Source organism: Buttiauxella brennerae ATCC 51605, from assembly GCF_001654925.1.
Taxonomy (GTDB): Bacteria; Pseudomonadota; Gammaproteobacteria; order Enterobacterales; family Enterobacteriaceae; genus Buttiauxella; species Buttiauxella brennerae.
In genome coordinates this window covers 632964-716167 of the sequence record NZ_LXER01000006.1, presented here as the reverse complement: position 1 = coordinate 716167, position 83204 = coordinate 632964, and the positions used below count along the sequence as shown (strand labels likewise).

Annotated in this window: 74 protein-coding genes and 2 tRNA genes (1 of these 76 only partly in view); 37 read left to right on the top strand and 39 right to left on the bottom strand. The window is 51.1% G+C overall.

The window, feature by feature from the left end; all coding sequences use genetic code 11:
- Nucleotides 1–123: 123 nt before the first annotated feature.
- The 4 genes from efeB to putP all read right to left on the bottom strand — a co-directional run bounded on the left by efeB (nucleotide 124) and on the right by putP (nucleotide 5144).
- Nucleotides 124–1407: an iron uptake transporter deferrochelatase/peroxidase subunit gene (efeB, locus tag M975_RS04465; RefSeq protein ID WP_064557634.1), complete on the bottom strand. Its 1284-nt coding sequence runs from the start codon at nucleotides 1405–1407 to the stop codon at nucleotides 124–126.
- Nucleotides 1408–1426: 19 nt separating this feature from the next.
- A complete protein-coding gene (efeO, locus tag M975_RS04460; RefSeq protein WP_064557633.1) occupies nucleotides 1427–2551 on the bottom strand; it encodes an iron uptake system protein EfeO in 1125 nt (374 codons plus the stop codon).
- A 62-nt stretch (nucleotides 2552–2613) separates the two neighbouring features.
- Nucleotides 2614–3447, bottom strand: coding sequence for an iron uptake transporter permease EfeU (gene efeU / locus M975_RS04455; protein ID WP_064557632.1), 834 nt, complete (start codon nucleotides 3445–3447; stop codon nucleotides 2614–2616).
- A gap of 188 nt (nucleotides 3448–3635) precedes the next feature.
- Nucleotides 3636–5144 (bottom strand): sodium/proline symporter PutP, encoded by a 1509-nt coding sequence (putP, locus tag M975_RS04450; RefSeq protein ID WP_064557631.1) that lies wholly within the window; start codon nucleotides 5142–5144, stop codon nucleotides 3636–3638.
- Between the two features lie 356 nt (nucleotides 5145–5500).
- On the opposite strand from putP, the gene putA reads away from it, so the two are divergent.
- Together putA and M975_RS04440 are read left to right on the top strand one after the other, a co-directional pair.
- Nucleotides 5501–9463, top strand: a complete 3963-nt coding sequence (gene putA / locus M975_RS04445) for a trifunctional transcriptional regulator/proline dehydrogenase/L-glutamate gamma-semialdehyde dehydrogenase (protein WP_064557630.1) — start codon at nucleotides 5501–5503, stop codon at nucleotides 9461–9463.
- Between the two features lie 126 nt (nucleotides 9464–9589).
- Nucleotides 9590–9976, top strand: coding sequence for a lysozyme inhibitor LprI family protein (locus tag M975_RS04440; protein WP_064557629.1), 387 nt, complete (start codon nucleotides 9590–9592; stop codon nucleotides 9974–9976).
- Between the two features lie 2 nt (nucleotides 9977–9978).
- On the opposite strand, the gene rutR is transcribed toward M975_RS04440, so the two are convergent.
- Nucleotides 9979–10623 carry an HTH-type transcriptional regulator RutR gene (gene rutR / locus M975_RS04435; RefSeq protein WP_064557628.1) on the bottom strand — a complete coding sequence of 215 codons (645 nt, stop codon included), beginning with the start codon at nucleotides 10621–10623 and terminating at the stop codon, nucleotides 9979–9981.
- A gap of 251 nt (nucleotides 10624–10874) precedes the next feature.
- Here rutR and rutA point away from each other — a divergent pair, with 251 nt between their 5' ends.
- From rutA to rutG, 7 genes are read left to right on the top strand one after another with little or no spacing between them, the layout of a single operon-like run.
- Nucleotides 10875–11966 carry a pyrimidine utilization protein A gene (gene rutA, locus M975_RS04430; RefSeq protein WP_064557677.1) on the top strand — a complete coding sequence of 364 codons (1092 nt, stop codon included), beginning with the start codon at nucleotides 10875–10877 and terminating at the stop codon, nucleotides 11964–11966.
- Nucleotides 11966–12664: a pyrimidine utilization protein B gene (gene rutB, locus M975_RS04425; RefSeq protein WP_064557627.1), complete on the top strand. Its 699-nt coding sequence runs from the start codon at nucleotides 11966–11968 to the stop codon at nucleotides 12662–12664. The genes rutA and rutB overlap by 1 nt, the downstream gene beginning before the upstream one ends.
- 13 nt (nucleotides 12665–12677) lie before the next feature.
- Entirely contained in the window at nucleotides 12678–13064 is a 387-nt protein-coding gene (gene rutC / locus M975_RS04420) for a pyrimidine utilization protein C (RefSeq protein WP_064557626.1), read from the top strand.
- Nucleotides 13065–13067: 3 nt separating this feature from the next.
- On the top strand, nucleotides 13068–13868 hold the full coding sequence (rutD, locus tag M975_RS04415) for a pyrimidine utilization protein D (RefSeq protein ID WP_064557625.1): 801 nt from the start codon (nucleotides 13068–13070) through the stop codon (nucleotides 13866–13868).
- Nucleotides 13865–14455 (top strand): malonic semialdehyde reductase, encoded by a 591-nt coding sequence (locus tag M975_RS04410; protein ID WP_064557624.1) that lies wholly within the window; start codon nucleotides 13865–13867, stop codon nucleotides 14453–14455. Before rutD ends, M975_RS04410 begins: the two co-directional genes overlap by 4 nt.
- 9 nt (nucleotides 14456–14464) lie before the next feature.
- On the top strand, nucleotides 14465–14953 hold the full coding sequence (gene rutF / locus M975_RS04405; protein ID WP_425338988.1) for an NADH-dependent FMN reductase RutF: 489 nt from the start codon (nucleotides 14465–14467) through the stop codon (nucleotides 14951–14953).
- A 28-nt stretch (nucleotides 14954–14981) separates the two neighbouring features.
- The gene (gene rutG, locus M975_RS04400; protein ID WP_064557622.1) at nucleotides 14982–16310 is read left to right on the top strand and encodes a pyrimidine utilization transport protein G; all 1329 of its coding nucleotides are present in this window, start codon (nucleotides 14982–14984) and stop codon (nucleotides 16308–16310) included.
- Between the two features lie 5 nt (nucleotides 16311–16315).
- Here rutG and M975_RS04395 read toward each other — a convergent pair whose 3' ends face one another.
- A complete protein-coding gene (locus M975_RS04395) occupies nucleotides 16316–17236 on the bottom strand; it encodes a DMT family transporter (protein WP_064557620.1) in 921 nt (306 codons plus the stop codon).
- 122 nt (nucleotides 17237–17358) lie between these two features.
- Nucleotides 17359–17535, bottom strand: coding sequence for a con-10 family general stress protein (locus M975_RS04390; RefSeq protein WP_034456279.1), 177 nt, complete (start codon nucleotides 17533–17535; stop codon nucleotides 17359–17361).
- Nucleotides 17536–17903: 368 nt separating this feature from the next.
- Between M975_RS04390 and wrbA the strand changes: the two genes are divergently transcribed.
- A complete protein-coding gene (gene wrbA, locus M975_RS04385; protein WP_064557618.1) occupies nucleotides 17904–18500 on the top strand; it encodes an NAD(P)H:quinone oxidoreductase in 597 nt (198 codons plus the stop codon).
- A gap of 11 nt (nucleotides 18501–18511) precedes the next feature.
- A complete protein-coding gene (locus M975_RS04380) occupies nucleotides 18512–18739 on the top strand; it encodes a YccJ family protein (RefSeq protein ID WP_064557616.1) in 228 nt (75 codons plus the stop codon).
- A gap of 40 nt (nucleotides 18740–18779) precedes the next feature.
- Here M975_RS04380 and agp read toward each other — a convergent pair whose 3' ends face one another.
- The gene (agp, locus tag M975_RS04375; RefSeq protein WP_064557614.1) at nucleotides 18780–20030 is read right to left on the bottom strand and encodes a bifunctional glucose-1-phosphatase/inositol phosphatase; all 1251 of its coding nucleotides are present in this window, start codon (nucleotides 20028–20030) and stop codon (nucleotides 18780–18782) included.
- A gap of 170 nt (nucleotides 20031–20200) precedes the next feature.
- Between agp and M975_RS04370 the strand changes: the two genes are divergently transcribed.
- Together M975_RS04370 and M975_RS04365 are read left to right on the top strand one after the other, a co-directional pair.
- On the top strand, nucleotides 20201–20656 hold the full coding sequence (locus tag M975_RS04370) for a winged helix-turn-helix transcriptional regulator (protein WP_064557612.1): 456 nt from the start codon (nucleotides 20201–20203) through the stop codon (nucleotides 20654–20656).
- A 193-nt stretch (nucleotides 20657–20849) separates the two neighbouring features.
- Entirely contained in the window at nucleotides 20850–21641 is a 792-nt protein-coding gene (locus tag M975_RS04365) for an SDR family NAD(P)-dependent oxidoreductase (RefSeq protein WP_064557609.1), read from the top strand.
- 15 nt (nucleotides 21642–21656) lie between these two features.
- Here the strand turns inward: M975_RS04365 and M975_RS04360 are convergent, their stop codons facing one another.
- Nucleotides 21657–22592, bottom strand: coding sequence for a LysR family transcriptional regulator (locus tag M975_RS04360; protein ID WP_064557676.1), 936 nt, complete (start codon nucleotides 22590–22592; stop codon nucleotides 21657–21659).
- Between the two features lie 94 nt (nucleotides 22593–22686).
- Here M975_RS04360 and M975_RS04355 point away from each other — a divergent pair, with 94 nt between their 5' ends.
- Nucleotides 22687–23892 carry an MFS transporter gene (locus M975_RS04355; RefSeq protein WP_064557607.1) on the top strand — a complete coding sequence of 402 codons (1206 nt, stop codon included), beginning with the start codon at nucleotides 22687–22689 and terminating at the stop codon, nucleotides 23890–23892.
- 113 nt (nucleotides 23893–24005) lie between these two features.
- Here M975_RS04355 and M975_RS04350 read toward each other — a convergent pair.
- From M975_RS04350 to M975_RS04340, 3 genes are all read right to left on the bottom strand, one after another.
- Nucleotides 24006–24093, bottom strand: a tRNA-Ser gene (locus M975_RS04350).
- Between the two features lie 216 nt (nucleotides 24094–24309).
- Nucleotides 24310–24397 (bottom strand) — tRNA-Ser (locus M975_RS04345).
- A gap of 162 nt (nucleotides 24398–24559) precedes the next feature.
- A complete protein-coding gene (locus tag M975_RS04340; RefSeq protein ID WP_064557605.1) occupies nucleotides 24560–26188 on the bottom strand; it encodes an ABC transporter substrate-binding protein in 1629 nt (542 codons plus the stop codon).
- 227 nt (nucleotides 26189–26415) lie between these two features.
- On the opposite strand from M975_RS04340, the gene yccA reads away from it, so the two are divergent.
- Nucleotides 26416–27075 carry an FtsH protease modulator YccA gene (gene yccA / locus M975_RS04335; RefSeq protein ID WP_064557603.1) on the top strand — a complete coding sequence of 220 codons (660 nt, stop codon included), beginning with the start codon at nucleotides 26416–26418 and terminating at the stop codon, nucleotides 27073–27075.
- 107 nt (nucleotides 27076–27182) lie between these two features.
- Nucleotides 27183–27512, top strand: a complete 330-nt coding sequence (tusE, locus tag M975_RS04330; RefSeq protein WP_064557601.1) for a sulfurtransferase TusE — start codon at nucleotides 27183–27185, stop codon at nucleotides 27510–27512.
- On the opposite strand, the gene yccX is transcribed toward tusE, so the two are convergent.
- A complete protein-coding gene (gene yccX, locus M975_RS04325) occupies nucleotides 27509–27790 on the bottom strand; it encodes an acylphosphatase (RefSeq protein ID WP_064557599.1) in 282 nt (93 codons plus the stop codon). The two genes, tusE and yccX, sit on opposite strands and share 4 nt — an antisense overlap.
- Before the next feature lie 90 nt (nucleotides 27791–27880).
- Between yccX and rlmI the strand changes: the two genes are divergently transcribed.
- On the top strand, nucleotides 27881–29071 hold the full coding sequence (gene rlmI, locus M975_RS04320; protein ID WP_064557597.1) for a 23S rRNA (cytosine(1962)-C(5))-methyltransferase RlmI: 1191 nt from the start codon (nucleotides 27881–27883) through the stop codon (nucleotides 29069–29071).
- Nucleotides 29072–29131: 60 nt separating this feature from the next.
- Complete coding sequence (gene hspQ, locus M975_RS04315; RefSeq protein ID WP_034494367.1) at nucleotides 29132–29449, top strand: heat shock protein HspQ; 318 nt, start codon at nucleotides 29132–29134, stop codon at nucleotides 29447–29449.
- A 28-nt stretch (nucleotides 29450–29477) separates the two neighbouring features.
- On the opposite strand, the gene M975_RS04310 is transcribed toward hspQ, so the two are convergent.
- Nucleotides 29478–29891, bottom strand: coding sequence for a CoA-binding protein (locus M975_RS04310; protein ID WP_064557595.1), 414 nt, complete (start codon nucleotides 29889–29891; stop codon nucleotides 29478–29480).
- A 187-nt stretch (nucleotides 29892–30078) separates the two neighbouring features.
- Between M975_RS04310 and csgI the strand changes: the two genes are divergently transcribed.
- Nucleotides 30079–30744: a curli synthesis inhibitor gene (gene csgI, locus M975_RS04305; RefSeq protein WP_064557594.1), complete on the top strand. Its 666-nt coding sequence runs from the start codon at nucleotides 30079–30081 to the stop codon at nucleotides 30742–30744.
- Nucleotides 30745–30839: 95 nt separating this feature from the next.
- Nucleotides 30840–31298 carry a methylglyoxal synthase gene (gene mgsA, locus M975_RS04300; protein WP_064557592.1) on the top strand — a complete coding sequence of 153 codons (459 nt, stop codon included), beginning with the start codon at nucleotides 30840–30842 and terminating at the stop codon, nucleotides 31296–31298.
- On the opposite strand, the gene helD is transcribed toward mgsA, so the two are convergent.
- On the bottom strand, nucleotides 31299–33353 hold the full coding sequence (helD, locus tag M975_RS04295; RefSeq protein ID WP_064557590.1) for a DNA helicase IV: 2055 nt from the start codon (nucleotides 33351–33353) through the stop codon (nucleotides 31299–31301). It lies immediately after the preceding gene.
- A gap of 122 nt (nucleotides 33354–33475) precedes the next feature.
- Here helD and M975_RS04290 point away from each other — a divergent pair, with 122 nt between their 5' ends.
- Nucleotides 33476–33922 carry a YccF domain-containing protein gene (locus M975_RS04290; protein ID WP_064557588.1) on the top strand — a complete coding sequence of 149 codons (447 nt, stop codon included), beginning with the start codon at nucleotides 33476–33478 and terminating at the stop codon, nucleotides 33920–33922.
- 24 nt (nucleotides 33923–33946) lie between these two features.
- Nucleotides 33947–36082, top strand: coding sequence for a YccS family putative transporter (gene yccS / locus M975_RS04285; protein ID WP_064557587.1), 2136 nt, complete (start codon nucleotides 33947–33949; stop codon nucleotides 36080–36082).
- Here the strand turns inward: yccS and M975_RS04280 are convergent.
- Complete coding sequence (locus M975_RS04280) at nucleotides 36079–36693, bottom strand: TfoX/Sxy family DNA transformation protein (protein WP_064557586.1); 615 nt, start codon at nucleotides 36691–36693, stop codon at nucleotides 36079–36081. The genes yccS and M975_RS04280 overlap by 4 nt on opposite strands.
- Nucleotides 36694–36913: 220 nt before the next feature.
- On the opposite strand from M975_RS04280, the gene sulA reads away from it, so the two are divergent.
- Together sulA and ompA are read left to right on the top strand one after the other, a co-directional pair.
- Nucleotides 36914–37423: an SOS-induced cell division inhibitor SulA gene (sulA, locus tag M975_RS04275; RefSeq protein ID WP_064557585.1), complete on the top strand. Its 510-nt coding sequence runs from the start codon at nucleotides 36914–36916 to the stop codon at nucleotides 37421–37423.
- Between the two features lie 360 nt (nucleotides 37424–37783).
- The gene (ompA, locus tag M975_RS04270; RefSeq protein WP_157093324.1) at nucleotides 37784–38857 is read left to right on the top strand and encodes a porin OmpA; all 1074 of its coding nucleotides are present in this window, start codon (nucleotides 37784–37786) and stop codon (nucleotides 38855–38857) included.
- A 99-nt stretch (nucleotides 38858–38956) separates the two neighbouring features.
- Here the strand turns inward: ompA and matP are convergent, their stop codons facing one another.
- Entirely contained in the window at nucleotides 38957–39409 is a 453-nt protein-coding gene (gene matP, locus M975_RS04265; RefSeq protein ID WP_064557583.1) for a macrodomain Ter protein MatP, read from the bottom strand.
- Between the two features lie 175 nt (nucleotides 39410–39584).
- On the opposite strand from matP, the gene M975_RS04260 reads away from it, so the two are divergent.
- Complete coding sequence (locus tag M975_RS04260) at nucleotides 39585–41339, top strand: AAA family ATPase (protein ID WP_064557581.1); 1755 nt, start codon at nucleotides 39585–39587, stop codon at nucleotides 41337–41339.
- Nucleotides 41340–41407: 68 nt separating this feature from the next.
- Nucleotides 41408–41926 carry a bifunctional 3-hydroxydecanoyl-ACP dehydratase/trans-2-decenoyl-ACP isomerase gene (gene fabA, locus M975_RS04255; RefSeq protein ID WP_034494356.1) on the top strand — a complete coding sequence of 173 codons (519 nt, stop codon included), beginning with the start codon at nucleotides 41408–41410 and terminating at the stop codon, nucleotides 41924–41926.
- A gap of 198 nt (nucleotides 41927–42124) precedes the next feature.
- Here fabA and rmf read toward each other — a convergent pair whose 3' ends face one another.
- The 6 genes from rmf to rlmKL all read right to left on the bottom strand — a co-directional run bounded on the left by rmf (nucleotide 42125) and on the right by rlmKL (nucleotide 50069).
- On the bottom strand, nucleotides 42125–42292 hold the full coding sequence (rmf, locus tag M975_RS22195; protein WP_034456319.1) for a ribosome modulation factor: 168 nt from the start codon (nucleotides 42290–42292) through the stop codon (nucleotides 42125–42127).
- A gap of 268 nt (nucleotides 42293–42560) precedes the next feature.
- Entirely contained in the window at nucleotides 42561–43127 is a 567-nt protein-coding gene (pqiC, locus tag M975_RS04250) for a membrane integrity-associated transporter subunit PqiC (RefSeq protein WP_064557579.1), read from the bottom strand.
- Nucleotides 43124–44764 (bottom strand): intermembrane transport protein PqiB, encoded by a 1641-nt coding sequence (pqiB, locus tag M975_RS04245; protein ID WP_064557578.1) that lies wholly within the window; start codon nucleotides 44762–44764, stop codon nucleotides 43124–43126. Before pqiB ends, pqiC begins: the two co-directional genes overlap by 4 nt.
- Nucleotides 44754–46022: a membrane integrity-associated transporter subunit PqiA gene (pqiA, locus tag M975_RS04240; RefSeq protein WP_064557576.1), complete on the bottom strand. Its 1269-nt coding sequence runs from the start codon at nucleotides 46020–46022 to the stop codon at nucleotides 44754–44756. The genes pqiB and pqiA overlap by 11 nt, the downstream gene beginning before the upstream one ends.
- Nucleotides 46023–46038: 16 nt before the next feature.
- Nucleotides 46039–47946: an ABC transporter ATP-binding protein gene (locus M975_RS04235; RefSeq protein ID WP_064557574.1), complete on the bottom strand. Its 1908-nt coding sequence runs from the start codon at nucleotides 47944–47946 to the stop codon at nucleotides 46039–46041.
- Nucleotides 47947–47951: 5 nt separating this feature from the next.
- A complete protein-coding gene (rlmKL, locus tag M975_RS04230) occupies nucleotides 47952–50069 on the bottom strand; it encodes a bifunctional 23S rRNA (guanine(2069)-N(7))-methyltransferase RlmK/23S rRNA (guanine(2445)-N(2))-methyltransferase RlmL (protein ID WP_064557573.1) in 2118 nt (705 codons plus the stop codon).
- A gap of 123 nt (nucleotides 50070–50192) precedes the next feature.
- On the opposite strand from rlmKL, the gene M975_RS04225 reads away from it, so the two are divergent.
- A complete protein-coding gene (locus M975_RS04225) occupies nucleotides 50193–51305 on the top strand; it encodes a YcbX family protein (protein WP_064557571.1) in 1113 nt (370 codons plus the stop codon).
- Here M975_RS04225 and zapC read toward each other — a convergent pair.
- Nucleotides 51302–51844: a cell division protein ZapC gene (gene zapC, locus M975_RS04220; protein WP_064557569.1), complete on the bottom strand. Its 543-nt coding sequence runs from the start codon at nucleotides 51842–51844 to the stop codon at nucleotides 51302–51304. The two genes, M975_RS04225 and zapC, sit on opposite strands and share 4 nt — an antisense overlap.
- Before the next feature lie 163 nt (nucleotides 51845–52007).
- Nucleotides 52008–53018: a quinone-dependent dihydroorotate dehydrogenase gene (pyrD, locus tag M975_RS04215; protein WP_064557567.1), complete on the bottom strand. Its 1011-nt coding sequence runs from the start codon at nucleotides 53016–53018 to the stop codon at nucleotides 52008–52010.
- A 248-nt stretch (nucleotides 53019–53266) separates the two neighbouring features.
- Between pyrD and ssuE the strand changes: the two genes are divergently transcribed.
- The 5 genes from ssuE to ssuB are packed head-to-tail and all read left to right on the top strand — an operon-like array spanning nucleotide 53267 to nucleotide 57520.
- Nucleotides 53267–53842, top strand: coding sequence for an NADPH-dependent FMN reductase (gene ssuE / locus M975_RS04210; RefSeq protein WP_064557565.1), 576 nt, complete (start codon nucleotides 53267–53269; stop codon nucleotides 53840–53842).
- Complete coding sequence (locus M975_RS04205) at nucleotides 53835–54806, top strand: sulfonate ABC transporter substrate-binding protein (protein ID WP_064557563.1); 972 nt, start codon at nucleotides 53835–53837, stop codon at nucleotides 54804–54806. The genes ssuE and M975_RS04205 overlap by 8 nt, the downstream gene beginning before the upstream one ends.
- Nucleotides 54803–55948 (top strand): FMNH2-dependent alkanesulfonate monooxygenase, encoded by a 1146-nt coding sequence (gene ssuD, locus M975_RS04200; RefSeq protein ID WP_064557561.1) that lies wholly within the window; start codon nucleotides 54803–54805, stop codon nucleotides 55946–55948. Before M975_RS04205 ends, ssuD begins: the two co-directional genes overlap by 4 nt.
- A 10-nt stretch (nucleotides 55949–55958) precedes the next feature.
- Nucleotides 55959–56750, top strand: coding sequence for an aliphatic sulfonate ABC transporter permease SsuC (gene ssuC, locus M975_RS04195; protein ID WP_064557558.1), 792 nt, complete (start codon nucleotides 55959–55961; stop codon nucleotides 56748–56750).
- The gene (gene ssuB, locus M975_RS04190) at nucleotides 56747–57520 is read left to right on the top strand and encodes an aliphatic sulfonates ABC transporter ATP-binding protein (RefSeq protein ID WP_064557556.1); all 774 of its coding nucleotides are present in this window, start codon (nucleotides 56747–56749) and stop codon (nucleotides 57518–57520) included. The genes ssuC and ssuB overlap by 4 nt, the downstream gene beginning before the upstream one ends.
- 92 nt (nucleotides 57521–57612) lie before the next feature.
- Here the strand turns inward: ssuB and pepN are convergent, their stop codons facing one another.
- Complete coding sequence (gene pepN, locus M975_RS04185) at nucleotides 57613–60225, bottom strand: aminopeptidase N (protein ID WP_064557554.1); 2613 nt, start codon at nucleotides 60223–60225, stop codon at nucleotides 57613–57615.
- Between the two features lie 268 nt (nucleotides 60226–60493).
- Between pepN and pncB the strand changes: the two genes are divergently transcribed.
- The 4 genes from pncB (at nucleotide 60494) to M975_RS04165 (ending at nucleotide 66407) form a co-directional block, all read left to right on the top strand.
- Nucleotides 60494–61696, top strand: coding sequence for a nicotinate phosphoribosyltransferase (gene pncB, locus M975_RS04180; protein ID WP_064557674.1), 1203 nt, complete (start codon nucleotides 60494–60496; stop codon nucleotides 61694–61696).
- 176 nt (nucleotides 61697–61872) lie between these two features.
- Nucleotides 61873–63273, top strand: a complete 1401-nt coding sequence (gene asnS / locus M975_RS04175; protein WP_064557552.1) for an asparagine--tRNA ligase — start codon at nucleotides 61873–61875, stop codon at nucleotides 63271–63273.
- Nucleotides 63274–63868: 595 nt separating this feature from the next.
- Nucleotides 63869–65026, top strand: a complete 1158-nt coding sequence (locus M975_RS04170) for a porin (RefSeq protein ID WP_064557550.1) — start codon at nucleotides 63869–63871, stop codon at nucleotides 65024–65026.
- Nucleotides 65027–65216: 190 nt separating this feature from the next.
- Nucleotides 65217–66407 carry an amino acid aminotransferase gene (locus M975_RS04165; RefSeq protein ID WP_064557548.1) on the top strand — a complete coding sequence of 397 codons (1191 nt, stop codon included), beginning with the start codon at nucleotides 65217–65219 and terminating at the stop codon, nucleotides 66405–66407.
- Between the two features lie 58 nt (nucleotides 66408–66465).
- On the opposite strand, the gene M975_RS04160 is transcribed toward M975_RS04165, so the two are convergent.
- The 7 genes from M975_RS04160 to cmoM form a co-directional block, all read right to left on the bottom strand.
- Entirely contained in the window at nucleotides 66466–67113 is a 648-nt protein-coding gene (locus M975_RS04160; RefSeq protein ID WP_064557547.1) for an MBL fold metallo-hydrolase, read from the bottom strand.
- 40 nt (nucleotides 67114–67153) lie between these two features.
- Nucleotides 67154–67702, bottom strand: coding sequence for a peptidoglycan L,D-endopeptidase MepK (mepK, locus tag M975_RS04155; protein ID WP_064557545.1), 549 nt, complete (start codon nucleotides 67700–67702; stop codon nucleotides 67154–67156).
- A 183-nt stretch (nucleotides 67703–67885) separates the two neighbouring features.
- Nucleotides 67886–69766, bottom strand: a complete 1881-nt coding sequence (ldtD, locus tag M975_RS04150) for a L,D-transpeptidase (protein ID WP_064557543.1) — start codon at nucleotides 69764–69766, stop codon at nucleotides 67886–67888.
- A gap of 161 nt (nucleotides 69767–69927) precedes the next feature.
- Nucleotides 69928–74376 (bottom strand): chromosome partition protein MukB, encoded by a 4449-nt coding sequence (gene mukB, locus M975_RS04145; RefSeq protein WP_064557540.1) that lies wholly within the window; start codon nucleotides 74374–74376, stop codon nucleotides 69928–69930.
- Nucleotides 74373–75089, bottom strand: coding sequence for a chromosome partition protein MukE (gene mukE, locus M975_RS04140; RefSeq protein WP_064557538.1), 717 nt, complete (start codon nucleotides 75087–75089; stop codon nucleotides 74373–74375). Before mukE ends, mukB begins: the two co-directional genes overlap by 4 nt.
- Nucleotides 75070–76392 (bottom strand): chromosome partition protein MukF, encoded by a 1323-nt coding sequence (mukF, locus tag M975_RS04135; protein WP_064557536.1) that lies wholly within the window; start codon nucleotides 76390–76392, stop codon nucleotides 75070–75072. Before mukF ends, mukE begins: the two co-directional genes overlap by 20 nt.
- A complete protein-coding gene (gene cmoM, locus M975_RS04130; protein WP_064557533.1) occupies nucleotides 76385–77173 on the bottom strand; it encodes a tRNA uridine 5-oxyacetic acid(34) methyltransferase CmoM in 789 nt (262 codons plus the stop codon). Before cmoM ends, mukF begins: the two co-directional genes overlap by 8 nt.
- A 135-nt stretch (nucleotides 77174–77308) precedes the next feature.
- Here cmoM and elyC point away from each other — a divergent pair, with 135 nt between their 5' ends.
- The gene (gene elyC / locus M975_RS04125; RefSeq protein WP_064557531.1) at nucleotides 77309–78085 is read left to right on the top strand and encodes an envelope biogenesis factor ElyC; all 777 of its coding nucleotides are present in this window, start codon (nucleotides 77309–77311) and stop codon (nucleotides 78083–78085) included.
- On the opposite strand, the gene M975_RS04120 is transcribed toward elyC, so the two are convergent.
- The 6 genes from M975_RS04120 to msbA form a co-directional block, all read right to left on the bottom strand.
- Nucleotides 78065–78958: a YcbJ family phosphotransferase gene (locus M975_RS04120; protein WP_064557529.1), complete on the bottom strand. Its 894-nt coding sequence runs from the start codon at nucleotides 78956–78958 to the stop codon at nucleotides 78065–78067. The genes elyC and M975_RS04120 overlap by 21 nt on opposite strands.
- Nucleotides 78959–79109: 151 nt before the next feature.
- The gene (gene kdsB / locus M975_RS04115; RefSeq protein ID WP_064557527.1) at nucleotides 79110–79856 is read right to left on the bottom strand and encodes a 3-deoxy-manno-octulosonate cytidylyltransferase; all 747 of its coding nucleotides are present in this window, start codon (nucleotides 79854–79856) and stop codon (nucleotides 79110–79112) included.
- Nucleotides 79853–80035 (bottom strand): protein YcaR, encoded by a 183-nt coding sequence (gene ycaR, locus M975_RS04110; protein ID WP_034456356.1) that lies wholly within the window; start codon nucleotides 80033–80035, stop codon nucleotides 79853–79855. Before ycaR ends, kdsB begins: the two co-directional genes overlap by 4 nt.
- A gap of 46 nt (nucleotides 80036–80081) precedes the next feature.
- Nucleotides 80082–81317 carry a winged helix-turn-helix domain-containing protein gene (locus M975_RS04105; protein ID WP_064557525.1) on the bottom strand — a complete coding sequence of 412 codons (1236 nt, stop codon included), beginning with the start codon at nucleotides 81315–81317 and terminating at the stop codon, nucleotides 80082–80084.
- Nucleotides 81318–81367: 50 nt separating this feature from the next.
- Nucleotides 81368–82351: a tetraacyldisaccharide 4'-kinase gene (gene lpxK / locus M975_RS04100; RefSeq protein WP_064557523.1), complete on the bottom strand. Its 984-nt coding sequence runs from the start codon at nucleotides 82349–82351 to the stop codon at nucleotides 81368–81370.
- Nucleotides 82348–83204: the final stretch of a lipid A ABC transporter ATP-binding protein/permease MsbA gene (gene msbA / locus M975_RS04095; RefSeq protein ID WP_064557521.1), read on the bottom strand. Its footprint extends 892 nt past the window's final position; 857 of the gene's 1749 nt are visible here — the last part of the coding sequence; its start codon lies beyond the right edge, outside the window — the gene reads right to left on this strand; it ends in the stop codon at nucleotides 82348–82350. The genes lpxK and msbA overlap by 4 nt, the downstream gene beginning before the upstream one ends.

The window sequence follows — 83204 nt, the reverse complement described above, 5'->3', positions numbered from 1 at the left end:
AAAAATTAGCAGGGGAAGGATTGCCCTCACCCCAACCCTCTCCCCCAGGAGAGGGAGAAAACCGGACAGTCCCTTCTCCCTCAGGGAGAAGGTTAGGATGAGGGTTGTTTCGACATCAATAAACTACGCCTCAATCAGCCCCTGCCCTAAATAATGCTGCTTATCCCGAGCACCCGGCAGCGTGAAGAAATACCCACCGCCAATCGGCTTCACGTACTCTTCCAGCGCTTCGCCGTTAAGACGTTGCTGCACCGCCAGAAAACCTTTCTCAAGATCATGCTGGAAGCAAACAAACAGTAACCCCATGTCCAACTGGCCCGATTTGGACACACCAAGCGAATAACTGTAGCCGCGGCGCATCATCAGATTGGATTGCGTCTCTTTAGTCCGTGGGTTTGCGAGGCGAATATGAGCATCGAGCGCAATCACATTACCGTCCGGATCGGCGGCGTAATCGGGTTCATCATGCTCGTTCTTCATACCCAGTGGCGCACCACTGTGCTTATCACGGCCAAATATTGTTTGCTGCTCTTTAAGCGGCGTTCGGTCCCAGGACTCAACATGGAACTGAATGATACGCACCGCCTGATAACTGCCGCCGACGGCCCATGCGGGTTCCTGTTGATTTCCGGTCACCCAAACCACTTCATCCATCAGCGGTTGGTTGCTGCTGTCCGGGTTTGCGGTGCCATCTTTAAAACCAAGCAGGTTGATTGGCGTCTCTTTACCGCGACTGCGCGCTGCGTGGTTAGAGATAAACCCTTCGCGCTTCCAGCGCACGCTCAATAAATCTGGCGTGTGCTTGATGATATCGCGCAGCGCATGGATAACCGTATCCGCAGTATTCGCGCAAATCTGAATGAGCAAATCCCCATGGCACAAGCTGGCATCCAGCGAGTCATTCGCAAAGCGTTCCATTTTTTGCAGCTTTTTGGGCATTTGCCCTTTCAGGCCAAAACGATCGTCGAACAGCGATGTTCCCGCTGACAGCGTAATCGTCAGGTTGTCCGGGTAGATAACTGCCCCCAGAATGCCCGAGTCCATCGGTGGCATTCGCGGGTTTGGTGTATCGGGAGCCGGGCCGCCAGTGGTCAGGAAATCAAACCGCGCGGTCAGCAACTTGAACAAGCGCTCAAGGTCAGCTTTGTCACTTGCCAGCACATCAAAAGCCACCAGCATCATTGCCGCTTGTTGTGGCGTCAATACGCCCGCCTGGTGCACGCCGTAAAACGGCTGTTTTTCCATGCGCGCATCAGGCGGTAATGTCCCAGGCGAAGTCTCCTGTTTTGCCGCATGCGCCACCGGGCAACCACCCACAACGGCAAAAGCACCACCGAGCGCACCCAAACCTTTCAGTAAGCGACGGCGCGCCGGAAGGTGGCCGCCGTCTTTGGTTTTCTCATCCATCAAACGTTATCCCGAAAACCTAATCCAGACCCAGTACGCCACGCAATTGCGACAAGTCTTCAGCCAACGCAGTTACCGGACCTTTCAGCGCATTACGGTCAGCATCAGTCAGTTTGTCGTAAGTCTCAAAGCCATCTTTAGTGCGATATTTTGCCAGAATAGTGTCGACTTTCTTGAAGTTCGCATCCACTTTCGCCAGCAATGGCGCATTGTCTTTGGTCAGCAGTGGGCGCAACAAGTTAACGATTTTCTGTGCACCATCTACGTTTGCCTGGAAGTCCCACAGGTCAGTGTGGCTGTAACGGTCTTCTTCACCACTGATTTTGCTGGCTGCTACTTCTTCAATCAGACCCGCAGCGCCGCCAACTACTTTACTTGGTGGGAATGCCAGTTCAGAAATGCGCGTTTGCAGATCCAGCACATCGCTGTTCAGCTGAACGGCATATTTTTCCATGCCTTTAGTGGAGTTATCACCAAACAGTGCTTTTTCCAGACGGTGGAAGCCGGTGAATTTCGGATCGTTCGCTTTCTGTTCGTAGTCATCTTCACGAGCATCAATGCTGCCGTCGAGGTCAGAGAACAGTTCCGCAATCGGTTCAATACGCTCGTAATACTGGCGAGTCGGCGCGTACAGGGATTTCGCTTTTTCGATATCGCCTGCTTTTACCGCGTCAGTAAAGGCTTTAGTGCCTTTCACCAGCTCGACAACTTGTGCCGTAACATACGCTTTGTATTCTGTGATTGGCCCGGTCAACGCCATCAGGTCATTCTTCGGTGCAGCCTGGTCGCCCACGGCTTTAACGATAAGTTTGCCCTTAGGGTTGCTGAGCAGGCCGCAAGTCATGTCATATTCGCCTGCTTGCAAATTGGCGGTCATTTTCTGCGAAAAACCGGGTGCGATGTTTTCGCGTTCTTCAACCACCATTACACCTTTGAGGATTTCCCACTCCAGTGCTTTCTGGCTGTTGTTCTGAACAATAAACTGCGTTTTACCGGCGTTAACCGTAATGTTCATCGGTTCGCACTGTTTATCTGTGACAGTGACTTTTACCTGCGGAACATCCGCCGCCTGAACGGCAAAGGCAGAAGAAGCAAACGCAAACAGCGCAGCATGCAAGGCTTTACGGCGAAAATGTGTAGTCATGACCAATCCCTATAAAACAAGAGTATGTTGTAACTAAGTGGCGATAATCTGCCGCAAGATATTTAACGAACGTTATTTGTCGCCTGAGCACTCAAACGCGGTGGCATAAAGAACAGCACCAACGCCGGGATCAGGTAAATAAAGTACATCGCCACTTCGCTGACGCTCGGCGCTTCCTGGTATCCAAAAATACCTTCGAGCAGCGTACCGGTCAGGGAGTGCGTAGAAAGCACATTACTGAGATCAAACGCGATATCCTGGAAATGGTTCCACAGTCCCGCTTCGTGGAATGCGCGCACAGCCCCCGCCGCAAGCCCTGCTGCCACCAGCAAAATAAACAGGCTGGTCCATTTGAAGAAGATGGCGAGGTTCAGGCGGATACCGCCCCAATAAATAAGGAAGCCAAGCACAATGGCGGTCCCCAGGCCGAGCATGGCGCCAAGCGGTGGCATAATGCCGACATCCTGCTGAAACGCGGCCAACAAGAAGAATACGGATTCGAGGCCTTCACGGGCGACCGCAAAGAACACCATCAAAATCAGCGCCCAGCCATGGTTGCCTTTACTGTGTAGCGCTTCATCTACCTTCTGCTCTAGCTGGCCTTTCACGTTGCGCGACACTTTGCGCATCCAGAACACCATCCAGGTCAGGATGAATACGGCGATAACCGCCACGATGCCTTCAAACAGTTCCTGCTCTTTTTGCGGAAATTCGCCAGTGGTTTCATTAATGAAGATCCCCAGGCCCAGGCAAAGTGCCGCCGCCGCCACCACACCAATCCACATCACGCCAATCCACTGGCCACGTTGAGTGCGCTTTAGATAGCTGGCAATCAGACTAACAATCAGCGCGGCTTCCAGGCCTTCGCGTAACATAATGAGAAACGGGACAAACATTACTGACACCCCAACTGTGAACTCAGGTCAAATGGCGTAAAGAAAAGTAAACCAAAACGATTGTGATTATCATTACCAGAAAAATAAACACAAGCGGATAATTTGTATATTTGTGAACAGCTGTAAAAAAGGCCGCTTACGCGGCCTTCAAGAGGTGTGGTTCAGATTATCAATGACTGAAGCTGCAATTATTCAGGCTGCAATTTTGATGGCGGTGCGGTGTGGTAAATTTCATCGGCCTGAGCAAAACGTTTTTGCATCGTCGCACTTGGCGCTTTGCCAAGCAGGCTGACAACCACAATACCGATGCTGCCGAAGATGAAACCAGGAATGATTTCATACAGGCCCAACCAGCCGAACTGTTTCCAGACGATAACCGTCAGCGCACCGATGATCATCCCCGCCAGTGCACCGTTGCGTGTCATGCGTGACCACATCACCGAGAACAATACCACCGGGCCAAACGCGGCACCAAAGCCTGCCCACGCATAACTGACCAGGCCCAGAACACGGTTTTCAGGGTTAGCCGCCAGCGCGATGGCGATGAGAGCCACCAGCAGCACCATAAAGCGCCCTACCCACACCAGCTCTTTCTGACCGGCATCTTTACGGAAGAACGCTTTGTAGAGATCTTCGGTAATCGCACTGGAGCAAACCAGCAACTGGCAGCTCAGCGTAGACATCACCGCCGCTAAAATGGCTGACAGCAAGATGCCCGCAATCCATGGGTTAAACAGCAATTGCGCAAGTTCGATAAACACACGCTCGCCGTTCTGGTTAACCGCGCCCGCAAGCGATGGGTTATTAGTAAAGTAAGCAATACCGAAGAAGCCCACAGCACAGGCACCCGCCAGGCACAAAATCATCCACGTCATACTGATGCGACGCGCTTTAACGATTGTGTGGTGAGAATCTGCCGCCATGAAGCGCGCAAGAATATGCGGCTGGCCAAAATAGCCCAGGCCCCAACCCATCAAAGAGATAATCGCGACGAAGTTCAGCCCTTTGAGCATATCGATATTTTCAATGCTCTTTTGCTTGATAACCGCCATCGAATCGTCAAATCCGCCAACCGCGATAACCACCATTATTGGCGTTAAGATCAGCGCGAAAATCATCAGGCTCGCCTGTACGGTGTCGGTCCAGCTTACCGCCAGGAACCCACCGACAAAGGTATAAATGATGGTTGCCGCGGCACCTGCCCAAAGTGCGGTTTCGTAGCTCATGCCAAAGGTGCTTTCGAACAGACGCGCACCTGCCACGATGCCAGATGCACAATAGATGGTGAAGAACAGCAGAATCACTAACGCGGAGATAATGCGCAGTACACGGCTTTTATCTTCAAAACGCCCGGTGAAATAATCTGGCAGCGTCAACGCATTGTTGTTCACTTCGGTGTGAACACGCAGGCGTCCGGCGACCAGTTTCCAGTTGATGTATGCGCCAACCGTCAGGCCGATAGCAATCCAGCTTTCCGAAATACCAGAAAGGAAAATGGCGCCAGGCAGGCCCATCAGTAGCCAGCCGCTCATGTCGGATGCGCCCGCTGACAGTGCAGTGACCACGCAACCCAGGCTGCGACCGCCCAGAATATAGTCATCAAAGTTTTTAGTAGAACGCCAGGCGATAAATCCTATCAATATCATGCCAAAGATATAGATAAAGAAGGTCACCAGCATTGGTGTACTCATGTTCATGCAAGTTCTCCAAAATTTTTTGCCATACCGGAACGCAGCATGGAGCTTTAATAGTTTCTTACCGCAAGCGTTTTAACACACTATTCACAATAAATTCACCGTACAAAAAATAGCTTTTTTCACCAGGTTGCACTCGCTCACGCTTTTCACGGTTGCACCCTCTTAAACTGTTAACTGTGTCAGTAAATTCACCCTGTCTGCGAATAATTAGCCCGCTCGCTTTCTCAAGCCAAATTTAACAATTAAATCTATTTCACAGCTTGCTATCCAGCTCACATTTAACAAGGTTGCACAAAGTTGCAACATGATAGATATTGCCGGGTAACGAATTGCTACCACCTGAATAATGGAGTTATATGGCCACCACCACCATGGGCGTAAAACTGGACGACGCGACCCGCGAGCGTATTAAAGACGCCGCTTCACGCATTGACCGCACACCACACTGGCTAATTAAACAGGCGATTTTTAACTATCTGGAACGCCTGGAAAACAACGATGAATTGCCAGAACTCCCAGCCTTGCTGGCAGGTGCGGCAAACGAAAGCGACGAAACTGCCCCGCACGTTGAAGAAACACACCAGCCATTCCTTGATTTTGCAGAACAAATTCTTCCGCAGTCCGTTACTCGCGCAGCGATTACCGCCGCCTGGCGCCGCCCTGAAACCGATGCGGTGCCGATGATCCTCGAGCAGGCTCGCCTTTCACCGGTGATTGCCGAGCAAACCCACAAACTGGCTTACCAACTCGCCGACAAATTGCGTAATCAAAAGAGCGCAACAGGCCGGGCGGGCATGGTACAGGGTTTATTGCAGGAATTTTCACTTTCTTCACAAGAAGGTGTGGCATTGATGTGCCTCGCCGAGGCGTTATTGCGTATTCCTGATAAAGCAACGCGTGATGCATTGATTCGCGACAAAATCAGTAACGGCAACTGGCACTCACATATTGGCCGTAGCCCATCGCTATTTGTGAATGCCGCCACCTGGGGCCTGTTGTTTACTGGCCGCCTGGTTTCGACGCATAACGAAGCCAGCCTGTCGCACTCGCTGAACCGTATTATCAGTAAAAGTGGTGAGCCGTTAATCCGCAAAGGCGTGGATATGGCGATGCGCCTGATGGGCGAGCAGTTTGTGACGGGCGAAACCATTGCCGAAGCGTTAGCCAACGCGCGCAAGCTGGAAGAGAAAGGTTTCCGCTACTCCTACGATATGTTGGGTGAAGCCGCACTGACCGAAACCGATGCGCAGGCTTACATGGTTTCTTATCAGCAGGCGATTCACGCCATTGGTAAAGCCTCTAACGGGCGCGGCATTTATGAAGGCCCGGGGATCTCCATCAAACTTTCTGCATTGCACCCGCGCTATAGCCGCGCGCAGTACGATCGCGTCATGGAAGAGTTGTACCCGCGTTTGAAATTCCTGACGCTGCTGGCACGCCAGTATGATGTCGGGATCAATATCGACGCCGAAGAAGCCGATCGCCTGGAGATCTCACTCGATCTATTAGAAAAGCTCTGTTTCGAGCCAGAACTGGCGGGCTGGAACGGTATTGGCTTCGTGATTCAGGCGTACCAAAAACGCTGCCCGTTCGTGATTGATTACCTGGTTGACCTCGCCTCCCGCAGTCGTCGCCGCCTGATGATTCGCCTGGTGAAAGGCGCGTACTGGGACAGCGAAATCAAACGCGCTCAGATGGATGGGCTGGAAGGTTACCCGGTCTATACGCGCAAGGTTTACACCGACATCTCTTATCTGGCCTGTGCGAAGAAACTGCTGGCGGTACCGAATCTGATTTACCCACAGTTTGCGACGCACAACGCCCACACACTGGCGGCTATCTACAACCTGGCCGGGCAAAATTACTACCCTGGTCAATATGAATTCCAGTGCCTGCACGGCATGGGTGAGCCGCTTTATGATCAAGTGGTCGGTAAAATTGCCGATGGCAAACTGAACCGCCCTTGCCGTATTTATGCCCCTGTTGGCACACACGAAACGCTGCTGGCTTACCTGGTGCGCCGCCTGTTGGAAAACGGTGCCAATACCTCGTTTGTTAACCGTATTGCCGACAACACCTTGCCGCTCGACGAGCTGGTTGCCGACCCGGTTACCGCCATTGAAGGTATCGCCAGTAAAGAAGGCCGACTCGGTCTGCCGCATCCAAAAATCCCTTTGCCGAAAGAGCTATATGGCACGGGGCGCACCAACTCCAGTGGGCTGGATCTGGCGAACGAGCACCGCCTCGCATCGCTCTCCTCTGCCCTGCTCAATAGTGCAGCTCAGAAATGGCAGGCGTTGCCGATTCTGGAAAATGCCGTTGCCGCAGGCGACATGGTGGCGGTGAAAAACCCGGCCGAACCGCATGACGTGGTGGGTTTCACCCGCGAAGCCACGCCAGAAGAAGTTTCACAGGCCCTGGAAAGTGCAGTAAACAACGCGCCAATCTGGTTTGCCACACCACCGCAAGAACGTGCTGCCATCCTTGAGCGCGCAGCGGTGATTATGGAAGGCCAGATGCAAAAGCTGATTGGCGTTCTGGTGCGTGAAGCCGGTAAAACCTTCAGCAACGCAATTGCCGAAGTGCGTGAAGCGGTGGATTTCCTGCATTACTACGCAGGCCAGGTGCGCGATGATTTCGACAATGAAACCCACCGCCCGCTCGGCCCGGTCGTGTGTATCAGCCCGTGGAACTTCCCGCTGGCTATCTTTAGCGGCCAGATTGCCGCAGCACTGGCTGCCGGTAACAGCGTGCTGGCAAAACCTGCGGAACAAACTCCGCTGATTGCCGCCCTTGGCGTGTCTATATTACTGGAAGCTGGCGTGCCTGCAGGCGTGCTGCAATTGCTGCCAGGGCGTGGTGAAACGGTGGGCGCTCAGTTAACCGGCGATAAACGCGTGCGTGGCGTGATGTTTACTGGCTCCACGGAAGTGGCGACGCTTCTGCAACGCAATATTGCTGACCGCCTTGATCCACAAGGTCGCCCGACGCCGCTGATTGCAGAAACCGGTGGTCTGAACGCAATGATCGTCGATTCTTCAGCGCTTACCGAACAGGTGGTGGTTGATGTACTGGCCTCGGCCTTTGATAGCGCGGGCCAACGTTGTTCCGCACTGCGCGTGTTGTGTATCCAGGAAGATGTCGCGGAACACACGCTGCAAATGCTGCGCGGTGCGATGGCGGAGTGCCGTATGGGCAACCCAGGCCGTTTGACGACAGACATCGGCCCGGTTATCGACGCCGAAGCAAAAGCGAATATCGAACAGCACATCCAAGCGTTACGCAGCAAAGGCCGCAAAGTATTCCAGGCGGCTCGCGAAAACAGCGTGGATGCGAAAGAGTGGCAAAGCGGCACTTTCGTCGCCCCGACGTTGATTGAGCTGGAAAGCTTCGATGAGATGCAAAAAGAGGTGTTTGGCCCGGTATTGCACGTGGTGCGCTACAACCGCAATAACCTGGAAGCATTGATTAACCAAATCAACGCCGCAGGTTACGGCCTGACGCTTGGGGTGCACACGCGTATCGACGAGACCATTGCTCAGGTGACCGGCTCTGCGCATGTCGGCAATATGTATGTGAACCGTAATATGGTCGGCGCGGTGGTCGGTGTGCAGCCATTTGGTGGTGAAGGTTTATCTGGCACCGGGCCAAAAGCCGGTGGCCCATTGTATCTGTATCGCCTGCTGGCAAACCGCCCGGACAACGCGCTGCAAACTACCTTTAACCGCCAGGATGCTGAGCTACCGGTGGATTCCACGCTTAAAGCCAGCCTTCAGGAAGCGCATCAGGAATTAGCGCAGTGGTCGGCTAACAAAGGGGAATTGCCTGCAATCTGCGAACGCTTCGCACTACTGGCACAAAGCGGCACGCTGCGCCAGTTGCCGGGGCCAACCGGTGAGCGCAACACTTACGCATTAATGCCGCGTGAGCGCGTGCTGTGTATCGCAGATAACGAGCAAGACGCGCTGGTGCAACTGGCGGCGGTAACCAGCGTGGGCAGTCGTGCACTGTGGGCTGATGACAAACTGCATCGTGAACTGGCAAAAGCGCTTCCGGCGCGGGTACAGAAGCATATCGACTTTGCAAAAGAAGATACGCTGCTCAACGCCTCGTTTGATGCGGTGATTTATCACGGTGATTCCGACCAGCTACGTTCACTGTGCGAAAAAGTGGCGGCACGCGCAGGCGCGATTGTTTCGGTGCAGGGCTTTGCTCGCGGTGAAACAAATCTGTTGCTGGAGCGTTTGTATGTCGAACGTTCATTGAGCGTGAACACGGCAGCAGCAGGCGGTAACGCCAGTTTGATGACAATCGGCTAAGGTTTCACTAAGCTTTCAGGAACAATTTATATGGCCTCGTTGGGCGGATAGTGCACATCCACCACTTTTGTCGGATGGCGCTGCGCTTATCCGACCTACGGAGGCCTTTTTCCTCGAGGAATGATGATGAAACGCGTTTGTCTACTTATAGCTGGCCTGTTGTTGAGTGCAAACGTTCTGGCCGACAATTGCGGTGATGCATCATCGCAGGCCGGTCTTAACGAGTGCTATGGCAATGAATACAAAAAGCAGGATGACTTACTTAACCAGACGTATAAACAGGCAATGAAACTCGCCACCGACACGCAGAAAACCCAGTTAAAAGCGGCGCAAAATGCGTGGATCGCGTTTCGTGACGCCGACTGTGCATTCTTAACCTCTGGCGCAGACGGTGCGTCCGTCGCACCGATGGTGCACGCACAATGCATGACGGATAAAACCCGCGAACGCACTGAACTGCTGAAAAGCACACTACATTGTGAAGAAGGTGATGTTAGCTGCGTATTCCGCTAAAACTAACGCACACGAATGCCTTCAATAATCATCCGCTGCACGTTTTCGACCGTGCGGCGGAAAAATTCCTCGTCCTGTAAATTACTGCCCGACACCGCTTCGACCTGGCTCGCGAAATCCGCATAGTGTTGAGTGGTGGCCCACAGCATGAATATCAAATGATGCGGATCAACCGCCGCCAGTTTTCCGCTTTCAACCCAACCGGCTATGATCGCTGATTTATCATCAACCAGCGCTTTCAAATCGCCCGTCAATTCCGCTTTCAACAGCGGTGCGCCTTGCAGCATCTCGAGGCAGAACAAGCGCGAGGCCTGCGGGTAATCACGGGAAACCTCAAGTTTCAGCCGGATGTACTCGCTTATCGCCACCAGCGGCTGTAAATCCTCGCGGAACGCACGTAGCGGTGCGAGCCAGATATCGAGTATCTGTTTTAGCACTGCAATATAGAGTGCTTCTTTTGACGGGTAATAGTAGAGGAGATTGGTTTTTGACACTTCCGCACGCTCAGCCACCTGTTCGATGCTGGTCCCGTGAATGCCAAATTGGGAGAAAAACTCCAGCCCAGCCGCCAGAATAGCCTGCTTTTTCGCCGCTACCGCTTTGGAACGCCGTCCGGTTTCTTTCGTTGCTGCCGCACCTTGTGCCATGCGCCCTCTCATCGTTCTGTTTTGCCCGACAGCATAGCAAAGACCACGTGATAAGTGCGCATTGTATGCACCCTGAACGCGCACGAATGCCTGTTTTTTGTGCACCGGTTTTGACCAAACAGTCTGGTTTTAACACGCCAAAAATAGAAACCAATAATCAACATAATGATAACAAAAGCATTTTCCAACCTGGCATCAGGTTTGCAATATCTATTTCGAAAATGGCTCCCCACTCGAATAAGAGGCTTGCGATGAAAATTGGCGTATTCATTCCTATCGGCAACAACGGCTGGTTAATCTCCACCACTGCGCCGCAATACATGCCCACGTTTGAGCTGAACAAAGCGATCGTGCAAAAAGCGGAATACTACGATTTCGACTTTGCCCTTTCGATGATCAAACTACGCGGCTTTGGCGGCAAAACAGAATTCTGGGATCATAACCTCGAGTCGTTCAGCCTGATGGCAGGCCTTGCGGCGGTGACCTCCAAAATTCAAATCTACGCCACGGCAGCAACGCTAACATTGCCGCCTGCCATTGTGGCGCGAATGGCCTCGACCATTGACTCCATCGCCCCGGGCCGTTTTGGGGTGAATCTGGTGACCGGCTGGCAAAAACCGGAATACGAGCAAATGGGGATCTGGCCAGGTGACGAATATTTCGCACGCCGCTACGACTACCTCGCCGAATACGCCACGGTGCTGCGCGATTTGTGGGGAACCGGGCAAAGTGATTTAAAAGGTGAATTTTTCACCATGAACGACTGCCGCTTAAGTCCGCGCCCTGCTCAACCGGTAAAAATGATTTGCGCCGGGCAAAGCGATGCTGGCATGGCGTTCTCCGCCGAATATGCCGACTACAACTTCTGCTTTGGCAAAGGTGTGAATACGCCAACTGCTTTTGCCCCTACCGCCGCCCGCATGATTGAAGCGGCGGAGAAAACCGGGCGCGATGTCGGTTCCTATGTGCTGTTTATGATTATCGCCGATGAAACCGACGAAGCCGCCCGCACTAAATGGGAACACTACAAAGCGGGTGCCGACGAAGAAGCACTGGCGTGGCTCACCGAACAGAGCCAGAAAGACACCCGTTCAGGCACTAATACCAACGTGCGGCAAATGGCTGACCCGACGTCAGCGGTCAATATCAACATGGGCACTTTAGTCGGCTCTTACGCCACCGTCGCCCGCCTGCTGGATGAAGTAGCAACGGTGCAGGGCGCTGAAGGTGTGTTGCTGACGTTCGATGATTTCCTGGTCGGAATCGAAGCCTTTGGCGAAAAAATCCAGCCGCTGATGCAGTCGCGCGCCCATCTTTCCCCTTCCGCTCGCGAGGTGGCGTAATGAAAAACATCACTCTTATTGCTCGCCCGGAAGCCATTACATTCGCACCTGAACAGACGGCGCTGATTGTCGTGGATATGCAAAACGCTTATGCCAGCAAAGGCGGTTATCTCGACCTGGCCGGGTTCGATGTTTCGGCAACGAAACCGGTTATCGAGAACATCAAAACCGCGGTTGCCGCCGCACGTGAAGCGGGAATAGTGATTGTCTGGTTCCAGAATGGCTGGGATAGCGATTACGTCGAAGCGGGCGGCCCAGGCTCGCCTAACTTCCATAAATCCAATGCATTGAAAACCATGCGTAAGCAACCGGAATTACAGGGAACTCTGCTGGCAAAAGGCAGCTGGGATTATCAACTGGTGGATGAACTGGTGCCACAGGCAGGCGATATCGTGTTACCGAAACCTCGTTACAGCGGCTTTTTTAATACGCCTCTGGACAGCATTCTGCGCTCTCGCGGCATTCGCCACCTGGTCTTTACCGGCATCGCCACCAATGTGTGCGTGGAATCGACGCTGCGCGACGGGTTTTTCCTTGAATACTTTGGTGTGGTGCTGGCTGATGCCACGCATCAGGCCGGGCCAGCTTTTGCGCAGCAAGCCGCATTATTCAATATCGAAACCTTCTTTGGTTGGGTGAGCGACGTCGGCACATTTTGCCAGGCGTTGCAGCCACAATCTTTCGCCCGTATTGCCTGATAAGGAATAAACCATGCCGAAATCCGTGATAATTCCTCCGGGAACTACAACGCCCATCGCTCCGTTTGTACCCGGCACGTTCGCTGATGGCGTGGTGTATGTCTCCGGAACGTTGCCGTTCGATAAGCAAAACAATGTGGTGTATGTCGGCGACGCTAAAGCCCAGACGCGCCATGTGCTGGAAACCATTAAGTCGGTGATTGAAACCGCAGGCGGCACCATGGACGACGTGACGTTTAACTCCATTTTTATTACCGACTGGACAAACTACGCCGCAATCAACGAAGTGTACGCCGAGTTTTTCCCCGGCGACAAACCGGCACGATTTTGTATTCAGTGCGGCCTGGTCAAACCGGACGCGTTGGTTGAGATAGCCACCGTCGCGCATATCGGGAAATAGCGTATGCACATTGAGCTGACGCCCGCCCCCGTCCCCAACGCCCCGGTTTTATTGCTGATTGCCGGACTCGGTGGAATGGGCAGTTACTGGCTACCACAGCGTGCGACGCTGTCTGAACACTACCAACTGGTGATTTATGACCAGCGCGGTACGGGTGAGAATAAAGAGCCTCTGCCCAATGATTATTGCCTCGCGGATATGGCACAGGAAATCCACACCGCCATGTTGCACCAGGGCATCACTCATTACAGCGTGCTGGGTCATGCGCTGGGCGGCCTGGTGGCACTGCAACTGGCGCTGGATTACCCCGCTGCTATCGACAAACTGGCGATAATCAACGGCTGGTTGCAGCTTAACGCCCATACCCGGCGCTGCTTTGCGGTGCGTGAAACGCTGCTGCGCGATAGCGGTCCTGCGGCTTATTTGCAGGCTCAACCGTTGTTTCTCTACCCGGCAGACTGGATGGCCGCCAACCAGCCACGGCTGGAAGCCGAAGAAGCGATGCACAACGCACACTTTCAGGGCACTGAAAATCTCACTCGCCGCCTGAATGCGCTCAAGGCCGCAGATTTTCATGCCACGGCGGCACATATCCACCAGCCCGTGTTGGTTATCTGTTCGCGCGACGACCTGCTGGTGCCGTGGAATTGTTCTGAAGAATTGCACAACGCGCTACCAGACAGCCTGCTGGAAATCATGCCGTGGGGTGGACACGCTTGTAACGTCACCGCGGCCAGCGATTTTAACCAGCGACTGCTGCGTTTACTGGCAACCGAACCTGCTTATCACAAGGAAATTGTATGAGTCATGCTATGACGTCCGAATCACTGGAAACCTTGTTCACTGGCGCACATACCCACAGCGCGTGGCTGGATACGCCTGTGAGCGATGAACAAATTAGTGAAATTTATCACCTGCTGCGACTGGGTCCGACATCGGCCAACTGCTCCCCTGCCCGCTTTTTGTTTGTGCGCAGTGATGAAGCAAAAGCGCGCCTGAAACCCACGCTTTCTGCGGGCAACGTAGAGAAAACCATGAGCGCCCCGGTGACCGCGATTGTGGCGTGGGACCCGGCATTCTTTGAGCAACTGCCAAAACTGTTCCCTTACGCCGACGCCCGTTCGTGGTTTACCTCAAGTCCGGAACTGGCGCAGGAAACGGCGTTTCGCAACAGCTCGATGCAGGCGGCATACCTGATCTCTGCCTGCCGGGCACTTGGCTTGCACACCGGGCCAATGTCTGGTTTTGACCGTGAAAAAGTGGATGCCGAGTTTTTTGCCGCAAGCGGCTGGAAAAGCAATTTGCTGATTAACATCGGCTACGGTGACCCGGCCAAAACCCATTCGCGTTTGCCACGTTTAGCATTTGAAGAGGCATGCGTTCTCGCCTGAGGAGTGAATATGATTGAAAAACAAGCCTTTCGCGACGCGATGTCGTGCCTGGGTGCGGCGGTAAATATTGTCACCACCGATGGTCCAGCCGGACGCGCCGGGTTTACCGCATCGGCAGTATGTAGTGTGACGGATGAACCGCCAACATTGCTGGTTTGCCTCAACCGCAGCGCGTCCGTGTGGCCGATTTTCAGCCGCAACCAGGCGTTGTGCGTCAACACGCTGGCGGCCGGTCATGAAGATCTTTCGAATTTATTTGGTGGAAAGACGGCGATGACCGAACGTTTTTCTGCCGCCCGCTGGCGACACGGCGTAACCGGCTGCCCGCAGATGGAAGGAGCCATGGTCTCGTTTGATTGCCGTATCAGCCAGGTGGTCAGCGTAGGCACTCATGACATTTTATTCTGTGAATTAGTGGCTCTTGAACGTAACGACGATTCCCACGGTCTGGTGTGGTTTGACCGTGGCTACCACCAACTGATGCGGCCTGCCTGCTAGCCGAAACGTGTTCTCTCTGGAGATGATTATGGCGAATTCCTGGTTTCCCCAATGGCGTAAGAAAACTGCGGTAACAGAAGGTGATGTGGTGGCTCCGGATGAAACGCTGCCACTCGGCCAGACACTGGTGATGGGTGTGCAGCATGCGGTGGCAATGTTTGGTGCCACGGTGCTAATGCCTTTGTTGATGGGGCTTGACCCGAATTTGTCGATACTGATGTCAGGTGTCGGGACGTTGTTGTTCTTTGTGGTGACAGGCGGGCGAGTGCCGAGTTACTTAGGCTCAAGTGCGGCATTTGTTGGAGTGGTCATTGCGGTAACCGGCTTTAACGGGCAAGGACTGAACCCACACTTGAGCGTGGCACTCGGCGGCATTATCGCCTGCGGTCTGGTGTACACGCTGATTGGCTTTATTGTTATGAAGGCAGGAACACGCTGGATTGAGCGTTTAATGCCGCCCGTGGTTACCGGTGCGGTGGTGATGGCAATCGGCCTGAACCTCGCGCCAATTGCCGTGCGCGGCGTTTCGGCCAGCAGCTTTGATAGCTGGATGGCGGTCATGACGGTGTTGTGTATCGGGCTGGTTGCTGTGTTTACCCGCGGCATGATCCAGCGCCTGCTGATTTTAATAGGCCTGATCCTCGCCTGCGCCATTTACGCGGTGCTGGCGAATGGTTTTGGCTTCGGCAAACCGGTTGATTTTACGCTGATCGGTGCGGCGGCCTGGTTTGGTATTCCGCAAATCACCTCCCCGACATTTAACGCTCAGGCCATGATGCTGATTGCACCTGTCGCGGTCATTCTGGTGGCCGAAAACCTTGGGCACCTGAAAGCCGTCGCCGGGATGACCGGCAAAAATATGGACCCGTACATCGGCAAAGCCTTTGTGGGTGACGGCCTTGCGACCATGCTTTCGGGTTCGGTGGGTGGCAGCGGCGTAACAACCTATGCCGAAAATATCGGCGTGATGGCGGTAACCAAAGTCTACTCAACACTGGTGTTTGTCGCCGCATCCGGCATCGCCATGTTATTGGGCTTTTCACCGAAATTTGGCGCACTGATTCACACCATTCCAGGCCCGGTGATTGGCGGTGCGTCTATCGTGGTGTTTGGCTTGATTGCCGTTGCAGGTGCGCGCATCTGGGTGCAGCACAATGTTGATTTAAGCCAGAATGGCAACCTGATTATGGTTGCCGTGACACTGGTATTAGGTGCGGGGGATTTCGCGTTATCAGTCGGCGGCTTCACGCTCGACGGGATTGGCACGGCAACGTTCGGCGCAATTATATTGAACGCTATTCTGAGCCGCCGCCCACAGATTGTGAGCGACAGTGCAGTGGTTCATCAGGATTCCTGATGGTGTCATTCAGTCTCAGGCACCGGCAGCGGTGCCTCTTGTTTCTTCTTCCGTTTAAGCTTCAGCTCACTCACCAGCACGCCCAACACAATCAATGCGCCGCCAAGCAATGCCAGCACCGGTAATCGCTCTCCGGCGATGCGCCCGAAGATCCCCGCCCATACCGGTTCGCCGGTGTAAATTACCGTCGCACGAGTGGGTGAAACGCTGCGTTGCGCCCAGTTCATGGTCACCTGAATAATGGCGCTAAAAATCCCGAGGCCGAGCGCAACCACCAGCAAACCGGGTGTAAAGGATGGCACACTTTCGCCGACTGGGATCATGGTCGCAAATGCCACAATCGAGGCGGTAGCAAGCTGCACAATAGTGACGCGCTTAATATCCACTTTGCCCGCCCAGGCGCTGATGAGGATAATTTCTGCGGCAATCGCAAGAGCGCTTATCAGCGTGATAATTTCGCCCGCGCCGAGTGTGAGGGATGTGTTTTCCGGCCCGGCAAGGAATATCAGGCCGATAAACGCCAGCGCCACGCCAATCCACGACATCACTCCCGGCATTTTACCGAGGCAAATCCATTGCAGGACAGGCACCAGCGGAACATACATCGCGGTGATAAATGCCGATTTACTGCTGGGAATGGTCTGTAAGCCCCAGGTTTGTAGACTGTAACCAATCGCAATCGAAACACCGATAAACACACCCGCTTTCACTTCAAGCCAGGTCAGGCCACGTAACGATTTTATCGACAGCAACCCAACGGCTAATGCGGCAGTTGCGAAGCGTAATCCGACAAAGAAAAACGGCCCACTCATGGTCATCGCATACTGCACGGCGAGGAACGTTCCTCCCCAGAACATGGTGATGAGGATCAGAATCGCTTCCTGAGGTTTAACGGCAAGTTGATAGCGACGCAATAAGGCAGACATGACATGACCTGGACGAGATAAGCAAGCCGGATAGTGTGCGATGCGGCGCTAAGCCATGCAATGGGAGACATAAAATAAAACCGCCGGTAAAAACCGGCGGTTGGGGTTAACCTGGCGAGTAACTACTTGCTACTACCTTTGCCATGGCTATTTTTGCCCCCTTTTTGGCCTGCTTCTGAGGCGCGTTGCGGGTCATTTTTAAAGTTCCCGCCACTATGCTGGCCACCTTTACGACCTGCTTCTGATGCTCTTTCACGGTCTTCAGCGAAATTACCTGAACCACCACGATGGTTTGCCATTTCTAACCTCCGGATTGGTGAAATAGTTAAGTCATCATATTGCATTCAGTCAAAGAAGATTCTTTCACCGCACAGCTTAACTCGCGCTGCGTGGAAGTAAGCTTAGTGCAGTGAGGGCAATTGACCAGTTAACCGTAATATTTTGCAACATGTAATCGCCAGAATGGGTGATTTTTTTGCCGCTCAATCCATAAGATATTCTTATTTTTAGTGAAATAGTCACCTAAGGAAAATGTGACCTAATCTTACTGGAAGCTCATTCTTGCGAAGCATCAAGGAATCAGCACTCTAATTTGCACATTAGGCCACAGCACATATCTTTAAAGCAGGGCAGCAAACGCTGCGTCAACGGTAAGGAGTGATGCGAGATGGCTAAAGTTCTGGTGCTTTATTACTCAATGTACGGACACATCGAAACCATGGCACATGCTGTGGCAGAAGGTGCACAGAAAGTTGATGGCGTCGAGGTAACCGTAAAACGGGTTGCGGAAACCATGTCAGCCGAAGCTTTCTTGAAAGCCGGGGGTAAAACGCAAAATGCCCCGCAAGCCACTCCTCAAGAGCTTGCCGACTACGACGCCATTATTTTTGGCACTCCCACGCGCTTTGGCAATATGGCAGGCCAGATGCGTACCTTCCTCGATCAAACTGGCGGCTTATGGGCATCGGGGGCGTTACACGGCAAACTTGCCAGCGTGTTTAGCTCAACGGGCACCGGTGGCGGTCAGGAACACACTATCTCATCAACATGGACAACGCTTGCGCACCACGGAATGGTGATTGTTCCCATCGGCTATGCTGCGCAAGAATTGTTTGATGTTTCGCAAGTTCGCGGCGGTACACCTTACGGCGCCACAACCATTGCTGGTGCGGATGGTTCACGCCAGCCAAGTCAGGAAGAGCTTTCTATTGCTCGCTTCCAGGGTGAACACGTAGCGGGTTTAGCAGTTAAGTTAAATGGTTAATGGAGAAGAGAATGCAGAATCAACAATCAAAAGTTCATCATGTTGGTGAATGGGCGAGTTTGAGAAACACGTCTCCTGAAATAGCAGAGGCTATTTTTGAAGTGGCTAAATACGACGAAAAAATGGCGGAGAAAATTTGGGAAGATGGCAACGATGAAGTACTGACGTTGGCATTTGAAAAAACGGATAAAGATTCGCTGTTTTGGGGTGAGCAAACCATTGAGCGCAAGAACGTGTAGTCTTATTCCCCCCGCTGATGCGGGGGAGTTTTTCCCTTTCTTATTTCCCCTGATTTACCGTCTGCGCTAATACATCAGTAAATTTTTCCCACGGGCAAAAACCATTTGCATCGGTCGGGCAGCCTTTAAGCTGGAGCGTGACGCGCATTGGCGGTTTTTCCAGGCTTAACACCTCGGCATTGCGTAATTGTTCACTGCTTTGATAAACATATTCCACTTTCATCAATTCACGATTGTTGTTCACATCATGCCAGCGCTGGAACATGATTTTCCCGCCGATTGGCGTGCGCTCATATTGATCAGGCAGTTGATAGGCATTGAAATCCAGCGCAGTTAGCAGCGACGCAATATTGGAATCATGCCCCACCAGTAACGTCATTTTTGGCCCTTTGTTATTACTTCCTGCCAGCGCTTTCTGAATATATTTAATCAGCGGGGCCGCCACATTTTTAGCGACTTGCGGCGAGGTAAACAGCGTATCCTGGTAGCCATTTTTCAGCTCAGATAACACTTTCCATTGCTCATCAGTTTTGATTTTTCCCCAGGCGACTTGGTCCATCGGGAACCCTTCGTAGTATTGCAACGTAAAGGCATCCACCAGTGAGTTACCCACTTTAAGCGGGCCGCTGACACCCGGTTCTTCGCTGGCATTCGCACTGAACTTATCTTTCTGGGCAGTTAAATCGCAGTTCTGTTTTTCTTTGCAGCTCGGAGAGTCGTTGAAGGCAACAATCTGCTCAAGCAGCTGATAGCTGTCGCTCAGCTTGTATTGCTCACGCTGGGTTTCCATCGCTTTCACAGCAGCTTGTTTAAACTCAGGCGAATCATTGGTGATAACCGGGTTAAACGTCGGGTCCATGGTGCCCATTTTTTCCTGGTGATGGACCGGGATATCACAGCCAGGGAATGCGCCAGTAATAAAGAACTGCGCCGTTGCTACGGTGCGTTGCAGACTGTTAGCGTAAGCGTAAACGCTTTGCGGCGTTGGGCATTCACCACTTGTCACCAGCCCCTGCTCGGCAAGCCACTCTCGCACGTAATGGCCCATATAAACTTCCAGCACACCGCCTTTGGTGGTGAGCTGGCCTCCGGGAACATCCCATTGTGGCCAGGATTGCGCGGTTGATTGTTCCAGCACGCTGCCGTTATTGGCGAGCGGTGCACGCAGGTTATGGCGACTCATCAATAAAACTTGTTGAAGTTGGTAGCCCTGCGGTGCGGTATCGGCTTGTGCAAAGGCCGGTGCGAAGCAAGCCATTGCCAGTAATGTCGCGATCGTTTTTTTATTCATCTCTTAATCCTCAAGATGTTATTGCACAAAAGTGCCGCATTGAGTGTGGCAGAAAAAGCAGATGCCGCCTTTTGGACAGATCGCAAAACCAGCGCATGAAGGAAAACTACTCAATCCCGGCAGGAGGTTTTATAATAAAACTATAAAGGCGCTGCGCCTGTGGAGGATTAATGAAACGCAAAAGTATGGAAGGCAATCTCTGCCCGGTGGCCCGCTCACTCGATATCATTGGTGACTGGTGGTCATTGCTGATTGTGCGTGATGCTTTAAACGGCCTGACACGATTTGGCGAGTTTCAAAAAAATCTCGGCATCGCCAAAAATATGCTGACTGCGCGTTTAAAACAGCTGGTGGAGCAAGATATTTTGACCGTGCGCCCCGCCGCCGACGGCAGTGCATGGAATGAATACGTGCTGACCGAAAAAGGGCGAGCGCTGCAAATGGTGCTGGTGGCACTGGCACAATGGGGTGGCGAGTATCTGTTTGATAGCCATGAGAAGTGCAGCGTGCTGGTTGACGACGAACTCCATCAATCACTGCGTAAACTCACGTTACAAGCGCAGGACGGACGCACACTGGCACCTGATGAAGTGATTGCCCGGCAGCCCGATGTGTTGGTGGAGTAAGATTCCGGGTGGATTAGCGTTGCAACATCCACCTGTTCCCTTTCGTTATTAATCCCTTAACCCTCCATCAAACATTCACCGCAATGTAAAACTAAAAAATCTCACGCAAAATGGTTGCATTATAAAACCAATGCATCTATTTTTAATTTGGTTTCATTATGAAACCTTCAACTTTCAACGACGAGGCTTTGCCATGACCACTTCCCCTTCTGTTGCAGTAATTACCGGCGCATCTTCAGGCATTGGCGCGGTTTATGCAGAGCGCTTCGCCGCTCGCGGATACGATCTGCTGTTGGTTGCACGCCGCGAAGATCGCCTGCGTGAACTGGCAGCAAAACTCGAATCTCTGCACGGTATCAACGTTCAGACATTAACTGCCGATCTCGCAAAGGAGAGCGGAATGCAGGCGGTGGAAGAGGCACTTCGCAGCAATGAACGGATAAGTGTGCTGGTCAATAATGCCGGTGTCGCACACCTTGCGCCGTTTACGGCAGGCAGCGCTGAGTTACATCAGGCCGATATAGCACTTAATATCACCGCGCTGACACGCCTGAGCCTTGCCGCCCTCACCCGTTTTCAGGCACAAAACAGCGGCACCATTATCAACATCGCATCCGTAGTTTCGCTTCACGCTATCGCGGGCAGCGCCGTTTACAGCGGCACCAAAGGTTATGTGCTGAATTTCACTCGTGGTTTGCAGCAAGAAATTGAAGGCAGCAATGTGCGGATTCAGGCGGTATTACCGGCGGTAACCGCCACAGAAATCTGGGAAGTATCCGGTGTATCAATGGATCATCTGGCACCAGAGTCCATCATGACCACTGAAAATATGGTTGATGCAGCACTTGCCGGGTTAGATCAGGGCGAAGCGGTGACCGTGCCACCGCTGCATGATTTGGCGCTATGGGAAGCATACGAAACTGCACGACTGGCGATTTTCGATGCTTCTCGCACCGGCGTTCCTGCCCCGCGTTATCAGCAGTAATCAGCGCCGTCAGTTTTAACGTGCTGTCCGAGTCCCGGTCAAACTTGGCATCACCTCTTTCATCAGCTCAATAAATTTGCGCAGCCGGGCCGGGTAATAACTCGCGTATGGATAAAGCAGGTAAACAGGCAGCGGTGCGGCCTGCCAGTCGGGTAGCACGTGCAGCAATGTCCCCGCGTCCAAATCCTCTTTCACCACCCATGAAGAAACCATCCCTACGCCCAGGCCGTTTATGGCCGCCTTGCGCACCGCATACAGGCTATCAGTGCTCAGCCTTGGCGTAATATCGAAGCGGAAAGGCTCACCACTGCTCAGTTGGTTTAACGTCACTTCATTGCGATAGAAACTGCTCAGCGCCACCCAGGGCAGTTGCGCTAAATCCGCAACCTGATTTACCGGTCCGTAGCTGGCAAGTAGCGAAGGTGCTGCGACAACAATGCGTGGCACTTCGGCAAGCAGAATACCCACCATGGAAGCGTCGGTAATGGCTCCAACGTGGATCGCACAATCAATGCCTTCCGGAATAAAGTCCGGGGAACGATCGTTTAAGATCCACTCAATGTTGATCTGCGGATAACGCCGCAGGTAATCGCCCAACGGTCCGATAAGCTGATCTTGCCCGAACGCATGTGGCGCACGCACCCGCAGCACGCCTGCGGGATCGTCACGTGCACCACTGACCTCATCTTCCAGAAGCTGCCAGTTTTCAATCAGCCTGCGTGCATGCTGATAACAGCGCTCGCCGTCGTCGGTCAGTTTCATGCTGTGCGTCGTGCGCTGGATTAACTTAACGCCGAGCATTTGCTCGAGATTTTGCAGGCGTCGGCTAATGGTCGGTTGGGTGGTATCCATCTGCGACGCAGCCGCAGAAAGACTGCCGCTCTCAACGATGCGCACAAAGGTTTGCAAAATGGCTATACGATCCCCAGCGGGATTAAAGTTTTTATTCATACGTTGAGTGTATAACAGTTTTACCCCGCCGGGGGCTACAACCCGAGGGCAATAACGATAAGAATGGCCGCACATTAACCCACTGGAGCGCGCCATGAGCCAGCTTTCCGCAATGACCACATCAACCACCCACAGTCAGCTTTCTGGCAAAATTGTTTTTCTGCTCGCCCTGGGTGCCGGCCTGAGTGTGGCCTCGATTTATTACAGCCAACCGATGCTGGGGATTATCGGCAGCACGTTTCATGCCCGTATCGGTGATGTCGGCCTGGTGCCGACGCTGACGCAAATCGGTTATGCGCTTGGCATTCTGTTACTCGCCCCACTGGGTGACCGCTTTGACCGTCGCCGCATTATTCTGATTAAAGGCACGCTACTTTCACTGACACTTTTGCTGTGCGGATTCGCCTCTTCCTGGCATGTGCTGCTGCTCAGTAGCCTGGCGATTGGCCTGGTGGCGACAGTAGCGCAGGATATTATTCCTGCCGCCGCCACGCTTGCCTCAGACAGCAACCGGGGAAAAACCGTCGGTATGGTGATGACCGGGCTTCTGGCGGGGATTCTTCTTTCACGGGTATTTAGCGGTGTAGTGGCAGAATTATTTGGCTGGCGCAGCGTCTATGCCATAGCGGCCGTTGGCGTGTGGGTGGTTACGTTAACACTCTGGTACGTTCTGCCTGTTTTCAAGCCAGAAACGACACTGCGCTACCCCGCTCTGCTGCGCTCACTGGGTAAATTATGGATGGAGTATTCTGCTCTGCGCCGTGCCGCACTGGCGCAAGGGTTGCTGTCGATTGCCTTCAGCGCTTTCTGGTCAACACTGGCGATTATGCTCGCAGAGCGCTTCCAACTAGGCAGTACGGTAGCCGGTGCGTTTGGTCTGGCGGGTGCGGCAGGGGCACTTGCTGCACCGCTGGCAGGTTCACTCGCTGACCGTCGTGGCCCCAATTTCGTCACGAAAATAGCCGCCGCGCTGGTCGTCATCTCCTTTGCCCTGATGTTTGTGATGCCGCTGCTGCCCGTTCCGGCACAACTGGCCGTTATTGTGGTCAGTGCGATTGGATTTGATCTTGGCATTCAGGCTTCGCTGGTTGCGCACCAGACCATCATCTATGCGCTCAACCCCGCTGCACGCAGCCGCCTGAACGCCATTATGTTTACTGTGGTATTTATTGGCATGGCATTGGGAGCCTCACTTGGCAGCAAAGCGCTGGAGCATTTCGGCTGGAACGGCATGGTTGGGCTGGCAACGTTTGTTGCATTATGCGGGCTGTTGATTCGTTTAACGACGCGCGCTAAATAGCAAAACGAGGAAAGGAATATACCTGGAGCCTTCGTGAAAAAAGGCATTTCAGTGGATGGGTAAACGACAAAAACGAAAAACCCCAGCTTATTTCTAAGCTGGGGTCTGAATGTTGGTGGAAGCGTAGAGATTCGAACTCTAGAACCCTTTCGGATCGCCGGTTTTCAAGACCGGTGCCTTCAACCACTCGGCCACGCTTCCAACGAGGCGAACTATAAACATCCCCATACGACATGTAAAGTACGGCTTAGCTCGTTCGCCTGAAAAATAACCGATTTTGTTCTGTTTGCGTGAAACATCAGCAATTGATACGTATGTCGTTTTATTCGTAACCTGGCAGCAAAATGCCCAGCAAGCTGACTGACAAACGGCAAAAACGAAAAACCCCAGCTTATTTCTAAGCTGGGGTCTGAATGTTGGTGGAAGCGTAGAGATTCGAACTCTAGAACCCTTTCGGATCGCCGGTTTTCAAGACCGGTGCCTTCAACCACTCGGCCACGCTTCCAACGAGGCGAACTATAAACATCCCCATACTTTCTGTAAAGCACGATTTTGTTCGTTCGCCTGATAAATCACCAAATCTGTATTATTTGAGTGAAACGCCAACAATTTGATTAGTTTAACATCAGAGCTGTTACAGGTTTTGCTACCTGCAACGAACCCGGCATCAATGTTTTTTGATGAACATATCTTTGGTGTAATAGAAACCCAGGTTGTTTGGCGCATATCCACCAACATAAGGCTTCACTAATTGAACTAAAACATAGTGATAAACCGGGATCGCGGGTACATCTTCCGCCAGTTTATCTTCCGCTTGCTGGTAGAATTTACTGCGCTCTGCCACGTTGTCTGCCTTTGCCGCGTTTTTCAGCGCGTCATCAAAAGCGGCATTGCTGTACTTCGAGATATTTTCACTATCGTTCGTGCGGTAGTTATTCAGGAAAGTAGAAGCGTCGTCATAATCGGCAACCCACGCATAGCGCACCACATCGAAAGTCCCGTTGTGCATGGTATCGAGCATGGTCTTCCATTCCTGGTTTTGCAGTTTCACTTCAACACCGAGGTTTTTCTTCCACATGGAGCTTGCCGCAATCGCGATACGCTGATGTGATTCAGAGGTGTTGTACAGCAGACTAAAACTCAGAGGATGGGTCGCATTAAAGCCGGCTTCTTCCAGCAATTTTTTGGCCTCTGCTACGCGCTTCTCATGACTCCAGCTGGCATATTCAGGGGATTTCATTTCTATCCCACCCACTTTTTTCTGGCTCACAACCCAGGCAGGAGTTTGCCCCTGCCCTAATACTTTCCCGGCAATAATATCTTTATCCAGCCCCATATTCAGAGCCTTGCGCACACGCACATCATTGAATGGTGGTTTGGTGGTATTGAATTCGTAATAGTAAGTAGAGAGATAAGGCGTGACATGCACCTGATCGGGAATGGATTTCTTTAATGCAGCAAACTGCGTCTGTGGCACGGTCAAAACAATATCAATTTCACCGGCTTTATAACGATTGATATCGGCAGTTTCAGAAGCAATCGGAAGATAGGTCACTTTATTAATAACAGTGTGGCTATCATCCCAGTACTGCTTGTTACGTTCGCCGATGACCTTTTCGTTCACAACCCACTGAGAAAGTGAGTACGGACCACTACTGACGAAATTAGCTGGTTGTGTCCATTTATCCCCGAACTTCTCAACAACAGCTTTACTTACAGGCACCAGTGACGGGTGCGCAAGCATGGCAAGAAATGCGGCATTGGGTTGTGTGAGGGTGATTTCTAACGTGTTGGAATCTAATGCTTTGATACCAAGAGAATCTGGAGATTGCTTACCTAGTGCGATTTCTGCGGCATTAACCAAATGCATATTACCGAGATAACTCGCGTAAGGAGAGGTCGTTTTCGGATCAACCAGACGCTGCCAACTCCAGACAACGTCTTGCGCGGTTATCGGCTCGCCGTTAGACCATTTAATGCCAGGCCGTAGATGGAACGTCCAGACCGTGTTGTTTTTTTCTTCCCACTTTTCGGCAAGCCGTGGCTCAATAGAACCATCGTTGCGAACGGCCACCAGCCCGTCAAAGAAATCCGTAAGAATATTAAACTCGACGTTACTTTCAACTTTATGCGGATCAAGCGAAGCTGGTTCACTGCCATTGTTACGCACTAATTCCTGCTTCGCTGCCAGTTCCGTCCCTGCTGGCACGTTAGCCGCCCAGGCACCGGAAATAGCACTAGCCAATCCAATAGCGATAAATGATTTTATAAATGTGATGTGGTTGCTTACATTCATTACACACGCCTTATTTGAGTTATTAACGACGGTACGCTTACCACTCTTATCTATGGCATATGAATAACGCAATAATTTTCAGCCACATATAAGTGAGAATTATGACATCGATCCGATCTGTCACTGAATCAGCAACAAGGTAAAGATGGGTAAAAGGGCTTTCGTGCTATAAAGGAGGGCATTATTCTCATTCACCATATACACATGTAATAAGAGAGAGTTTCTGAATGGATCGCATAATTACTTCCTCGCGTGACCGTTCGTCACTGCTGAGTACCCACAAGGTACTGCGTAATACCTATTTCTTGCTCAGCCTGACGCTGGCGTTTTCTGCGATTACCGCAACCGCCAGCACCGTGCTGATGCTGCCATCTCCAGGTCTGATTCTGACGCTGGTTGGCATGTATGGCCTGATGTTCTTAACTTACCGCCTGGCGGATAAACCAACCGGTATTCTGGCTGCTTTTGCTTTCACCGGCTTCCTGGGTTACATCCTGGGCCCAATGCTTAATTCCTATATTTCGGCCGGTATGGGCGATGTGATTGGGATGGCATTAGGCGGCACGGCGCTGGTGTTCTTTAGCTGCTCCGCTTATGTGCTGACCACGCGCAAAGATATGTCCTTCCTCGGCGGTATGCTGATGGCTGGCGTCGTTGTCGTGCTGGTAGGTATGGTTGCAAACATCTTCCTGCAATTGCCTGCTCTGCATCTGGCAATCAGTGCGGTGTTCATTCTGATTTCATCTGGTGCAATTCTGTTTGAGACCAGCAACATCATTCGTGGTGGTGAAACCAACTACATTCGCGCAACGGTGAGCTTGTACGTTTCTCTGTACAACATCTTTATCAGCCTGTTGAGCATTCTGGGCTTCGCAAACCGTAACTAATCTTCACGGCCAGCCCATACAAAGCCTCGCTCTCGCGGGGCTTTGTTTTTTCTGAGACTGTAAAATTTGCTACACTGCGGCCAGTTTGTCTGGAGCAAAGAATAATTATGTTGATGTTTGAAGGCCGAGAAATAGAAACCGATGCCGATGGTTATCTGAAAAATAGCCATGAGTGGAGCGAGCCACTTGCAGAAGCCATCGCAGCCAAAGAAGGTATTACCCTTGCGGTGGAGCACTGGGAAGTGGTGAGATTCGTGCGTGAATTTTACCTGGAATTTAATACCTCCCCGGCGATTCGTATGTTGGTGAAAGCCATGGCGAACAAGTTTGGTGAAGAAAAAGGTAATAGCCGTTATCTGTATCGCCTATTTCCAAAAGGGCCGGCTAAGCAGGCAACAAAAATTGCTGGCCTGCCAAAGCCGGTGAAGTGTATTTAGTAGCGAATACTAAAATCTGCCCATTGGCGGTCGGGTTGATGTGGTTCTGTCAGCACTTTATCGACCCGAGCACTGCGCGGGCCGCCTGCTTTTAGCCAGGCGATAAGTTTCTCAACCTGCTGCGCTTCTCCGCAGGCTAATACTTCAACGCTGCCATCATCCATGTTGCGGGCATAACCGGTTAAACCCAGTTTTAGCCCTTCACGTTGAGTGCTGTAGCGAAAACCAACCCCCTGAACCAGGCCGTGGACCCAGGCAAGTGTGCATACTGTGGCCATAACTTCCTCCGTTTCGGGTTCTTGCGTTGCATTTAGCCGGTCTAACCCGGAAAATGGCGCCAAATTCTTAGCAAGAAAGCATAGCAAATTATGAGTGTACGTTTAGTGTTAACCAAAGGGCGCGAAAAATCGTTATTGCGCCGTCATCCGTGGGTGTTTTCTGGTGCTGTTGCCCGCATGGAAGGCAAAGCCAATCTCGGCGAAACAATTGATGTTGTCGACAGCAATGGCAAATGGTTGGCCCGTGCCGCATATTCTCCGTCATCGCAAATTCGTGCGCGCGTCTGGACTTTCGACGCCAATGAAAGCATCGACATCGCATTCTTCACTCGTCGTTTGCAGCAGGCACAGGTCTGGCGTGAATGGCTCGCGGCTCGTGACGGGCTGGATAGTTATCGTCTGATTGCGGGCGAGTCTGACGGCTTGCCGGGTGTGACAATTGACCGCTTCGGCAAATTCCTTGTTCTGCAATTGCTTTCCGCAGGCGCTGAATATCAACGCCCTGCACTGGTTGCTGCGCTGCAAAACCTCTACCCGGAATGCGCTATTTATGACCGCTCTGATGTGGCGGTACGTAAAAAAGAAGGCATGGAATTGACACAAGGCCCGGTGAGCGGCGAATTGCCACCTGACTTATTGCCAATCGAAGAACACGGTATGAAGCTGCTGGTTGATATCAAAGGCGGCCATAAAACGGGTTACTATCTTGATCAACGCGACAGCCGTTTTGCGACCCGCCAGTATGTGGAAGATAAGCGTGTGCTGAACTGCTTCTCTTATACCGGTGGTTTTGCGGTTTCCGCATTGATGGGTGGCTGCAGCCAGGTTGTCAGTGTTGATACATCTCAGGATGCCCTGGATGTGGCGAAGCAAAACGTTGAGCTGAATAAACTCGATCTGAGCAAAGCGGACTTCGTGCGTGATGATGTGTTTAAACTGCTGCGCAAATACCGCGACCAGGGTGAAACGTTCGACGTGATTATCATGGACCCACCAAAATTCGTCGAGAATAAGAACCAGCTGATGGGTGCTTGCCGTGGCTACAAAGATATCAACATGCTGGCTATTCAGCTGTTGAACCCAGGCGGCATTCTGATGACATTCTCCTGCTCCGGTTTAATGACGACAGATTTATTCCAGAAAATCATCGCTGATGCCGCCGTAGATGCCGGGCGTGATGTACAATTTATAGAGCAGTTCCGTCAGGCCGCCGATCACCCGGTGATCGCTCCCTACCCGGAAGGGCTGTATTTGAAAGGGTTTGCCTGTCGCGTCATGTAACTTGAAAAATGGAATGTTGCCCGCACATTAATTGCAGGCAATGTTTCTCAGGAGGTGACTATGATTGCCAGCAAATTCGGCATTGGACAGCAAGTACGACATTCTTTGCTGGGTTATCTGGGAGTAGTGGTCGATATCGACCCGGAATATTCTCTGGATGAGCCTGCAGAAGATGATCTGGCCGACAATGATGTCCTCCGTAGTGCCCCCTGGTATCATGTAGTGATGGAAGATGATGATGGCCAGGCCGTGCACACCTATCTTGCTGAAGCCCAGTTAAGTGGGGAGTCACAAGACGAGCATCCCGAACAACCGTCGATGGATGAATTGGCGGCTTCGATACGGCAACAGCTTCAGGCACCTCGCCTGCGAAATTAGCAAAAACCCCGCGCTGCGGGGTTTTTTATTATTTAGCCAGACCTAATCTCGGGATTTCAATCGCCGGGCATTTGTCCATCACCACCGTTAAACCGGCATCTTGCGCCAGCACTGCGGCCTGTTCATTTATCACGCCTAATTGCATCCACAATGTTTTCGCACCGATGGCAATGGCTTCTCTTGCCACTTCCCATGCTGCTTCTGAATTGCGGAACACATCGACCATATCAACTTTCTTCGGAATTTCCGCAAGCGAGCCATACCCTTGCTGACCGAGCAGGGTTTTACCAGCCACTTTAGGTGACACCGGAATCACTTCATATCCTTGATCCAGCAAATAAGCCATTACCCGGTAGCTTGGGCGATCGGGTTTATCACTGGCTCCCACCAGCGCAATGGTTCGGGTACTTTTTAGAATTGTTTCGATATCTGCCTGTTTCATCACACTCTCCGCCGGGACTCAGTAATCAAAAGTGTATGCCATCCGTTACTGTCTCACCATCTTTCCCATACGCAGGTAGTAGAGCAATTATTGGGAATATGTCTATATGTTAATGAGGCGCCCGTATGAAAAATTTTGAAACATTCAGTAAGGGATGATCCAATTTACCCTCAGGCAGGAGAAATTGATGAGAACTGTGTTCTTTATCGCAATATGTTGGACCCTTCTTTTGCCGCATCAATCGTGGGCGACAACACTTCGCCTGTCTACCGATATTGATTTACTGGTTCTTGATGGTAAAAAAGTTTCCAGCTCTTTATTGAGAGGGGCAGATAGCCTCGAACTGGATAACGGCCCCCATCAATTGGTGTTTCGGGTCGAAAAGAATATTCGGACCACCACGCGAGAACTGCGTCTTTATATTTCCCCGCCTTTAGTGGTGAGTTTCGATACCAAAGACGTGAGCCAGGTAAATTTTAATTTGCCGCGCATTGAAAGCGATAAAGAGAGTGATGAGTTTGACCATGCGCCACATATCCAGTTATTGGACGGCAATGCGGCGCTCATTCCATTGAAAATGGATATCCTGCCCGTCAAAACGACGCCTCAGGGAATTGATTACGAGCTGGATACTCAGTTTTACAACAAGTCAGGAAAAACTGCAGCAATCAAAGGGTTCGCCACCATGATGGCGGATGATAGCGAGTTGCTCTCAAAAGCATCTGAGCTTGATGCGCCGGTACGGCAGTCCGAAACGTTGACCGAACAGCGCCTGAAGTATTGGTTTTCGCAAGCAGACAAACCAACGCGCGACCGTTTTCTGCAATGGGTGAAGGAGCATCCGTCGCAATAATTGCCTTTCAAATCCCGCATTTTTGACACCCTTCTCTTGCAGCATCAGTGGCTTCCAGTAAGCTGTAGCCAACGTAAATCACTCAGGATTAACCCATGGAATTAACGACCCGCACCCTGGCGGAAAAAAAGCATATTGCGCTGGTAGCACACGATCACTGTAAAGATGCGCTGTTGAAATGGGTAGAACGCCACAAAGCGACTCTGGCTCAGCACGTATTATATGCAACCGGCACCACCGGGAATCTCATTCAGCGTGGCAGCGGTCTTGATGTCAACGCGATGCTGAGCGGCCCGATGGGGGGCGATCAGCAAGTTGGTGCGTTGATTTCCGAAGGGAAAATTGATGTGCTGATTTTCTTCTGGGACCCGCTAAACGCTGTTCCACACGACCCGGATGTCAAAGCATTGTTGCGCCTGGCCACAGTGTGGAACATCCCCGTTGCCACTAACTTATCGACCGCTGACTTTATTATTCAGTCACCCGGTTTTGATCAGTCAGTAGAAATTTTGATCCCAGATTACCCACGTTATCTGGCTGAACGACTGAAGTAATTACGGTCGATTTGCCGCGGGCACACCAAGGTGTTTCAGAATATCGACAAAACTGGACGGTTCCTGTTTGTTGAATAACAGCCAGACACGATGACGGGCCCGCGTCATTGCCACATACAATAACCGCCGTTCTTCTGCATCCGGGTAATCTTCTGGCTGTGGCAACAAGGCCTCTTCCATCACAGATTCCCGCGCCACCGCCGGGAAACCATCTTTCCCCTGTTGCAGCCCCAGCACCACGACGTAATCTGCCTGTTGCCCTTTGCTGGCATGAATCGTCATGAAATCAATTGCCAGTTTTGGCCAGCGTGTCGCAGCCTTTTCCAGAATCGCCGGGCGTAAGTGATGGTAACGCGCCAAAACCAGAATGCGCTGCTGCGGTTTCACATATCCGCTCATTTTATCGAGCAGAGCTTCAAGCTGGTCGTCCGCCAATAACGTGACGGCTTTCTTATCGCCTTTTGACAGGCTGTTTAACGGCTTGGCGAGTTGATGTGGGTTCTGCTGCACAAAGCGATTAGCAATTTCACCAATCCGGTCATTAAAACGATAAGTTGTATCCAACGCACATTGGTCTGCGTCACCAAAATGGTGTGCAAACGCCGTCGTCAGCGACATTTCTGCACCACTGAAACGGTAAATTGCCTGCCAGTCATCGCCCACCGCGTAAAGCGATGTGTGGGAATTTTGTTTTCTGAGAGCCGCCAGCAATGCCGCACGTTGTGGCGAGATATCCTGAAATTCATCGACCAGGATGTGCTTCCATGGGCTGATAAAACGCCCCTTTTCCAGCACGTTAATCGCCTGATGAATCAGACCCGAAAAATCAACGGCCTCTTCGGCTTTCAGCGCTGTTTTCCAGCTCTTCAACAGCGGTGCCATCAGTTTGACGCGCTTAGTAAAGAGATCGCGTATTTCTTCAGGTGCGGCGGCAATCATTTCGGCCTGCGAGCCGCCATGCATTCGCATCAGCCCCAGCCAGCGGTCTAAGCGGCTGGCAAGACGTTTTGCCAAACGTTCATCTTTCCAGTATTCCCCTTCCGGCACGTCCCACTGCAACTCGTCGCGCAACCATTCACGCCAGCCCTTGGCCTGCGCTTTTTTCTCGCGGCATTGCTGCTGCCAGCTTTCAATCAGTAATTGATGGCGTGCGCTGGTGTCAGATTCCAGTTCACTGACCTGCGGCACTTTTTTGCTTCCTTGCTGGATAATATGCAATGCCAGAGCATGAAACGTGCGGGCGGAAATGGCATCCGTGTGCAGGCGCTCTACAATACGTTGATCCATCTCCTGTGCGGCTTTACGCCCGAAAGCCAGCAACAAAATTTGATCTTCACTGGCCTCGCCACGTTGCAATAACCAGCCTGCGCGCGCAACCAGAACAGAGGTTTTACCGCTCCCGGCTCCAGCCAGTACCAGCAGAGAATCTTCGCCATTGACCACAGCACGGGCCTGGGAAGGGTTCAACGGCGAGCTTTCGACTTGCTGGAAAAAGTCAGCGTACTTTTCAAGCATGTGATTAGTGAATGCGGTATTACGCTGATGGCGGCGTACTTCGCCTTGCTCAAGCCAGGCTTTGCAGTGCAACCAGACTTCACGGCAGTTGTCGAACGCCTCAAGGCGAGCCTGTGGCAGCGGTAGTGCGGAGAAAGCAGCGCGAACGCTTTGCTGTAATGCCTGCATGTCGCTGCGTCTAAACCATTTCTCCTGCTGTACACGGCGGGTTATCTCCGCATACTGCTGATGCAACACCTGAGCGGCAACTTCGCTCATTTCAGCGCTCCAGCTCTGCCATAGCTCGTTAAGATGATGATAAAAACGCTGCGTTTCATTCCATTCGGTGCCATGCAAGCGCACCACTTTGTCATCTGGCAGCACAAACTCCAGTTCACCCCAGACCAGGCCGCGCTTGCAATTAATTGCTATTAACTGATTGAATGGAATAAGGTATTCATGACGATCACCTTTTACCTCTACACCAGCAGTCAGCAATCTCACACGATTGTAGGGATGTTGTGCTAAATGTTTGCCAAAGGAGGTCGCTTTCAGTTCCATTACGCTTTGCCTGATCCAAAATAGTGGTTGTGGTTAAGTTTACCCGCCGAAGGAATGACGCTCCAGAGTAAAAACGCGTTACAATTGTTGTGGTTATTCATTTATACCAACGAAGAGTGATTATGCGAACAGTCCTTAATATTCTGAACTTTATACTGGGTGGTTTTCTGACCACACTTTCCTGGCTGCTGGCCACTCTTGTCAGCATCATTTTTATTTTCACGCTGCCGCTGACTCGTTCCTGCTGGGAGATAACCAAACTCTCTTTCGTCCCGTACGGTAACGAAGCGGTTCATGTTGATGAGCTCAACCCACAGGGTAAAAGTGCCATCCTGAACACCGGCGGTACACTGCTGAACATTCTCTGGCTGGTGTTTTTCGGTTGGTGGCTCTGTGTGCTGCATATCTGTACCGGGATCGCCCAGTGCGTCACGATTATCGGCATTCCGGTGGGAATCGCTAACTTCAAAATCGCCGCCATTGCACTTTGGCCCGTTGGCCGCCGAGTCGTTTCGGTAGAAACTGCACAAGCTGCTCGCGAAGCGAATGCACGACGTCGTTTCCAGTAAATCTGATAAGAATAGTGAGTATTAATGCTTAGCCCAATTCTGCGCCGCTATACCTGGAACAGCACCTGGCTCTATAACTTACGTATTTTCATCGCGCTGACCGGGACTGCTGCCTTCCCATGGTGGTTGGGTGAAGTTAAGCTCACTATTCCGTTAACGCTCGGTGTGGTTGCCGCAGCTCTTGCCGATTTAGATGACCGACTTACAGGCCGGTTACGTAATCTGCTGATTACTCTGATCAGTTTCTTTATTGCTTCCGCATCTGTGGAACTGCTGTTCCCATGGCCGGTACTGTTTGGTATTGGGCTGATGGTTTCCACCAGCGGTTTCATTCTTTTAGGTGGGTTAGGCCAGCGTTACGCCACAATCGCGTTTGGGGCGCTATTAATCGCAATTTATACCATGCTCGGTATTTCTTTGTACGAGCATTGGTACCAGCAACCCATACTGCTTTTGGCAGGTGCCATCTGGTACAACTTGCTGACACTTGCTGGCCATCTTATTTTCCCGATAAGGCCGCTACAGGATAACCTGGCTCGTTGTTATGAGAGCCTTGCACGCTATCTCGAAGTGAAAGCCACGCTATTCGATCCTGATATTGAAGACGAAAGTCAGGCGCCGATGCTTGAGCTGGCGATGGCAAACAGCCAATTGGTAACGACGCTCAACCAGACGAAGAGTTCTTTGCTCACGCGTTTACGTGGTGATCGTGGACAGCGTGGCACCCGTCGTACCCTGCACTACTACTTCGTTGCTCAGGATATTCACGAAAGAGCCAGTTCCTCGCACATTCAGTACCAGGCATTGCGCGATAAATTCCGCTACAGCGATATCATGTTCCGCTTTCAACGCCTGTTGACCATGCAGTCTCAGGCTTGCATACAACTTTCACGTTCTGTTTTATTACGCGTGAAGTACCAACATGACCCGCGTTTTGAACGCGCATTTACCCACCTTGATGCCGCCATTGAAAGACTGAAAGCCGATCACTATCTGGCGAGTGAGCTAAAAGCACTTGGCTTCCTGGTGAGTAACCTGCGGGCTATCGATGCGCAATTAGCGACCATTGAATCCGAACAAGCCATTGCGGCACCGGAAATGGATATTGAAAACCGTCTGGCTGATGACCGGTTAACTGGCTTTGGCGATATCTGGCAGCGGCTAAAACGCAATTTGACACCTGAGTCGGCACTCTTTCGCCACGCGGTGCGAATGTCGGTCGTTTTGTGCATCGGTTATGTATTTATCCAGTTTACTGGCCTTAAACATGGTTACTGGATCCTTCTGACCAGCCTCTTTGTATGCCAGCCAAACTACAGTGCGACTCGGCGACGCTTAGCATTGCGTATCATCGGCACATTGGTTGGGGTGGCGATCGGGCTGCCGGTGCTGTTCTTTGTGCCGTCAATGGAAGGGCAACTGGTATTAATTGTGATAACCGGCGTGCTCTTCTTTGCCTTCCGCAATGTGCAATACGCCCATGCAACCATGTTTATCACGTTGCTGGTATTGCTGTGCTTCAACTTGTTGGGTGAAGGGTTTGAAGTGGCGATGCCGCGTATTTTCGATACCTTATTAGGATGTGCCATCGCGTGGGCTGCGGTGACTTTCATTTGGCCTGACTGGCGATTCCGCAGGCTACCCTTGGTTGTTGAGCGCGCATTTAACGCTAACTGCCGTTACCTGGACGCTATTCTTGAGCAATACCATCAGGGCCGCGATAACCGACTCGAGTACCGAATTGCACGCCGGGATGCCCACAATAAAGATGCTGAGCTGGCGTCAGTGGTGTCCAATATGTCCTCAGAGCCACGTGTTTCGCCTGATATGCAGGAAACGGCCTTTCGCCTGTTGTGTCTTAATCACACCTTCAACAGTTATATCTCTGCATTAGGTGCACATCGCGAAAAACTCACTAATGAGAATATTTTGCTGCTGCTTGATGACGCCGTATGTTACGTAGATGATGCATTACATCATCTACCGGCAGATGAAGAACGTGTTCAGAAAGCTTTGCAGGGGCTCTCCTCGCGTATCACTCAGCTTGAGCCACAACCAGATACCAAAGAGCCGTTAGTCCTGCAACAAATTGGCCTACTGGTTGCGCTACTCCCCGAAATATCCCGTCTGCAGCAACTTGTGTCGCAGCAACACGATTAGCGCATATGGCGCTTTTCGTAGATATGCCCCCACTCCACCAATTCCCGGCGCATTGCCGCCGGGAGTGCTGCCTCATGCATCCCGCAAATTGCACCGGCCAACGCTAACAACACCCGGACACCAAGTCCTTTCTTCATATTTTTAAGTTTAATCCACGCACGTTTCGCGCCGTAGGCCTGAAGAGTCCGAACATCAGCAATGCCCGCTTCCCACAACATCATTTCCAGGCTGTGAGTTAAGTTCGGTAGATCTTTGAGCCGTTGTTGCGATTTCTGGCGAGATTTTTCGCGCTGGGCACTGTGTAATGCACCGGTTGAGAGTTCCAGCAGCTTTTGCTGGTCACTCCACAAGCCCTCATCGACACGATAATAATTCAGTTCAATCGTGCGCCCACGCTTGTTATAGAGCAGCGGTTCTGGCGCTTTCTTAACGAAATAGACTTCTGTTTGCTCGCATGCACGAAGGTAAAGCTCCCCTTCAGACACCATAGCGAAAACAACATTTCCGACGGTCAGACTGTAGCCACCAAACAACGAGCGATATCTAATTTCGCCTAACGAAGATAAACATTCTTTTGATTGATGAATCCTTGCATAAGATCTTACCTTCATGAATATATCCTTAAATATCATGTAATAACGATTATAAATGGCGTAGTACTGCTCCCGGTAACACGAAAATAAATAACCTAGTCCCTGGCGGCAATCACATTCTCTCGTTATGCAGATTTACATGATGAAATTGCGATATGCTTTCAGAAATTTAGATTGATCTTTGTCCTAATGGGGATTACTGTATATTCATACAGTAACCCATCAGGCGGGATTAACTATGCACTCACATAACGTTCTAACTCACGTTGCCACTGTTTCAGGTTCTGCGTCTTCCACAGTTCCGTCATCAGCAGGCCACAACACTAAAGGGTTGATCAGTGAAGTGATCTACAGCGAAGATCAGCCATGGGTTACACAGTTGCTCTTGTTACCACTGCTTCAGCAACTCGGTCAGCAGTCTCGCTGGCAGTTGTGGTTAACGCCGCAGCAGAAATTAAGCCGTCAGTGGCTGGAATCTGTAGGTCTTCCGCTCACAAAAGTGATGCAGGTGAGCCAGTTAGATCCACTTTTCACCGTAGATGCTATGGTGAAAGCATTGCAGACTGGAAATTACAGTGTTGTTATCGGTTGGTTACCGGAAGAATTGACTGACGAAGAACATATGCAGCTGTCTTTTGCAGCCGAAATGGGTAATGCAATTGGCTTCATTATGCGTCCGATGCAAACCTCTAAAACAGGTAGTCGACCACGGAGTGAGCTAAAAATTCATTCTAGTTTGTATCATTAAGTAAATTTAAGAGAATTCTTGGAACTTTTTCTGAACCCTTGACAAATCATTGTGATTTATTAAGAATCCGCGTCTCAAGCCGCGCAGAGCGGCCTTCCAGCAAATTTTATGAGTGTGAATTTCACGCAAAGTTGTTAGAAAATGTGTATACAAGTCGTTTTTTTTCATATGCCTGACGGACTTCACACTTGTAAGTTTTCAAGTACGTTGTAGACTTTAGCTCGCCAGGGTTGCTCTTACATAACACCGATTGATCGGTAGAGTAACAAGTGAGCATAAACTCGGGCGAAGGATTTAACCCTGGGCTTTAGAGCGATTTTAAAGCTCATGGCCTTTTTGGATGATAATGAGGCGCAAAAAATGAAAAAGACAGCTATCGCAATTGCAGTGGCACTGGCTGGCTTCGCTACCGTAGCGCAGGCCGCACCGAAAGATAACACCTGGTATGCAGGTGGTAAGTTGGGTTGGTCCCAGTTCCACGATACCGGTTTCTACGGTAACGGTTATAAGAACAATGACGGCCCAACTCACAACAGCCAACTGGGTGCTGGTGCGTTCGGTGGTTATCAGGTTAACCCGTACGTTGGTTTTGAAATGGGTTACGACTGGTTAGGTCGTATGCCTTATAAAGGCGACACCAATAACGGTGCTTTCAAAGCGCAAGGCGTTCAACTGGCTGCTAAACTGAGCTACCCAATCAATGATGACCTGGACATCTATACTCGTCTGGGTGGTATGGTTTGGCGTGCAGACTCCAAAGGCAACTACAACAACGGTACTACTCGTATCAGCGATCACGACACTGGCGTTTCCCCGCTGGCTGCAGTTGGTCTTGAGTACGCAATCACCCGTGATATCGCAACTCGCCTGGATTACCAGTGGGTTAGCAACATCGGTGACGCGCAAACCGTTGGTACTCGTCCAGACAACGGCATGCTGAGCCTGGGTGTTTCTTACCGTTTCGGCCAGTACGATAATGTTGCTCCAGTTGTAGCTCCGGCTCCAGCACCAGCTCCAGAAGTACAGACCAAGCACTTCACTCTGAAGTCTGATGTTCTGTTCAACTTCAACAAAGCAACTCTGAAACCAGAAGGTCAGCAGGCACTGGATCAGCTGTATACTCAGCTGAGCAACCTCGACCCGAAAGATGGTTCTGTTGTAGTTCTGGGCTTCACCGACCGTATCGGTTCAGACCAGTACAACCAGAAACTGTCTGACAAACGTGCACAGTCTGTTGTTGATTACCTGATCTCTAAAGGTATCCCAGCTAACAAGATCTCCCCACGCGGTATGGGTGAATCTAACCCAGTTACTGGCAACACCTGTGATAACGTAGCTCCTAAAGCTAAACTGATTGATTGCCTGGCTCCAGATCGTCGCGTAGAGATCGAAGTTAAAGGTATCAAAGACGTTGTAACTCAGCCTGCGGCATAAGTTACCGTTATAAAAAAACCCCGCCAAGGCGGGGTTTTTTATTATCTATTTTCAGCCCAAAAGCCGTAAAACTCTGCACAGCGTCAATACAACTGCGCTCTATTCTTTGCCAAGCAAAGCCTGGAGATCGTGCTTCAGAGATGACATCTGATTGGCGTACTGTTCTTTACGCTCAGCATCTTCAATCAACTGCACAATCGTTTCCGAGAGCGTGCACCCTCTGCGATGAGCAAGCCCTGCTAACCGTTGCCAGACCAGATATTCAAGGTCGATGGATTTTTTACGCGTATGCTGATGCTCGGCATTAAAATGCCGTTTGCGCCGCGCGCGGATAGTTTGCTTCATCCGGTTGTGGAGTGTTGGATTCATATGCTGCTCAATCCAGCTCAACACGTGCACAGGCTCATTTTCCAGGCGTAGCAAAGCATCAACGGCTTCTTGCGCAGCACTGGCTTCAATGTAACGGGTAATGAGCTCGCCTTCGCGGTGTTTCTTAACCAGATACTTCCACTTCCAGCCGCTCTCGAGATTTTCCAACTGTTGATATTTCATTGCGATCTCAGTGTGACCGTGTAACTCATTTCAGAATAACAGTTTTTTTTATTTTCGCTTACCTGAAAAATGAAAGCTGTGAGCTAAGTAAACTTGCCGCTCCGCATAAACCGTGTGCTGCCTCCCCTATTCTTGTATAATCTCGCCTTTGACATCTAATTAATAAATAGCGACTTTGACGACTAATCGACTTGAATGGCGTGCTCTTGTACCTGATACCGAAAGCTATCAGGAAATTTTCGCACAGCCTTATGATTCCGAAACTGCCCCTTTCTCCGCTGTGCAGCCTCGTCTGTCTTACGGACTGATGCAGCTCAGCCAACCGGTAGCCTCGGCCGATCTGATGCTGGTAAAAGCCGCTGAAGAAGCCGAATACCTTAATCTTATTACCGAAGCAGCACGTGAGTGCTGGTCGCAAGATAACGCTCTGACGGGCGGCCATTATCTGATTGAAGGCCGTCACATAACTTTACGCCCGGCCGAGTCTGCAGAAGACAATTTTGCAGGGCACTCCAGTGTCGTCGCCGCTGACTGGATTGAAGCAGATCAGCTCTTTGGCTGCGTTCGCCAGTTTGCAGGTGAAATCACCCTGAGTCCGGGCCTGGTTCACCGTGCAAATGGTGGCATTCTGGTTCTGTCATTGCGCAGCGTGTTAGCACAACCGCTGTTGTGGCTGCGCCTGAAGCAAATGGTCATTCAGGGTCGGTTCGACTGGATTTCACCTGATGAAACTCGCCCATTGCCGGTCAATATTCCTTCTTTACCGCTGAGCCTGAAACTGGTTCTGGTCGGTGAACGTGAATCACTGGCTGATTTCCAGGATATGGAGCCAGAACTGGCAACCTCGGCAATCTACAGTGAGTTCGAAGAGAACCTGCAGATAGCATCTGCCGATGATATGGCATTGTGGTGTCAGTGGATTTACGCGGTAGGCCAATCAAAATCGCTCTCTGCGCCTGCAACAGATGCCTGGCCTGTGTTAATCCGCGAAGCCGTGCGTTATACCGGCGACCAGGAAACGCTGCCACTGTGTCCATCATGGATAAGCCGTCAGTTGCGCGAAGTCGCAGCCTTCACTGAAGAAGACAGCTTTGGTGCTGAAGAACTGACACAAATGCTGGCACAGCGTGAATGGCGTGAAGGTTATCTTGCTGAACGCATGCAGGATGAAATTCTGCTTGAGCAAATCCTCATCGAGACCGAAGGGGAAATGGTTGGCCAGATCAACGCCTTGTCGGTGATTGAGTTCCCAGGGCATCCACGTGCATTTGGTGAACCTTCTCGTATCAGCTGTGTGGTGCATGTCGGTGATGGTGAATTTACTGATGTGGAGCGCAAAGCGGAGCTGGGCGGCAATATTCATGCGAAAGGCATGATGATCATGCAGGCATTTTTGATGTCTGAACTGCAGCTTGACCAGCAAATCCCCTTCTCTGCGTCGCTAACCTTTGAACAGTCTTACAGCGAAGTCGATGGTGATAGTGCATCCATGGCCGAACTGTGTGCATTAATCAGTGCGCTGGCGAATGTACCGATTTATCAGCACATCGCGGTGACGGGTTCAGTCGACCAGTTTGGTCGTGTACAACCGGTTGGCGGCCTGAATGAGAAGATTGAAGGTTTCTTCCGTATTTGCCAGCAACGCGAATTTACCGGCAGGCAAGGCGTGATTATCCCGGTTTCCAATGTGCGTCACCTTTGCCTGCACCAAGACGTTCTGGATGCTGTAGAACAAGGGCAATTCACCATTTGGGCCATCGATGATGTCACAGATGCACTACCCTTATTAACAAATCTGCCCTGGGATGGCGAAGGGCAAAATACGCTCATGCGTGCGGTACAAGAGCGAATCGCTCAGGCATCCGCGCAAGATATTCGGCACCGCTATCCATGGCCACTACGTTGGCTCAACTGGTTCACCCCGAACTGATCGGACTTGTTGAGCGTACACGTGTTAGCTAACATGCGTGCTTCATTATAAAAAGGCTTACTGTAAACATGGTAGATAAACGCGAATCCTATACAAAAGAAGATCTTCTTGCCTCTGGTCGTGGCGAACTGTTTGGCGCTGAAGGCCCACGTTTGCCTGCGCCATCCATGCTGATGATGGACCGCGTAGTCAAGATGACCGAAGACGGTGGTAACTTTGATAAAGGTTACGTTGAAGCAGAACTGGATATCAATCCTGACCTGTGGTTCTTCGGTTGCCACTTTATCGGCGATCCTGTAATGCCTGGTTGCCTGGGTCTGGATGCGATGTGGCAGCTGGTAGGTTTCTATCTCGGCTGGTTAGGCGGTGAAGGCAAAGGCCGCGCTCTGGGTGTGGGTGAAGTTAAACTCGCAGGCCAGATTCTGCCTACAGCGAAAAAAGTCAGTTACCGTATTCACTTCAAGCGTGTTATCAATCGCCGCCTGATTATGGGCCTGGCCGATGGTGAAGTGCTGGTTGATGGTCGTGTAATTTACACCGCCACCGATCTGAAAGTGGGTCTGTTCAAAGACACTACCGCTTTCTAAGCCTGATTCTATACCGTCATCTATACCCGCTAGCTTTCAAGTTGCAGGTAGGCGGCCAGGGAGCTTATCCCGATGAGCTTACTCAAGTAAGTGATTCGGGTAAGTGAGTGCAACCAACACCCCTGCGGCTTGAAAGATGACGGGTATAAACGCGAAACCTCCGCTATGCGGAGGTTTCTTCTTCTAAAGAGACAGTGATTACGCGGTAACCGCCCTGTCTTCCATGGCTTCTCGCCAGCCTCCCATCCAGTACGACCTTTGATTCAGTGTCTGATAAGGACACATCTCTTTGGAGCGTCCGACGATACCTGCTTGATAACCACGTTGATGAGCCCGTTCCAGGCGATCTCGTTTTTGTCTCTTCATGCCTCGTTTCCCTCATTTCTTGATCTATCAAATGGATCTGGTGGAAAGAAAACAGTGGCTACAAAGCGTGCAACCACATATAACGAATACCTCCAAAACACGCCACCGTCAATGCGCAAAATTCACGCCAATGTCATAAATGTGAGCTACGCGAGATAAGATTTGATAAAAAAATGAGAACTCAGGCGGATAACAAATTAATGCCAAAAGAAAAGCTGCGCTTCGCTTTATCGGCGAATGACGCAGCTTTTTTGTGCTACAGCGATAATTAATTAATACCGCTTATCTGGCTGGCAATGCTTCGTGCTTCTTGCTCCCAGGCCTGGGCTAAGGTTTTCACCATGGCATCATAACCATCGGTTTGTTGCTTAAGCTCAACGTGGAATGGGCGTTTAATCAATTGCCCCTCGTGTTTAAGCAACCACTCACCGCTGACAATCACTTTCCCGTCGTAACGTCCGTGGAAACCCGTGACGTTAACATTCAGAGTATCCTGATCACTGCCAAGCGGTTGAGATGCGACAACCCAACCCGGTAAAGCACTACTCAAATTGCTGACCAGCGTGTTTCGTAACTGCTGGTCCAACGGACTTGCCCACAAGTTACTGGTGGCGATGACGTATTGCACATCACTGGTCTGATAGACCACGCCGTTACCGGCGAGATAATCAGGCACAGCAACCTGCTCAACCCATAACAAATGCCTGCCAGGCTGGCTCACAGCCTGCATAGCAGCCACGGAGCTTTGTGGTAGTTGGTAATACGTCTTTCCGTCATCGCTGCTGCTACAGGCTGTCAGAGCCAAAGCAGCAATCACTGGGAGCCATTTTTTCATTCTTTTGCCCTCTTCGGCTGGGGATCTTTTTTATCCTTCGCTTCAAAGACCAGCGAATTGCTCTTATCGTTCAGCGTGCGCAGTACAGGCTGCAATTCACGCAGAACCTGATCAAGACGCTGCATATCGGCCACCATCTTGTTGTACGCCGCAGAACCCGGCTGGAAGCCCTGCATGCTGCGATTAAGCTCGCGCAGCGTTGACTGCATATCTTCAGGCAACGATTGCATCGACTTATTCGCGGTGATCTTGTTCAGATTATCAAGCGTCTGCTGCAAGCGCTTCATCGTTTTCTGGCTTTCAGCAAGCGAATTGGTGGTCTGTTCAATCATTGGATTGAGCGGCAAGTTGTTAATCTTATCCAGTGTTTCCAGTAAGCGTTGCTGGATTTGCGCCAGACCCCCGCTCATCGTTGGGATAATTGGATACCCACCAAAATCTGTCATGCCCGTTACCGGCGGCGCTTTCGGATAGAAATCAAGATCGATATACAGCGCACCCGTCACCAGGTTACCCGTTTTCATCGACGCTCTTAAACCACGGCGCAGCAACGAATCCAGATTTGCGGCAACGTCAGCATCATCGCCAACGATATTCTGTAAGCGCTCAGGTTCGATGCGAATCAATACCGGAATACGGAAATCATCGTTTAACGCCTGACGCATACCCGGAGTGAAGAATGGCACACGAGCGACCGTACCTAAACGAATCCCACGGAATTCAATTGGCGCGCCTGGTTGCAAGCCACGTACCGAATCTTTGAAGAACATCAGGTAATCGATGTGTTTGGTGTAGAGCGAGTCCTGAATGCTTTTTTGGTCATCAAACAGTTTGAATTCACTGCCCGTGGTCACCCGGTTTCCGACATCCAGACTTTCAGGCACGTCGAAGCTCACTCCGCCGCTAAACAGCGTAGTTAATGACCCCATTTCTACACGCATACCCTGTGAAGACAAATCAACGGCGACGCCGCTGTCTTTCCAGAAACGCACGTTACTGGTCACCAGTCGGTCATTTGGCGCACTGATAAACAGTTGGTAACTGATGCTGCGTTTCTCTGGGTTAAATGTGCTGGTCTCAACTGAACCCACCCGATAGCCACGGAACAGTACCGGGTCGCCAGGTGAGAGCTGACCCGCTTTATTGCTGTCCAGCGTGACGCGAATCCCTTTTGCATCTGGTGGCGCAAGCGGCGGCGCATCCAGCAAATCATATCTCGCAGGCTGCGGCCCTTTGTTCCCCGGTTGTAACTCAATATAAGCACCGGAAAGCAGCGTACCAAGACCTGAAATGCCTCCGCGCCCGACTTGCGGTTTTACAACCCAAAAAACAGAATCTTTGTGCAGCAGCTTTTCCATTCCGGAATGCATACGTGCCGTAATTTCCACATGGTGGAGGTCATCCGAAAGCACCGCACTTTCCACCACCCCCACATCAACACTGCGGCTTTTGATAGTGGTTTTCCCGCCTTCAATACCTTCGGCATTGGTGGTAATCAGCGTCACTTCCGGGCCTTGATGACTGTAGTGATAAAATAAGATCCACGCGCCAATCAGCACGGTAACGATAGGGAAAATCCATACCGGGGACCAGTTTTTCACCTTTGTTACTTTTGCTTCCCCGCTTTTATTTTCCATGCTCAGACGACTCCTCATGAGTTGAATCCGGTGCGCGATCCCAGGACAAGCGAGGGTCAAAGGTCATCGCTGCAAACATTGTCAAAATAACCACTAATGCAAACATTACGGCACCAATAGCGGGATAGATGCTCATCAACCCACCTATTCGTACCAGAGCCGACAGAACTGCAATCACGAAAACATCTATCATCGACCAGCGCCCGACAAACTCGACCACCTCGTAGATTAAATGCATTCTTTCACTGTCACGACGCCCATGGCCTTTGGCATCCCAACACAACCATGCGATCGCCAACATTTTGAGTGTTGGTACCAGAATACTGGCGATGAAAATCACCCCAGCGACCGGATAAGAGCCTTCGCTCCACAACAAGATAACCCCGGCAATAATCGTTGACGGAATTTTGCTACCCAACACTTCGGTAATCATGATGGGTAATATATTCGCGGGCAGATAAAGCATGATTGACGTCAGTAACAGGGCGAGCGTCCATTGCAAACTGTGGCGTCTGCGGACATAGCCTTTGGTTTCACAGCGCGGGCAAACTTCCTGATCCGCAGGCACGATTGCCGTGCAGCATGAACAGGAACGCAGACCCTGACGAATCCCGGAAACACCCACTTTAAGTGGCGTAGACAGCACTGGCGCTTCTGTAATGTCGTCCCACAGCCAGCGTCTATCAACACACTGGAAAGCCCGTAACTGTAATACGCAAAACAGGCACCACGGAACAAAGCTACTGCCAACGCCGATGTCGCCGTATGCCATCAGTTTGACAAAACTCACCAGCACACCCGCGAGAAAAATTTCTGCCATGCCCCAGGATTTTAACTGAAACAGAATGCGGGCCAGCCAGCGTTGCAACCGCTCCGGCATAGCCATGCGGTTAACCAATAGCAGGATAGTCACTAAACAGAACGTCGGCACCGCTTGCACGAATGCCATAAAGAAGGTGCCAAGGCTGGCATAGTCTTCATTGAACATCACGCCTGGTATTTCCAGTAGCGACACTTCACTACTGATACCCGCGACTTTCATATTGATGAAGGGAAAGAGATTGGCCAGCAGCAGCATAAAAAGGGCTGCCAGCGCATAAGCTGTAGGGCGTTGACGTGGTGAGGACCACTGAGTAATCAGGGTTGTACCGCAACGTGGACAGACGGCCTTATGGCCGTCTTCCAGTACTGGTAGAGCTACCAGTAAGTCACATTGTGAGCACAATATGTGTGAACGATGGTTATGCGTGGCACACATATCGTGTCTCCTTGTGTTACGCGCCGTTTTTCAGAGCTTCAAGATATTCCCAACGTTCAAAAGCTTCTTCCAGTGCCTTTTCCGCTGTAGACAGGTCGCTCAATGTTTTTTGCGTGACATCGTGTGGCTGGTTAAAAAACTCAGCATCGCCGACCTTCGCCTGGATGAGTTCCAGTTCTGCTTCAAGTTCTTCAAGACGTTGTGGTAATTGCTCTAACTCGCGTTGCAAGTTATAGCTTAGCTTGCTAGCTGCGCGTTTAACAACTTCCGCTTTTGCGGGCTGATTGTTTTGCGCTTTTTCTGCCACAGATTGGCGCAACGATTGAGCAGAAGACTGCTGACCTTTCGCATCATGGTAACCGCCAACGTAACGGCCAATTTTACCTTCGCCTTCAAAAATCCAGCATTCGGTAACGGTGTTATCCACAAATTGACGATCGTGGCTCACCAGCATAACGGTGCCCTGGTAACCATCAATCAGCTCTTCCAGCAATTCAAGCGTTTCGACATCCAGATCGTTTGTCGGTTCATCGAGAATCAACAGGTTACTTGGTTTTAGGAATAAGCGGGCAAGTAACAGACGGTTGCGCTCACCACCAGACAACGCACGTACAGGTGTCATCGCGCGTTTTGGATGGAACAAGAAGTCCTGCAAGTAGCCCAGAACATGGCGCGGCTTACCGTTCACCATCACTTCTTGCTTGCCTTCCGCAAGGTTGTCCATCACGGTGCGGTCTGGATCAAGCTCTGCACGGTGCTGGTCAAAGTACGCTACTTCCAGTTTGGTGCCGCAATGTACACGGCCACTGTCGGCCTGCAATTGGTCGAGCATCAGTTTCAGCAGTGTAGTTTTGCCACAACCGTTTGGCCCAACCAGCGCGATTTTGTCGCTGCGCTGAACCTGAGCGGAGAAGTCTTTTACCAGTGCGCGTTCGCCAATGCTGTAGCAAACATCTTCCATCTCGAAGACGATTTTACCTGAGCGAGCAGCCTCTTCGACCTGCATTTTGGCGCTACCCAGCACTTCACGGCGCGCACTGCGTTCGTTACGCATCGCTTTCAGTGCACGCACACGGCCTTCGTTACGTGTACGGCGCGCTTTGATACCCTGGCGGATCCAGACTTCTTCCTGGGCCAGTTTGCGATCGAACTCGGCGTTTTGCAGATCTTCAACGCGCAGCGCTTCTTCTTTCGCCAACAGGTATTGATCGTAATTGCCCGGGTAAGAAACCAGTTTGCCACGATCAAGATCGACAATGCGGGTCGCCATATTGCGAATGAATGAACGGTCGTGGGAAATAAACACGATGCTGCCCTGGAAATCTTTCAGGAAGCCTTCGAGCCAGTCGATAGCTTCTATATCCAGGTGGTTCGTTGGTTCATCAAGCAACAGAACACGCGGTGAGCAGACCAACGCACGGCCCAGCGCCGCTTTACGCAACCAGCCACCGGAAAGTGCTGACAGCTCAGTATCCGCATCCAGGCCTAACTGCAGCAGCACTTCATTGATGCGGCTTTCCAGCTGCCAGAGATTTTGGTTATCCAGAATCTCCTGAATACGCGCCATCTCATTGAGATTTTTGTCACTCGGATCGGTCATCACTTTATGGGAAATATCGTGATAAGCCTTGAGATGCTCAGCCTGCTCTTCAACGCCTTCGGCAACGAAATCATAAACCGTGCCCGCCACGTTACGTGGAGGATCTTGCTGCAAACGCGCAACGATCAGATCTTGTTCGTAAATCATGCGACCGTCATCTAACGGAACTTCACGATTCAGGATTTTCATCAGTGTAGATTTGCCTGCGCCGTTACGGCCAACCAGACAAACGCGTTCGTTTTCTTCAATATGAAGTTCAGTGTTATCTAACAACGGTGCGTCACTAAATGACAACCATGCACCGTGCATACTAATTAATGACATGACAATTAATCCTTGGCTACATGAGTAACGAGCCAGCAGTTATGAATTTGACGATTACGGGCGAAGTCTTGCGACTGGGTTTTCTGCGTGATTTCCTGAGCGTTCAGGCCCAGGTTAGCCAACCCGTCAAAGTCCATTTTGAAGCCACGTTTGTTGTTGGAGAACATAATAGTGCCACCCTGGCGTAACAGACGCTTGAGGTCTTTCATCAGCACTAAATGGTCACGCTGGACATCAAAAGATTCTTCCATACGTTTTGAGTTTGAGAACGTCGGTGGGTCGATGAAAATAAGGTCAAACTGTTCATCGGTTTCACGCAACCAGCCCAGGCAATCAGCCTGAATCAGGCGGTGAGCACGGCCGCTCAAACCATTGAGACGCAAGTTACGCTCAGCCCATTCGAGGTAAGTGCGCGACATATCCACGGTGGTGGTGGTTTTAGCGCCGCCCAGACCCGCATGTACGGTTGCACTGCCGGTATAAGCGAACAAGTTAAGGAAGTCTTTCCCTTTGCTCATTTTGCCCAGCATTTGACGTGCGATACGGTGGTCGAGGAACAAACCGGTGTCCAGGTAATCAGTCAGGTTGACCCACAAGCGAGCGTTATATTCGCTCACTTCCATGAAGTCGCCCTTCTCATCCATTTTCTGATACTGACTATTCCCTTTCTGACGCTCACGGGTTTTCAGGATCAGTCGGTTGGATGGCAATTCCAGTACCGACATAGTTGCAGCAATCACATCAAACAGACGCTGACGCGCTTTGTTGGCATCAACGGTTTTCGGTGGCGCATATTCCTGCACCACAACCCACTCGCCGTAGCGGTCAACAGCAACGTTATAGTCTGGCAAATCGGCGTCGTAAATTCGGTAGCATTCGATGCCTTCCTGGCGCGCCCATTTGTCGAGTTTTTTGATATTTTTGCGCAGACGGTTCGCGTAATCATCAGCAATCTGGCCTGATTGCGCACCCGCGCTGGTGGCAGATAATTGATAGTTTTTCTGCACACAATCCAGCGGGCCGTTCTTCGCTTTAAACTGGCGATCGGCACGCAGTTGCAGGCAGCTGAGCAAATCCGGCGAGGCGCTAAACAGTGACAGGTTCCAGCCGCCGAAATGGCTCTTCATGTTACGGCCTAACAGGCTGTGCAAAGCAATCAGTGCAGGTTCGCTGTCCAGACGCTCACCGTATGGAGGGTTGCTGATAACGGTACCTGTAGGGCCTTCTGGCAGCGGGTTATCTAATTTAGCAACATCTCTCACTTCATAGCTGATGATATCAGCCAGGCCTGCGCGGCGGGTGTTGGCGCGGGCGCGTTCGATAACGCGTGAATCATTATCTGAGCCATAGAAACGAGAGGTATATTCGCCCAGGCCTTTGCGTGCACGAACCTGTGCTTCAGTGGTGATCTCTTTCCACAGATCCACATCGTGATTCGCCCAGCCCAGGAAGCCCCAGTGTTTGCGATGCAAACCAGGAGCGCGATCGGTCGCAATCATTGCCGCTTCAATCAGCAACGTACCTGAACCACACATTGGATCCAGCAGCGGAGTACCCGGCTGCCAGCCTGAACGCATGACAATGGCTGATGCCAGAGTTTCTTTGATTGGGGCAGCACCGGTGCTGTCGCGGTAACCACGCTGATGCAGGCCTTCGCCACTCAAATCGAGTGCGATACTGGCGGTGTCTTTATTCAACCAGACATTAATACGCAGGTCTGGCTGTTCACGCTCCACGTTCGGGCGCGGCAAATTTTTGCGGGTAAAGGAGTCGACAATCGCATCCTTCACTTTTAATGCGCCGTACTGGCTGTTACGAATAACGTCGTTCAGGCCGCTGAAATGCACCGCGAAGGTGGCATCCGGGCCAAACAATGCAGGCCAGTCGATGGTTTGTACGCCGAGGTACAAATCCAGGTCGCTATAAACACTGCATTCGTTTAATGGCAGCAGGATGCGGGACGCAAGGCGGCTCCACATCAGGCTTTGATAGAGCAGACGTGAGTCCCCCTGGTAATGTACGCCGCCCTGAACCACCTGGCATGCTTGCGCACCAAGGCCCTCCAGTTCAGTTTTTAATAGCTCTTCAAGCCCACGCGCCGTACTGGCAAACAGAGAATTCATATCGTCACTTATCAGGTGTAAAAAGAAAATTGTGGCGCATTATAGCCAATCTGCCACGCATGTCATAAAGTTGGCCTCTTATATTCTTTTTTTATTCATTTATGCAAGGAGTGCGAGCGCATCATGATCACCCTATCCCAGCTTTATATTCACCCGGTGAAATCGATGCGCGGGTTGGCCCTCTCCCATGCACAAGCGACCACCAGCGGTTTAGCTTTTGATCGCATTTTTATGGTGACAGAATCTGACGGAACTTTTATTACTGCCCGCCAGTTTCCGCAAATGGTGTTGTTCACTCCGGCAATTACCCACGATGGTTTATTTCTGAGCGCACCAGACGGCAGCTCAGCCACCGTGCGCTTCGCAGATTTTGAAACTGACGCCGAGCCGACCGAAGTCTGGGGGAATCATTTCTCAGCCCAGGTAGCACCCGATGATATCAACCAATGGCTGAGCGGTTTCTTCTCACGCCCGGTACAGTTGCGCTGGTTGGGTGAAACTTTAACGCGCCGCGTTAAACGCCACGAAGAAGTCCCGCTCTCTTTTGCCGATGGTTTCCCGTTCTTGCTGGCTAATGAAGCCTCGCTGCGTGATTTACAAAATCGCTGCCCGGCAAGCGTAAAAATGACGCAGTTTCGCCCGAATATTGTCGTCACTGGCGCACAAGCCTGGGACGAAGATACCTGGCAAGTTGTGCGGATTGGCGGCGTAACATTTGATGTCGCTAAACCTTGTAGCCGCTGTATTTTCACCACCGTTAGCCCGGAGCGTGGCCGTAAACACCCGAGCGGTGAACCTCTCGCAACGCTGCAAAAATTCCGTACTGCAACGGATAATGGCGATGTCGATTTCGGACAGAACTTAATTGCACGCAACAGCGGGGTGATTCGTGTTGGCGATGAACTCGAAGTGCTCGCAACGAAACCGGCGAAAGTTTATAGCGCAGGGCAAACCGAAGAAGCCGTTGAGCCTTTCCAGCAGCAGGAAAGCATGGTGGCAATTGACTGGCAGGGAAAAGAATTTCGCGGCAACAATCAGCAAATTTTGCTGGAGCAGCTGGAACAACAAGGTATTCGGGTACCCTACTCTTGCCGGGCTGGGATCTGCGGGAGTTGCCGAATCAAGTTAGTCAGCGGGGAAGTCAAAGCGTTGAAGAAAAGCGCGATCAATGACGACGGCACAATACTGTGTTGTAGCTGTGTTCCAGCGGGCGATGTGAAATTAGCAGGTAATTAAACGGCCTGATCGAGGTTAAGGGCGTGACTTTCCGGTTGCGGCCTTAATCTGTCATTCATCACTTTAATTGCATCACCAAGCTGCATCGTGCGGCCAGCCAGTTGCAAACCGGGTTGTGCTAACAAACAAAGTGCGGCGTTATCACCGGTTTCTACCACCAGCAGATTCACCTGCTGCATATCATCGCTCAACCACACACAAGCGGCATCACCTGGTGTCGGCTGCCAACAGTCGCCATGAGAGAGAAAGTGCCAGCTTTTTGGCATTTGCGGCTTGAGATAACGAATAGCCACCAGCGCATTTAAGACCAGTTCTGCACGCTGTTCTTTACTTAATACCAGGTCACGACATTTTTCTTCGAAGGAGAAGTAAAGCGCTGCGTCATCAACACAAAAACCATTGTTTTCAAAGGCATCGGGAGTGAGCATTTTGCGAGGGAAACGCGAACGGAAAAGCATGCCATTGGCTAAATCGAGCATCATTCGATCATGCTCTTCATCATAATACCAACGCCAATTATCGTCAGGTTTAATGCGCATATTTATTTGCCCTTTCGTTTATTCCCACGATTTAAAACATCCTTATCGCCGCCTCGTTGATGGCCTCATTAATAAAAGACCAATATGTTCAAATTAGCAACAATGACGGAATATAAAACAACCAGGGCTGAAAATAAAGCCCTGGTTGTCCGAAAGTATATACTTAGAGACCTGAAATAATTTCTTTGATCAGCGGTGGGCCTTTAAATATGAAGCCGGAATATATTTGTACCAGAGAAGCACCTGCTGCCATTTTCTCGCGTGCAGCAATCACCGAATCAATACCGCCCACGCCAATAATCGGCAGACGACCATTTAATTCTTGTGATAAGCGGCGAATAATTTCTGTGCTTTTCAACTGAACGGGACGGCCACTTAATCCCCCCATTTCATCACAATATTTCATGCCCTGAACAAGGCTACGATCCAATGTCGTATTGGTCGCAATTACCCCATCAATATTATGGCGAACTAAACTATCAGCCACCTGGATCAATTCTTCTTCAGAAAGATCCGGCGCGATCTTCACCGCGACTGGCACATATTTATGGTGCAATTCCTGAAGTGCCTGCTGCTTATTTTTGATAGCAGCTAACAAATCATCTAACGCTTCACCATATTGCAGTGTGCGTAATCCAGGGGTATTGGGTGATGAAATATTGATCGCTATATAACCAGCATAAGGATAAATTTTATCCATGCAGATCAGATAGTCGTCTTTCCCTTGTTCAACAGGGGTGTCTTTGTTCTTGCCGATGTTGATGCCCAGTACCCCATCAAAATGGGATTTTTTGACATTCTCGACCAAATTATCAACGCCATGGTTATTGAAGCCCATGCGGTTGATTAAACCTTCGGCCTCGACCAGACGAAAAATTCGCGGCTTGTCATTTCCAGGCTGTGGGCGCGGCGTTACGGTGCCAATTTCAATTGAGCCAAAGCCCATTGCACCTAGCGCATCAATGCACTCACCATTCTTATCCAGACCTGCGGCCAGGCCTAACGGGTTCTTAAACGTCAACCCCATACATGTTACAGGTTTAGAAGGCACATTTTGCCGTACCAGCCATTCAAGTGGTGTACCTGATACACGACGCAATTGCTGAAATGTCACTTCATGAGCGCGCTCTGGATCGAGCTTGAAAAGGGCTTTACGAACGAAGGGGTAGTACATGAACTCTCCTGGATTCCCGGTATGCAAACCGGGGCCGTATTATCGTCGATAACGTCGTTGAATGGAATTGACCTGCGACAAAAAAGGCTGAATCAGCGCAATCGTTTCCCTCTCATCCCCTTGTTATGCGTTTTTTAGCAATTGTTTTCCAGATAAATCATTTAGTGGAAGAACAGTTCTGCGCGAATATCACACTCAATTGTTATCAATGTTACCTAAAAGCAAACAATTAGTTATAAGGAAACAATATGCGTGTGATTACCCTTGCTGGAAGCCCGCGCTTCCCATCCCGTTCTAGCGCACTGCTGGAATACGCCCGCGAAAAACTCAGCGCTCTGGATATCGAGGTGTGTCACTGGCATCTACACAATTTCGCTCCAGAAGATTTGCTCTATGCGCGTTTCGATAGCCCGGCGTTATTAGCACTTACGGAACAGTTGCAGCAGGCTGATGGCGTGATCATTGCAACACCTGTTTATAAAGCTTCATTTTCTGGTGCGCTGAAAACGCTGCTCGACCTGCTGCCTGAGCGTGCGCTGGATAAAAAAGTCGTTCTGCCTTTAGCTACCGGCGGCACTGTGGCACATATGCTGGCAGTCGATTACGCGCTAAAGCCTGTTCTTAATGCGCTCAAAGCTCAGGAAATCCTGCATGGCGTGTTTGCTGATGACAGCCAGATCGCGGATTACCAGCACAAACCGGTGTTCAGCAACAACTTACAACAGCGTCTTGATAGCTCGCTGGAAACTTTCTGGCAGGCACTGCACCGCCGGGATTTTATTGTCTCCTCCCCTTTTAAGACGCAAGGAGTTGCTCATGTTTAATTTTCTGAAACGAACCGCTCCGTGGCTTGCACTCGCGGGAACATTAAGTCTGAGCGCCACGCTTCATGCGGCTGAAACCGGACCTGAGCAATTACGTATTGGTTATCAAAAAGGTTCTGTCAGCATGGTGCTGGCGAAAAGCCACCAACTGCTGGAAAAAGAGTATCCCAATACAAAGTTCCAGTGGATTGAGTTCCCGGCAGGCCCACAAATGCTCGAAGCGCTGAACATTGGCAGTATCGATCTGGGCAGCACGGGAGATATTCCGCCTATCTTCGCTCAGGCCGCAGGCGCTGACCTGGTGTATGTCGGTTCTGAACCGGCAAAACCGAAAGCAGAAGTGATTCTGGTGCCGGAAAATAGCCCACTGAAAACGGTGGCCGATCTTAAGGGACATAAAATCGCGTTCCAGAAAGGTTCCAGCTCCCACAACCTGGTGTTAAGAGCGCTACAAAAAGCCGGGCTGAAATTTACCGATGTCCAGCCAGCTTATTTAACCCCCGCGGATGCGCGTGCCGCGTTCCAGCAAGGCAATGTTGACGCCTGGGCGATTTGGGACCCGTACTACTCTGCGGCATTGCTGAACGGTGGCGTACGCGTGTTAACCGATGGCAGTGAACTGAATCAGACCGGTTCGTTCTATCTCGCTTCACGCCCTTATGCCGAACAAAACGGTCCGTTCCTGCAAAACGTTCTGAAAGCCTTTAGCGATGCCGATGCATTGACCCGCAGCCAGCGCAAAGCAAGCGTGACGTTGCTGGCAAAAACCATGGGGCTACCGGAAAACGTTATTGCCACCTATTTCGATCACCGTCCACCAACCGTCATTACACCTGTCAGCGCTGAGACTGCGGCAAAACAACAACAAACCGCCGACCTGTTTTATGACAACCATTTAGTGCCTAAGAAAGTCGATATTCGCACCCGCATCTGGCAGCCCTCAACACAAGGAAACAAGTCATGAGTTTAAATATGTTCTGGTTCTTACCTACCCATGGCGATGGCCACTACTTAGGCAGCAATGACGCAGCACGCCCGGTTGATCACGGTTACCTGCAACAGATTGCTCAGGCTGCGGACAGACTCGGTTTTACTGGTGTACTGATCCCAACGGGTCGTTCTTGCGAAGATGCCTGGCTGGTCGCCGCATCCATGATTCCGGTGACGCAGCGTTTAAAATTCCTGGTGGCGCTGCGCCCAAGTGTTACCTCCCCAACGGTGGCTGCACGCCAGGCCGCAACGCTCGACAGGCTTTCTAACGGGCGTGCTTTATTTAACCTCGTCACCGGTAGCGACCCGGAAGAGTTAGCCGCAGACGGCGTGTTCCTTAACCACCAGGAACGTTATGAAGCATCTGCTGAATTTACCCATATCTGGCGTCGCCTGCTGGAAGGTGAAACCGTTGATCACGAAGGCAAACATATTCAGGTTAAAGGGGCAAAACTGTTGTTCCCGCCGGTGCAACAGCCTCGCCCACCGCTCTACTTTGGCGGGTCATCTGATGTTGCGCAGGATCTTGCCGCCGAACAAGTGGATCTCTATCTGACATGGGGCGAACCACCGCATTTAGTGAAAGAGAAAATTGAACAAGTCCGTGCGAAAGCGGCAAAACATGGGCGCACCGTTCGTTTTGGTATTCGCTTGCATGTGATTGTCCGTGAAACGAATGAAGAAGCATGGGAGGCCGCCAACCGCCTGATTTCTCAGCTGGATGATGAAACCATCGCCAAAGCGCAAGCCGCTTTCGCCCGCACGGATTCCGTCGGCCAACACCGCATGGCGGCATTGCATGGTGGTAAGCGCGACAACCTGGAGATCAGCCCGAACCTGTGGGCAGGCGTTGGCCTGGTGCGTGGTGGCGCAGGTACTGCGCTGGTCGGCGATGGCCCAACCGTTGCGGAACGCATTAACGAATACGCAGCGCTCGGTATCGACAGCTTTATTCTTTCGGGTTATCCGCATCTGGAAGAGGCCTATCGCGTTGGGGAGTTACTGTTCCCGCATCTTGATGTCGCGATCCCGCAAATTCCACAGCCGCGCCAGATCCATGAACGGGGCGAAGTGGTCGCCAATGACTTTATCCCGCGCAAAGTGGCGCAAAGCTAAGGAGCAGCCAATGACCTTTTCAACGCACAAACTGTTACTGAGGCTGGCACCGTGGATCCTGCCGGTTGCCGTTATCGCAATCTGGCAAGTCTCTTCGAGCGCAGGCTGGCTCTCGTCGCGTATCCTCCCTTCTCCGGAAGGGGTGGTGATTGCATTCTGGAACCTTTCAGCCAGCGGTGAATTGTGGCAACACCTGGCTATCAGCTCATGGCGTGCGGTGATTGGTTTTAGTATTGGTGGCTCCCTGGGATTAGTGCTTGGGCTGATTAGCGGCCTGTCTCGCTGGGGGGAGCGCCTGCTGGACAGCTCGATTCAGATGCTGCGTAACGTTCCACATCTGGCACTGATTCCGCTGGTGATTTTGTGGTTCGGCATTGATGAATCAGCGAAAATTTTCCTGGTAGCACTCGGCACGCTGTTCCCGATTTACATCAATACCTGGCATGGCATCCGTAATATCGACCAGGGTTTGCTGGAGATGGCCCGCAGCTATGGGTTGTCAGGCTTTAGCCTGTTTGCCCAGGTGATTCTGCCCGGTGCGCTGCCTTCGATTATGGTCGGTATCCGTTTCGCATTAGGCCTGATGTGGTTGACCTTAATCGTGGCAGAAACGATTTCGGCCAACTCAGGAATTGGTTATCTGGCAATGAACGCCCGTGAGTTCTTGCAAACCGACGTCGTTGTCGTCGCTATTATTCTTTACGCCCTGCTCGGCAAACTCGCTGATATCAGCGCGCAATTACTCGAACGTGTCTGGCTGCGCTGGCATCCGGCTTACCAGTTACAGGAGGAGAACGCATGAATACCGCCCGTTTAAACCAGGGAACTCCCCTGCTCCTTAACAGCGTGACAAAACGCTACGGTAATAAAACGATTCTTGATGAGCTGGAATTGCACATTCCTGCCGGGCAATTTGTGGCCGTGGTCGGGCGTAGCGGCGGTGGTAAAAGTACGTTACTGCGTTTGCTGGCTGGGCTTGAGAATCCTAATGGAGGATCGTTAATTGCGGGTAATGCTCCGCTGCGCGAAAGCCAGGATGAGACTCGCTTAATGTTCCAGGATGCACGCCTGTTGCCGTGGAAATCGGTGATCAACAATGTTGGCCTGGGTCTGAAAGGGAACTGGAAAGAATCGGCGATGAAAGCTCTGGAAGCTGTTGGACTTGCTAATCGCGCTACCGAGTGGCCGGCCGCCCTGTCCGGTGGCCAGAAACAACGCGTGGCGCTTGCGCGAGCACTGATTCATCGCCCACGTCTGTTATTGCTCGATGAACCCTTGGGGGCGCTGGATGCGCTAACAAGGATTGAGATGCAAGAGTTGATCGTTTCGCTTTGGCAGGAGCATGGTTTTACGGTGCTGTTAGTGACGCATGATGTGAGCGAAGCGGTGGCGATGGCGGATCGAGTGTTACTGATTGAAGAAGGAAAGATCGGTTTGGATCTGACGGTTGATTTGCCACGTCCCCGTAAATTGGGCTCTGTGCGCCTGGCGGAGCTGGAAGCTCAGGTGTTAGAGCGAGTGATGAAACGGCAGGTTATAGAAGAACCGGCACGCGTGGTGCGCACCGGTTAAATTATGTCGGATGTCGCTTACGCTAATCCGACCTACTCAAACTTTTGTAGGGTGGATTAGCGGTAAGCGACATCCACCTTATAAAAGCGGTATTAAGCTAACGCTTTAGAAATCTTCTCGAACAAATCACCCGACAAATTCTCCAGCCCTTTCAGCTGTTCCAGCGCTGCACGCATCATTTCCTGACGTTTTGCATCGTAACGCTTCAGTCGAATCAACGGCTCAATCAGGCGTGACGCCACCTGCGGGTTACGATGGTTCAGCTCACTCAGCATTTCCACCATAAATTGATAGCCGCTGCCGTCAAGCGCATGGAATGCCGCCGGGTTACCTGCCGCAAATGCGCCAATCAGGGAACGTACACGGTTCGGGTTACCCATGCTAAACGAACGGTGGTTCAACAATTCACGCACTTTGCTTAACGTGTCAACTGCCGGGCTGGTGGCTTGCAATACAAACCATTTGTCCATCACCAGACCGTCCTGATGCCATTTCTCATCAAATGCAGTCAGCAGTTCTACACGGCATGGCAATTGCGCGGCAACCGATGCAGACAAGGCGGCAATAGAGTCCGTCATGTTATCAGCGCTTGCGAACTGGTTACGCACCAGTTGCTCAGCAAGCTGCTTCTCCCCAAACGCCAGATAACGCAGGCAGGTATTACGCAGTGCGCGTTTGCCGATATCCGCATGTTCTACGCGATAAGCATCAAGTTTGTTGGCGTTATAAACTGCCAGGAACTCATCTGCCAGTTCATTTGCCAGCGTGCGCGTTAAGGCTTCATGCACGGCGGAAATCGCTTGCGGGTCGATTTTCTGGAACAGTTCGGCAATTTCGTTCTGCGAAGGCAGCGTCAGAATTTCTGCTGCCAATGCCGGGTCGATTTTCTCATCCAGCAAAATCGCACGGAACGCATCAGCAACATGCAACGGCAGCGACAACGGTTGGCCCTGCTGGCTGCGGTTGACGTTCAGTTTGATGTACGTCGCCAGCAAACTTTGCGCCGCATCCCAACGAGAGAAATCGTTACGCGCGTGACGCATCAGGAACGTCAGTTGCTGGTCACTCCATTTGTATTCCAGTTTCACTGGCGCTGAAAATTCACGCAGCAAAGACGGAACCGGCTGGAAATAGACGTTATCGAAAACAAATGTCTGCTCTGCCTGAGTCACATTCAGCACATGGTGAATTGGGTGACCATTTTTCTGCAACGGAATCACTTTGCCTTCGTTGTCATACAGTTCGATGTCGAACGGAATATGTAACGGGTGCTTTTCCTGCTGCTCAGCCGTTGGCGGCGTGGTCTGGCTGATCGTCAGCGTATACAGTTCATTTTCTGGATCGTAGTCGTCATGCACCGTCACCACTGGTGTCCCGGCCTGGCTGTACCAACGACGGAAGTGAGACAGGTCAACGTTCGACGCATCTTCCATCGCCTGCACGAAATCATCGCAGGTTGCCGCGCTGCCATCATGGCGCTCAAAGTAAAGTAGCATCCCTTTCTGGAAGTTCTCTTCACCCAGCAAGGTGTGCAGCATACGGATAACTTCTGAACCCTTCTCGTACACCGTCAGTGTGTAGAAGTTGTTCATTTCAATCACTTTGTCCGGGCGAATCGGGTGCGCCATTGGACTTGCATCTTCCGCAAACTGCATCGCACGCATAGTACGCACATTCTGGATGCGGTTGACAGCACGCGAACCGAGATCAGAACTAAATTCTTGATCGCGGAAAACAGTCAGCCCTTCTTTCAGGCTTAGCTGGAACCAGTCGCGGCAGGTCACGCGGTTGCCGGTCCAGTTATGGAAATATTCGTGGCCAATAACGCGTTCGATATCGAGGTAGTCTTTATCAGTCGCCGTTTCAGCACGTGCCAGCACATATTTGGAGTTAAAGACGTTAAGCCCTTTGTTCTCCATTGCGCCCATATTGAAGAAGTCGACGGCAACAATCATATAGATGTCGAGGTCGTATTCGAGGCCAAAACGGGTTTCATCCCATTTCATCGACGCTTTCAGTGACGTCATCGCCCAGCTTGCACGGTCGAGATTACCGCGATCGACGAACAACTCCAGCGCGACATCACGGCCAGAACGCGTTTTAAAGGAATCACGTAATACATCGAAATCACCCGCTACCAGTGCAAATAGGTAGCACGGTTTCGGGAACGGATCTTGCCACTGAACCCAATGACGTCCGTTATCCAGTTCACCTTCAGCAATGCGGTTACCGTTAGATAAAAGGAAAGGATATTTGGATTTGTCGGCAATAACTTTGGTGGTGAAACGCGCCAGAACGTCTGGTCGGTCGAGATACCAGGTAATGTGGCGGAAACCTTCAGCTTCGCACTGAGTACAAAGCGCATCGCCCGAAAGATAAAGCCCTTCAAGGGCAGTATTGGTTGCAGGGCTGATTTGGTTAACGATTGTCAGCGTGAAGGCTTCAGGCAAAGATTCAAGAATCAATGCGCCCTCTTCCTGGCGGTAATCTTCCCAGGCGGTACCATTGACATCAATTGAAACCAGCGTCAGGTCTTCACCATCAAGACGCAGTGGCGAACCCGCCGCGCCTTGGCGGGTAATCTGGCTAATGGCAGTGACCAGGGTTTTTGTGGCATCAAGGTCAAAGGTCAAATCGATATCGGTAATCGTGTAATCCGGCGCACGGTAGTCGTGGCGGTATTTGGCTTGTGGCTGTTGTGTCATAAAAAACCTTATACATCATCCGTAAGTTTGCGGAGTTCAGTCTATACCCTGTTGCCTGAATGTTGCTATGCAGAATCTTCAACTTTTCTGGGCAATTCACTCGAATTGCTACATATATATAACAAGTGGCACGAATCGCCATCGACCAGATTCCCAGCGTATGTTGTGATCCAGGTTTAATAAACAGATAATCAGGGTATACTCCTGCGTCTTTTATCTGCTTAGCCTTTGATGGAAACGCTCCTGTGAGAGGATGCTGCAACGCGCCATGACACGACACGCTTCCCCTATATTGCAAACGCTTCTGGATACTGACGCTTATAAGCTTCATATGCAGCAGGCGGTTTTCCACCGTTATCACGACGTCAACGTCGCGGCCGAGTTCCGTTGCCGCGGTGACGATCTGCTGGGCATCTATGCAGACGATATTCGTGAACAGGTTGATTTAATGCAGCACCTCGCGCTGAGCGACGAGGAGTTCACCTTCCTGGAAAGTCTGCCGTTCTTTAAAGCAGATTATCTCGCGTGGCTGCGTACTTTCCGCTACGACCCTTCGACCGTACACATCAGCAATAACAACGGCCATTTAGACATTCGTCTGAGCGGTACGTGGCTGGACGTAATTATGTGGGAAGTGCCGTTGTTGGCCGTGATCAGTGAAGTGGTGCATCAACACCGCTCACCGGGTATCACGCAGCAAATGGCGCTGGAGAGCCTGGAAAGTAAGCTGGTTCAATTCAAAGAATTGACAGCAGATATCGATCTTTGCGCCTTCCGTCTGATGGATTTTGGTACGCGCCGCCGCTTCTCACGTGAAGTGCAGGAGGCCATCGTCAGCCGTCTGCAACAAGAAAAGTGGTTTGTGGGCACCAGCAATTACGACCTTGCGCGTCGCCTCGACTTAACGCCAATGGGCACTCAGGCACATGAGTGGTTCCAGGCTCATCAGCAAATCAGCCCGACACTCGCGAACAGCCAACGTGCAGCACTTCAGGCCTGGATTGATGAATACCCTGACAAGCTCGGTATCGCGTTAACGGATTGCATTACAATGGATGCCTTCTTGCGCGACTTCGATCTCTCTTTCGCAAACCGCTACCAGGGTTTGCGTCATGATTCAGGGGATCCGGTTGAGTGGGGTGAAAAAGCGGTCGCACATTATGAGAAGCTGGGTATCGACCCTAAAACCAAAGTTCTGGTGTTCTCTGATAACCTCGATTTGCCAAAAGCCATTGAGCTGTATCGCCATTTCTCTACTCGCGTCAATTTAAGCTTTGGTATTGGCACCCGCCTGACCTGCGATATTCCACAGGTTAAGCCGCTTAATATTGTTATCAAGCTGGTTGAGTGTAACGGCAAGCCTGTGGCAAAACTTTCTGACAGCCCAGGCAAAACCATTTGCCATGATAAAGCGTTCGTCCGCGCGCTGCGAAAAGCCTTCGATTTACCGCAAATCAAAAAAGCCAGCTGATCCTGATAAAACCCATGAATGGTATTCATCGCGTTCATGGGTTCTCTTCTTTATTGTATTTCTTCATCTCCTTTGATTTTTCTGCTTGTCTGTAGGCTCGCGACAGGTAACATAGATAACCCCCAATTGTGGGTAATTATTTTTTTTGTCACTGACCATTTAATAGAGAGAAAAATATGAGCGTTGTGCCTGTAGCCGACGTACTCCAGGGCCGCGTAGCCGTTGACCAAGAAGTCACCGTGCGTGGATGGGTGCGTACTCGTAGAGATTCAAAAGCTGGTATCTCCTTCCTCGCCGTCTATGACGGTTCCTGCTTCTCTCCTGTACAGGCCGTCATTAATAATACTCTGCCTAATTACAATGAAGACGTACTGCGCCTGACCACCGGCTGTTCAGTCGTGGTGACAGGTAAAGTTGTAGAGTCTCTCGGTCAGGGCCAGAGCTTTGAAATTCAGGCATCTGAAGTTGAAGTGACCGGTTGGGTTGATGATCCTGATACCTACCCGATGGCGGCAAAACGCCACAGTATTGAGTATCTCCGTGAAGTTGCTCACCTGCGTCCACGTACCAATATGATCGGCGCTGTTGCACGCGTTCGTCATACTCTGGCCCAGGCGCTGCACCGTTTCTTCCATGAGCAGGGTTATTTCTGGGTTTCTACACCGCTGATCACGGCTTCCGATACCGAAGGCGCTGGCGAAATGTTCCGCGTTTCTACGCTGGATATGGAAAACCTGCCACGTACTGATGCGGGCAAAATCGATTTCGATAAAGACTTCTTTGGTAAAGAAGCGTTCCTGACCGTATCCGGCCAGTTGAACGGCGAAACCTATGCGTGCGCACTGTCTAAGGTTTATACCTTTGGCCCAACCTTCCGTGCTGAAAACTCCAACACCAGCCGTCACCTGGCTGAGTTCTGGATGCTGGAACCCGAAGTCGCTTTCGCAAGCCTTGATGACGTAGCGGGCCTGGCTGAAGCCATGCTGAAATATGTCTTCAAAGCGGTGCTTGATGAGCGCATGGATGACATGGAGTTCTTCGCAGAGCGCGTTGACAAAGATGCAGTAGAACGTTTACAGCGTTTCATCGATGCTGACTTTGCCCAGGTTGATTACACCGACGCAGTTACAATTCTTGAGAATTGCGGCCAGAAATTCGAAAACCCGGTTTACTGGGGTGTTGACCTTTCTTCCGAACATGAGCGTTACCTTGCTGAGCAACACTTCAAAGCGCCGGTCGTTGTGAAAAACTATCCGAAAGACATTAAGGCTTTCTATATGCGCCTTAACGAAGACGGTAAAACCGTCGCAGCGATGGACGTGTTAGCGCCGGGCATTGGTGAAATCATTGGTGGTTCTCAGCGTGAAGAGCGTCTTGATGTCCTGGATGCGCGCATGGCTGAGATGGGTCTGAATAAAGAAGACTACTGGTGGTATCGTGATCTGCGCCGTTACGGCACCGTGCCACACTCTGGTTTCGGTCTTGGCTTTGAGCGCCTGATTGCCTATGTAACCGGTGTTCAGAACGTTCGTGACGTGATCCCATTCCCACGTACACCACGTAACGCAAGCTTCTAAGTTCTCATTTTTCTAAGGCCAGCATTGCTGGCCTTTTTTATGTCTGTCGTAAAAACGTCTTTTTTCTTCAACGAATGGTAAACAAACGTCAATTTCAACCCCTCCTCACGACTTCCCCGTTACCAATTGTGTCCACGAAACAGACAAACACAAAATAACCTCACCTTCAGCTTGCTTACTCACTTCGAGAGTTGACTTAGCACATTCGGACAATTTTCACACAGATGTCTGGACATCCAAAAATCACTCAAAGAATGTACAAATGTAACCATCAATTTAACAAGATTTCTCGTTATGCAAATTAAACATAAGTAATTCATATATATAGGATATGAAAGGTTGTTTTTTGAGCGAAGCGGCGCAGAAATTTGAGTTGGTTCACAAAGTTCCATAAAATACACATTTAGTTACACATACTTTCCTTTTGTAACTCACTCTCGATGTTTGTAGCACTTTCAGGCTAGCGAAACGGTTTCATGGATGGAAAGATGCCTGACAGATACAGAAAGACACCAAACTCTCATCAATAGTTCCGTACAGAATTATTGACGGCAGTGGCAGGTGTTCACAAAAAACCTAATGAGGGTAATAAATAATGATGAAGCGCAATATTCTGGCAGTGTTAATCCCTGCTCTGCTGGTAGCCGGTGCAGCTAACGCTGCAGAAATCTATAACAAAAACGCCAACAAACTGGATTTCTACGGTAAAGCTGTAGGCGAGCACATCTGGACCACTAACGGTGATACCTCTAGTGATGACACCACCTATGCTCGTATCGGTTTCAAAGGTGAGACTCAGATCAATGATCAACTGACCGGTTACGGCCAGTGGGAATACAACATGAATGCCTCCAACGCTGAAGGCACTCAGGGTACTAACACCCGTCTGGCATTTGCTGGTCTGAAATTTGGTGATGCAGGCTCCCTGGATTACGGCCGTAACTACGGTGCAATCTACGACGTTGCTGCTTATACCGATATGCTGGTTGAGTGGGGCGGCGATACTTGGGCTGCTACTGACAACTTCATGAACGGCCGTACTACTGGTGTTCTGACTTACCGTAACAGCAACTTCTTCGGTCTGGTTGATGGCCTGGCGTTTGCTGTGCAATACCAGGGTAAAAACGAGCGTAGCAACGTAGTTGCTCCAAGCGTTGATGACAACGGTACAATTTCTTTGGGTCGTGCAGGTAACGGCGCTAAAGCTAACGGCGACGGCGTAAGCACCGCTGCAACTTATGACATCGGCGAAGGCTTCAGCGTTGCTGCTGGTTATGAAACTGCTGACCGTACCAACGAGCAGGTTGCTGCAGGCACCTCTACCGCTTGGGCAAGTGCTGGCGGCGACCGCGCTGAAGCATGGTCTACTGCTGCTAAGTACGATGCGAACAACATCTACGCTGCAATTATGTATGCAGAAACTCTGAACATGACTCGTGAAGCTGACAACAACTTCGCTAACAAAACTCAGAACTTCGAAGCTGTAGCTCAGTACCAGTTCGATTTCGGTCTGCGTCCATCCATTGCTTACGTTCAGTCTAAAGGTAAAGACCTGAAAAGCCGTGGCGACTTCACTGGCGGCGATGCTGACCTGGTTAAATACGTAGAAGTGGGTACCTGGTACTACTTCAACAAAAACATGAACGTATACGCTGCGTATAAGTTCAACCTGCTGGACGACAACAACTACAGCGAATCTGCTAAACTGGCAACAGACGACCAGGCAGCTGTTGGTATCGTTTACCAGTTCTAATTATCCAGCAACTTTGTTGCCAGGATGGTTTAAAGACAGGGCTTCGGCCCTGTTTTTTTATGCCTGAAAAGTAGAAAAACTTATCTTGTGACGGGGTCTGTTTCTTTTTGTTGCAAACGGTTGGCATTTGCTAAAACAGCAGTTAACCTGAGAGCGTTACTCCCCCTCGATATCACAATGGAAACTCGTCATGTTTGAGAACATTACCGCTGCTCCAGCTGATCCAATTCTTGGTTTGGCCGATCTGTTTCGCGCCGATGACCGTCCGACTAAAATTAACCTCGGCATTGGTGTTTATAAGGATGAAACGGGTAAAACTCCGGTTTTAACCTGTGTTAAGAAGGCGGAGCAGTATCTGCTGGAAAATGAGAACACCAAGAACTACCTCGGCATCGACGGTATTCCAGAGTTTGGTAGCTGCACCCAGGAATTGCTGTTCGGGAAAAACAATGCTCTGAGTGCAAACAAACGCGCTCGTACGGCACAAACCCCGGGTGGTACTGGCGCGTTGCGTGTTGCCGCTGACTTCCTCGCTAAAAACACCACCACCAAACGTGTGTGGGTGAGCAACCCAAGCTGGCCGAACCACAAAAGTGTATTTAACTCCGCGGGCCTGGAAGTGTGCGAGTATGATTATTACGATGCACAGAACCACTCTCTGAATTTCGATGGCCTGGTCAGCAGCCTGCAAGCTGCACAAGCTGGCGACGTGGTGTTGTTCCACGGTTGCTGCCATAACCCAACCGGTATCGACCCTACGGCTGAACAATGGAAAGTGCTGTCGGAGATGTCTCTGGCCAAAGGCTGGTTGCCACTGTTCGATTTCGCCTACCAGGGCTTTGCTCGTGGTCTGGAAGAAGACGCTGAAGGCTTGCGTATCTTCGCAGCAAGCCATCAAGAGCTGATCGTGGCGAGTTCCTACTCCAAGAACTTCGGCCTCTACAACGAACGTGTAGGCGCCTGTACGCTGGTTGCTGCTGATGCAGATACCGTGGACCGCGCATTCAGCCAGATGAAATCTGTGATTCGTGCTAACTACTCTAACCCACCAGCTCACGGTGCATCTGTTGTGGCAACGATTCTGAGCAACGATGCCCTGCGTACTATCTGGGAACAAGAGTTGTCTGACATGCGTCAACGTATTCAGCGTATGCGCCACCTGTTTGTGAATACCCTGCAGGAGAAAGGTGCTAACCGCGATTTCAGCTTCATCATCAACCAGAACGGCATGTTCTCGTTCAGCGGTCTGACCAAAGAGCAGGTACTGCGTTTACGTGAAGAGTTTGGTGTGTATGCTGTTGCATCCGGGCGTGTGAACGTTGCCGGTATGACGCCAGACAATATGGCGCCACTGTGCGAAGCGATTGTCGCCGTACTGTAAGCCAGTACAGATAAAAAAAAGAGCCGCGCAATGCGGCTCTTCTTATTTCTAAACGCTGTTACCAGACGGGTAATTCATCTTGCAGGAAAGGGTTGTGCAGGCGTTCGTAGCCGAGTGTCGACAATGGACCGTGGCCCGGAATAAACGTCACATCATCGCCCAACGGCAACAGCTTACGTTTAATTGAGTCGATAAGATCAGCATGATTGCCCTGCGGGAAATCGCTACGCCCCACTCCACCTTTGAAAATCACATCACCGGAAATCAGTAACTGGGATTGAGCATCAAAGAAAACAACGTGGCCGGGTGTGTGGCCCGGGCAATGCAGCACCTGTAAGGCCACATTTCCCACCGACACAACGTCGCCTTCATTTAGCCAGCGATCTGGCGTCAGCGGCAAACATTCTTCAAGGCCAAACATTTGGCTTTGCGCAGGTAAACCCTGCAGCCAGAATTCATCTTCTTTTTCCGGCCCGACGACGGGAACACCGTAGTGTTCGGCCAGTTCGGCGGCAGCCCCAACATGATCAAGATGGCCATGCGTTAACAGGATCTGCGTGATTGTCACACCTTTCGCTGCAACCTGCTGTTTGATCTTTTCGGCTTCACCGCCTGGATCAACCACGGTAGCCTGTTGAGTTTCTTCACACCAAATCAGAGAACAGTTTTGGGCGAATGCGGTGACCGGAATAATGTGATAGTTCATGATGCTCCAATACCGGCAACGCTCGCCGGATTCCGTTGTTTTACCAGTTCCTTAGTGGCCCGGTATCAATATGCACAAAGTTGCTGCTTGGGTAGTATCCTACACCACCAGCGCGCATAGATAATGCTGCTTTGCGTACATTGCTTAACGAAATCCCTTCAATATGAAAATCCATTGCCTGCCCTTTGGTGTGATAGCTTTTTTTCGCTACACCCCGGCTATGGGCACGTAACTCATTATTGGTGTCGAGGGAGCGATAACCCGACACAAGCTGCACAGGTTTGTTTGTTCCTAACAAGCCCTGTAAGCGGTACAGCTGATCGAATAACTTAGGATCGATGGATTTGATTTTATTCGCGCGATAATCACGGAAGAAATGATTAAGCCTTGCTAATTCATCCTGAATATAGCCTTTACCATCGAAAAATTCGGCTTTCAAAGACTCACCCGTGTGAAGGTTATTAAGAGTCAGAATGCGCGGGCGCGGTGTTGATAGCATGGCAAACGCTTGCGTTGGTAACAGCGAGGCACCTAAAGCCACGCTACCCAACGCCAGCAGCTTGCGGCGGTTTGCGTCAAATTTGTCCATGATGTCCAGGTCTACAGATAAAAAAACGATCGAATAATATGCACTTTTGGCACACTGCTGGGCACATTAACCGCCAAAACAAAGCGAGTCAAGGTGCACAAAACCCAGGAAAACCGGGCCCTGTAGAGGACCCGGAGGGGTATCGCAATTATTACGACCGCTAATTCATTAGTATTACTGCATTTATCTTATCAATTGTTCAGCTTTCGAAAGAATTTGTGCACCAGATCGTGCGGTGAGATCATAATTGTAAATATCTGTGCGGTATTGCGTGCGCCCATCGTCACCGACAAAAGCAGTCAGATAGTAGAGATTCACCGGAATAGTCTGGCGAATATTCACATATTTGGTGCTGCCATCTTTCAGCTGGCTCGAAATCCGCGCATCGTTCCAACCCGCATCCTGCAACAGCATGTTCGCCAACTCAGAGGCTTTGTTGACACGCACACAGCCTGAGCTTAATGCTCGCGCGTCTTTCTGGAACAGGTTGTGATTCGGTGTGTCATGCAGATAGATCGCGTCAGAACTTGGCATATTGAACTTATAACGCCCTAACGAGTTCTGCACGCCTGGTTTTTGCTGGAAACGGAACGGCAAATTGCTGGCAGTGATCGTTTCCCAGTCAACACGCCACGGGTCGATAGACTCCGCATTATTGCTCCAGCCACGCAAAACGCTATAACCATGCTTGTCGAGATAACCTGGGTCCTGACGTACTTTTGGCAAGATATCGTTGCGTGCAAGCGTTGGCGGCACGTTCCATGGTGGGTTCACGACCACATTGTTGAGCGCGCTGCTCATCATTGGCGTTTTGCGATCAGGCCGCCCAACAATCACCCGCGAAGCCAATACTTCACTACCGTTAAGGTAATAGCTCAATGAATAGTTAGGAATATTGACCATAATGCCGGTACCGAGTTTCTTCGGCAGTAAGCGCAAACGTTGAATATTTAACGCCACCAGCGACGCACGTTGTTGTGGTGTGACGTTCAGCCAGTCGCGTGTTAATTGCCCGATTGAGCCATCAACACCCAAGCCTTGCCACTTCTGGAAACGTTTCACACCTTCAACCAGATCTGTGCTGTAAGCACTGCGGACCGCGGGTGCAGATTTCTTTTTCTTCCCGGCAACCGCATCTGGCGTTTGTTGAATCACCTGCTCGCTGTCTATCTGAATAGCCGACGGGCTGACAACTGCAGCAGCGGTAGAAGTGCTGCCTCTTTCCGGCAGTGGAATCGCCGGTTCAGCTTGCAGCATGCCGGTACGCGCAAGAATTTCGCGAAGTGCTGGCACATCGTTGCTCCACTGGCCTGGACGCAGTGTTTCGCTAGTGCTTAGCTGAGGCCAGGGGCGCGTGTCGCTAAGTAGGTGGACCAGTGACTGATGTAATTTGGCATATTGCGGGTGCTGAGGCGCTAACGTTTCAACGAAGCTCACCAGCGTCCCTTGATCCACCGCTACCTGCCATTGGTTAATCACAGAAATGGGCGGGGTCTGTAGTTTGTAAGGCCTGGTGCTGTATAACCAGCGGTTGCCTTCCGTTGGAATGCCATACACAAATTGCAGGTAGCCCATCATCGCATCAGACAAGACGATATCGCGGGTTAAACCGGTCACTGACGGATCGGTAAGCAGTTCTACCCAAGTAGTAAACTGTGGTTGGATGCCAGAAATGGCAACTTCGGCAAGTTGCTGCTGGAAGGCCTTCACGGCATCGCGATTCTCCCACATCGGTTTCATCTCGCGGGCAGCGTAAAATGCAGACAACGCATTTAGATAAACCGGAGTGTAGCCCGCAGGTAAATGCGCCACGAGCTGAGAACGGCTTTGTGCGGCAGACATGCCGGTAGAATTTAGCGGTAACACTCCCACCATAGTAGCGGTAGCAGCAGATTGTGGTAATGGTTGGTCTGGCGAGCTGGTAGGTTCGATGCTCACAGCGGAGCTGTCAGATGGAACAACCGCTGGCTCATCGGCCTGCGCCATAAACAGTGGAGCGAAACTGAGTGCCAGCCCGTAACCAAGCGCTGACAGTCGAAAACCGTGCAATTTTGTAAGCAACATCCCTTGCCCCCTGTTTATCACTTTCTATATCACCCAGATTTTGTCGCTGGGTTTTAATAGTCAGTATATAAACAGCGAATAGTATTTGCCCGTATAAATGTAAATAAAATTAAAGATTAAGATTCTTGATAAAAGAAAACGCGGGCCGTAGCCCGCGATTCTTATGATGCATCTATTGTGTCAGCAACGGGGTCAGGAAGCGGCGGTGCAAAGCCTCTGAGCCCGACAACGTGAACGTGTTCGTGGTTCTGAACCACCTTACGAACCAGCTTATAAGTGGTGCCTTTTTCCGGGCTGATGTTCTCAGGCGCTGCAATGATCAGTTGCATTTCAAGGCGTTCGCACAGCTCAAACAACGTCGCAATCGACTTCGCATCCAGTCGTGCTGCTTCATCAAGGAACAGCAAGCGGCATGGTGATATGTCTTTACCACGCAGTCGGCGTGACTCTTCTTCCCAGCTCTGAACAACCATCACCAGAATTGACATTCCGGTACCGATAGCTTCACCCGTCGACAAAGCACCACTTTCTGCACGCAGCCAGCCATCTGACCCACGGTTTACTTCAACTTCCATTTCCAGGTAATTGCGGTAATCCAGGAGTTCTTCACCAATGGTTTGCGGTGTGCGCTGACCCATATCAATTTGCGGATTAAGGCGTTGATACAGTTTTGCTAATGCTTCCGAGAAAGTCAGACGGTTACTGTTAAACAGATCCTGATGTTGCTCGTGCTGTTCTGACAGTACATTCAGTAAGGTTGCATGCGTTTCACGCACGTTCACATTTAAACGCACGCTATTAACCTGACCGAAGGAGACGCTTTGCAGCCCCTGGTTCAGCATGCGGATACGGTTTTGCTCGCGCTGAATCGTCTTACGAATGATGTTTGCCGCGCTGCGTGAACTGATGGCCAGTTTTTGCTCGCGCGAGGTCAGCTCTTCTGTCAGACGGCTCAGTTCAATTTCCATCTGCTCGATGGCTTCCACCGGATCGTCAGTACGGATAATGTCCTGGCGAATACGCTCACGCAGGTGCTGATAAACAGCAACGAAGAACTGAATCTTACGCTCAGGGCGCTTCGGATCTTCGGACATGCGCAGCACATCACGCAGGTGTTCGTTATCGGCAACCGCCAGACGCAAGGCACCCAACGCTTTATCCGAGATAGAACGCAGCTCGTCACCCGACACGTACGCCAGTTCGCGGCGATGCAAACGGCGTTCTACGCCATTTTCTTTCACCATGCGCATCACGGCACACCAACCCGCTTTCGCTGTGACAACATGTTCACGCATTTCGAAATAGCTGCGTTCCAGTTGCTTGAGCTTACGAGTCAGGTTGCTCATTTCCGCTTCACACATGGTCAGCGCTTTTTCAAGCTGATTGCGGCGGGAACGGTTGTTGCTCAATGCAGAGTGCAATTCGTCACGGCGTGCACGCGCACGTTCTTCAGCACCGATATCAGCACGAACACCGATATCCTGGAGTTCTTTGTGCAGGTCGGTTAACAGCTCTTTTTTGGTATCAAACGAACTTTTTAGCGACGCCATTAACTGGCTGAATTGACTGAGCTGCTGCGCATGGCTGCGCAGTGCTTCGCGTGAACGCGTACGCTCCGCTTCCGCCTGCTCCAGACGATTACGCAGTTTTTCATTCAAATCGCTATTGCCGTCGAGCATAGCGGCTGAGTCAGAGTAACCAAAGTGTGCGCGACGCTGCACCACTTCAGTTAATGCAAACGCCTGCTGGCGTGCATCACGCTGAACTTGTTGCGCGTACTGATAATCTTCTTTCAGCTGTTCGAACTGCTCAGGGTCACTTTGCAGAACAGAGGCTACAGCTTCGAGTTTCGCCAGTTGATTGCCAAACTGTTGCAGGAAGCGTGCGGCTTCTTGCGCTTCGTCGAGGCGTTCACGAATTTCATCACAACGGTCAGCCAGCGTTTCATCACTCAGCAAACTGATGCGCGGCAACAGGCGATTGAGTTGATCAACGCCCTCTTTCGCCTGCTCATATTGCTGGCGCTGTTGCTGGTTATCATTTTCATGACTGTTGATAGCGCGTTCAACTTCGCCACGGCGAGAATTGAGCTGACGAATTTCTTCTTCAGGGTCGTCATCAAACGCCACGCCCAAATGCTGGCCGATGAAACGGCTAAAGGCCTGATGCAAACGCTGAGATTTCTGAACGTCAAACGACAAAGTCGCGAAACGTTCCGCCAGGGTTTCACGCTCAGCATGCAGTTTTTCAAGGCGATTCTCACGCGCTGCACGACCAAACAGTGGCAATACTGGCAAACGGGAATAACGCCACTGGCGCTCGCCAGTTTTTATCAGAACTGCAGCATTGAGCTCTTCAACGGTGAATACGCTGTCATCGAAGGAAGACGGGTCCCCTTCAATCAAATACAGATCTTCCGGGCAATCTTCGAGATTATCCAGTTGCTCGCGGACCAGTGATAAATCTGGAACCACGATCGCATGACGAGATGGCCCATAAATCGCTGAGAAATACGGAGCGTCATCAATGCTAATGTCGTCATAAATTTCTGACAACAGCACGCCGCCAAAACGTTCAGCCAGCGCATTCAGACGTGAGTCTTCAGCACCACCGGGTTGACTCAGGCGTTCAATTTCGTCGTCGATAGCACGTTTACGCGCACCAACTTCATCACGCTCAACCGTAACTTCACGCTCACGCTCAAGCAGTTGCTGCATGTATTCAGTAACTTGCTGGCTGCTTTCAAACTGCTCATGGCTCTGCTCGCACAACTGCGTGAGGCTGGTTTGTGCCGCAAGCCAGATAGGTGCACGCTGTTGAAGGCGTTTAATACGCGACTGAATTTGCTCTTGTTCCTGGCGCAAGTTGGCACGCAGGTCGCTGGCATCAGAAACGCGTTGCTGCAAAGTTTCGATGCGCTCTGAAAGCTCATCATGCAGCACTTCAAGATCTTCAGGATCGAAGTGTTTGCCCTGGCGCTTACAGAACTCCGCGAGCAGGCGTTCAGCTTCTTGCTGTTCGCGCAGGCGTTGTTCAAGTTCATTGAGTCGTGACCTGAGCGGCTGAACTTGCTCCATCAAATGACGCTGGTTATTACTATTGCGTAGCAATTCACGCGCAACATTCCAGGCGTCACTGCGGCTCACCGGGCCATTAATAGCGGTGACAAGCTGGAAAGCATGCTCAAACTGGCTATGCGCCGTTTGTGCCACACTCATTTTCTGTTCCAGGGTCAGCAGTTTTTCTGTTGTTTCCTGCTCTTTTGCCTGGTAAGTTTCCAGCCACTCTTCAGCGCTTTCAGCGCTCAAGTCAGGCAGGTGGCACAGCGAACGCGCGCGTTCCAGTGCCTGTAATGCTTGCTGATACTGAATCGCTCGCGTCTGCTGCACATCAAGTGCTTGCTGGTAATCGGCAAGCTGGTTCTTCAGCTCATCAACTTCCAGCTCTGCCGCTTCGGCGCGTGCTTCGTTCTCTTCTTGCTGCTCTGAGGCTTCGGCAACAATTTCATTTTGTTCTTCGAGGCGCATCTGCAGTTCATCGAGATCAGCTTCGTAACGCTCGATTTTTTCCTGCTGGCGAATCGCCGTTTGCACCAGATTCAGGTGGTCACTGGCCGCCTGGTAATCTGTTTCCAGATCCCCTTCCGAGCCGCTTTGTTCGGCAAGCTCACGCGCCATCTCGACATGTTTGTATTGTTCGGCAGCCAGTTGCTTACGGCTGGTCAACAATTCACGGCGGAATTCGAGCGCCTTATCTAAATGAATGCGGCGTTCGTTAGCATGACGCATGTAGTCCGCAGCCACATAGTTGGTGGCTTCAGAAATCAAATGCTTGAACAAATCGCGATCAGACTGGGTGACGCGAATCGCTTCAAGCGTCATCCGGTTTTCACGTAATGCCGCTTCCATATCCTGGAACGCTTTACGCACGCCGCCATTTTCAGGCAGCAAATAGTCGCGCAGAGAGCGGGTAATGGCACTGGAAATCCCGCCATACAGCGAGGCTTCAATCAGGCGATAGTACTTGCTACGGTCCGAGGCGCTGCGCAGACGACGCGCAACAATACCCAAATCGAACATCAGTGAGTGGTAATCAGTAATCGAGTTGAACTGTTTAAATTGAACGCCTTCGATGGCTTCCACTTTATCTTTCAGTTCTTGCAGACTCAGAACGCGAGCCTGACGTTCGTTTAGCGTTTCCGTCAGCAACTGAGTCGGCTGAATGGAAGAAGGTAAACCTTGAATCGCAAACGGCTTGATATCGACTTTACGGTCGCGGCCAGCCACTTGTTGCAGACGCACACCGACCACAACGCGCTGGTTGCGTGAGTTAACCACATCGAGCAAGGAGTAGCAGACACCCGCTTTTAGCTTACCGTGCAGACCCTTGTCACGTGAACCTGATGTGGCCCCCGCTTCGGTGGTGTTACGGAAGTGCAGCAGTGTTAAATCCGGGATTAGTGCGGTAACGAATGCCGCCATGGTGGTGGATTTACCGGCACCGTTACCACCAGAAAGTGTGGTGACCAGTTCATCCAAATCAAAAGTACGCGCGAAGAAACCGTTCCAGTTAATCAGCGTTAGTGAGCGAAACTTTCCGCGTTCAATCATTCCTGTTCATCCTCCGCGTTATCCTGAGCAATTTGCGACTCTTCAGTTTCGTCATTGAGTTGCAAACGAGTTTCTACCGGCATCGCTTCACCATCACGGATCATGCGTAATTGCGCTTCACGCGCATCGTCACCGGCACGCACATCGGCGCCAAAGCGGAATACGGATTCAGTAATGCGGAATTTGCTGCTGTCGTGGCCCATAAACCAGATCATGCCAAGACGGCGTAAACGCGTTAACGAGGCCCGAACTTTTTCCTGCAGCTTTTGGCGGTCGAGATCGGAACCGGTTGAACGGTTGTTCACAAGCTTAAGCAGCTTGCTTTCATCCGCCAGCGTTAAAAGTTCATCGTACAGCTCAGCCTGGGTGAAAATACCTTCGTTCGCCAAACGTTCCGGACTCAAATAGAGGTAACAAAGAATTTTACCCACCATCATGTCCACTTCGGACAGCACAGAACGCGGAATAAGCGTGGTGGAACGCGGACGCAAATAGAAGAAACCTTCCGGCGCACGAATCAGCTCCACATTATAACGGGTGTAAAACTCTTCCAGTTCGTCCTGGAAATCCATCAAATATGCATGATTGTCCAGTTCATCGAGCCCAACATGGCGGCCAGCGCGTAGTTGGCTATCGAGTGCTGGAAATAACGGATTGGCCAACGCCTGTGCCAGTTTTACTGGCATCACTTTTTCAATATTTGTTGATGACATGCGCCTGTACCTTGGCTCCGTAATCGTTAATTGCCTGCCACTGTGGCGGCAAGCCAGTAAAGTCTTCTTCAGCCACACCCAGACGTACAGCCTGGTCGACTACGATTCTCGCCACATCAAAGTGGCGGGCGCGTGGGTATTGCGCCAGATAGTCCCGCATTACAACACCTAAATCTAGCGGCACTTGTCTGGTTTTGTAGACCTGGAGAGCCGCTTCGATCATTGCGGCAAGCTGTTCGCGGATTTCATTAAACTCTTCGAATTCCAGGTCGCTTGGCAATTCGCCCATCACTTCATCGTCGCGCAGCGTCATTTCTTCATCACGCATATCCAGCAGACGATCGGCGTTGGCGTAGGTCAGAGCCCACGGCGCATCAAAGTAGTTTTGAACCGAAACGCGTAAACGCTGTGCAAAGACACGGTTTTTATCCATGTCGATGGCGGTACGGATGAACTTATGAACGTGGCGGTCATAGCCAATCCACAGGTCGATGGCATGCTGGCCCCAGCTGACGATTCGGTCGAGCTTGCTTTGCAGATCAAACACCAGGCGATCGACAAAATGCAGATCGTCACGCCCAAGAATGGCATCCTGAATACGTAACAAGTTAGCCTGGAGTTTATCGCCCGCGGCTTCAAGGGTGTCCTGCAATTCACGCAGCGTGCCAGAAGTTTCCGACAACAGCATTTCGCAGCTGGAGATGGCCGCACGCCAGTCTTTATTCAGCAGTTGCGCGATATCATCTTTAACCTGTTGCTGGTGTTCATCCATGATGCGCTGTGTGAGATCGATGCTGTCAAAAATCTCGGCGACGGAATATTTCAATGGCGCGAAAACGTTGCGATGCCAGTGGAACTCATCACCGCCTTCATCCGCAGAGTCGGCTGCACGTTTCAATTCGCCGGCAACTATCGACAACTGCATAGATAAACGCAGCGTTGAAAACTCACGCTGACGAATGTAGTAATCGGTAATGCCAATGCCGAGTGGCGTCAGGCGATAAATGGCATTGCCTTCATTGATTTCGCTGACGAAACGGTTGATCAAACGCTGACGCACCATGTCATTGATGGCGTTATTGGCACGAACGTTAATTGTTTCGCTGGTTTGATCAAACCCTTCGCTTACATGACGGAAAGCGTCTATCAGTTCGCCTTCACTCATTTCGCCGTCAAGCCGCTCACCGTTTAAGGTGGCGATCGCTAACAGAAACGTCAGGCGTTCTGTAGGTAACGAAATCGAATAGTCATTTTTCCTGGCCCAGGCAACCAGCTCCGGCACTGTCTGGGAAACATCACTCATAATTTTTCCTTGGCTCAAGCGGCTTGATTGCTGTCACGTGGATATAGCGGCCGAGGCTAACAAAAGGTTCCTGGCGGCAATAACGCGTTTCCAGTTCAAGCAAATTCTCAAAACCATCGCGTTGTTTATGCTTATCGCGCAAGTAATCGTGGAATACTCGCACACCGGTTTTACCGGTAATTTGCCAGCCAATTTGCTCCAGCCAGTGATAAACCTGTTCTGGCTGCAGCGGATTGTCAGGCGAAAGCGTTTTCCGTTTGTTCTTTTTCATACCCTGAAGAACATATTCAAAGTTGCCGACAAACATGTTCCGCATCAGCAAGCCGTTAGCATTGTAGAACATCAGGGATAAAGCACCGCCGGGTGCAAGGCAATCCCAAAGTGTTTTGAGCACGGCTTGTGGATCGACGACCCATTCCAGCACCGCGTGGAACAATATCAGATCAACGGGTTTTTCCAAATGTTGACCAATATCCTGAGCGGAGGAATGTACGAAATGCATGTTGCTGCTCACACCTTTCTCTTCGGCCTGAGCCTGAGCCCGGGAAATCATCTCAGCGGAAACATCGCAAAGCAGAACTTCATGGCCCCGCTGCGCAAGACCGCACGCAGTTTGCCCTTCACCACCACCCGCATCCAGAACACGGATTTTCTCAGGTAGGGTTGCCAGCAAAGCATCAAGGTCTTGCCATAAGATGGCCTGGCGGAGCTGTCCTTTGGTTGTACCGTAAATGTTGCGTGAGAACTTCTCAGCAATATCATCAAAATTGCGGTCACGCACGGGTACGGCTCCATGGGGGAAAAGGGAACATACGACAAAGCGGGTATTTTGGCACAGCTGCGCCAGGAATGAACCCGTCTGGTGTAATATCACCAGCGTTTACCTGCTGTATGGCTAAAAAAGGACCCAAAATTCATGCTTTTTATCCTGAAAAAATTTATTGGCGGACTGTTACTGCCCTTACCTTTTTTATTATTGATGATGGGTGTAGCTCTTTGCTTACTGTGGTTCACGCGCTGGCAAAAAAGCGCCAAAGCACTCATGAGTGTGAGTTGGTTAATTTTACTTCTGATTAGCCTGCAACCGGTTGCCGACAAAATGCTCAAACCCATCGAGGATACCTACCCAACCTGGCGTGGTACTGAGAAAGTGGACTATATCGTGGTGCTCGGTGGAGGCTATACATGGAACCCAAAATGGGCACCAAGTTCCAATCTCATCAGCAATAGTTTGCCGCGCGTGGCCGAAGGAGTACGTCTGTGGCAGGCAAATCCTGGTGCAAAAATGATATTCACCGGCGCCAGAGCAATGACTAACCCGGTGAGTACCGCTGAAGCGGGTGCGAGAGTTGCCGAAAGTTTAGGTGTACCGCGCTCACAAATCATGACGCTTGATGAGCCTAAAGACACTGAAGAAGAAGCGGCCGCGGTGGCAAAAGCGATTGGCCAGCAACCGTTTTTGTTGGTGAGTTCCGCATCTCATTTGCCACGCGCGGTGATTTTCTTCCGCAATGCCGGTTTACAACCAATCCCAGCACCGGCAAACCAACTGGCGATAGAATCACCGCTTAACCCATGGGAGCGAATCACGCCATCTCCCGTCTGGTTGATGCACAGCGATCGCGTCGCTTATGAAACCCTGGGCCGTATCTGGCAATGGATGAAAGGTATTTCAGGCAATCCAGGGCAATAAGTTTTTCGCTGCAATATCGAAGGCGGGTCGATTCAGTCGCCCCGTCTGTAGCAATTGCGCTACGCCATCCCACAAGACATACAGCCAGCGCCGCCAAAGGAACGACTCCGCTACGGGTGCGCGTTGCAGGTAGTGCCACAGCAAGCTTTCTGACTGACCCTGTTCATACAGGCGGAATATTTCATATTCCCGCGGCGCCCAAAGCATCATCCCCGGGTTAACCATGGCCAGAAGCTGGTCGCTACGCCCGTCTTTCAGCATGCTGCTGAGTGTGAAGTTGCCGTGTATCAGAACACAGTTGTCGTTGAAATCTTCAAACAGGCGCGGCAAGCATTCCCGCGTGCGGAATAAAATGCGGCGATCCTGCATGGTCAGGCCATTGTTAGGGTATTGATTGAGTGTCACCCACAATGTTTCGACACGCTGCCGATACCATGAAGGCCAGATGTTTTCTTGTGTGCTGTCGACGTTGCCAACGCAACCACGGCTATCAACGCGGTGCCAGGCAAGCAGTCCTTCCACAATTTGATCTTTGAGATGCTCCCAACGATCGGGAGTTCGCGTTGGGGCTTCAACCGGAACGCCACGCAAGCGCTCCATCAACAGAACGTCAGGCCCTGGCGTGTCATCATGAGTGATCACGCCATAAACCACAGGCATGCGCACCGTTCCCGACCGCGCAAGCATCGACATTTTCCAGGCGAGCTGTGCTGCTAAACCGGGTGTCGTAAAACTTTTCGCCAGCAACGACATCGCGTTCCCGTCACTGTCATACAGCGACCATAAAGCGGTGTTGGGCTGTTCATTGATACACTCAATCCGGCTTAGTTTTTCACCCAGCAGATGACTCAATTCCTTGCGTAGCAACTCCATGACTCATTACCCCTGACAACACTGGTGGTTTTATAATGAGCCTGCGCAGGAAAGTTGTCATCACCTCAGATCAATATGCTGCCAGATAATAAAAAAACCGGCGCAAGGCACCGATTTTTTAGACGTGGATACAGGTAAATAATCATACCTGTTAACGCATGGCAACTCGCACACGCTCTAAATCTTCTGGCGTATCAACGCCAATACTCGGAATTTCTTTTGCGACCGCGACATGGATTTTTTCACCATTCCACAGCACGCGCAGTTGTTCGAGCATTTCGATTTGTTCGAGCTGGCTTGGCTCCCAGGTCACGTAACGACGGATGAAACCTGCGCGGTAGCCGTAGATACCGATGTGACGCAAAAGGGAATCACCAATCTGTTCACGCGATTGCGCAAAACGGTCTCTGTCCCATGGAATGGTCGCACGAGAGAAATAAAGCGCGTAGCCCTGCGCGTCCATGACCACTTTTACGGCGTTCGGATTGAACGCTTCTTCAGCAGAGTCAATTGGCACCGCCAGTGTCGCCATTCCCGCCTGGCTGTTCGCCAGATTGCTGGCAACCTGGCTAATGATTGCCGGAGGGATCATCGGCTCATCGCCCTGCACATTCACAATCACGGTGTCATCGCTAAAACCGCATTTTTCAATGACTTCAGCAAGACGCTCGGTACCCGACTGGTGATCGGCGCGGGTCATGCAAACTTCGCCGCCTGCGGCTTCAACTGCACGAGCGACTTCTTCATGATCGGTTGCAACAATAATACGTTCTGCACCCGATTCACGGGCACGTTCCATCACGTGAACGACCATCGGTTTGCCGTTGATATCTTTTAGCGGTTTGCCCGGCAAGCGTGTAGAGGCGTAGCGAGCAGGAATTATGGCCACAAAACTCATGGATTTTTCTCGTCAGAGGTCAGAACTCGAGCTTCAGTCTCCAGCAGCACTGGAATACCATCGCGCAGTGGAAACGCCAGATGATCAGGTTTGCAGATAAGCTCCTGCTTTTCCTGATTAAAGTACAGCTTGCCGTTACAAACCGGGCAAGCGATGATTTCAAGTAATCGATGATCCATGGTTACTCCAGAATGGCAGCTTTCAAAGGCGACAGAATAACATAACTCACTCGTGCATCGGGCTAATTTCCCAGCCCTCACCCCATGATGCCGCTAAGGCTGCGGGAATATTACCCAGTCGAATTTGCTTTGCCCCCTGCCAGTAAGCAAATTCGGTTATGGCTGTATGCAGGCCATTAATCAACGAGATGCCCGGCTTGACACCTTCTTCAAGATACAAGCTGATAATTTCCAGCTCGTCACTCTTGCGATGCATTTTGGCGTCCATTCTTCCCACCAACGCGCCTTGATGTAACAGCGGCAGGACAAAATATCCGAACTTGCGTTTAATCGCCGGGGTGTAACATTCGAGGCGATAAGAGAAGTTAAACAGTACTTCGGCACGCTTGCGGTCCCAGACGACAGGATCGAACGGCGATAGCACCGCACTATGGGTGGCACGCAGGGTATTTTTCTCAGCGTTTTCCAGCAAAGGCCATAGATCGCGGTGCAACCACATTTCGCCAATTCCCTCGACATCAACGGGAATGGCGATACCATTTTCCTGCCACTTGCTTAACAGTGGTTTCAGAGGGATGCTTTTCAAGCGGTAATAATCGGCCAGCCATTCAGGGCGAAAGATACCCAGGCTACGAGCGCTGTTTTCCAGCATTTGCTGTTCGGCATCGGCTTGCTGTATGAGGTGCAAATCGTCATTCCAGTGCGGCATCACCCGTGAGGTAAGATCGTATACACGCTGGAAATTGCGGCGCTCGACCACCATCACTTTCCCTGCGGTAAACAGGCCTTCAAGATGCTTTTTATGCGGTTTCCATTCCCACCAACCGCTGGCACCTTTGCGAGGGTGCTCAAAATCGACAGAACGCACCGGGCCATTATTTTCAATATGCACCAATAATTTTTCTATCTCTTCAGCATTCTCAACCATCCATTCTGGGCGATACTTCCAGCCCATTTTTTCAGGGTTCAGCATCCGATGACGGATTAATGAAAAGTCTTCTCTTGGCAGAAAGCACGCTTCGTGTGCCCAATACTCCATTAGATCGCCCTTGAGCAAAGCATCATCGAGCCAACTTTGTGGAAAGTTACCTATTCGGCTGAACAAGACCAGATATGGGCTGCGGGCAACAATGTTAATAGTGTCAATTTGAAGCAGTGACATGCGGGAAATAGTGGCAATGATATCGGCGGGTTTAGAACGGCGGCGGGGCTTAGCTAATAAGCCTTGTGCCGCAAGGTGCAGATGACGGGCGGCACGTAAAGTCAGTTGCGGTACAGACATGGAAGATACCTGTCGTCAGCAAACTCAAATGCTGGTGCAGTAACGTAGACTTATCGCACCAGCGCCAATAGTGACTGCAATAATTCGTCGGCCTGGGGTTGTGCAAGATGTGCGTCGACCGGCAAATACCACCAGTTATCATGCCCTGCCACAAACACACGGCACTTCACGGCATCTTTTTCAGTCATTAACAGGGTTTGCCCTGGTTGGACTAATTTCACGACATCACTTTCGCTCAGGGCCTGATGGTCTGCAAGGCTAACCGTTTGGACAGGCGTTACGCCGCATTGCTGTAACGTGGCAAAAAAACGAGGTGGATGGCCAATTCCTGCCATGGCGACCACGTTGTCCAGTGTGTGTACAGGTCGGTGCTCACCGGTTAATAAATTTACCGCATCACCCGGCCGTAGCGTCATGGCAATTTCGCCTGACTGGGCATCACCACCGTTGGTAATGACAGCATCAACGGATTTCAGCCGCCCTGTACGTTCACGCATTGGCCCGGCAGGAAGCCACCAGCCGTTACCGAACCGCCTGACACCATCAACAACCACAATTTCTTTATCACGCCCCAGGGCGTAATGCTGCAGTCCATCGTCAGTGATAATCAGCTGCGGTTGTACTTTTTCCACCAGCATTTGCACAGCGTCGCTTCGCCGAGGTGCGACGGCTACAGCAGCACCAGTGCGTTGGTAGATGAGGACGGGTTCATCGCCTGCCTGCAACGTCGTCGTGTTCTGGTCAAGTAACAACGGATAATGCGCAGATTTACCGCCGTAACCACGAGAAACAACACCAACGCGAATGCTGCGCTGCTGCAATTGTTCAACCAGCCAAATCACCACCGGCGTTTTACCGTTACCCCCTGCGGTCAGGTTCCCGACAACGACGACTGGAACCGGCGCACGCCAGCTTTTTTTAAAGCCTAACCGATAGCTAAGACGAATAGCACCGCTCACCAGGCCGTAAAGCCAGGAGAGCGGTAATAGCAAAAGGTAGAGGGGAGATTTCCCCGACCAAATGCGTTCTATCATTGCCCGAATTGCATCCTGTGCAATTGGGCATAAACACCACGATGCTCGATCAGTTCTGCGTGCGGGCCACGTTCCACGATACGACCGTCTTCAACAACCACGATCTCATCCGCCTGTTCGATGGTTGATAAGCGGTGAGCAATAACCAGCGAAGTACGGTTTTTCTGGAGCTCATCAAGTGCCGCCTGAATAGCACGTTCTGATTCAGTATCCAGCGCCGAGGTCGCTTCATCCAGAATCAGGATTGGGCTATCACGCAACAATGCACGGGCAATAGCGATGCGCTGACGCTGACCACCTGAAAGCAACACGCCATTTTCACCAATGACAGTATCGAGGCCATTTTCCATCTTACTGATGAAATCCATGGCGTAAGCCATGCGTGCAGCATTTTCGATATCGCTACGGCTGTATTGCTCTGTACGTGCGTAAGCAATGTTGTTGGCAATCGTGTCATTAAACAAATGGACGTTTTGCGAAACCAGAGCAACCTGGTTACGCAGCGAAGATAAGGTGTATTCACGAATATCTACGCCATCGATGGTAATGCTACCTTCCTGAATATCGTAAAAACGCGTCATCAGGCTGGCGATGGTTGATTTACCTGAGCCGGAACGCCCCACCAATGCCACTGTTTTACCAGCGGGAATAGTCAGGTCGATCTTGCGCAGTGCAGGTATTTCACGGCCAGGATAGGTAAAGGTCACGTCACGGAATGCAACATCGCCTTTCGCACGTTCAATGACGCGAGTTCCTTCGTCTTTCTCTTGCTCGGAATCGAGGATAGAGAACAGAGTCTGGCATGCCGCCATACCGCGCTGGAACTGGGCGTTGACGTTAGTCAGCGATTTCA

Excerpts from the sequence above, each read along its gene's own strand:
- M975_RS04390 (WP_034456279.1), bottom strand. The coding sequence starts at position 17,535 with ATGGCAAACCATCGTGGTGGTTCAGGTAATTTCGCTGAAGACCGTGAA.
- M975_RS04165 (WP_064557548.1), top strand. The coding sequence starts at position 65,217 with ATGTTTGAGAACATTACCGCTGCTCCAGCTGATCCAATTCTTGGTTTG.
- zapC (WP_064557569.1), bottom strand. The coding sequence starts at position 51,844 with ATGCGCATTAAACCTGACGATAATTGGCGTTGGTATTATGATGAAGAG.
- ssuB (WP_064557556.1), top strand. The coding sequence starts at position 56,747 with ATGAATACCGCCCGTTTAAACCAGGGAACTCCCCTGCTCCTTAACAGC.
- efeU (WP_064557632.1), bottom strand. The coding sequence starts at position 3,447 with ATGTTTGTCCCGTTTCTCATTATGTTACGCGAAGGCCTGGAAGCCGCG.
- pqiA (WP_064557576.1), bottom strand. The coding sequence starts at position 46,022 with ATGTGTGCCACGCATAACCATCGTTCACACATATTGTGCTCACAATGT.
- M975_RS04410 (WP_064557624.1), top strand. The coding sequence starts at position 13,865 with ATGAGTCATGCTATGACGTCCGAATCACTGGAAACCTTGTTCACTGGC.
- M975_RS04340 (WP_064557605.1), bottom strand. The coding sequence starts at position 26,188 with ATGAATGTAAGCAACCACATCACATTTATAAAATCATTTATCGCTATT.
- M975_RS04290 (WP_064557588.1), top strand. The coding sequence starts at position 33,476 with ATGCGAACAGTCCTTAATATTCTGAACTTTATACTGGGTGGTTTTCTG.
- mgsA (WP_064557592.1), top strand. The coding sequence starts at position 30,840 with ATGGAATTAACGACCCGCACCCTGGCGGAAAAAAAGCATATTGCGCTG.
- rutR (WP_064557628.1), bottom strand. The coding sequence starts at position 10,623 with ATGGCACAAGGTGCGGCAGCAACGAAAGAAACCGGACGGCGTTCCAAA.
- ompA (WP_157093324.1), top strand. The coding sequence starts at position 37,784 with ATGAAAAAGACAGCTATCGCAATTGCAGTGGCACTGGCTGGCTTCGCT.
- helD (WP_064557590.1), bottom strand. The coding sequence starts at position 33,353 with ATGGAACTGAAAGCGACCTCCTTTGGCAAACATTTAGCACAACATCCC.
- wrbA (WP_064557618.1), top strand. The coding sequence starts at position 17,904 with ATGGCTAAAGTTCTGGTGCTTTATTACTCAATGTACGGACACATCGAA.
- M975_RS04205 (WP_064557563.1), top strand. The coding sequence starts at position 53,835 with ATGTTTAATTTTCTGAAACGAACCGCTCCGTGGCTTGCACTCGCGGGA.
- sulA (WP_064557585.1), top strand. The coding sequence starts at position 36,914 with ATGCACTCACATAACGTTCTAACTCACGTTGCCACTGTTTCAGGTTCT.
- mepK (WP_064557545.1), bottom strand. The coding sequence starts at position 67,702 with ATGGACAAATTTGACGCAAACCGCCGCAAGCTGCTGGCGTTGGGTAGC.
- csgI (WP_064557594.1), top strand. The coding sequence starts at position 30,079 with ATGAGAACTGTGTTCTTTATCGCAATATGTTGGACCCTTCTTTTGCCG.
- tusE (WP_064557601.1), top strand. The coding sequence starts at position 27,183 with ATGTTGATGTTTGAAGGCCGAGAAATAGAAACCGATGCCGATGGTTAT.
- M975_RS04365 (WP_064557609.1), top strand. The coding sequence starts at position 20,850 with ATGACCACTTCCCCTTCTGTTGCAGTAATTACCGGCGCATCTTCAGGC.
- pqiC (WP_064557579.1), bottom strand. The coding sequence starts at position 43,127 with ATGAAAAAATGGCTCCCAGTGATTGCTGCTTTGGCTCTGACAGCCTGT.
- rutB (WP_064557627.1), top strand. The coding sequence starts at position 11,966 with ATGAAAAACATCACTCTTATTGCTCGCCCGGAAGCCATTACATTCGCA.
- putA (WP_064557630.1), top strand. The coding sequence starts at position 5,501 with ATGGCCACCACCACCATGGGCGTAAAACTGGACGACGCGACCCGCGAG.
- pqiB (WP_064557578.1), bottom strand. The coding sequence starts at position 44,764 with ATGGAAAATAAAAGCGGGGAAGCAAAAGTAACAAAGGTGAAAAACTGG.
- M975_RS04280 (WP_064557586.1), bottom strand. The coding sequence starts at position 36,693 with ATGAAGGTAAGATCTTATGCAAGGATTCATCAATCAAAAGAATGTTTA.
- efeO (WP_064557633.1), bottom strand. The coding sequence starts at position 2,551 with ATGACTACACATTTTCGCCGTAAAGCCTTGCATGCTGCGCTGTTTGCG.
- M975_RS04120 (WP_064557529.1), bottom strand. The coding sequence starts at position 78,958 with ATGGAGTTGCTACGCAAGGAATTGAGTCATCTGCTGGGTGAAAAACTA.
- M975_RS04170 (WP_064557550.1), top strand. The coding sequence starts at position 63,869 with ATGATGAAGCGCAATATTCTGGCAGTGTTAATCCCTGCTCTGCTGGTA.
- agp (WP_064557614.1), bottom strand. The coding sequence starts at position 20,030 with ATGAATAAAAAAACGATCGCGACATTACTGGCAATGGCTTGCTTCGCA.
- fabA (WP_034494356.1), top strand. The coding sequence starts at position 41,408 with ATGGTAGATAAACGCGAATCCTATACAAAAGAAGATCTTCTTGCCTCT.
- ycaR (WP_034456356.1), bottom strand. The coding sequence starts at position 80,035 with ATGGATCATCGATTACTTGAAATCATCGCTTGCCCGGTTTGTAACGGC.
- yccS (WP_064557587.1), top strand. The coding sequence starts at position 33,947 with ATGCTTAGCCCAATTCTGCGCCGCTATACCTGGAACAGCACCTGGCTC.
- elyC (WP_064557531.1), top strand. The coding sequence starts at position 77,309 with ATGCTTTTTATCCTGAAAAAATTTATTGGCGGACTGTTACTGCCCTTA.
- rlmKL (WP_064557573.1), bottom strand. The coding sequence starts at position 50,069 with ATGAATTCTCTGTTTGCCAGTACGGCGCGTGGGCTTGAAGAGCTATTA.
- ssuD (WP_064557561.1), top strand. The coding sequence starts at position 54,803 with ATGAGTTTAAATATGTTCTGGTTCTTACCTACCCATGGCGATGGCCAC.
- pncB (WP_064557674.1), top strand. The coding sequence starts at position 60,494 with ATGACACGACACGCTTCCCCTATATTGCAAACGCTTCTGGATACTGAC.
- M975_RS04355 (WP_064557607.1), top strand. The coding sequence starts at position 22,687 with ATGAGCCAGCTTTCCGCAATGACCACATCAACCACCCACAGTCAGCTT.
- M975_RS04395 (WP_064557620.1), bottom strand. The coding sequence starts at position 17,236 with ATGTCTGCCTTATTGCGTCGCTATCAACTTGCCGTTAAACCTCAGGAA.
- M975_RS04160 (WP_064557547.1), bottom strand. The coding sequence starts at position 67,113 with ATGAACTATCACATTATTCCGGTCACCGCATTCGCCCAAAACTGTTCT.
- hspQ (WP_034494367.1), top strand. The coding sequence starts at position 29,132 with ATGATTGCCAGCAAATTCGGCATTGGACAGCAAGTACGACATTCTTTG.
- M975_RS04105 (WP_064557525.1), bottom strand. The coding sequence starts at position 81,317 with ATGTCTGTACCGCAACTGACTTTACGTGCCGCCCGTCATCTGCACCTT.
- rutD (WP_064557625.1), top strand. The coding sequence starts at position 13,068 with ATGCACATTGAGCTGACGCCCGCCCCCGTCCCCAACGCCCCGGTTTTA.
- lpxK (WP_064557523.1), bottom strand. The coding sequence starts at position 82,351 with ATGATAGAACGCATTTGGTCGGGGAAATCTCCCCTCTACCTTTTGCTA.
- putP (WP_064557631.1), bottom strand. The coding sequence starts at position 5,144 with ATGAACATGAGTACACCAATGCTGGTGACCTTCTTTATCTATATCTTT.
- pyrD (WP_064557567.1), bottom strand. The coding sequence starts at position 53,018 with ATGTACTACCCCTTCGTTCGTAAAGCCCTTTTCAAGCTCGATCCAGAG.
- ldtD (WP_064557543.1), bottom strand. The coding sequence starts at position 69,766 with ATGTTGCTTACAAAATTGCACGGTTTTCGACTGTCAGCGCTTGGTTAC.
- mukB (WP_064557540.1), bottom strand. The coding sequence starts at position 74,376 with ATGATTGAACGCGGAAAGTTTCGCTCACTAACGCTGATTAACTGGAAC.
- mukE (WP_064557538.1), bottom strand. The coding sequence starts at position 75,089 with ATGTCATCAACAAATATTGAAAAAGTGATGCCAGTAAAACTGGCACAG.
- rmf (WP_034456319.1), bottom strand. The coding sequence starts at position 42,292 with ATGAAGAGACAAAAACGAGATCGCCTGGAACGGGCTCATCAACGTGGT.
- ssuE (WP_064557565.1), top strand. The coding sequence starts at position 53,267 with ATGCGTGTGATTACCCTTGCTGGAAGCCCGCGCTTCCCATCCCGTTCT.
- mukF (WP_064557536.1), bottom strand. The coding sequence starts at position 76,392 with ATGAGTGATGTTTCCCAGACAGTGCCGGAGCTGGTTGCCTGGGCCAGG.
- yccA (WP_064557603.1), top strand. The coding sequence starts at position 26,416 with ATGGATCGCATAATTACTTCCTCGCGTGACCGTTCGTCACTGCTGAGT.
- asnS (WP_064557552.1), top strand. The coding sequence starts at position 61,873 with ATGAGCGTTGTGCCTGTAGCCGACGTACTCCAGGGCCGCGTAGCCGTT.
- efeB (WP_064557634.1), bottom strand. The coding sequence starts at position 1,407 with ATGGATGAGAAAACCAAAGACGGCGGCCACCTTCCGGCGCGCCGTCGC.
- yccX (WP_064557599.1), bottom strand. The coding sequence starts at position 27,790 with ATGGCCACAGTATGCACACTTGCCTGGGTCCACGGCCTGGTTCAGGGG.
- M975_RS04360 (WP_064557676.1), bottom strand. The coding sequence starts at position 22,592 with ATGAATAAAAACTTTAATCCCGCTGGGGATCGTATAGCCATTTTGCAA.
- matP (WP_064557583.1), bottom strand. The coding sequence starts at position 39,409 with ATGAAATATCAACAGTTGGAAAATCTCGAGAGCGGCTGGAAGTGGAAG.
- pepN (WP_064557554.1), bottom strand. The coding sequence starts at position 60,225 with ATGACACAACAGCCACAAGCCAAATACCGCCACGACTACCGTGCGCCG.
- M975_RS04225 (WP_064557571.1), top strand. The coding sequence starts at position 50,193 with ATGATCACCCTATCCCAGCTTTATATTCACCCGGTGAAATCGATGCGC.
- rutG (WP_064557622.1), top strand. The coding sequence starts at position 14,982 with ATGGCGAATTCCTGGTTTCCCCAATGGCGTAAGAAAACTGCGGTAACA.
- rutA (WP_064557677.1), top strand. The coding sequence starts at position 10,875 with ATGAAAATTGGCGTATTCATTCCTATCGGCAACAACGGCTGGTTAATC.
- M975_RS04380 (WP_064557616.1), top strand. The coding sequence starts at position 18,512 with ATGCAGAATCAACAATCAAAAGTTCATCATGTTGGTGAATGGGCGAGT.
- rlmI (WP_064557597.1), top strand. The coding sequence starts at position 27,881 with ATGAGTGTACGTTTAGTGTTAACCAAAGGGCGCGAAAAATCGTTATTG.
- M975_RS04235 (WP_064557574.1), bottom strand. The coding sequence starts at position 47,946 with ATGTCATTAATTAGTATGCACGGTGCATGGTTGTCATTTAGTGACGCA.
- M975_RS04370 (WP_064557612.1), top strand. The coding sequence starts at position 20,201 with ATGAAACGCAAAAGTATGGAAGGCAATCTCTGCCCGGTGGCCCGCTCA.
- M975_RS04440 (WP_064557629.1), top strand. The coding sequence starts at position 9,590 with ATGAAACGCGTTTGTCTACTTATAGCTGGCCTGTTGTTGAGTGCAAAC.
- ssuC (WP_064557558.1), top strand. The coding sequence starts at position 55,959 with ATGACCTTTTCAACGCACAAACTGTTACTGAGGCTGGCACCGTGGATC.
- M975_RS04310 (WP_064557595.1), bottom strand. The coding sequence starts at position 29,891 with ATGAAACAGGCAGATATCGAAACAATTCTAAAAAGTACCCGAACCATT.
- rutF (WP_425338988.1), top strand. The coding sequence starts at position 14,465 with ATGATTGAAAAACAAGCCTTTCGCGACGCGATGTCGTGCCTGGGTGCG.
- kdsB (WP_064557527.1), bottom strand. The coding sequence starts at position 79,856 with ATGAGTTTTGTGGCCATAATTCCTGCTCGCTACGCCTCTACACGCTTG.
- rutC (WP_064557626.1), top strand. The coding sequence starts at position 12,678 with ATGCCGAAATCCGTGATAATTCCTCCGGGAACTACAACGCCCATCGCT.